Origin of the sequence: Actinomycetospora straminea (assembly GCF_028737255.1) — a bacterium.
Lineage (GTDB): Bacteria > Actinomycetota > Actinomycetes > Mycobacteriales > Pseudonocardiaceae > Actinomycetospora > Actinomycetospora straminea.
Window position 1 is genome coordinate 1 of sequence record NZ_JAQZAN010000016.1, and the last position, 115,343, is coordinate 115,343.

Here is a 115,343-nt window from a genome sequence, read left to right on the forward strand (position 1 = left end):
CCGCGAGGCGAACCCACCGACCTCACCGCAAGATCCCCGAAATTCAACGCTACGCCACGCTACCGACCGCTCAGTCCGGCAGCATCGGCATCTCGAGCCCCTGGTCGCGTCCGAGCAGCGTGCCCCGGGTGACGGCGGAGAGGCCGTAGCGCTCGCGGACGTCGTCGACGGCGAGGTCGAGCGCCAGAGGGTGCGCATCCCCGGCGAAGGGCAGCTCGAGCTGGACGCCGCCGGTGTCGTCGAGGTTGCCGACGGCCACGCCGAGCATCGTCAGCCCGCGCTCGGCGATCAGCGGCGCGGCGGCCTCGGCGAGCAGCCGGACGGCGCCGAGGACCGCGTCGTGCTCGGCCGTCGCCACGGTGAGGGTGTGCGAGCGCGTCGCGCGCGTGAAGTCGTCGAACCGCAGCCGCAGGGTGACCGTGCGCCCGGTGCGCCCGGCGCGGCGCATGCGGCGGGTGACGCGGTCGACCAGGCCCATGAGCACGGCGTCGGTGCGCTCGGGCGACACCGGCCCGCGCCCGAGCGCCCGCTGCGCCCCGACCGAGCGCCGGCGCCGCCCGACCTGCACCCGGCGCGGGTCGCGGCCGTGGGCCAGGGCGTCGAGGTGCCGTCCGGCGGCGCGCCCGAGCAACGACTCGAGGGTCGGGGCGCCGATGGCGGCCAGGTCGCCGACGGTGGTGACGCCTTGGCCGCGCAGCTTGCGGGAGGTCACCTCGCCGACGCCCCACAGCACCTCCACCGGCAGCGGGTGCAGGAACTCGAGCTCGCCACCGGGCTCCACCACGAGCAGCCCGTCCGGCTTCGCGACCCGGCTCGCGACCTTCGCGAGGAACTTCGTGCTCGCGACGCCCACGGTGATCGGCAGGCCGACGTCGGCGGCGACCTCCCGCCGCAGCCGGGCCGCGATCCCCGACGGGGGGCCGGCGATCCGCCGCAGCCCCGAGACGTCGAGGAACGCCTCGTCGATCGAGATGGGCTCGACCAGCGGGGTCACCGAGTCGAACACCGCGAACACCGCCCGGCTCGCGCCGCTGTAGGCCTCCATGCGCGGCGGGACGACCACGGCGTCCGGGCAGAGGGCGCGCGCCATGCGCCCGCCCATCGCCGTGCGTACCCCGCGGGCCTTGGCCTCGTAGCTGCAGGCGAGCACGACGCCGCCGCCGACGATGACCGGGCGCCCGCGCAGCGCGGGGTCGTCGCGCTGCTCGACCGAGGCGTAGAAGGCGTCGAGATCCGCGTGCAGGATCGTCGGCTCGCCGGGCACGGGACCACGGTCGCACGCGGCACCGACGCCGGGCAGCGCCTGAGTGGACCTCCCGTCCCGCCGACACAAAACCTTCACCAGGGTCTTGCGCAAACCTGTAGATGGAGCTACAACTATGGGCATCGGAAGCCCCGCAGCGCAGTACGTCGAGGGAAGGAGATGACCGATCGTGCTGCTGAACTACGACCCCTTCGACCCGTTCCGGGCGCTCGAGCGCCTCGCCGGCGCCTCCCGGCAGCAGACCGTGAGCGGCATGCCGATGGACGTCTACCGGGCCGGCGACCACTTCGTCGCCTCGTTCGACCTCCCGGGCGTCGACCCGGGGTCGATCGACGTCTCGGTCGACGGCAACGCGCTCACCGTGACGGCCGCGCGGACGGCGCCGAGCAGCGACGGCGACTACCTCGTCGCCGAGCGGCCCCGCGGGCGCTACAGCCGCCAGCTCGTCCTGGGCCGCGACCTCGACCTCGACCGTCTCCACGCGTCGTACACCGACGGCGTGCTGACGCTGACGATCCCCGTCGCCGAGCGCGCGAAGCCGCGCCGCATCGAGATCGAGCACGCCGCCGCGACGACGAGCATCGAAGGGACCCCCGACGAGCACCGCGAGGAGGCGCCGACGTCCTGATCGCCACCGACACACCACGACGACCCACCAACGAAAACACCGAGACCGAGACCGCGTGAGCACCCGCCGGGCGCCCCGGCGGGTGCTCACGCACGTCTCGCCGAGCTGCGGGACCGAACGGCGCGAGAGGAGGGGCCCATGGGCGTCGAACAGCTCGACGACCAGGACTACCCGTCGCTGACGATCGGCCAGGCCGCCGACCTCATCGGCGTCGCCCCCGCCTTCCTGCGCAGCCTCGACGCGGCCGACCTGCTGCACCCGCAGCGCTCGGAGGGCGGTCAGCGGCGGTACTCGCGCCGGCAGGTCGACTTCGCCGCGCGCGTCCGTGCCCTCTCCGACGAGGGGCACACGATCGCCGGGGCGGCGTCGATCCTCACCCTGCGCGGCGACCTCGCCGACGCGCAGCGCGACCTCGCCGCGGCGCGGGCCGAGCGCGACGAGGCCCGCGCCGAGCGCGACGAGGCCCGGGCCGACCTCGCGCGGGCGCACGACGCGCTCGACGAGCTCCGCGCGGAGTAGATCCGGGTCGCACCCGGGCCGTTCAGTCCCGCAGGCGCAGGATGACCCGCTCCCCCGGGGCCCGGCCGACGAGCGCCCGGAGCCGGCCGACCAGCCCGAGCACCGAGATCAGCCGGTACTGCAGGCCGTACTTGGCCGCGAGGGCTCGCCGCGGGCCCGCCTGGGCGGCGGGGTCGTCGACGATCTCGGCGCGGCCCTCCGCGGTCGGGGCGTCCGGCGCGACGGTGCCGGCGCGGTCGCAGGGCCGCAGCACGATGCGGGGGTCGCGGCGCAGCCGCTTGACCTTCCCGCTGGTCGCGGACGTGATGACGACCAGGGAGTCGCCGTCGCGGGCGACCCACACGGCGGTCGGGACGGGGGTGCCGTCGCGGCGGTGGGTGGTCAGGGACAGGAAGGGCTCGTCACCGAGGGCGGTCACGCCCGTGGTCGCGCTCACCGGATCAGCCCACCACGCCGGCGGTGGGCCTGCGCAGCGGGAGGAACGGAGGGGGGAACATGGCCCGTATGGCCACCACAGCGGGGCGACGGCGCCCGGCGGACCTCGTGCTCGAGGGCGGCGGGGTCAAGGGCATCGGGCTCGCGGGCGCGGTCGCGGCGATGACGGACCACGGCTGGGCGCCGCACCGGATCTCGGGCACCTCCGCGGGTGCGCTCGTCGGGGCGATGGCCGCCGCGGGCGCCACGGGTGAGCGGCTCGGGGAGATCACCGCGCGACTGAACTTCCGCGAGGTCGCCGACCGCAGCGGCATCGCGCGCCTCCCGCTCGCCGGGCCCGCGCTCGCGTTCCTCGGCGGGCAGGGGCTCTACCAGGGCGAGTGGCTGCACACCTGGGTCGCCGAGGAGCTCGCCGCGCTGGGCGTGCACACCTTCGGCGACCTGCGCATCGACGACCCCTCGCTGCCGCCCGCGCAGCGCTACCGGCTCGTCGTCACCTGCTCGGACCTGACGCTCGGGCAGCTGGTGCGGCTGCCGTGGGACTACCGGTCGGTCTACGGCCTCGACCCCGACGAGCAGCCGGTCGCCGACGCGGTGCGCGCCTCGATGGCCATCCCGTTCCTCTTCAAGCCGACGACCCTGACCAACGCGCGGACCGGGGTGACCTCGACGCTCGTCGACGGCGGGCTGCTCTCGAACTTCCCCATCGACTCGCTCGACCGCACCGACGGCCGCGAGCCGGCGTTCCCGACGTTCGGTGTCACGATCACCACCGCGCCCAAGCCCGGGATCGGCGACAACGTCGCGCTGTTCCACTCGCGGTGGTTCGACATCCCCCAGCCGGCGCCACTGCGCCTGCTCGAGCAGCTGATCACCACGATGATCCTCGGCCGCGACCAGGCCGTGCTCAACCAGCCGTGGGTCGCCGCGCGCACCATCCACGTCGACGCCGGGGCCGTCGGCCTGCTCGACTTCGGGATCACGCCCGCGCGGGCCCGCGCGCTCTACGACGCGGGGTACGTGGCCGCCGAGGAGTTCCTCGCCCGGTTCGACTGGCGGGCCTACAAGCGCCGCTTCCGCCGCGACGCCCACGAGGCACTGGCCGGCACGGCCGGTGGGGTGCGGTGACGCCCCGCGCCCGCCGCGTGTGACGCCCGGCGGGCAGACTCGGCGGGGTGGTCACCGCCGGGGCGCGTGCCCGCGCCGAGCGCGCGGCGCGCGAGCGTCTCGTCACCTCGCTGCTGCGCGAGCTGGACCCGCCGGTCACGCGCGACGGTGACGCCCTGGGCCTGACGCTCCCCGCCGGCACCCTCGGGGTGACGCTGCTGCACCGCTCGCCCACCGGGCACCACCGCCTCGCCGAGGCGGTCACCCTCGACGGGCGGCCCGCGACGCACGACGAGGTCGTCACCGCGGTGCTCGAGACCGTCGGCGAGGGCGAACCGGTCGACCACCTCGCCGCGATCGTCGCCGACAGCGTCGCGCGCACGGCCCGCTACCTGGACGCGCCCGCCGCCCCGACCGGCGACCGCACCCGCGACGCCGAGCAGGCGGTGCGCTACGGCCACCCGTTCCACCCGACCCCGAAGAGCGCCGAGGGCCTCGGCGACGACGACCTCACCGCCTGGGCGCCCGAGCTCGGCGCGTCGTTCGTCCTGCACCACCTCGCGCTGCGCGACGACGTCGTCCTCGCCGACGGGGCGCCCCTGACGCCGCCGGCCGCGGTCGCCCCGCACGTGCCGGCCGGCTGGACGGCGCTGCCGGTGCACCCGTACCAGGCGCGCGTCCTCGCCCGGGACCCCACGCTCGCGCTGCTCGAGGCCGAGGGCGCCGCCCGCCGGCTCGGCCCGCTCGGCGACCCGGTGTGGCCGACGTCGTCGGTGCGCACGGTGGTCGACACGGTGACCGGGGCGTCGTGGAAGCTGCCGCTGCGGGCGCGCCTGACCCACTTCGTGCGCACCACCCCGCCCGAGCACGCGCGCCGGGCGCTCGACGCCGCGCGGGTCGTCGCGCACCTCCCGGCCCTGCCGCCCGGGTTCGGCGTCATCAGCGACCTCGGCTTCGCCACCCTCGACCCGGCGGTCGGCGGCGACCGGCTCGCCGCCGACCTCACCGTCATCGCCCGCGCGCCGTTCCCGCCGGGCAGCCCGCGGGTGCTCGCGGCGGTGCTCGAGGACGGGCCGGCGGGCGAGGACCCGCCCCTGCTCGCCGACATGCGCGCCGCCGGCGACGTGCACGCCTGGCTGCGGCGCTGGCTCGCCGTCTCGCTCGTGCCGATGCTGCACGTCTTCGGGTCGGCGGGCCTGGGGTTCGAGGCGCACCCGCAGAACACGCTGGTCGTCACCGACGACGACGGGTGGCCGACGGCGTGCCGGGTGCGCGACCTCGAGGGCGCGCACCTGCGCCGCGACCGCCTGCCGGCCGGGCTGCCCGCCGACTCGCCGCTGGTCTACACCCGCGAGGAGGCCTGGCAGCGGCTGCGCTACCACGCGGTGACCAACCACCTCGCCCTGCTCGTCGCCGTCCTCGGCCGGCACACCGTCGGCGAGGAGCCGCTGTGGGCGACGGTGGCGGAGGTGCTGGGCGAGGTCCGCGATCCCGCCGCGCGCCCCTGGGCCGCGGAGCTGCGCCACGCCCCGACCCTGCCCGCCAAGGCCCACTTGCGCAGCTGGGCGGCCGGGCGCGGGGAGGACCCGATCTACGTCGAGGTGCCCAACCCGATCGCCGCCGCGGGGTGGAGGATGCCCGCATGACCTTCACCCACGTCGTCACGTTCAGCTGGACCGGGCAGGCCGCCGAGGACCCGTCGATCCCGGACGGCATCGCCGAGACCCTGCGCCGGTGGATCGCCGACGCCGACCTCAAGGGGCTGCGGTCGTGGACCTGCGGGCGCGACGCGGGCCTCGCCGAGGTCAACGCCGACTTCGCGGTGGTCGCGGTGTTCGACGACATGGACTCCTACCTCGCCTACCGCGACGACGCCGAGCACCGGCGGATCATCGTCGAGGACATCGCGCCGCACGTGGGGCAGCGCACGTCGGTGCAGTTCGCCGGGTGACGCCGACCGGCGCATGATCGGGCCATGGCGGGCTTCGAGCTCGGGACCGACGGCCCCGGCACCATCCTGGTCGGGGTCGACGGGTCGATCACGTCGCTGCGCGCCGGCGCCTACGCCGCGGGGCTCGCGCGCCGCCAGCACGCCCACCTGCTCGTGGTGACGGTCGCGACGACGTCCTCGCTCGCCGCGATGGCGCCCGGCGCGCTGGCGGTGCTGTCCGACACCGCCGAGCAGCTCGCCGCCGAGGTGCAGGGCGAGGCCAAGCGCTACCTCGAGGACCTCGCGCTCACCGGCGAGCTCGTCCGCGTCCAGGGCGACCCGTACGCGGAGATCGTGCGCCTCGCCGACGAGCGGAAGGTGGACGCCGTCGTCGTCGGCGCCTCGACCAGCGCCGGTCACCGGATCGTCGGCTCGCTGGCCGGCCGGCTCGTGCGTGCGGGGAAGTGGCCGGTCACCGTCGTGCCGTGACGGACCGTCCCGGAGCGACGAGTCGGCGTAACGAATCACCCGTACGCACCAGCGAACGATCACACACGGCACCTACAGTGAGGCGGGTCACCTGTTCCTGCCCGCTCCCGAGGTCGCCGTGGCCACACCGCTGACTCCCGCCAGCCCCACCCATCTCGCGCCGTCGTACGCGACGCCGGCCTGGCTGCTGCGCGGGCTCACCAACGAGCCCGGCGTGCTGAGCCTGTACGCGGGGCGGTTGCGGCTGGTGACCGCGGAGGGGGTGGTGTTCGACGCCCCGCTCGGCGCGGTCGAGCGCCTCGCCTTTCCCTGGTACCAGGGCTCGGGCGGACTGCGGGTGACGGTCGGCGGGCGGCGCCACCGGGTGACGTTGAGCCGCCCCAAGGGCGCCGCGTTCCCGGCCGCGCGCCTGCTCGACGCCGGCTCGCGCGCCGACGCCGGCACCGACCGGGCCGCGCCCGTCACCGTGCACACCGTGCTGGAGGGCCGCGGCGCCGGCCGCGTGTGGCGCACGCTCCTCGACGCCTGAGCTCGCGGGGCCTGCAGCGAACGCGCTGTTCGCTGCTTCTAAGCGAGCGAAGGCGCCGCTCGCTGCTTCTGTTCTCAGCGAGCGATCGCCGCGGTGATCAGCCCATGTTCGGCTGGCCGTTCGAGGCGCCCAGGCCGCCGTCGACGGGGATGTGCGCGCCGTTGACGAAGCGCGCGTCGTGGCTCGCCAGGAACGCGATGACGTCGGCGACCTCGGCGGGCTCGGCGGGGCGCCCCATCGGGATCCGCCGCCGGAACGCCGCCATGGTGTCGTCGTCGGAGCGGATGCCCGCCGACATGTCGGTGGCGGTCAGGCTCGGGTGCACGGCGTTGACGCGCACGCCCTCGCCGGCGTGGTCGAGGGCCATGGCGTTGGTCAGGTTGGTGACCGCGCCCTTGGCGGCGTTGTACGCGGCCATCCCCCAGTCGCCGCCGAGGCCCGACACCGAGCCGACGTTGACGATGCTGCCGCCGCTGGTGCGCAGGTGGGGCAGCGCGGCCTTCGAGGCGTAGAAGACGCCGTCGACGTCGGTGGCCATGATGCGGCGCCAGGTGTCGCCGTCGATGTCGGCGACGGTGCCCGGCTCCGCGACCGCCGCGTTGTTGACCAGCGTGTCGAGCCGTCCGTGCTCGGCGACGACGTCCTCGACGAGCGACGTCACCGCCTGCTCGTCGGACGTGTCGGCGACGCGGGTGACGATCGTCGAGCCCGCCGGCGCGTCGGCGGCGACCTTGTCGAGCTTCTCCTGCGTGCGCCCGGCGATGACCACCGTCGCGCCCTCGGCGCCGAAGCGGTGGGCGGTGGCGGCGCCGATGCCCGAGCCGCCGCCGGTGACGATGACGACGGCGCCGGTGAACGTGCCGGTGGAGCGGCTCTCGGCCACGAGTCCTCCTCGGACGATTGAAAGCTTGACCATCCGCGGTTACCCGCGCCCGGCGGTCTCACCCGTGGTGTCGAGCAGCTCACGTCGAGTGGCGGGTCAGTCTTACCTAGGTCACGCTGACCTATGTGTGGGTGGACGTGCTACTCCTGGGTCAGCTGGCGCGACGGCCGGCGCACGGCTACGAGCTGCGCCGGCGCATCGAGGCGGCGACCGGCATCAAGCTGCACAACAACTCGCTCTACCCGGCGCTGAAGCGCTTCGGGGAGGCCGGCGCGGTCACCCGCACGCTCGAGCCGCAGGAGGGCCGCCCGCCGCGGCACGTCTACACGCTCACCGACGTCGGGCGGGAGCTGCTGCACGACCAGCTCGCCGACCTGCCCGACGAGCTCGCGGGCGACGAGGCCGAGTTCCTCGCCCGCCTCGCGGGGTTCGGGCGACTGACCCCCGCCGAGCGCCGCGGTGTCCTCGACGCCCGGGGCCGGGTGCTCGCCGAGCGCCGGGCCCGCCTCGCCGGGCTGGCCGAGGCGGCCGCACCCCCGTCGGTCGACGACCCCGACACCGCCACCGACGACCCCTGGGCCGCGCTCGTCCTCGACGAGGTCCTGCGCCGCATCCGCGAGGAGCAGGGCTGGCTCGACCGGCTCGCGCGCCGCGCCGACGACCAGTCCACCACCACCCGTCAGCACGAGGAGATGCCTCCATGACCAGCGGGACCACCATCACCACCTCGACCGCGCACGACGACGCCCCGGACCTGCCGCAGCTGCCGTTCCCGCGCGAGGACGCGCTGACGATCTCCCCGCTCTACGAGCGGCTCCGTGCGGCGGGTCCGGTCACCCGCGTGCGCACCCCCGCCGGTGACGTCGTCTGGCTCGTCTCCCGCTACGAGGAGGCCAAGACCCTCTTCGCCGACCGCCGCCTCGGCCGCTCGCACCCGCAGCCCGAGCAGGCCGCCCGCGTCTCCGACGCCGGGGTGATGGCCGGGCCCACCGGCGACCACGAGCACGAGGACGACGACCACACGAGCATGCGGCGCCTGCTGACGCCCGCGTTCTCGGCGAAGCGGATGCGCCGGCTGCACGACCGGGTCGCGGAGCTCGCCGACGGGCTCGTCGACGACCTGCTGGCGACGGGGTCCGAGGTCGTCGACCTGCACGCCGGCTTCTCCGTGCCGCTGCCGATCTTCGTCATCTGCGAGCTGCTGGGCGTGCCGGTCTCCGACCGCGTGTACTTCAAGGGCCTGTCGGAGCGGATGGCGACGCTGACCGGCGACGACCCGGCGGTGGCGCGCGCCGAGTTCGAGCGCTACACCGCCGGGCTCGCCGACGCCAAGCGCGCCGAGCCCGGCGAGGACGTCATCTCCGACCTCGTCGCCGCGCAGGCGCACGACCCGCGCCTGACCGACACCCGCGTCGCCGAGCTGACCGCCGGGCTGCTGTTCGCCGGGCACGAGACGACGGTCAACCGGCTCTCGCTGGGAGTGGTCCTGCTGCTGGTCAACCCGTCGGTGCGCGACCGGCTCGTCGCCGACCCGACCGGCTCGGTCGACGCGATCGTCGAGGAGGTCCTGCGCCTCGCCGAGCCGGGCGGGATGGGGCTGCTGCGCTACGCCCACGAGGACGTGACGGTCGGCGAGGGGGACGAGCAGGTCACGATCGCGCGCGGCGACGGCGTCGTCATCGTCACCAGCGCCGCCAACCGCGACGAGCACGCCTTCGACGGGGCCGGCGCGTTCGACCCCGACCGGTCGCCGAACCCGCACCTGTCGTTCGGGCACGGGCCGCACTTCTGCATCGGCGCGAGCCTCGCCCGCACCGAGCTGCGTGTCGGCCTGACGACGCTGTTCACGCGCCTGCCCGAGCTGCGCCTCGCCGTCGACCCGACGGCGCTGACGCTGCACACCGAGCGCCTCACCGGCGGCCTGGACGAGCTGCCGGTGCGCCTCGCCCCGCGATCCGCCTAGAGCTCCCCGCGGCGGGTCACGAGGGTCTCGGCGACCTCGCGGAGCTTGACGTTGAGGTCCTGCGAGGTGCGCCGGAGCAGGTCGAAGGCCTCGTCGGAGGTCAGGCCACGGCGCTCCATGAGCACGCCCTTGGCCTGGCCGATGACGTCGCGGCTCTTGAGGGCCTCGCGCAGCTGCGCCTCCCGCAGCTCCGCGGCCGTCCGGGCCTGCACCGCGGCGATCGCCGTCGCGGCGTGGGCGGCGAGGACGAGCGCGTGGTCGCGGTCGGCGGCGTCGAGGCCGTCGCTGGTCCAGGAGTAGAAGTTCAGCGCGCCGAACCGCGGCGGCTCGCCGCCGGGGAACATGCCGGTCGACAGCACCGCGCCGAGCCCGAGGCCCTCGGCGGCCTGGCGACCGAACGTCGGCCACGAGGCGTCGGCGCCGGTCAGGTGGCCCATCGAGGTGCCGACGCCGCTGCGGTGCATGGCGGTGTGGCTCGGGCCCTCGCCCACCTCGTCCTGCAGCGCGTCGGCCTTGAACGCGACGTCGTGGCTCGCCGCGACCGTGTCGAGGCGACCGTCGGGGTTGCGCAGCACGACCGACACCACGTCGGCACCGGGCACGATCGCGCGCGCGGCGTCCACCACACGCTCGACCACCCCGACGACACCCGAGTCCGCGGGAACGGCGAACAGGGCGTCGGCGAGGTGCACGAACGCGGGGGCGAGCCCGTCGATCGGGCCGGAGTCCGACGTGCTGTCGAGGGTCATCGAGGTGCACCTTCACCGGTGACGCAGGGACACGGAACCCCGGAATTATCCGTGATCCTGCACGCCGGGCGGCGACCAGGTCGGTCCGTCTCTCCCCGTGATCCCGCGGTCACCGTGCGATGAGCTGCCCCAGCCGCTTGGTGAGCTTGACGTTCTCGCGGTAGTCGACGGGCACGACGATGACCGACGGCTTGTCGCGACGGTCGAACGCCTCCTTGAGCGCGGGCCGGAACTCGTCGGCCGACCCGATGCGCCGCGCGTGGCAGCCGAGGCCCTCGGACACCGCGACCAGGTCCGGCGTCTTGAACTCGGTGCCGAAGTGGTGCCCGAACTCCACCTCCTGCTTCCAGGAGATGAGCCCGTAGTCGTTGTCCTCCCACACCACGTTGACCGGGGCGACGCCGAGACGGGTGGCGGTCGCGAGCTCGGCCATGTTCATCATGAAGCCGCCGTCGCCGGAGAGCGCCACGACCCGCCTGTCGGGCTCGACCAGCGACGCCGAGACCCCGCCGGGCACCGCGATCCCCATCGAGCAGAAGCCGTTGGAGATGATGCAGGAGTTCGGCGCGTAGGTCGGGTAGTGCCGCGCGACCCACATCTTGTGGGCCCCGACGTCGCTGATGAGGATGTCCTCGTCGTCCATCTCGGCGCGCAGCTCGGCGAGGATGCGCTGGGGCTTCATCGGGAAGTCGCCGGTCTCGGCCTCCGCGCCGGCCCCCGCCTCGCCGATCTCCTCGGTGAGCGACTCCCGCACCCGGCGGTGCAGGTGGATGTCCTCGTAGTGGTGCTCGGCGGTGAGGCCCTCGTTGATCGCCCAGAGCGTGGCGGCGACGTCACCGACGATCTCGACCGTCGGCCGGTAGGCGTCGTCCACCTCGGCGGGGTCGAAGTCGATGTGCAGCAGGCGCTTGGTGCGCCCGATGTTCCAGCGCGCCGGCGGCCACTCGACCATGTCGTAGCCGACGGCGATGACGAGGTCGGCGGCCTCGAAGACCTCGGTGACGTAGTCGCGCGACCCGAGCCCGACCGCGTACAGGCTGCGCTCGTGGCGGTCGGACAGCGCGCCCTTGCCCATGAACGTCATGCCGGCGTAGATGCCGGTGCTCTCGACGAACCGCTGCAGCTGGCGGCTCACGCGCGTGCGCACGCAGCCCTGCCCCACGAGCAGGACCGGGCGCTCGGCGCGGGCGATGAGGTCGAGCGCGGCCTCGATCGACTTCTCGTCAGGGACCGGGCGGCGCACCTTCTCCGGCGGCACGATCGGCGCGGCCTCGACCTCGTGCTTGGCGATGTCCTCGGGCAGCTCGACGTGCGTCGCGCCCGGCTTCTCGGCCACGGCCAGCTTGAACGCCTTGCGCAGGACCTCGGGGATCGTGGTCTCGTCGCGCAGGGACGTCGTCCACTTGGTGATCGGCGAGAACATGTTGACCACGTTCATCGCCTGGTGCGACTCCTTGTGCAGGCGCGTCGTGGCGCCCTGCCCGGTGATCGCGACGACCGGGGAGTTGTCCATGTTGGCGTTGGCGACGCCGGTGACGAGGTTCGACGCCCCCGGTCCCAGCGTCGAGAGGCACACGCCGGGCCGGCCGGTCAGCCGCCCGTAGACGTCGGCCATGAACGCCGCGCCCGCCTCGTGGTGGGTGGCGACGAAGCGCACCGACGACTCGCGCATCGACATCAGGAGGTCGGCGTTCTCCTCGCCGGGGACACCGAAGACGTACTCGACGCCCTCCGCCTCGAGACAACGCAGGAACAGGTCGCTGGCCCTCATGTGTCGGTCCACTCCCGGGGATCGGCGCGCGTCGGACCACGGACTGATGCCCAGGGTGCGCGCTCGGCACACCCCGGACGGCGCCCTGCCCTACCCGGAACCCGGCTGGGCCACGCCGATCTGGCGCGGCGAGCGGTCGCGGGAGCTCGTGCCGGTGCTCGTCCCCGTGCCCGCCCCGGTGTTCGACGCGTCCGTGCCCCCGCCGCCCGAGGCGCCGTCGCCGAGGGTGCCACCGGTGCTCTCAGGGCCGGCGCCGGCGTCGGCGGTGCCCGTGCCGGTGTCGCCGGTGCCGCCCTGCTCGGCCCCGGCCAGGTCCGACACCGACTCGAGCGTCTCGCCGATCTTGAGGTCGTTGAGGAACAGTGTCGCGGGCCGGGCGTCGCCGTCGGAGTCGCGGTAGATGCCGGTCTTGAGGTAGTCGAACGAGTCGATCATCGTGCCGCGCGGCGGGCGGAAGTCCTGGAGGACCTGCTGCCCGTCGCGGTGGACCGACACCGACCCGCCGCCCACCTCGAACTCGATGTCCATCTGCACCGCGAGGTTGCGGCCGGCCTGCACCGGACCGAGGTCGCGGACCCGGTCGCCGACGTTGGCCAGCCACAGCCGCCCGTCGACGATCTCGAGCGCCACCGGCGGCGAGGTGTTGGTGCCGCCGTCGTGCAGCTGCCACACGACCTGCCAGTCCGACGTGTCGACCGGGAAGTCGGGCGGGAGGAAGGCGCTGTACCCGAAGAACAGGTGCTGACCGGCACGGATGTCCTGCGCCTCCTCCGGGCGCACCTCGGAGCGTTTCGCGCCGTCGGGCACCTCGAGCTTGACGACCTGCCGACCCGGCACGTTGGGGCTCTCGACCTCCTCCGGGTTCAGCCCGCCGCCCTCGACGTTGCCGCCGTTGGAGTCGCGGAACCCGGCGAGCCCGGACGTCAGCGCCCACAGCGCGCCGGTGTCCCCGCCGGCGGAGCCGGAGCCGGAGCCGGTGCCGGTGCCGCTCCCGGCTGATCCGGTGCCGCTCCCGGGGTCGGCGTCCCCGTCGGAGCCGCTCCCGCCGCTGCTGCCCCCGCTGCCGCCGCTGCCCGCGCCGCCGCCGTCCGTGCCGCTGCCGCCGTCCGTGCCGCTGCCGCCGTCCGTGCCGCTGCCGCCGTCCTCGGCCGCGCTGCCGCCGGCGTCCTCCGACGGACCAGCCCCGCCGCCGCTGGTCCCGCCGCTGCCGGTCCCGCCATCGCTGGCGCTGCCTCCGCCGGAACCGCCGGACGGTCCCCGGGTCGTCGTGTCCGGTGACGTCGTGCTGCCGGAGCCGCTGCTGCCGCTTCCGCCACGGCCGGAGGACGAGCCCTCGTCCGGCGGCGTGGTCGTCCGCGGCTGCGAGTTCGTGCCGTCCTCGGCGGCGGCGCTCCCGCCGCCGGTCCCGCTCCCGCTGCTCCCGGTGCCGCCGTCGCTCCCGGTGCCGCCCGTACCGCTGCTCCCGCCCGAGCCTCCGGACCCGGTGCCGCCCGTCCCGCCGCCGGCCGCGCCGCCCTCGTCCGGCGGGGTCGTCGACCGTGGCCCGGAGCCGGTGCCGTCCTCCGCCGCGCCCGAGCCGGTGCCCGTGCCACCGGTTCCGCCCGTTCCGCCGCGGCCGGCCGCGCCGCCCTCGTCGGGCGGCGTCGTCGGCGTCGGTCGGGATCCGGCGCCGTCATCGGCCGCGCCGGAAGGCAGGGTCGACGCGTCCCCCGGGCCCGAGCCGGTCCCCGTGCGCGACCCCGTGCCGGTGCCCGTGCCCGGCGCCGCGCCGGTCGGGGCGGCACCGCCGTCGCCGGTGTCCGGGTAGAGGTCGCCGCCCGCCGGCGGCTGCGCCGACCCGGAGCCCGACCCCGGCTGCCCGGACCCGTCCGGCACGGTCGTCTCCGGCCCGGACGTCTCCGGCCCGGTCGTCTCCGGCCCGGTCGTCCCGGGGGCCGTGGTCCGCGGGGCTGCGCCCGTACCGCCCGGGAGGCCGCCCGCGTCGTCACCGCCCGGCACGCGCGCGTCGTCACCGGCGCCGGGGACACCGGTCGTCCCACCGCCGCCCGGGGTGCTGGTCTCGTACCCGCCGCCCCCGCCCCCGCCGCCGCTGCCCGGCGCGGCCGTCCCGGCGCCGCCGTCGGCACCCGGCGTCGTCGTCCCCGGCGCCACGGTGCCGGCACCGGGCAGGCCGGTCGGGGTGGTGGCGGCTCCCGGCGTGCCCGTCCGCGCCGCGCCGGTCGACGCGGGCACCCCCGCCGGGTCGGCGGCAGGCGCCCCGGAGCCGGCCGCGGCGGGCAGCGAGGTGATCAGCCGCCCCAGCGAGTCGGACGCCCAGCGCGTGGCCGGCGTGCTCGGCGCGACCTCGAGCCGCGCGTACCCGGCGTGGGCGGGCGCGGCGACGGTCTGCTCGAGCGGGGGCGCGCTGGTGCCCGGCGGGGTCGAGCACACCGGGTCGTCGGGCGCGCAGACCTGGATGGTGCGCGACGCCAGCGACCCGAACCCGCCCTCGCGCGCGGGCAGCACGCCCTGCCCGTCGACGCCGTCCGGGACGGTACGGGCAGCGGGGTCGCGGGCGGGGTCACCGAAGAGCCCCACGGCGACGACCCGGTCGGCCGGTACACGGGACTCCTGCCCGCTGCCGACCCGCGCGGCGACGTCGCCGGCGACCTGGGCGCCCTGCGAGTAGCCCAACAGCATCACGCGGCTGCCCGGACACCCCGCAAGCTGCGCGGCGACCTGGTCGGCGAGCGCCGTGACCGCCTGCTGCTCGCTCGCCGCGTACGACTCCCCCACCTCGGGCCCGGGCACCGCGACCACGGACAGGCGGTTGCCCACCTGCCCCACCAGCGGGTCGGTGAGCGCCGCGAGCGTCTCGCCGCCGGCCGCGCCGCTGCCGTTGACCGCGAAGAGCGTGACGTCGCGGCACTCGGCGGGCGCGCCGGGCGCCGCGAGCGTCACCACGCCCGTCCCGCCGGCGAACAGCGTCACGACGAGCACCGCCGCGACGGCGAGGACGCCGACGGGCACGTGTCCGACGAGACCGCCCCGCACCGACCGCCGCATCTCGCCCTCTCGCCGGGGTGCCCGGCCGCGACCGGGGCGGGGCGGGGACCGGCACGCGGCACGGGTCGCCCTCGCCGGGTCAGCTTCGGCGACCGTCGCGGCGCGTGGGTGCGGTTTCGGAGAACTCGTCGAGTCGTTCCCGATCGCACACGCGCTACCCCAGCGCGTCGCGCAGGAAGGCGACCTGGAGCAGGAGCAGGTTCTCGGCCACGACCTCCTGCGGGGTCATGTGCGTGACGCCCGACAGCGGCAGGACCGTGTGCGGGTGCCCCGCCGCGAGCAGGGCCGACGAGAGCCGCAACGTGTGCGCGGCGACGACGTTGTCGTCGGCGAGTCCGTGCACGACCATGATCGGCCGCTGGGGCTCGCGCGTGCCCGGGTCGTCCAGGATCGACGAGCGCGCGTAGGCCTCGGGGTCCTCGTCGGGGTGCCCGAGATAGCGCTCGGTGTAGTGGGTGTCGTAGAGGCGCCAGTCGGTCACGGGCGCCCCGGCCACGGCGGCGTGGAAGACGTCGGGGCGGCGCAGCACCGCGAGGGCGGCGAGGTAGCCGCCGAAGGACCACCCGCGGATGCCGACGCGGTCGAGGTCGAGGTCGCCGACCTGCTCGGCGGCCGCGTGCAGGGCCGTGACCTGGTCCTCGAGCACCGGCGTCGCGAGGTCCCCCCGCACCGCGCGCTCGTACGCCGGCCCGCGCCCGGGCGTCCCGCGGCCGTCGGCGACCACCACCGCGAAGCCCTGGTCGGCGAACCACTGCGAGGTCAGGAACATCCCGCGCGTCGCGAGGACCCGCTGGGAGTGCGGGCCGCCGTACGGGTCGAGCAGGACCGGGAGCTTCCGCGAGCCCGGCACGTGGTCGCGGGGCAGCAGGACGGCGACCGAGGGGCCGCCCGGGTCGGTCGCGACGCGGCGCACCGCGGGTTCCAGGCCCGGCGACTCGGCGTGCGACGTCACCGCGAACGTGCGCCCGTCGGCGCGCACGACGGTGGTGCGCGTGCCGTCGGTGTCGAGGTCGCCGCCCGCGATCACCGTCGTCCCCCCGGCGCGCCGCCCGCCCCACACCCCGTGCTGCGGGCCGACGCGCGCGGCGCCGTCGGCGCGCGACCACGTCCACAGCGTGCGGTCCTCCGGGCGCTCCGCGGCGCTGAACAGCACGACGTCGCCGTCGACGTCGGCGACGGCCTGCACCTGCAGCCCGGGCGGGCTCACCGGCTCGTCGCCGATCAGCAGCCGGCGGGTGTCGTCGCGGTCGGCGCAGCGCACGAGGGAGCCGTCGGCGAGGTGCGCGGGCACGCCTCCGACGAGGTCGACCCACACCGCGTCCTCGTCGGACACGAGCACCGCGGAGGTGCCCTCGTCCGGGTCGACCCGCCGCACGTCCACGCGGCGCTGGTCGCGGGTCGAGACGGTGACGAGCAGGTCGTGGGTGTTCCACGTGACGTCGGCGAGGTACTCCGTGCCCTCGCCGAGGTCGACGGGCACGCGGGTGCCGTCGAGGTCGACGAGGTGCAGGGTCACCTCCGCGTTCGCGGTGCCGGCGGCGGGGTAGGCGTTCTCGACGGGGCGCCGGTCGGGGTGGGCCGGGTCGGCGATCCACCACCGCGTCACCGCGGCGTCGTCGACGCGGGCGACGGCGAGCTGGCTGCCGTCGGGCGACCACCAGTACCCGCGGTAGCGGTTCATCTCCTCGGCGGCGACGAACTCCGCGAGCCCCCACTTGATGTGCGGGCCGTCCTCGGGGTCGGGGCCGGCGAGGACGTGGGTCGTGCCCGTCGAGAGCTCGTGGACGTGCAGGGTCCCGCCGCGCACGAACGCGACGCGGGCGCCGGTGGGGTCGGGTCGCGGGTCGACGACCGGGCCGTCGACCGGCAGCGCCGCGGGCTGCGCCCCCGGTACGAGCTCGACGGTGAACGCGCGCCCGGACAGGACGAACACCGCCAGCCGCGCGGCCGCGTCGAGGGCGTACTCGACGACGCCGCCCGACTGCTCGCGGACCCGCTCGCGCCGCGCGCGCTCCTCGGGCGGCAGGTCCTCCTCGCCGGGGACGTCGAGCTCGCGGGGGTCGACGAGCAGGTGCTCCTCCCCCGTGGCGACGTCGACCAGCCAGAGGCAGGTCACGGGGTCGTCGCCGGCCCGGCTGCGCAGCAGCACGACCCGCGCGCCGTCGGGCGAGACCGTCGGGCGCCGGGGCGCGCCGAGGGTGAACCGGCGGGTGGTGGCCTGGCGGCGCGGGAAGGACGCCGGAGAGTCGGACGCGGCGGGGTCGGCGGGCACGCCCCGCAGTGTGCCGGGCGGGCGGGCGCGACGGGCGAACCCCGTCGCGCCCCTTGGCTAGGCTCGTGGCCGTGGTGGAGACGGAGCGGCGCATCGCCCTGACCGGGATCAAGCCCAGCGGCGAGCCGCACCTGGGGAACTTCGTCGGCGCGATCCGGCCGGCGCTCGAACTGGCGCGCACGGCGGAGTTCGAGTCGCGGTACTTCATCGCCGACGAGCACGCGCTCACCGGCACGCCGGCGTCGGGCGACGTCGCCGCGTGGACCCGCTCGGTCGCCGCGACGTGGATCGCCGCCGGCCTCGACCCCGAGCGCACGGTCTTCTACAAGCAGTCCGACGTCCCCGAGACCTTCGAGCTGACGTGGATCCTGTCCTGCGTCACGGGCAAGGGGCTGATGAACCGCGCCCACGCCTACAAGGCCGCGCGCGACCGGAACGCCGCCGCCGGCGAGGAGCCCGACGCCGGGGTCAACCTGGGTCTCTACAACTACCCGGTGCTCATGGCCGCGGACATCCTGGTCATGCAGTCCGACCTCGTTCCGGTGGGCCGCGACCAGCTCCAGCACGTCGAGATCGCCGCCGACGTCGCGGGCAGCTTCAACCACCGCTACGGCGACGTGTTCCGCCTGACCGTCCCCGAGGCCGTCGTGCCGCCCGAGACCACCGGGCACACGCTGCCCGGGCTCGACGGCCGCAAGATGAGCAAGTCCTACGACAACTACATCCCGCTCTTCCTGCCCGCGCCGCAGCTCAAGAAGCTGGTGCGCCGCATCCCGACCGACTCGACGCCGGTGGAGGCGCCGAAGGACCCGGACTCGTCGGCGGTGTTCCAGATCCTCGCCCAGTTCGCCGAGCCCGACGTCGTCGCGGACACCCGCAAGCGGCTCGAGGCCGGCGGCGTCGGGTGGGGTGAGCTGAAGAACCAGCTCGCCGAGGTGCTGGAGGCGCAGCTCGGGCCGCTGCGGGCGCGCTACGAGGAGCTCGTCGCCCCGGACAGCGAGCTGGACGCGATCCTCGCCCGCGGCGGCGAGGTCGCCCGCGAGCAGGCGTCGCGGGTGCTGCGCGGGGTGCGCCGCGCGGTGGGCGTCGAGGTCTGACGCCTCGGGTCAGGCCGGGGCAGGCCGGGATCGGCCCGGGATCAGCCCAGGGTGGCGCGGTCGGCGGGTGCCGCGCGGCGTGGCGCCGGCAGGTCGGCCGGCGCGTCCCAGTCCCCGAGGCGCTCGAGCTCCTCGAGCGTCTCGGGGACGTCGGGCAGCTCGCCGACCCACAGGCGCAGCGGGCCGGTGTCGAGGGGGCGCAGGGCACCCTCGGGGTCGGTGGCCTGGGCGCGGCGGCGCAGCCACGTCCCGAGCGCCAGCGCGGTGACCACCGAGGCGACACACCACACGACGACCAGGACGGCGACCCACACGAGCACCGGCACGAGCACCTCCGACATCGGGGAGCGGAACGCGGTGACCGAGCGTGCCCGGGGGACCACCGCGTGCGTTGCCCTGAGGATGACATCCCCGAGGTGCCGCCAGGGCCCTTGTCACTCGATCGGACGTCCCGACTCCGACCGTCGGGCGCACTTCGGCGACCATCTGCGGCGCTTGACGACCGTTCGACGCCCCGTTCGAGCCGTTCGTCGCGCAGATGCCTTCGTCGCTGAACGGGTTCTCAGGTCGCCTCCAGCGCAGCGGCGATACGCCCGGCAACAGCAGCCGACTCGTCCGGGGAGCCGTACGGGTGCCGGGGTCCGAGGAAGAACCGGAGCCCGTCCTTGGGCCGGCGCGGGATGACGTGCAGGTGCAGGTGCGGCACGGACTGGCTGATGATGTTGTTGATCATGATGAGCGAGCCCGGCGCCTCCATCGCGGACTCCACCGCCCGCTCCAGGCGCTGGGCCAGGGCGAAGAAGTCCGCGACCTCGTCCGGCGGCAGGTCGGCCAGGGTCGTGACGTGGGTGCGCGGGACGAGCAGGGTGTGCCCGTGGAACACCGGCGAAGTGTCCAGGAACGCCGTCGTGGCCGGTCCGTCGTGGACGACGTCGGCCGGCGCGTCCCCGGCGACGACCGCGCAGAAGGCGCAGGGCTTGGTCGGGCGCGGGGGCACGGGACGAGCCTGGCAGGCGCCCCGGCGGGGGTGATGCCGGGCCCCCGGGGACGCACACGGGGTGCCGGCGCGTTGTGAGGTGCATGGGTGCACCGAGGTTGTTGGTGATCGGTCACGAGGTCTCGCCGGAGACCGTGCTCGTCCAGGCGGGTTCGTTGGCGAGCTGGGCGGCCGACCGCGGCGTGGAGATCGTGCCGGGCGTGGCGGGGCAGCCGCTGCCCGCGCCCTCGGAGGTCGACGCCGTGGCCGTGCTCGGCTCGGTCCGGGGCGCGTGGGACGACGACGTGCCCTGGCTCGCCGACGAGATCGCCTACCTGCGGGGCGTCATCGCCGCCGACGTCCCGGTGCTCGGCATCTGCTTCGGCGGGCAGCTCCTCGCGCGCGTGCTCGGCGGCACGGCCCACCCCGCCGACGGTCGCCACGAGCACGGCTGGCGCGAGATCACCACCGCCGCGCCCGACGTCGTCGCCCCCGGGCCGTGGATGGAGTTCCACTTCGACAGCTTCACCCCGCCGCCGGGCGCGGAGGTGCTCGCGTGGTCCGAGCGCTGCACCCAGGCGTTCCGCGACGGTGCGCACCTCGGGGTGCAGTTCCACCCCGAGATCACGCCCACCGAGCTCGAGACGTGGGTGGCGCGGTGGACCGGCACGCCGCTCGAGGCGCGCCTGCCCGAGCTCGGCGTCGACGTCGACGCGCTGCGGGCCGAGACGGCCGCGCGCGCCGAGGCCTCGCGCGCCACGAGCTGGGTCCTGTTCGACGCCTTCGCCGCGCGCACGGGTCTGGTCGCCGGTGACGTCGCCGCGGACGCGGCCCGGTGACCGCGGCGGAGATGAAGGTCCGCATCGGCATCGGTGCCGGGCCCTCGCGGCACGACCCGGCCGCGGCCACGCTCGAGCTCGTCGACGGGTGCGAGGCCCGGGACATCGACTCGGTGTGGTTCCCCGACCGCATCGCCGCACCCGCCGTCGAACCCCTCATCGCGCTCGGGTGGGCGGCGGGCCGCACGCGCTCGCTCAAGCTCGGCACCGGCGTCGTCGTGCTCCCGGGCCGCAACCCCGCCGTGGTCGCCGCCCAGCTCGCCTCGCTGGCCGCGCTCGCGCCCCGGCGCATCCTGCCGGTGTTCGGCCTGCGCCCCGCCACCGCCGCCGAGCGGACCGTCTACCCGGTGCCCGGCCCGCGTGCGGCGGTGTTCGAGGAGGCCCTCACCGTCGTGCGCCGCCTGCTCACCGAGGAGTCGGTGACGTTCCAGGGCCGCTTCTTCGACCTCGACGGGGCCGTCGTCGAGCCCCGCCCGGCGCGGCCGCTGGACCTGTGGCTCGGCGGGCTCGTGCCGGCCGCGCTGGAACGGGTGGGGCGCCTGGGCGACGGGTGGCTCGCCTCGTTCGTCACGCCTGCCGAGGCCGGCGCGGCCCGCGCGACGATCGCCGCCGCGGCCGCCGACGCCGGGCGCGAGGTGGAGGACGACCACTACGGCACCAACCTGCTCGTCCTGCCGCCCGGCACGTCGGACGCCGACGCGGACCGCGCCCGAGCCGCATCGGTCCACCGGCGCCCCGAGCTCGACCCGCACGACCTCGTCGCCGACGGGTGGGAGGACGCGCGCCGCCGGGTCGGGCGCTTCGTCGACGAGGGCATCACGAAGTTCGTGGTGCGCCCGGCCGTCGCCCCCGCCTCGTGGCCGTCGTTCCTCGACGAGTTCGCCGAGCACCTCGTGCCGCTGGAGACCTAGACGCCGCGGCTGCCCAGCACACGGGTCAGCGCGATCTCCAGGACCACCCGCTGCGGGTTCTCCCGCGGCACCCGGTAGCGCTGCGCGTAGCGGTGCTCGGCGTCGGCCACGGCGTCCGGAGCGTCACGGACCACCGCGAGCCCCTCGAGCGTCGACCACCGCCGCCCGTCGACCTGCGTGACGGCCACGCGCGCCCCGTCCTCCCCCGCCGCCCGCACGTGACGCGCCTTCGCGCTCGTGCCCGAGGTGATGACGCGCGCGATCGCCGTGTCGAGGTCGAGCACGGCGCCCACGGGCACGACGTGCGGCGAGCCGTCCCGGCGCAGCGTGGCCAGGGTGCAGAGGTGGCGCTCGGTCCAGAACTGCGCGAACTCCTCGCCCCGCGCGCGCAGGTCGGCCGGGCTGACGGTGGGTGTCGGGCTCACCCGTCGATCGTGCCGCCCCGCCGCCGGCGGCCGCTCACCCGCCCGGCGTCGGCGAGCGCGTCACGGTGCCGGCGAGCCAGGCCCAGAACCGGGGATCCATGGGCGACGTGGTGGGGATGACCATCTGCGGGTCGGTCTCGGCCGCCTCGCTGGAGTCCGAGCCGGAGTCCGAGTCGGAGCCGGACTCCGAGCTGGTGCTCGAGCCGGAGTCCGAGCCGTTGTCCCTGCTCTCGCCGTTGACGTTCGAGCCGTCGCTCGCGGAGTCGCTCTCGCCCGCGGCGGTGGTTCGCCGCGACGTGGGGCCGGAGCTCCCCCCGGAGTCCGAGGAATCGGAGGAGTCGGAGGCCTCCTCGGCCGCGGAGCGTTCGGTCGAGCGCCGCGTGGTCGGGTCCGCCGACTCGTCGTCCGCCGTCGGCCGCGTGCTCGGGTCGGACGAGGAGTCCGAGGAGGATTCGCTGGACGACTCGCCCGACGACTCCTCGGGCGCCTCGGTGGTCGTCCGCGCCCGCGTCGGCTCGACCGTCACGTCCTCGTCGGCGGCCGAGGAGCCCGAGGTGGTGCTGGCCGGCGCCGAGCGCTCGTCCGCGTCGGCCTCGTCCGTGGGCAGGAGCGAGCCGGAGTCGCCGTCCTCGGTCGCCGTGGCCGGGTTCCGGGTGGTCAGCGAGGCACCGGTGGTCGGGTCGACCGTGGTGGTCGTGCCCGTGGACGGGTCGGTGGTCGTGGTGACGCCGGTGGACGGGTCGGTCGTGGTGGTCGGCTCCTCGGAGCCGCCCCGTCGGTCCTGCCCGGCGTCCGGCTGCTCGGTCGCGTCCGAGGGCAGGGGCCAGCCCTCGGGCGTGGTGCTGGGCAGGCTGCGGGCGGCGGCGCCGCCGGGCTCCGTGGTGGCACCCGTCGCGGCCCCGGTGGACGCGTCCGCGTCGTCGGCGGGCTGCCCGTAGGTGGGCCAGCCCTCGGGCGTCGAGGCGGGCGCCTCCGCGTCGGTCGGGAGCTCGAGGGTGGGCCCCCCGGTGGTCGTCGGCGGCGCCGCCTCGTCCGTGGTGGTGCGGGCCGGGCCGGCCGCCGGCTCGTCCGCCCCGTCGTCCGCGGGCGCGCGCCGGGCCGGGGGCTGCTCGGGCTCGTCGGGCTCGTCCCCGCCGGGCAGGAGGTCGGGCAGCAGGCCGCCGTCGCCCCGCTCCTCGCCGCGGCCACCGTCGTCGCCGCCGCCCCGGCCGTCGCCGGCACCGCCACCAGCACCACCGCCGGCACCGCCGCCGTTGCCGCCGCCCTCGCCGCGGTCACCGCCGCGTCCCGGGGCGCCGTCGTCGCCGGCCGCGGGGCCACCGCCACCGCCGTTGCCACCGCCGTTGCCGCCAGGGGCACCGCCGCCGTTGCCGCCGCCGCCGTTGCCCCCGGGCAGGAGGTCGGGCAGCAGGCCGCCGTCGCCGCCGCGGTCACCACCCCGGTCACCACCCCGGTCACCACCCCGGTCACCACCCCGGTCACCACCCCGGTCAACGCCGGCGCCCCCGCCCCGGCCGTCGGGTGACCCGGTCGGCTCGTCGCGCGTGGGGTCGGGCAGCAGCGGGAGGTCGAGCACCGGACCGGGGTCCTCGGCCGTCGGTGTCCCGCGCGGCACGGTGGGCTCGGTAGCGGCGTCGCCACCCGGGGCGTCCGGCACCGTCGGCTCGGCCGGCGCGGGCGGGCTGCCGGCGCCGGGCAGCGGCTGCGGGGCGAGGCTCGGGACGAGCTCGTCGAAGCCCGGCGGCGGCGTCACGGGCTGCTCGGCGCCGGGGAACGCGGGCTCGCCGGGTGCGGACGACGCCGTGCCCAGCGCGCGCGACCCCGGCAGCGGGATCGGCGTCAGCGGCGGGGCGACGTCGTCGGGCAGCGCCGGCTCGGGCGGAGCGTCGGGGAGGGCGTCGGGGAGGGCGTCGGGGAGGGCCAGGGGCGCACCGCCGGGGTCGTCGGCGGAGGGCGCGCCGGACTCGGCGGTGCCCTCGGCGGTGTCGGCGGGCTGCTCGGAGGTGGTCGGGGCGTCGGTCGCGTTGCCGGTGAGACCCGCGGCGTCGTCGCGGGGGCCCGGGACCACCGCGGTGCCCAGGCCGAGGAGCGCAGCCACGAGCGCCACCGCGAACAGCGACGTGATCACGATGTTGCGCGGCGTGCGGAACGGCCACGGTCGCGGACGCGGTGCCGGATTCCAGCCTCGGGACGAGGTGGACGGCATGCAACCCCCTTCGAAACCAGCCCGCCCCCGACAGCGGTCCGCGACCCCACGGCCCCGGAGATCCGTACGGTACGCCGTGCGTGTGTCCGCGGTCAGCCGTTTGGTGAGGCCCGCGGAGATTCCGACAGGCACCATGGAGGGCGTGGGTGTCGAGCCCGGGGAGCGCGTCGTCGCGCGGACCCCGACGCAGCGTCGGCCGAGCCCACACCTCGATCTGGATCTGGCCGCCGTGCGCCGTGCCTATCGCGCGATGCGCGCCGCGCTGCCCGGGATCGAGCTCTGCTACGCCGTCAAGGCGAACCCCCACCCCGACGTGCTGGCCCTCCTCGTCGCCGAGGGCGCATCGTTCGACCTCGCCAGCGTCGGCGAGCTCGACCTCTGCCTGCTCGCCGGGGCGACCCCGGCGGGGCTGTCCTGGGGCAACCCCGTGAAGAAGGTCACGGACGTGCGCGCGGCCCGCGCCGCCGGCGTCACCCGCTTCACCACCGACGCCCCCGCCGACGTCGACCTCCTCGCTCGCGAGGTCCCGGGCGCCGCGGTCGGGGTCCGGCTCGCGGTCGGCGACGACGGGTCCGCGACGCCGTTCGCCGGCAAGTTCGGCGCGGGCGAGGACGAGGCCGTCGCCCTCCTCGAGCAGGCGCGCGCCGGGGGCCTCGACGCGGCCGGCGTCGGCTTCCACGTCGGTTCCCAGCAGAGCGACCCCCGCGCGTGGGCGCGCGCGATCGACACCGCCGCGCGCGTCGCCGCCCGCCTCGGCGAGCACGCGCCCCGGGAGCTCAACCTCGGCGGCGGCTTCCCCACCCCGCACGCCGGCTCCCCGACCCCCGACGTCGACGCCTGCGCGGCCGCGATCCGCGAGGCCCTCGCCACCCACGCCGCGTGGTGGCGGCCGCGCGCGTTTGCCGAGCCCGGCCGCGCCCTCGTCGCGGACGCGGGTGTGCTGCGCGCCGAGGTCGTCCTGGTCACCGAGCGCGCCGGGCGCCGCTGGGTCTACCTCGACGTCGGCCGCTACCAGGGCCTCGCCGAGACCGAGGGCGAGATGATCGTCTACCGGCTGCGTACGCCGGGCCGTGACGGGGAAACCGGGCCGGTCGTGCTCGCCGGACCGACCTGCGACGGCGACGACGTCCTCTACCGCCACGCCGACGTGCGCCTGCCCCTCGACCTCGCGCCCGGCGACGTCGTCGAGTTCCTCGGCACCGGCGCGTACACGGCGAGCTACGCCTCGGTGGGCTTCAACGGCCTGCCTCCCCTGCCCACGTACACGACCTGACACCCGAGAGAAGGTGGAGTTGACGACCACACCCGTCACCCCGACCGCCCCCGACACCGCCACGTTCGCGGGCCGGCACGTCCTCGCCGAGCTGCGCGGGGTCGACGCCGCGCTCCTCGGCGACGAGCACCGGGTGGCCGACGCCCTGCGTCGCGCCCTCGACGCCGGCGGCGCGACCGTCCTCGACGTCGTGGCGCACCGGTTCGAGCCCCAGGGCACGACCGTCCTGGCCCTGCTCGCCGAGTCGCACGCGTCGGTGCACACCTATCCCGAGGCGTCGGCGGCGTTCGTCGACGTCTTCACGTGCGGCGTGCAGGCCGACCCCGAGCTGGTGGTCGACGCGCTGGGCCGGGAGCTGGAGGCGCGGGAGGTGCGGGCCCAGGTCGTGGCCCGCGGGGCCGGACTCGCGCCCGCGACCGGGGGCCGGGAGGTCGACGAGCCGCTCGCCGCGGGGATGCGACGGCGCTGGCGCCTCGACGAGGTGCTCTGGCGGGGGCGCACGGAGTGGCAGGACATGGTGGTCGCCCGGACCGCGCAGGGGATCTCGCTCTTCTGCGACGGCGAGCGCCAGTCCACCGAGGCGAGCCAGCTCGTCTACCACGAGGCCCTCGCCGTGCCACCGATGCTGCTCGCCGACGAGCTGCGCTCGGTGCTGGTCGTCGGGTCGTCGGAGGGCGTGGTCTCCCAGCTCGCCGTCGCCGCGGGGGCCACCCGCGTCGACCACGTCGACATCGACACCGAGTGCGTCCGCCGCTGCGCCGAGCTCCTCCCCTACGGCTACACCCCCGAGGAGCTCGCTCTCGCGGAACGAGCCGCCGAGCGCGGCGACGGCCCGGTGCGGATGCACTACGCCGACGGCTGGCAGTTCCTCGCCGACGCCGCCGCGCGCGGCGACCGGTGGGACGTCGTGATCGTCGATCTCCCCGACGAGCCCGTCGAGGTCACCGATCCGGCCCAGCACGCCCGCCTCTACGGCGCCGAGTTCCTGCAGCGGTGCCGCGACGTCCTCGCCCCCGGCGGCGTCGTCTGCTCGCAGGCCGGCTGCCCGACGCTGTGGCGCAACGACACCCTCGGGCGCATGACGCGGCGCTTCGACGACGTCTTCGCCACCGTGATGCCGTACTGCTCCGACGAGCACGAGTGGGCGTACCTGAGCGGACGCGTGGACGAGGTCGACGACCCCGTCGAGCTCGCGATCTCCCGCCTCGACCGCTTCCCGGCGCTGACGTCCCTCGACGCCGGCGCCCTGCGCCGGGGCGCGGTCCTGCCGTTCGCCCTGCGGGCCCCCGAGCGCGTCGCCGCGCCCTGACCGGTCGCCCCCGGACCACGGTCACGCACCACCGACGGTGTGCCGACCGTGGCCTGGTGGAGCGGCTCGGCACCCGCCTCGCCGGGGACCGGCGTCGCTCACGCCCCTGACAGCGCCGCCGCCAGCTTCTCCGGGATGCCCGGGGCCTTCGACCACGCGCCCGTCGCCTCGTCCTTCACCACGACGACGTAGACGTTGCGCCCCGTCACGGCCACCTCGTCCGCCGAGCGGTAGACGCTGAACCCGAGCGTGAAGCTCGTCGTCCCCTGCCGCTCGCAGACGACCTCGACCCGGGCGTCGTCGCGCCAGCGCACCGACCCGCGGTAGTCGAGCTCCGAGTGCACGACCATGACGTCCACGCCCGCCGCGATGAGGTCGGGGTAGGACATCCCGGCGTGGTCGAGGAAGCCGGTGAAGGCCTCGTCGAACCACGTCAGGTAGTGCCCGTTGAACACGACGCCCTGCTGGTCGACCTCCGCGTAGCGCGGGACCACCGGGAACGAGTAGGTCACGCGCGCAGCTCCGGGAAATCCTCGTCCCGGTACTCGCCCTCGGGCGCGGCGCCGGCGGACGGGTCGGAGCGCAGGTCGGTCTCGCGGGTCCGCAGCTCGACGCGGCGGATCTTCCCGGAGATCGTCTTCGGGAGCTCGTAGAACTCCAGGCGCCGCACGCGCTTGTAGGCCGGCAGGTTCTCCCGCGCGTGGCGCAGGATCGCCAGCGCGGTCTCGCGCGACGCCTCGTACCGCGACGAGAGCACCACGTAGGCCTTGGGCACGGCCAGGCGCAGCGGGTCGGGCGAGGGCACGACGGCGGCCTCGGCGACGGCCTCGTGCTCGATGAGCACGCTCTCGAGCTCGAACGGGCTGATGCGGTAGTCCGACGCCTTGAACACGTCGTCGGAGCGGCCGATGTAGGTGATGTAGCCGTCCGCGTCGCGGGAGCCGACGTCGCCGGTGTGGTACAGCCCGTCGCGCACGACCTCGTCGTTGCGCTCCGGGTCGTCCTTGTAGCCGACCATCAGCCCCAGCGGGCGCGCCGCGAGGTCGATGCAGATCTCGCCCTCGTCGCCGCGCTCCCCGGTGACCGGGTCGACCAGCACGATGGGGTAGCCGGGCAGCGGCCGCCCCATCGAGCCGTCCTTGACGGGCTGCCCGGGCGGGTTGCCGATCTGCAGCGTCGACTCGGTCTGCCCGAACCCGTCGCGGATCGTCATGCCCCAGGCCTCGCGGACCTGCTCGATGACCTCGGGGTTCAGCGGCTCCCCGGCCCCGACCAGCTCGCGCGTCGGCACCTGCACGCGCGTGAGGTCGGCCTGGATGAGCATGCGCCACACGGTGGGCGGCGCGCAGAACGTGCTGACGCCCTTCTCGACCATGACGTCGAGCAGCCGGTCCGCGTCGAACTTCGTGTAGTTGTAGATGAAGATCGTCGCCTCGGCGATCCACGGCGCGAAGACGTTCGACCACGCGTGCTTGGCCCAGCCCGGCGAGGCGACGTTGAGGTGCACGTCGCCCGGCTGCAGGCCGATCCAGTACATCGTCGACAGGTGGCCGACGGGGTAGCTCGTGTGCGTGTGCTCGACGAGCTTGGGCTTCGCGGTCGTGCCGCTCGTGAAGTAGAGCAGCAGCGTGTCGCTGCCCTTGGTCGGCCCGTCGGGGGCGAACTCCGCGGGCGCGTCGTACGCGGCGGCGAAGTCCAGCCACGGCTCGGTGATGCGATCCCCGACGGCGATGCGCGTGTAGTCGCCGGGCACGTCGTCGAACTTGTCGACGTCGACGTCGCGGACCACGACGTGGCGCGCGTGCCCGCGGTCGATGCGGTCGCGCAGGTCGGCCGGGCCGAGCATCGGCGTCGAGGGGATGAGGATCGCGCCGAGCTTCATCGCGGCGAGGATCGTCTCCCACAGCTCGACCTGGTTGGCGAGCATGAGGATGATCCGGTCGCCGCGGCCGACGCCCTGGGCGCGCAGCCAGTTCGCGACGCGGTTGGAGCGCTCGCTCATGTCGGCGAACGAGTACTTCTGCTCGCGCCCGTCCTCCTCGACGATCCACAGCGCCGGGCGCTGGGCGGTGCCGGGGTCGGCGCCGATGGCGTCGAAGTGCTCGAGGGCCCAGTTGAACTCGTCGAGCTGCGGCCAGGCGAAGTCCCGCATCGCGGCGTCGAGGTCCTCGCGCCGCTCCAGCAGCAGGTCCCGCGCCCGGCGGAACTCGGTCGCGGCCTTGCTGAGCTCGGACACGGAAGGACCCTCCCCTGAGACACCGATGGCCGAGGCGGTTTCTACCACCTCGGCCACCGCACCCGGGAGACGAAGCGCCCCCGCCGGGCCCTACCGGAAGAGCTTGCGCAGGATCAGCAGCCCCACGAGCGCGCCCGCGGCGTACACGGCGTACTTCACGCGGGGGTCGGCCCACTTCTGCGCGGCCATCTCCTTGCCCTGCTCCGAGAGGCGCTGGGGATTCGCCCGCTCGGAGAGCTCGTCGAGGGCGCCGGCCAGCGCCTCGCGGGCCTGCTGGATGTCTCTCTCGATGGCGTCCGTGTCCCGTGCCACGGCACCTCCCTTGGTCGTCTCCTCGCCCGGACGGTCCTCGCTGGGGAGGCGACCGGTGTGTGGTCGGCGGCTATCCTGCCCGCCCGTGACCGCCGATACCCGCCTGACCCCCGGTCAACCCGCCCCTGACTTCTCGCTCACCTCCGATCGTGGCGGGACGGTGTCGCTGGCGGACTTCCGGGGACGCCGCGTCCTCGTGTACTTCTACCCGGCCGCCATGACCCCGGGGTGCACCAAGGAGGCCTGCGACTTCCGGGACAACCTGGCGACGTTCAACGACGCCGACGTGGCGGTGCTGGGCATCTCGCCGGACAAGCCCGAGAAGCTCGCGAAGTTCCGCGACAAGGAGGAGCTGACCTTCCCGCTGCTCTCCGACCCGGACAAGTCGGTGATGCAGGCCTGGGGCGCCTGGGGCGAGAAGACGATGTACGGCAGGACCACGACCGGCGTCATCCGCTCGACCTTTCTCGTCGACGCCGACGGGTTGGTCGAGGAGGCCCAGTACGGGGTCAAGGCCACCGGGCACGTGGGCCGGCTGCTGCGGGATCTGAAGCTGTAGAGGGTGCCGGCGGAGGGATTCGAACCCACACTGTCGCGGTCCTAGGCCGCGTGCCTCCTGCCGTTGGGCTACGCCGGCTCTGCCATTGGTCTACCTCTTCCGGCCGCGGGAGCACCACGTCTCGGTCTGTGAGTGACAGTTGGCGCAGAGGATACGGAGGTTCTCGAGGCGGTTGTCGGTGTGGTCGCCGTTGATGTGGTCGAGTTGGAGCGAGAGAGGCCGACCCAACCACTCCGAGAGCCCGCAGACCTCGCACCGCTCCTCCTTGAGTCCGGCCTTGACGAGCCTCGCCCGCAGCTTCGCCGAAGAGATCACCGACCCCACCACGAGCAACTCCTCCAGCGGTCGCGCGCCGCGACCGGGAAACGTCCTCCCGCGCGCCGACGCCCGGCCGGTGAAGAGGGACGTATCGAGGCCGAGGTGTGCGATTCGGGCGCTGATGTAGCGGTGCATCCCGCCGCTCGGCCGGTAGCCGAGCTCGCGGAGGACGTCGGACGTCGTGGTGACGCGTCGGACCACGTCAGCGAGGTCGCCGTCGGTCCAGTCGCCCCGGCGACGCGTCCGTGGCGTCAGGTCGAGATGCGAGGTGTCGAGACCGAGTCGGCGGATGTGGCCGAGGAGCACGTGATAGCCACCCGGCACGATGCCGAGGGCGATGTGCACCTGACGCAGGTTGGAGCTCGCGGCGACAGCGTCGCGGAGCTGCTCGTCGGTCCAGGGGCGCGGGCGCGGCATGGCCCCATCATCATCGAACGCGTGTTCGAATGAGGCCGGTTCCGCAGAACTCCTAGAGGAACGCCCGCACCGCCGCGGCGACCTCGTTCGCCGCCTCCAGCGGCACGAAGTGCCCGACGTCCTCGAGGTGCGACACCCCGCGCAGGTCGGTGAACGCCTGCTCCAGCCCCTCGGCCAGTCGCGGCGGGAAGAGCGGGTCCTGGTCGCCCCAGAGCACCGTCGTCGGCACGGTGACCGGGGCGGGCGGGTCCTGCCCGCGCATCGCGAGCGCCGTGCGCAGCGTCGCCGACCCCGAGCGGTACCAGTTCACCGACACCGTGAAGGCGCCCGGCCGCGCGTAGGCCTCCACGAGGTCGTCGGTGACCGCCGCGATCCCCCGGTGACCCCAGCGCGACCAGAAGTGCTCCAGGTACGCGCGGACGTTCGCCGCGGACCCGTCGATCATGTTCTCGACCAGCTCGAGCTGGTGGAAGTCCTGGTACCAGAAATTGGCGCGGTGGTCGTCGTCGAGCGCCGCCCGCGCCGCGCCGGGGTGGATGGCGTTGCCGAGCACCAGCGCGCGCACGCGCTCGGGGCGGGTCCGCGCGAGGTGGGTCGCCGTCGTCCCGCCGACGTCGTAGCCGACGAGGACGGCGTCGTCGAACCCGAGGTGGTCCATCACCTCGAGCACCGCGGTGCCCTGGGCGTCGCGGCCGAAGTCCGAGGCCGGCCGCTGCTCGTCTCCGGGGGCGAACGACGCCCCGAACCCCAGCAGGTCCGGCACCACGACCTGCGCGTCGCGCTCGAGCAGCGGCAGCAGGGCGCGGTAGTCGCTCGCGGCCCCGGGCCAGCCGTGCAGGCAGACCACCGGGACACCGTTGCCCTCGTGCGCGTAGGCGATCACGATGCAGCCTCCGATCCCGCCACGGACAGCACCCGGAAACCCGCGTGCGACGAATGGCGTCGTGTCGTGTACCCCTGCTCTCCCAACCACCGGGCCAGCGAGTCCGAGCCGAGGTTCTTGCTGACGACCAGGTACGACGACCCGTCGATGCGCGGCAGCCAGCGCAGCAGCAGCTCGTGCAGCGCGGCCTTGCCCGACCGGATGGGCGGGTTGGACCACATCTCCGCGAAACGCACGTCCTGGGGAACCTCGTCGGGACGGCAGGCGCGGACGTTGGTCAGGCGGGCGGTCGCGGCGTTGGACCGCACGAGGTCCAGCGCGCGGTCGTTGACGTCGACCGCCCACACCGTCGACGCGGGCCGCTGCGCGGCGAGCCAGAGCGCGATCGGGCCGTAGCCGCAGCCGAGGTCGAGCAGGTCGCCGGTCTCCGCGGGATCAGGAGCGTTCTCGAGCAGCACGCGGGTGCCCTTGTCGAGACGGCCGCGGGCGAACACCCCGGCATCGGTCGTGAGGTCGAGCGCGACCCCGCCGATCTCGAGCCGGAAGGAGACCGGGTCGGAGGCCGACGTGGGCTGCTCGGAGAAGTACTGGTCGGTCACGGCACCTCTAGGCCAGCTCGGACAGACGGGGGATCAGCGCCCGCAGCGCCTGCGCCCGGTGCGACACCGCGTCCTTCTCCTCCGGCGCCATCTCGGCCGACGTCCGCGACTCGCCCTCCGGCACGAACGCCGGGTCGTACCCGAAGCCGTTGGTCCCCCGCGGGAGGCGGATCAGGCTGCCGGCCCAGCGCTCGACGACGACGACCTCGCGGCCGTCGGGGTGCGCGGCGGCGGCGGCGCACACGAACGCCGCGCCGCGGCGCTCCTCGGGCACGTCGGCGGTCTGGTCGAGGACGAGCGCGAGGTTGCGGGCGTCGCGCTCGACCCGCGACCCCGCCCCGGATCCGATCGGACCCCGCCCCGACCAGCGCGCCGAGAGCACGCCCGGCATCCCGTTCAGCGCGTCGACGGCGAGCCCGGAGTCGTCGGCGACGGCCACGAGGCCGGTCGCCGCGGCGGCGTCCCGGGCCTTGGCCAGCGCGTTCTCCTCGAACGTCGCGCCGACCTCGGGCGCCTCGGGGAACTCGGGCACGTCGTCGAGCCCGAGGATCTCGAGGCCCTCGATCCCCTGGGCGGCCGTGAGACGCCGCAGCTCCGCGAGCTTGGCGTCGTTGCGCGTCGCGAGGAGGACCTTCACGGCAGCTCCCCCGGGTACGGCTCGGCGAGCGCGGCGACCTGCAGCTCGGTGAGCTGGGCGCAGCCGGCGAGCGCCGAGTCCAGCATGGCGTCGAGGGTCGCGCGCGTGTAGGTGGCGCCCTCGCCGGTGCCCTGGACCTCGACGAGCGTGCCCGTGTCGGTGGCGACGACGTTCATGTCGACCTCGGCCCGCGAGTCCTCCTCGTAGGGCAGGTCGAGGCGCACGCGCCCGTCGACGACCCCGACCGAGACGGCCGCGATCGAGCACGACAGCGGCTGCGGGTCGGCGAGGCGCTTGTGCGCGCGCAGCCAGGTCACGGCGTCGGCGAGGGCCACGTAGGCGCCGGTGATCGCCGCGGTGCGCGTGCCGCCGTCGGCCTGCAGGACGTCGCAGTCGACCTGGATGGTGTTCTCGCCGAGGGCGCGCAGGTCGATCGCCGCGCGCAGCGCCCGCCCGACCAGCCGGCTGATCTCGTGGGTGCGCCCGCCGACGCGGCCCTTGACCGACTCGCGGTCGCCGCGCGTGTGCGTCGCCGAGGGCAGCATCGCGTACTCCGCGGTGAGCCACCCCAGCCCGCTGCCCTGCCGCCAGCGCGGCACGCCCTCGGTGACGCTGGCCGCGCACAGCACCGTCGTCTGCCCGAACGAGACGAGCACCGACCCGGCCGGGTGCTGCTGGAACCCGCGGGTGATGCTGACCTCGCGGAGCTCGTCGTCCGCCCTGCCGTCGCTGCGTGCCACGGGCGACCACCCTAGGTCTCACCCGGCACCGCCCCGGTCGTCGGGCCTAGCCTGGACCGTCGTGCGTACCGACGGCCGGACCGGTCTCGTGCTGTTCGCGAGCTGCCTCGCGCAGTTCATGGTCGTGCTCGACGTGTCGATCGTGAACGTGGCGCTGCCGGCGATGCGGGAGGCCCTGGGGTTCGACGCCGAGGGCCTGGCCTGGGTGGTCAACGCCTACACGCTCGCGTTCGCGGGCTTCCTGCTGCTGGGCGGGCGGGCGGCCGACCTCTTCGGGCGCCGGCGCGTGTTCCTCCTCGGCCTCGCCCTCTTCGGGCTGGCGAGCCTCATCGGCGGTCTGGCCAACGACCCCGCGCTGCTGCTCGCCGCGCGGGCCGTGCAGGGTCTCGGCGGCGCCGTCCTCTCCCCCGCCAGCCTGGTGATCCTCCAGACCACCTACCCCGAGGGCGCGGCCCGGTCGCGGGCGTTCGGCTGGTGGTCGGCGATGGGCGGCATCGGCGGCGCCGCGGGCGGGCTGGCCGGCGGGGTGCTCGTCGCGCTGCTGAGCTGGCGCTGGATCTTCCTGGTCAACGTCCCGGTGGTCGTCCTGACCGCGCTGCTGGCCCTCGCCGTCGTCCACGAGACCCGCGCCGAGGACCGGCCCGGCCTCGACGTCCGGGGCGCGGTGCTCGTCACCAGCGGACTCGTGGCGCTGGTCTACGGCGTCGTGTCGCTGGAGTCGGCACCGTGGACCTCGCCGCGCGTGCTGGGCGGGATCGCCGCGGCGGTCGTGCTGCTCACCGCGTTCGTGTTCTCCCAGCGGCGCAGCCGCCACCCGCTCGTGCCGCTGTGGGTGTTCCGCATCCGCTCGGTGACCACGGCGAACGTCGTCATCCTGCTCATCACGTCGTCGATGTTCTCGATGTGGTTCTTCGTCTCGCTGCACATGCAGGGCGTGCTCGGGTTCGACGCGCTGACCGCGGGCCTGGCGTTCCTGCCGCAGTCGTTCTCGATCGTGATCGGCTCGCAGATCTCGTCGTGGCTGCTGCCGCGGGTCGGGGCGCGGGCGCTGATCGTCGCGGGCGGCACGCTGACCGCGGCGGGCTTCACCTGGTTCGCGCTGCTCACCCCGACGACGAGCTGGGTGGCCGGCGTCCTCGGGCCCGGCATCGCCGTCTCGCTCGGGATGGGCATCGTCTTCCCGGCGGTGACGACGGCCGCGACGAGCGGGGTCGAGGCCGGCCTCGCGGGGCTGGTCAGCGGCCTGGTGACCACGTCGCGGCAGATCGGCGGCGCGGTCGGGCTCTCGGTGCTCTCGACGCTCGCCGCCGCCCACACCGCCTCGCTGGCGGCGGCGGGTGCGGCGCCGGCGGTCGCGCAGACGGCGGGCACGACGCGGGCCTTCGCCGTCGCGGCGGTGATCGTGCTGTGCTCGGTGGTGGCCGCGCTGTTCCTGCCGGCGCCGCGCCGGGCCGACGCACCCGAGCCCGCCCGGACGTAGCTCAGATCGTGTAGCGGCCGTCCGGGACGACGAGCTCGGCCGGACCGGAGAACTCCTCACGCGCCTCGGCCAGCAGGGCGGGCCCGTCGGCCCAGGCCGGCACGTGGGTGAGCAGGAGCCGCTCCACCCCGGCCTCGCGGGCGGTCCGGCCGGCCTGGCGGCCCGAGAGGTGCACGCCGGGCGGGCGCTCCGGACCGTCGGACCACGTCGCCTCGCACAGCAGCACGTCGGCGCCGCGGGCGAGGTCGACCAGCTCGCGGCACGGCCCGGTGTCGCCGGAGTAGACGAGGCTGCGGCCCTCGTGCTCGAGGCGGACGCCGTAGGCCTCGCACGGGTGGTCGACCGGCGCGCTGGTCAGCGCCACGGGTCCGACCGCGGCCGGCCCCCGGACGAAGGGGCGGTGGGAGAAGACGTCGGTGAGGTCGGTCGCCACGCGCTCGTCCGACGACGGCGCGTAGGCCACCGCGAGGCGCACCTCGGACTCGGTGGGCCCGTGCAGCGGGATGACCTTGCCGGGGCCGTCGGGGTGGTAGCGCCGGTGGACGATCAGCCCGGAGACGTCGGCGCAGTGGTCGGGGTGGAGGTGCGAGAGCACCAGGGCGTCGAGCTCGAAGGGGTCCATGTGCCGTTGGAGCACACCGAACGCCCCGTTGCCGAGGTCGAGCACCAGGGACGTGTCGTCCGCGCGCACGAGGTAGCCCGAGGCCGGGGAGTGCGGCCCGGCGCCGCTGCCGGAGCACCCCAGGACGATCAGTTCCACGCGCGCACCCTACGGGCCCGACCTGCCCGGACGCACAGGACAGGGACCGCAGCGGTCACGGAACGAACACGATGTCGCTGCCAGCGCTCAGGGCACGGCGGGCGTGTCGGGCGGGGTGCGCCGGCGGTCGGCCGCGACGGCGATGCGGGCGGCGAGGATGCCGCCGATCGCCCCGCACAGGTGCGCCTGCCACGAGATGCCCGGGTTGCTCGGCAGGACGCCGACCAGCAGCCCGCCGTAGATTCCGAACAGGACGACGGCGAGGACGATCTGCCCGACCGAGCGGGCGAAGAAGCCGCGGACCAGCAGGAACGCGAACCAGCCGAAGATGATGCCGGACGCGCCGATCGTCGAGCCCGGGCTGCCGATGAGCCAGGTGCCGACGCCGCTGACGATCCAGATCACGGCCGTCACGGCGATGAACTGGCCCAGCCCGCCGGCGAGCACGAGGAACCCGAACACGAGCAGCGGCACGGTGTTGCTCGCGAGGTGGTCGAAGCCGCCGTGCAGTAGCGGCGCCCACAGGATCCCGCCGAGCCCGTCGAGCGTGCGCGGCACGATGCCGTCGTCGTCGAGCCCCTGCGGCGGGTCGAGGGCGACGAAGACCGTCCGGTCGGCCAGCTCGAGGAGCCAGAGGACGGCCACGATCCCGACCATGAGGATCGCCGCCCGCAGCGGGCGGGCGGGCAGGAGGCGGGGTGACGGACGCGCGGGGCTGGTCACGCCCTCGAGGCTACGGCCGCCCGCGCGGGATCCCTGTGGGTCCCGACCCTGAGGTTCGCCGGGGTCGGTGACCCCAGGACGTCGCGTCGGCAGGCCGTACATCGAGCGACGAAGGAGCTCGAGGTACGGAACCGACTTGCGACGACGCTAAGCCCACAACTGCCCCTCGAGGGCCTCGGCGGCCTCCTCGAGCGTGCCGGAGTAGGCGCCGGTGGACAGGTACTTCCACCCGCCGTCGCACACCACCATGACGATGTCCGCCTCGTCGTCCGCGCCCGCGGCCTTCTCGGCCTGGGCCAGCGCGGCGTGGAGGATCCCGCCGGTCGAGATGCCGGCGAAGATGCCCTCCTGCTCGACGAGCTGGCGGGTGCGCCGCAGGGCGTCGTACGCCCCGACCGAGTAGCGGCCGGTGAGCACGTCGGGGTCGTAGAGCTCCGGGACGAAGCCCTCGGCGATGTTGCGCAGGCCGTAGACCAGCTCGCCGTAGCGGGGCTCGGCGGCGATGATCTGGCAGTCGGGCTTGTGCTCGCGCAGGTAGCGCCCGGTGCCGACCAGCGTGCCGGTGGTGCCGAGCCCCGCGACGAAGTGGGTGATCGTCGGCATGTCCCGCAGGATCTCCGGCCCGGTGCCCTCGTAGTGCGCGAGGGCGTTGGCCGGGTTGCCGTACTGGTAGAGCATCACCCAGTCCGCGTGCTGGGCGGCGATCTCCTTGGCCGTGGCGACGGCCTGGTTCGACCCGCCGGCGGCCGGCGAGAAGATGATCCGCGCGCCGTACATCTCGAGCAGCTGGCGCCGCTCGGCCGAGGTGTTCTCGGGCATGACGCAGACCAGCTCGTAGCCCTTGAGCTTGGCGGCCATCGCCAGCGAGATGCCGGTGTTGCCCGAGGTCGGCTCGAGGATGGTGCAGCCCGGCGTGAGCCGGCCGTCGGCCTCGGCCGCCTCGATCATCCGCAGCGCCGGCCGGTCCTTGATCGAGCCCGTCGGGTTGCGGTCCTCGAGCTTCGCCCACAGCCGCACGTGCGGCGCCGGCGAGAAGGACGGCAGGCCGACCATGGGCGTGTCGCCCAGGGCGTGGATCAGGGAGTCGTACCGGGCCATGGGCCTCTCCTGGAGCGCTCCGACGGTGGAGTCGCGCTGGTCAGCGGGCCCCGCCCGCGACCGCGGGCAGGATGGTGACGGTGCCGCCGTCGGGCACCTGCGCGTCGAGGCCGCCGCTGAAGCGGACGTCCTCGTCGTTCACGTAGACGTTGACGAACCGGTGCAGCGCGCCGTCGGTGACCAGCCGGTCCTTGATGCCGGGGTGGTTGGCCTCGAGGTCGGTGATGACCTCCTGCAGCGTCGAGCCCTCGGCCTTGACCTGCTTCTCGCCGCCGGTGTGCGTGCGCAGGATGGTCGGGATCGAGACGGTGGCGGACACGGATTCCCCTCCGGTGGGTGGTGGCTGGTGGGACGTGGTGTGCGGGCGTACCTGCACGGACAGCGTGCCACGGGGGCGCGGCATTCCGTGACCCGTCGAGAGGCCCCGTCGAGGACGGGCGTGGGCACGCCTCAGGAGCCGGCGTGGTCCGGGACGTCGTCGGTGCCGGTGTGGGCGAACATGTAGTTCTCCACGACCTGCACCTCCTCCTCGGTGACCTCGCCGTCGACGATGCGGTACGAGCGCAGCACGTGCTGGTCGGGGTCGCTGGTGCCCACCAGCACGTAGTGCGCGAACGGCTCCTGGGCCAGCGAGATGTCGGTGCGCGACGGGTAGGGCTCGGTGGCCGTGTGGGAGTGGTAGACAACGACGGGGACCTCGTCGTTCGCGTCCATCTCCTTGTAGACGCGCAGCTGCTCCATCGAGTCGAAGCGGTAGAACGTCGGCGAGCGCTCGGCGTTCTCCATCGGCACGAAGCGCTGCGGCCGGTCGGAGCCGTCGTCGGGGCCCGCGAGGATGCCGCAGGCCTCGTCCGGGTGGTCCCGGCGGGCGTGCGCGACCATCTGCTCGACGAGGTCGGCCCGGATCACCAGCACGCCCCCAGGATACGGAACGCGGCGCCCGCGCGCGGTGCCGCGCCGGGCACTCAGGCCGTCAGCGTCGTCACCAACGAGTCCTGGAGCCACGTCAGCCAGTGGTAGACGGGCAGGTGGTCGGCGCGGGGGTCGTCGGCGGGGAGCTGCTCGGGCATGTCCTCGGTCACCTCGAGCGCGACGCCGAGCGCGAGCCGCACGTCGTTGACCGCGGCGAGCCACTCCTCGGCCTGGGACGGCGCGAGCTCGACGCGCCCGCCACCGGGCGGGCAGGTGGCCAGCACGGTGGCGATCGCGGCCTGCTTGGCCTCGATGAGCTCCGGCTCGCGCACCGAGCGCAGCGCGGCCGACAGCTCGTCGGCGTCCTCCTCGCCCGACGAGGCGAAGTCGGGCAGCAGGCGCGCGAGGACGGGGTCGTCGGGCGGGGTGGAGGGACCGGTGCGGATGCCCGTCAGCGCCGCGAGCTCGTCGTCGGGGGACTCGGCCCCCCGCCCGGTGAGCATCTGCTCGACCTGGCCCATCAGGCCCCGCAGCACCGACGCCTCGGGCCGCTCGAGGACCGCGACGAAGCGCACGCGGTCGCCCCGGCCCTGCCGTTTCCACGCCTTCAACGCACAGCCCGCACCCGCGTCAGCTCGCCCGCTGCATCGTGGCCCAGAGCCCCGCGGCATGCAGGCGCGCGACGTCGCCCTCGACCTTCTCGCGGCTGCCCGAGGAGACCGTCGCCCGGCCCTTGTGGTGCACGTCGAGCATCAGCGCGGTGGCCTTGGCCTTGTCGTAGCCGAAGAGCTTCTGGAACACGTAGGTGACGTAGGACATGAGGTTGACCGGGTCGTTCCACACGATCGTCTGCCACGGCGTGTCGGCGAGGGTGGCCTCGTCGGCCTCCGCCTCGGTCCGCTCGTCGACCTCGGGGTCGGCCGGAGCGGACAGAACGACCTGCATGGCTCCATCGTGACACCTCGACGGCGCGACCCGCACGGGGGCGGGCGGACCCGCGTGACCCCTACTGTGGTGCGCGTGACCTCTCCGGGGCCGAGCACCGCGCTCCTCACCGACCAGTACGAGCTCACGATGCTCGACGCCGCCCTCGCCGACGGCACGGCGCAGCGGCGGTGCACCTTCGAGGTGTTCGCGCGCAGCCTGCCGCACGGGCGGCGCTACGGCGTCGTCGCCGGCGTCCCGCGCCTGCTCGAGGCGCTGTCGCGCTTCACGTTCGACCAGGCCGAGATCGACGTGCTGTGCGACGCCGGGGTGCGCGACCGCGTCGCCGAGTTCCTCTCGGGGCACCGCTTCTCCGGCGACATCACCGGCTACCCCGAGGGCGAGCTGTACTTCCCCGGTTCCCCGGTGCTGTCGGTGACCGGGACGTTCGCCGAGTGCGTGCTGCTCGAGACCCTCGTGCTCTCGGTGCTCAACCACGACTGCGCGGTCGCCTCGGCCGCCGCGCGCATGACCACGGCCGCGAACGGCCGCCCGCTGATCGAGATGGGCTCGCGGCGCACCCACGAGGAGGCCGCGGTCGCCTCGGCGCGCGCCGCCTACCTCGCCGGGTTCTCCGCGACCTCGAACCTCGAGGCGCACCGCCGGTTCGGCGTGCCGACCACCGGCACCAGCGCGCACGCGTTCACGCTGCTCCACGACAGCGAGGCCGAGGCGTTCCGGGCGCAGGTCGACGCGCTGGGCGTCGGCACCACGCTGCTCGTCGACACCTACGACATCACCCAGGGCATCGCGACCGCCGTCGAGGTCGCCGGCACCGGGCTCGGCGCCGTGCGCATCGACTCCGGCGACGTCGGCGTCCTCGCCCAGCGCGCCCGCGCCCAGCTCGACGCGCTGGGCGCGACGAGCACCCGGGTGGTCATCTCCGGCGACCTCGACGAGTACGCGATCGCGGCCCTGCGCGCCGAGCCGGTCGACGCCTACGGGGTCGGCACCTCGGTGGTCACCGGCTCCGGGGCCCCGGCCGCGGGCATGGTCTACAAGCTCGTCGAGGTCGACGGCCGGCCCGTCGCCAAGCGCAGCTCGTCGAAGGAGTCGCGCGGCGGGGCGAAGTCCGCGGTGCGCCGGCACAGGCCGACCGGCACCGCGGTCGAGGAGGTCGTGCACCGCCTCGACGCCGAGGTCGACATCGGCGAGCACGACCGCGTCGTCCCCGCCCCGCTGCTGGTCAAGGGCGAGCCGGCCGGCGAGCTGCCGACCCTCGAGGAGTCCCGCGAGCACCTGCGCCGCGGCCTGGTCGCCGTGCCGTGGGAGGGCCTCAAGCTCTCCCGCGGCGAGCCGGCGATCCCGACGACCCAGGTGCCCTGAGCGGGCGGGTTGTGGCAGCGAACGGGTATCTCGCTGCCTCTAGGCGCGCGAAGTCCGTGTTGATCACTCGTAGGCTCGGGGCATGACGACCGCACTCATCGTCGTGGACGTGCAGCTCGACTTCTGCGAGGGCGGCTCGATGGGCGTCGACGGCGGCGCGGCGGTCGCGGACGCGATCAGCCGGTTCCTCGGGACGAGCGCCGGCGAGTACGCCCATGTCGTCGCGAGCCGCGACTACCACGAGGACCCCGGCGACCACTTCTCGTCGACGCCCGACTTCGTCGACTCCTGGCCGCCGCACTGCCGGCTCGGCCACCCTGGCGCGGCGTTCCACCCCGACCTCGACGTCCACCGCCTCGAGGAGGTGTTCACCAAGGGCCGGTTCGAGGCCGCCTACTCGGCGTTCGAGGGCCGAGCCAGCGACGGGCACCTGCTCGCTCCGTGGCTGCGCGACCGGCACGTCGACGCCGTCGAGATCGTCGGCATCGCCACCGACCACTGCGTGCGCGCCACCGCCCTCGACGCCGTCCGCGCGGGCTTCACGACGACCGTGCGCCTCGACCTCACCGCCGGCGTCCTGCGCGAGACCACCGACCGCGCCCGGGCGGAGATGGCCGCCGCCGGGGTCACGCTGACGGGCGCGCCGCACCGGCCGTGAGCCTCGACGGAACCGATCGGGCCGCCTCGTAGTCTGAACCGTCGTGGGAGACGCGAGCACGGACACGATCACCGGGCCGCCCCCGGTGGCCGAGCTGCTCGCGGCGGCGGTCTCCGCGCTGGGCGGCACCGAGCGCGAGGGCCAGCAGCAGATGGCCGCGGCGGTGGAGCGCGCGCTGCGCACGGGCGAGCACCTGGCGGTGCAGGCGGGCACGGGCACGGGCAAGTCCCTGGCCTACCTCGTGCCCGCGGTGCGCCACGCACTGGAGGGCGAGCAGGCGGTGATCGTCGCGACGGCGACCATCGCGCTGCAGACCCAGCTCGTCGACCGCGACCTCCCCCGCCTCGCCAAGGCCCTCGAGCCCGAGCTCGGCCGCGCGCCGACGTTCGCGATCCTCAAGGGCCGCGCCAACTACCTCTGCCTCCACAAGATCCAGAGCAGCGCGCAGGCCGAGGACCCGGTCGACGAGCAGCTCTTCGACCCGTTCCAGGTGTCCGCGCTCGGGCGGCAGGTCACGCGGCTGCACGAGTGGGCCGAGAAGACGACCACGGGCGACCGCGACGAGCTCGTCCCCGGCGTCCCCGACCGCGCGTGGCGGCAGGTGTCGGTGTCGGCCCGCGAGTGCCTCGGCGCGGCCCGCTGCCCGGTCGCCGAGGACTGCTTCTCCGAGCACGCAAGACGAGCCGCGGGCAGTGCTCACATCGTCGTCACCAACCACGCGATGCTCGCCATCGACGCGATCGACGGCCGCGCCGTCCTGCCCGACCACGACGTGGTGGTCGTCGACGAGGCCCACAACCTCGTCGACCGGGTCACCTCCGTCGCCACCGGCGAGCTGACCGCCGCCACCGTCACCGCCGCCGCCCGCCGCTGCGGCAAGCTGGTCGACCAGGCGCTCTCCGACTCCCTGCTCGACGCGGGCGAGGGGCTCGGCACGGTGCTCGAGGACGTCGTGCCCGGCCGGTGGGAGCGCCTGCCCGAGGGCGTGGCGCGCATGCTGTCGTCGATCCGCGACCGGGCGTGGGCCTGCCGCCAGGCGCTGGGACCGGACCGCGAGAGAGGCGGTCGGGACGACGACGCGACCGCGCGCCGGTTCGCGCTGGCGCTGGTCGAGGAGGTCCACGACGTCGCCGGGCGCCTGCTCACGGCCTTCGACCGGGAGGACCCGGCGACGCGGCCGGACGTCGTGTGGTGCTCGGAGACCGAGCGGAACTCGACCACCGTCCGCACGCTGCACGTCGCGCCCCTGTCGGTGGCGGGCCTGCTGGCGTCGCGGCTGTTCGGGCGGTCGACGGTCGTGCTGACGTCGGCGACGCTCGCGCTGGGCGGGTCGTTCGACGCGCTGGCCCGGCAGTGGGGGCTGCCGGTCGGGAGCGCCCGGGAGGTCACCGAGCCGATCCCCGACGACGGCGGCGGTCACGGGAACGACCCCGCCACGAACCTCGTCTGGCACGGTCTCGACGTCGGCTCGCCGTTCGCGCACGCCAAGGCCGGCATCCTCTACGTCGCGCGCCACCTGCCCCCGCCCGGGCGCGACGGGCTCCCCCCCGCGGTGCTCGACGAGATCGAGGGCCTCGTGCGGGCCGCGGGCGGCCGGGCGCTGGGGCTGTTCTCGTCGATGCGCGCGGCGAAGCAGGCCGCCGAGGACCTGCGCGGGCGCTGGGACGGCACCGTGCTCTGCCAGGGCGACGACTCCACCGGCACGCTGGTGACGAAGTTCGCCGCCGACGTGGAGAGCGTGCTGTTCGGGACGCTGTCGCTGTGGCAGGGCGTCGACGTGCCCGGCGAGTCGCTGCAGCTCGTGATGATCGACCGCATCCCGTTCCCGCGCCCCGACGACCCGCTGGTCTCGGCCCGCCAGCGCGCCGTCGACGCGCGGGGCGGCAACGGGTTCCTGACGGTGTCGGCGACGCACGCGGCGCTGCTGCTCGCCCAGGGCGCGGGGCGGCTGCTGCGCGGCACCGGCGACCGCGGGGTCGTCGCCCTGCTCGACTCGCGCGTGGCGACGAAGCAGTACGGCGGCTTCCTGCGCGGGTCGCTGCCGCCGTTCTGGACGACGCAGGACCCGGCCGTGGTGCGCGGGGCGCTGGAACGGTTGCGGGACTCAGTCGGCTGAGGGCCTGGACATCCCCCGGCGGTCGTGATCGTGGCGGCTTTCCTGACGCTGAGTGCAAGCGTGGACGCCCCGCTGACACACCCCGTGGTCAGGGAAGGGTCGCGAGGAGCGCGTCGGCGAGGCGGTCGGGGGCGGTGGGGGCGCGGCGGAGGAAGAGCTCGGGCTCGATCAGCTCGAGCTCCATGACCACCGGCTCGCCGTCGAGGCGGACGAGGTCCACGCGGGCCACGGGGACGTCCTGCGGCGCGGCGGCGAGGGCCGCGTCGGCCACCGCCACCTCGCGGTCGGTGGGCGTGTGGTCGTCGAGGCGCCCGCCGTGCTTCTCGTGCACGAGGAAGCCGCCGTCCGCCGGCACCTTGCGCACCGCGTGCGACCACGTCCCGCCGATCCGCACCAGTGACACCTCGCCGTCGCGCCCGATGCTCCCGACGGCGGGCTGCACGAGGACGTCGCCGCCGGCGAGGAGGCCGGCGACGGTGTCGCGCAGATCGTCGGGCCGGCCGAGGTGCGCGCCGCGGCCGCCCGCCGACACCGCGGGCTTGACGACGACCGGCCCGCGACCCAGGTCGTCGGGCACCGCCGCGCCGCGCTCCAGCAGCGTCGTCGGGACCGTCGGCACGCCCGCCCCGGCCAGCTCCACGAGGTAGCGCTTGTGGCTGTTCCAGCGCAGCACGGGCAGGGGGTTCACCAGCCGCGTCGCGGCGGCGACCCGCTCCGCCCACGCGAGGAAGTCGTCGCGGCGCTCGGTGTAGTCCCAGGTCGTGCGCACGACGACGAGGTCCGCGTCGGCCCAGGCGACGGTGTCGTCGTCCCACGGCGCGTCCGCGGCGTAGACGCCGCGGGCCGCGAGCGCGGCGAGCAGCGGGCGGGTCTCGGCGTCGGAGCGCTCGCTGCGCACCCGGGAGCCGGCGACGAGGACCCGGGTCACGCCGTCGTCCGGCGCTGCGCCAGGCAGGTCACCGTCCCCGGCGCGACCTCGGTGAACCCGGCGTCACGCACCGGCGCGATGCCGTGCTCCTCCCACGCCGCGCGCCCGGAGGGGTCGGCGTCGAGCGCGCGCACCCAGCCGTCCCAGGCCTCCCGCGACGCCGGGCACACCGAGCACCGCAGGGCCGCGGCCGGGTCGGCGCCCTCGGCCGCCAGCACCGTCGCGAGGATCATGCTCGCGTGCCCGACCTGCGCGGCGGCCTTGCCCACGGTCTGCTCGACCTCCGGGCTCAGCCAGATCACCGGGTGCTCCGCGGCGGGCGGACCGGGGTCGTCGGCGGGGAGGTCGGTGCCGCCGATCTGCAGGCGCCGGACCTCGTGGGGCACCTCGTCGACCGGCCCGGGCACCAGCGCCCGCACCAGCTCGTCGACCGTCACGCCCTCGATGTCCTGCACCGCGCGCCAGTGCGCCGTGCGTGCCCGGCGCGAGAGCTTGCGGATGCGCCCGGCCCCGGCCCACGCCGCGACGGCGTCGTACCAGGGGCCGTCCGGGGCGGCGCGCTCGTCGAGGCACAGCGCGAGCGCGGCGGACGCCGCCGCCTCCAGCACGGCCGTGCGCGGCGGGCCCTCGCGCTCCAGGCGCAGGACCAGCGTCATCGCCCTCACGACGCCGTCGGCCGGCTCGTCGAACCCCGGCGCGGGGCCGTCGACCAGCCACGGACAGACCCGCGCCGCCAGCGCCCCCAGCGCGGGGCTCAGCGCGTGCTCGAGCACGAGCTCACAGGGGGACCCGGCGCAGCAGACCCTCGGCCGCGTCGGCGTGCTCGATCTCGTCGCGCGTGACCCCGAGGATGAACAGCACCGCGTCGAGGTACGGGTAGGACAGCGCGGTGTCGGCCGCGGCCGCGACCACCGGCTTGGCGTTGAACGCCACCCCGAGCCCCGCCGCGGCGAGCATGTCGAGGTCGTTGGCACCGTCGCCCACGGCCACCGTCTGCTCGATCGGCACCGCGGCCTCGTCGGCGAAGCGCCGCAGCGCCTCCGCCTTGCCCGCGCGGTCGATCACGGGCCCGAGCACGCGGCCGGTGAGCCGGCCGTCGACGATCTCGAGCTCGTTGGCCGCCGAGAAGTCGAGACCGAGATCGTCGACGAGGCGGTCGATGATCGTCGAGAACCCGCCGGACACGACGCCGCAGCGGTAGCCGAGACGCTTGAGCGTGCGCACGGTGGTGCGGGCGCCCGGCGTGAGCTCGAGCTCCGCGGCCACCTCGTCGAGCGCGGAGACGGGCAGGCCGGCGAGGGCGCCGACGCGCTTGTGCAGCGACTCGGCGAACTCGATCTCGCCGCGCATCGCCGCCTCGGTGATCGCGCGGACCTCGTCCTCGCAGCCCGCGCGGGCGGCGAGCATCTCGATGACCTCGCCCTGGATGAGCGTCGAGTCGACGTCGAACACGATGAGGCGCTTGGCCCGCTGCGCGAGCCCGACCCGCTGCACCGCGATGTCGCACCGCGCCCGGCGGCCGGCGGCGGCCAGGGCCTGGCGCAGCGCGGTGTCGGTCGGCGGGTTGAGCGCCGGCAGCGAGATCCGCAGCTCGAGACCGGTCACCGGGTAGTCGGCGATCCGCCGCACCCGGTCGATGTTGACGCGCAGCGCGGCGAGCCCGCGGGCGACCTCGGCGAAGTTCGCGGCGGTGATGGGGCGCCCGAGCACCAGCACGACGTGGGTCGAGAACGGGTGCACGGCCGACGCGTCGCCGCCGGTCTCGATGCTCACCGACAGGCCCAGCGACGGCATCGTCAGCTCCAGCGCCGCCTGCAGCCGCGCCGGGTCGCCGGGCAGCGTGACCAGCGCCGACAGCGTGATCCGCCGGTGGATGGTCGCCTGCTGCACGTCGAGCATGGCCGCGTCGTGCTCGGCGAGCACCGCGAACAGCGCCGCGTTGACGCCCGGGAAGTCCGGCCCGGTGACGGTCACGAGGACCGGCACCGGGTCGGGCTCACCGTCGAGCGTCGGAGGCGTGCCGGCGTCGGTCAGCACGAACGCCGGCACCTCGCCGTCGGACGGGTCGTCGGGGATCGCGCGGCTCACTTGTTCCGGGGGTCGGAGCCGGGGATGTGCTCCTGGCCGGTCTGCCCCGCCGCGGCCTCACCGATGCTCGAGTGCCCGGACCCGACGTGGGCCTCGAGGCGGATGCGCTCGGTGAGGTGCGGGTAGTGCAGCTCGAACGCCGGGCGCTCCGAGCGGATGCGCGGCAGCTCGGTGAAGTTGTGCCGCGGGGGCGGGCAGGACGTCGCCCACTCCAGGGAGTTGCCGTGGCCCCAGGGGTCGTCGACCTCCACCGGCCGGCCGTAGCGCCAGCTGTGGAACGCGTTCCAGAGGAACGGCAGCGTCGAGGCCCCGAGGATGAACGCGCCGATCGTCGAGATCGTGTTCAGCGTCGTGAACCCGTCGGTCGCGGCGTAGTCGGCGTAGCGGCGCGGCATGCCCTCGTTGCCCAGCCAGTGCTGCACCAGGAACGTCATGTGGAACCCGATGAAGGTCAGCCAGAAGTGGAACTTGCCGACGCGCTCGTCCATCATCCGGCCGGTCATCTTCGGGAACCAGAAGTAGATGCCGGCGTAGGTGGCGAACACGATCGTGCCGAACAGCACGTAGTGGAAGTGCGCGACGACGAAGTACGAGTCGGACACGTGGAAGTCCAGCGGCGGGCTGGCGAGCAGCACGCCGGTGAGGCCACCGAACAGGAACGTCACGAGGAAGCCGACCGAGAACAGCATCGGCGTCTCGAACGTCAGCTGGCCCCGCCACATCGTGCCGATCCAGTTGAAGAACTTGATGCCGGTCGGCACGGCGATGAGGAACGTGGTGAACGAGAAGAACGGCAGCAGCACCGCGCCCGTCGCGTACATGTGGTGGGCCCAGACGGCCACCGACAGCGCCGCGATCGCCAGCGTCGCGTAGATCAGCGTCTTGTAGCCGAAGATCGGCTTGCGGCTGAACACCGGGAAGATCTCGGTGACGATGCCGAAGAACGGCAGCGCGACGATGTAGACCTCGGGGTGGCCGAAGAACCAGAACAGGTGCTGCCACAGGATCACGCCGCCGTGCTCGGGCGCGAAGAGCTGCGCGCCGAGGTGCCGGTCGGCGGCGAGGCCGAGCAGCGCGGCGGTGAGGATCGGGAAGGCCAGCAGCACGAGCACGGCCGTCACGAGGATGTTCCAGGTGAAGATCGGCATCCGGAACATCGTCATGCCCGGGGCGCGCATGCAGACGATGGTCGTCACGAAGTTGACGCCACCGAGGATGGTGCCGAGACCGGAGACGACGAGGCCGACGATCCAGACGTCGGCACCCAGGCCCGGCGAGTGCACGACGTCCGAGAGCGGCGTGTAGGCGAACCACCCGAAGGCGGCCGCGCCGTCCGGGGTGAAGAACCCCGAGATGACGATGATGCCGCCGAAGAGGAACAGCCAGTACGAGAAGGCGTTCAGGCGCGGGAAGGCGACGTCCGGCGCGCCGATCTGCAGCGGCACGATGTAGTTGGCGAAGCCGAACAGGATCGGCGTCGCGTAGAGCAGCAGCATGATCGTGCCGTGCATCGTGAACAGCTGGTTGTACTGGTCCACCGACAGGATCTGCAGCCCCGGCTGCGCCAGCTCGGCGCGCATCAGCAGCGCCATGAGCCCGCCGATCAGGAAGAACCCGAACGACGTGATCAGGTACAGGATCGCGATGTCCTTGGGGTCCGTCGTCTTGAGCATCCGCCCGACGAACGACCCGTGCTTCGACTCCCGAGCCGGGTACGGCGTGGTCGCGATGGGCTTGGGTGCCACGGCGGTCACGAAGGCCTCCTGCTCACGGTGCGTCTCCTCCACCCCGACGGCCGAACGGCCGTGCGTGCGCGGACCCAGGGATCGTAACCGCCGTGCGGGACCCGGGCGCGCCGGGTGAACACTCCCACGACGATCCGTCGTAGACCACCGGGGGCGGTCCCGGGAACGACGAAGGACCGCCGCCCGGTGGGCGACGGTCCTCGCGGTGGGTGGAGCTGAGGGGACTCGAACCCCTGACCCTCACACTGCCAGTGTGATGCGCTACCAGCTGCGCCACAGCCCCAACGCGACGCAACGTTACACGCCGGTGGCCGCCGACCGACGCCGGGGGGTGCCCGCCGTCGGGTCTCGTGCAGAACGCGCCAGAACGCGCCGGAGATCGGTCGGCAGCGCGACGCAGGAGCGCTGACGGCCGCATCTCCCTGGCGCGACGGACTAGAAGTCCCTCCGGCCGTGCTCCTGTTCGAGCACCGCGTCGAGGTCGGAGAGCCGGTCCATCGTGGCCACCGCGCGGGCCGTGCGCTGGTTGCCGCGCAGCAGGGCCTGGTGCCGGTGGACGAACTGCCAGTAGCCGGCCGTGAAGGGGCACGCCTTCTCCCCCACGCGCACCTTGGGGTCGAAGGCGCAGCCGCCGCAGTGGTCGGACATCTTGTTGATGTAGGCGCCGCCCGACGTGTACGGCTTGGTGGCGAGCTTGCCGCCGTCGGCGTGCTGGCTCATGCCGACGACGTTGGGCGGCATCACCCAGGCGAACCCGTCGACGAACGACGTCGTGAACCACTCGGACAGCGCGCTCGGGCGGTACTCCCGCTGCAGGGCGTGGTTGCCGAGCACCATGAGCCGCGGGATGTGGTGCACCCAGCCGCGGTCGCGCACGCCGTTGAGCGTCTCGGACAGGCAGGCGGCGGTGACGCCGTCGCCGTCGAGCTCGGTCCACCAGGACGGGAGGGCCTGGCGGTGGTCCATCTCGTTGCGCTTCGTGTAGCCCTTGCCGAAGTGCCAGTACAGGTGCCAGATGTACTCGCGCCACCCGAGGATCTGGCGCACGAAGCCCTCGACGGAGTTCAGGCGTGCGGTGCCGTCGTGGTAGGCCTGCTCGGCGGCGTGGACGGCCTCGAGCGGGTGCAGTACGCCCAGGTTCTGGGGCACCGAGAGCAGCGAGTGCGCCATCCACGGGTCGCCGGAGAGGATCGCGTCCTCGTGCGGCCCGAACGGGTCGAGGCGGTGCTCGACGAACCGCCTCAGGGCCTTCCGGGCCTCGTCGGGGGTGACGGCGAACAGGCGCGGGCCGTCGACGCCGACGGTCGGCAGATCCATGGCGTCGAGGTCGCGGCGGACCTGCTCGTCGATCTCGTCCTCGGTCGGCCACCACGGGTCGGGCACCCCGAGGGTCGTGGCCTTCTTCGGCGGGGGCTCACGGTTGTCGTGGTCGAGGTTCCACGTGCCGCCGACGGGGCTCTCGCCCTCCATGAGCACGTCGAAGCGACGGCGCTGGTTGCGGTAGAAGTTCTCCATCGTGAAGGAGCTGTCCTCGCCCGCCCAGGCGGTGAACTCCGCGCGGGGCCGCGCGAACGTCGTCGGCGGGAGCACGGCGGCGACCAGCCCGTCGGCCCGCAGGCGCTCGACGAACTCGACGGCGGTGTGCGAGGTCGGCTGGTGCACGACGACCGGGCGCCCGACCTTCTCCAGCGCCTCGCGGTAGCCCTCGGTGCGGTGGTACGTGGCGCGGTCCCCGAGGTCCGCGTCGAGGTGGCGCATGCCCGAGAGCACGAGGTGCAGCTTCTGCCGGTGGTAGCGGCGCCGGCGCAGGGCGCCCGCGGACTCGACGAGCACGACCTCGCGCTCGGCGTGCTGGGGCAGGCCGTGCACGGCGGGACCCAGCTGGTCGCCGAACACCCACAACGGAGCGTCGTGCTCGGCGCCCGCGTCCTCCAGGGCCTGGTCGACCGCTTCGGTGTAGGTGTCCTCGACACCCGCGGGGACGCTGGTGCCGCCTCGGCTCATGCGCCGCGGGTGCCCGCCTCCTGCTCCGTCGAACCGGGGACCGCACCGCGGCCCAGCCGCGCCCACGCGACCAGGGCCACCAGGGCGATCGCGGCGCTGAGCGCGAAGGCGGCCGGGAACGACGCGCTCTCCGCGAGCGCCCCGGCGGCGATCGGGCCGACGATGGCCCCGACGTCGGCGGCCATCTGGAACCCGGAGAGCGCGGGACCGCCGCTGCGCCGCGACCCGACGAGGTCGGCGACCGCGGCGCCCTGGGCGGGCTGGAGCAGCCCGGCGCCCGCGCCGGCGATCGCGGAGGCGCCGAGGAGGATCGCCAGCCCGAGGGGGCCGGGCACCTGGGCCAGCGCGATCGACCCGGTGCCGAGGGTGACCAGTGCGAGGCCGGCGACGACCACCGGGCGCCGCCCGCGCCGGTCCGACAGCCCGCTCGTGGCGAGCAGGACGAGGCCGTCGCCGACGGCGAACACCGTCAGGGCGATCCCGGCCCACAGCGGCTCGCGCCCCAGCGCCACGGCGACGAACAGCGGCACGAGCGCGATCCGCACGCCCTGCACGGCCCACCCCGTCGCGAGGCTCGACACCAGCGCCGCGCGGTACATCGGCAGGCGCAGCGCGGCACCGATGGTCAGCGGTGCCTCCTGCGCGCCGTCGCGGCGCACGCCGACCTGGCGGGACCGCGCGAGCAGCGCCCCCACCACGATCGTCGCCGCCACCAGGGCGAGGGCGTAGACGACGAACGGCGCGCGCAGGTCGACGGCCACCAGCGCGCCGCCGAACGCGGGCCCGGTGACCCCGCCGAGCAGGAACGCGCCGGTGAACAGGCCGCTGGCCTGCCCGCGACGTCCCTCGGGCGCGAGCCGGAACATCAGCGAGAAGGCGGAGACGGTGAACATCGTCGAGCCGATGCCGCCGAGCCCGCGGAACACGAGGAGCTGGACGTAGCTGGTCGCGAGCGCGCACGCCCCGGTGGACGCGGCGACGACGAGCAGGCCGGTGAGGTACATCGTGCGCTCGCCGGTGCGGGCGACCAACCGCCCGGACACCGGCGCGAACAGCAGCCGCATCACGGGCAGGGCGCTGACCACGGCCGACGCCGCGGTCACCCCGACCCCGAAGCTGCTGGCGAACACGGGCAGGGCCGGCGCGACGATGCCGTACCCGGCGGCGACGAGGAAGCTGCCCGCCAGCAGCGCCCAGACCTCCCAGGGCAGGCGCGCAGGCTCGGAGGGGCCGGAGGGCCCGTCGGGCGTGCGGTCCCGCTGCGGTGCGGCACCCATTCCTGCTCGGGGGCTCCCTCGCGCTCGGTGTGTCGGCGTGGCTTCGCGGCCGCACGCCAGTCTGCCCCTCGGGCGACGGCGCCCGCCCGGGAGGGGCCGGTGATCAGGGACTCGCGATCACGCCGGGGCGGTCAGGGTGCGGCGAGGGTGGCACCGCGGGGCGCGGCGGGCGTGGTCGTCGTGGGCCCGGTGGTGGTCCCGGTGGTCGGCCCGGTGGGCCCGGTCGTCGGCCCGGTGGGCCCGGTCGTGGGTCCGGTGGTCGGCCCGGTGGGCACCGTGGTCGGGACGGTCGTGGACGGCACCGTCGGCACCGTCGGCACCGTCGGGGGGACCGGCGGGACCGGCACCGACGGACCCGTGGGCCCGGGCAGCGTGGTGACGTCGCTGGTGATCGGGCTGCGCGAGGTCGTGTCCCGCGCGGTGGTCGCGTCGGACACGTCCGCCTCGTCGTCGCGGGAGACCGGCTCGTCGCTGCCGGACGTGCCGCCCGGCGGGGCCACCGCCACCGGTCCGGGCGCGGCCGGCGTGGTGCGGTCGGACAGGCCCGCCTGGCGCGGGGTGCCCGGGTCCTCGCCGGTCCAGATGACGAACCCGGAGGCCGCCGCGACGGCGAGCACCGCACCCCCGAGCGCGGCGAGCCGCAGGCCACCACCCCGCCGGTGCGGGCGGGTGCCGCGGGGCGCGACGGCGGGCGCGAGCACGGGCTCCGGCGCGGACGTGGCGGCCACGGGGGCGGGCGCCGGCAGCGGCGCGAGCAGGGCCGCCGGCAGCGCCACGACGCTCGTCTCGTCCTCGTCGACGTGGCGCAGCACCTCGGCGACGCGGGCGAGGGACTCGGCCGCCGCGCGGGCGGTGGCCTGCCCCGCGGTCATCGCGCCGAGCGCCTCGGCCAGCGCGGGGGCGGCGGGCGTCTCGGGGTCGAGGACCAGGGCCAGGGCGTGGCCGAGGTCGGCGACGTCGTCGTCCGGGCGCGGCGGGACCGGGCGGGCGCCCGCCGCGGCCGGGATCTCCCCGGTGTCCGGGCCCGCGGGCGGCGGCGGGCGCAGGGCCGCGGTGAAGCCGGTGAGCCAGGCGTAGGGCGCGCCCGGGGTGCCCCCGACGACCACGCTCGCCGGCCCGATGTGGCCGTGCACCACCCCGCGACCGTGGGCGTGCGCGAGCGCGGAGGCGAGCTGCGCCCCGATCTCGGCGGCCGAGAGCGGCGACCAGCGCGCGAGGTCCGCGGCGGGCTCCAGGCCCCGGCCCGCGACGCTCTGCAGGACGAGCGTGCTCTCGGTGTCCTCGGCGAGGCCGTCGACGTCGAACACCTCGACGAGGTGGGCGTGGTGCAGGCCGGCCAGCCGGCGGACCTGCTCGGTGCGCACGACGAGGTCGTCGCCGCGCACCGGCGGCAGCGTGACCATCGCGACCTCGCGGCCGAGGACGGCGTCGAGCCCGCGGGTCGCGGCGTCGACCGCGCCCGGCCACGCGTCCGGAGCCGGCAGGGGGCCGTCGTCGGGCGCGGACGGGGACACGCCGTCCGACTCCGTCGCCACGCCGCACCTCCCCGTCCTCGTGCTCCTCCGGACGAGTGAGCACCGCTCATCCACGGTAGCGCCCGCCCTCACGCTGCGTCGACCGGTCGACCGGACGGAGCCGACCGGTCGACAGGACGAGGCCACCTGTCCGGACGACGCTGCCGCCTGTCCGGACGACGACGGGCCGGGGAGCGTGTGCTCCCCGGCCCGTCGTCGTTCTGGGGTGGAGGTGCCGGGAATCGAACCCGGGTCCTCCGATCAGCAATCAGGACTTCTCCGTGCGCAGTCCGCGTCGTCTCTGCTCGGATCCACCGGTCCTGCGGACGGGCCGGTGTGACGATCCCAGTCACTGTGCGGTGTCCCGACGGGCTCCGTGACCGAGCCCGCCGGTGGAGTCATCTAGCTGATGCCGGCGACCGGGCCGATGACGAACCCGGGCCGACAGACTTCCCTACTCGCTGTCAGGCAGCGAGCTGGAAGTCGCGCTGAGAACTCTCGGCGCTTATATCTTTGCGACGGATGGTTAACGAGATCATCGTCGCCTTCCTCGGCACGCTTCTCCTGATGAACCACTCGGAGTCGAAACCAGTCACCCCCTCGGCGCCCGCGGGTGCGGACGGCCATCGATGATAACGCGGACGCGCGTCCGCTTCATCCCGTCCCCAGCAGCCGGGCCGGGGTGTCGTGCAGGACCGCGCGCAGGAACGGCGCCCCGAGGCGGTCGTCGGCCGCGGCCCAGCCGGCGATCGCGGCGAGCTGCTGGTGGTAGGCGTAGGGGATGTTCGGGAAGTCGGTGCCGAGCACGACGCGGTCGGCGACGTCGACCAGCCGCGCGGGCCAGTCGGCGGGCACCGGCGCGAACGACTCCGTGAACGGCGTCCCGACCATCGTGGTGTCGAGGTGCACGTTGGCGAAGCGGTCGAGCAGCCGCAGCGTCGTGTCGTACTCCGGCAGGCCGGCGTGGGCGATCACCGCGGTGAGCCGGGGGTGGCGCTCGAGCACCTCGGCGAAGACGTCCATCCCGGTCCAGGTGCCCTGGCGCGGTCCGTCGCCGCAGTGGGTGATCACGGGCACGCCCGCGTCGGCGATCAGCCCCCAGGCGGCGTCGAGCAGCGGGTCGCGCGGGTCGTAGTCGCCGACCTGCACGTGCGCCTTGACCGCCCGCGCACCCGCGGCGAGCGCGTCGCCGAGGTAGCTCGCCACCGACTCCTCGGGGTAGAGGGTCGCGGTCGGCACCGCCTCGGGCACCTCCGCGGCCCACTCCAGCGACCACGACGTCAGCCACGCCGCCATGCCCGGCTTGTGGGGGTAGACCAGCGGTGCGAACGTCCGCACCCCGAACCCGCGCAGCAGGTCCAGGCGCGTCTGCTCGGGCTCGCGGTAGTGGATCGGCCAGGCCATCCCGTAGTTCTGCTCGGCCTGGTCGAAGAACGCCCAGACCTTCTGCAGCATCCGGTCGGGCAGGAAGTGGACGTGGATGTCCACCAGCCCCTCGACGCCGGTCGCCGCCACCCAGGCGGGCACGTCGGCGTCGTCCACCGGCGGGGTCGCCAGCGGATCGCGCGCGGGGCTCACCACCCCTTGATCCGCCGCCCCACGACCCGCTCGGCCTCGCGCTTCGCGTCGCGCTCGGCCATCGCCTCGCGCTTGTCGTGCTTGGCCTTGCCGCGCGCCAGGGCGAGCTCGACCTTGCACAGGCCGCCGCTGAAGTACAGCGAGAGCGGCACGAGCGTCAGCCCGGTCTCGCGGGTCTTGCCGACGAGCCGGGCGATCTCGGAGCGGTGCAGCAGCAGCTTGCGCGCGCGCCGCGGCTCGTGGTTGGTCCAGGAGCCGAAGTCGTACTCCTGGATGTGCAGGCCGCGCAGCCACACCTCGCCGTCGGTGACGATGGCGAAGGCGTCGTTCAGCGACACGTGCCCGGCGCGCAGGCTCTTCACCTCGGTGCCCTGCAGCGCGATGCCGGCCTCGTAGACGTCGAGGATCTGGTAGTCGTACTTGGCCTTGCGGTTGGTCGCGACGATCTTGCGTCGCTCCTCGGGACGGTTGCTGCTGGCCTTCGCCGGCGCCGACGTCGTCTTCGCCACCTCAGCACCTCCCTCTCGCCTACGACCTGACGTAGAGCCTCAACGTCACGTACCCGGTGGCCGTGGCGATCACCGCGCCCACCACCACCAGTACCGGTCCAACGTAACCGAGCACGTCGGTCATCCCGATCGGCGGGATCGTGTTGGCCAGGAGCCGTCCGGACAGCAGGTTGTCGAGGAAGAAGACCTTGCCGGCGACCAGCCCGGCGGTGGCGAGCACCGCCCCGACCACGCCGGTGACCACCGCCTCGATGAGGAACGGCACCTGCGTGTACCACCGGGTGGCGCCGACCAGGCGCATGATCCCGACCTCGGTGCGGCGGGTGAACGCCGAGAGCTGGATGGTGTTGGAGATCAGGAGCACGGCGGCGAGGGCCTGCACGATCGCCAGCCCGAACGTCGCGTTGCGCACGCTGCCGAGGAACGAGAAGAGGTCGGCGACGGTGCTGCGCTGGTCGACGACGTTGCGGACGCCCGGCCGGCCGGTGAACCGGTCGACGATCTCCGTGCCGCGCAGCGGGTCGTCCATCGTCACGCGCAGCGTCGCGGGCAGGCTCTGCGGGCGCACCAGCTGCAGGATCGACTGGCCGGCGTAGATCCGCTGGAACCGTGTGAACGCCGCCTCGCGGCTCTCGTACTCGACCGACGCGACCAGCGGGTCCGCCTCGAGCTCCGCGCGCAGGTCACGGCACACCGGGCTCGAGCAGTCCGGGTCCTCGGCGCTGGTCGGCTCGTCGAGGGCGACCTGGACGGCGATGAGCGAGTAGTAGAGGTCCTCGGTGCGGTCGATCGTGCGCACGGCGAGCAGCCCGGCGCCGAGCAGGCCCAGCGAGATCGCGGTCGTGATGACCATCGCGAGGGTCATCGTCAGGTTGCGCCGCAGCCCGACGAGGGCCTCGCGCCACACGAAGAGCATCTAGCGGGCCACCCCGTAGACCCCGCGGTGGTCGTCGCGCGCCAGCCGGCCCGACGACAGCTCCACCACCCGGCGCCGCGCGCTGTCGACGATCTGCCGGTCGTGGGTCGCCATGAGCACCGTCGTGCCGGTCCGGTTGATCCGCTCGAGCAGCGTCATGATCCCGGTGGCCGTCTCCGGGTCGAGGTTGCCCGTGGGCTCGTCGGCCAGCAGCACCAGCGGCCGGTTGACGAACGCCCGCGCGATCGCCACCCGCTGCGCCTCGCCGCCCGAGAGCTCCGAGGGCATCCGGTCGGCCTTGCCGCCGAGGTCGACCATGTCGAGCACCTCGGGGACCACGGTGCGGATGGTGTGCCGCGGCTTGCCGATCACCTCGAGGGCGAAGGCGACGTTCTCGGCGACGGTCTTGTTCGGCAGCAGCCGGAAGTCCTGGAACACGCAGCCCATGCGCTGGCGCAGGCGCGGCACGCGGCGGCGGGCGAGGCGGCCGACGTTCCAGTTGGCGACCCACACCGTGCCCCGGCTCGGGACGTCCTCGCGCAGCAGGAGCCGCAGCAGCGTCGACTTGCCCGACCCGGAGGGCCCGATGAGGAAGACGAACTCGCCCCGCTCGACGTCCATGGTCACGTCGTCGAGGGCCGGCCGCGTCGACGTCGCGTAGACCTTCGAGACGTTCTCCAGCCGGATCACGGCCCGGGATGCTACTGAGGGGTGTCGATCTCCCCGACGCCGCTCCCGCCGGCGCGCCGGCTACGCGGCGGCTTCGTTCTGCTTGCGCCAGCGGATGCCCGCGTCGAGGAAGTCGTCGATGAACCCGTCGAGCACCTGGCTGGTCTGCGACGTCTCCTGGTTGGTCCGCAGGTCCTTGACCATCTGGTAGGGGTGCAGCACGTAGGACCGCATCTGGTTGCCCCAGCTCGAGCCGGAGTCCTTCAGCGAGTCCAGCAGCGCGCGCTCCTCCTGCCGGCGGCGCTCCAGCAGCTTGGCCTGCAGCACGCTCATGGCCGTGGCCTTGTTCTGCAGCTGGCTGCGCTCGTTCTGGCAGGACACGACGATGCCCGTGGGCAGGTGGGTGATGCGCACCGCGGAGTCGGTGGTGTTGACGCCCTGCCCGCCGGGGCCCGACGAGCGGTAGACGTCGACGCGCAGGTCCTTCTCGTCGATGTCGACGTGGTCGCTCTGCTCGACGACCGGGGCGACCTCGACGCCGGCGAAGCTCGTCTGGCGCCGGCCCTGGTTGTCGAACGGCGAGATGCGCACGAGCCGGTGGGTGCCCTGCTCGACCGACAGCGTCCCGTACGCGAACGGCGCGGTGACCTTGAAGGTCGCCGACTTGATGCCGGCCTCCTCCGCGTACGAGGTGTCGTAGACCTCGGTCGGGTAGCCGTGCCGCTCGGCCCAGCGCAGGTACATGCGCATGAGCATCTCGGCGAAGTCGGCGGCGTCGACGCCGCCGGCCTCCGCCCGGACGGTGACCAGCGCGTCGCGCTCGTCGTACTCACCGGAGAGCAGCGTGCGGACCTCGAACGCGTCGACGTCGGCCTTGAGCGCGGAGCGCTCGCCGTCGGCCTCGGTGCGCAGCTCGGCGGCGTCGGCGCCGTCGGACTCGTCGGCCATCTCGTAGAGCGTGCCGAGGTCGTCGAGCCGCGAGCGCAGCGACTCGGCCCGCTTGAGGTCGGCCTGCTTGTGCGTGAACGCGCTGGTCAGCTTCTGCGCGGTCTCGACGTCGTCCCACAGGTCGGGGGCCGCGACCTGCTGCTCGAGCTCCGCCACCTCGCGCCGCAGACCCTCGAGGTCCATCGCCGCCTCGACGCTGTCCAGGGAGGCGGCGAGGTCCTTCAGCTCGGTCGCGGTCGCGTCGTCCACTCCCCCAGCGTAATCGCCCCGCGCCGCGCGCCTCCCACACGCCGCGTCCGCACCGGGCGCGGCCGGACCGTCAGGTCCCGACGACGAACGCCTCCCGCTCCTCCGCCGACCCCTCGCGCAGCGCGAGGACGGCGGCGAGCGTGATCAGGCAGACGATCACCATGTAGACCGAGACCGACAGCGAGGTGCCCGTCGCGCCGATGAGGGCCTGGGCCACGAGCGGGGCGAACCCGCCGCCGAGCACCGCGCCGACCGCGTAGGCGAACGAGGCGCCGCTGTAGCGCACGGGCGCGGGGAAGAGCTCGGCGTACGCGGCGGCCTGCGGGCCGTAGGTCAGGCCCAGCCCGACCCCGAGCACGGCCACCGCGAGCAGCATCCACGGCAGCGACGCGGTGTCCAGGAGCAGGAAGAACGGGAACGACCAGACGAGCAGCAGGATCGTCCCGACGAGGTAGACGCGGCGCCGGCCCACCCGGTCCGACCACGACCCGCTCCACACGATCGCCACGCCCCACACGACCGCGCCGGCGATGCCGACCGCGAGCATCGTCGAGCTCGGGAGCCCGAGGACCCGGGTGCCGTACGAGGTGATGAAGGCGATGAGCAGGTAACCGATCATGTTGTTCGCGATGAACAGCCCGATCGCGACGAGCAGCGCGCGCGGCTGGTCGCGCAGCACGGCGAGCATCGGTGCGGAGCGGCGGGCGCGCTGCTCGCGCAGCTGGGTGAACACCGGGCTCTCGTCGACCCGGGCGCGCACGAACAGCCCGACGAAGACCAGCACGATCGAGAGCAGGAACGGGATGCGCCAGCCCCACGCCAGGAACTGCTCGCGGCTGGTCGAGGTCGAGACCAGGAGGAACACGAGGTTGGCGAGGACCAGGCCGATCGGCACGCCGACCTGCGGGTAGGTGCCGAAGAAGCCGCGGCGGCCCGGCGGGGCGTGCTCGACGGCCATGAGCGCCGCGCCGCCCCACTCGCCGCCGGCCGAGAGGCCCTGCAGCAGGCGCAGCACCAGCAGCAGGATCGGGGCGGCCACACCGATCGCCGCGTAGGTCGGCAGGAGGCCGACGCCGACCGTCGACAACCCCATGATCAACAGGGTGGCGACGAGCATGCCCTTGCGCCCGAGCCTGTCGCCGAGGTGGCCCGCGACCACCCCGCCGAGCGGGCGAGCGATGAAGCTGACGCCGATGGTCGCGAACGAGGCCAGCAGCGCCGTGCTGGGGTCGAGCGCGGTGAAGAACAGCTGGCTGAACACCAGCCCGGCCGCGCTGGCGTAGATGAAGAAGTCGTACCACTCGATGGTGGTGCCGACGAGGCTCGCCAGCGCCACCCGCCGCACGGCGGCCGGGCTCGGCTCGTCGCGTCCGGTGCCCCGACGGCTCGGCGGGCTCTGCGTCATCGCGGGCCTCCTGTGGTGATCACCGGTGTGGGTGTGCCGGGACCGTAGCCAGCAGCCCCGACACCGGGGAAGGGATCAGACCGAGGCGACCGGCTCGTAGCGGCTGAAGCGGCGCGTGAAGCTCGCCGTCCCCGAGGTCAGCGCCCGCAGGTCCACCGGGTAGCGCAGCAGCGCCTGCTCGGGCACCTCCGCGCGCACCAGGGTGGTGCCGGGCGCGCCCGGCTCGGTGCCCACCACGCGGCCGTGCCGGGAGGCGAGGTCGCCGAGCACCGCGCCGAGCTGGGCGTCGTCGACGGTGACCTCGACCTCGTAGAGCCGCTCCATGACCACCGTGCCCGCGGCCGCGACCGCCTCCTTGATCGCGAGCGACCCCGCGGTCTGGAACGCCTGGTCCGACGAGTCGACGCTGTGGGCCTTGCCGTCCACGAGCGTCACGCGCACGTCCACCACCGGCCGCCCGGGCGTCACGCCCGCCTCGAGCTGGGCGCGCACGCCCTTCTCCACGCCCGGGATGTAGGCGCGCGGGATGACCCCGCCGACGATCCGGTCGACGAACTCGACGCCCGACCCGCGCGGCAGCGGCTCGATCTCGATCCGGCACACGGCGAACTGCCCGTGCCCGCCGGACTGCTTGACGTGGCGCCCCAGCCCCGTCGCGGGCCCGGCGACCGTCTCGCGCTCGGGGACGGCGACGTCGGTGACCTCGACGCTCGCCCCGGACGCCCGCAGGCGCGCGAGGACGACGTCGGCGTGCGCCTCGCCGGTGCACCACAGCACGATCTGGTGGGTGTCCTCGTTGCGCTCGACGCGCAGCGTGGTCTCGGTGGCGGCGAGCCGGGCGAGCCCGCGGGCCATCGCGTCCTGGGCCGAGCGGTCGGCCGCGGTCACCGCCACCGGCAGCAGCGCCTCGGGCAGCTCCCAGCCGTCGAGGCCGACGGGGTCCTCGGCGGCGGACAGCGTGTCGCCGGTGGCCACCGGGCCGAGCCGGGTCAGCGCGCACAGGTCGCCCGCCACGCACCACGGCACCTCGCGCAGCGTGGCCCCCAGCGGGGCGTAGACCCGGTTGACGCGCACGGTCTCGGCGCCGGCGCGCACCTCGGGACCGGCCTGACCGGCCTGGTCGCTGTCGTGGGCGCCGTCGCGCGGGGCGGGGATGCGCAGCGGGTCGGCGCACACCGTCAGCGCGGTGTCGGGGCGCAGCCGGCCGGAGAACACGCGCACGAGCGAGACGCGGCTGCCCTGGGCGTCGGTCCCGGTGTGCACGACCTCGGCGACCAGCGGGCCGTCGGGGTCGGGGTCGACGGGGGCGTGCCCGGCGCCGTCGGGGGCGTGCGCGGGCAGCGGCGGGTGGGCGGTCGGGGGCGGGACGGCGTCGACGACGAGGTCGAGCAGGGCGTCCAGGCCGGCGCCGGTCGGGGCGCACACCCCGGCCACGGGCACGAGGGCGCGGCGCGCGACGGCCGTCGCCAGGTCGGCGCGCAGGGCGTCGAGCGCCACCGCGTCGCCGCCGATCCAGGACTCGAGCAGGGCCTCGTCCTCGCTCTGCTCGATGAGGGTCTCGACGAGCTCGCGGCGCAGGTCGTCGGGCTCGTCGGCGGTCGGGTCGTCGCCCGCCAGCAGCGGGTGCACGGTGACGGTGCCGTCGGCGTCGCGTCCCGACCGCGTCACGGGGACGAGCACCTCGCCCGACCCGGCGGCCACCTCGCGGCACGTGGCGAGCGCGGCGTCCACGTCGGCGCGGGCGTGGTCGAGGCGGCTGAGCACGAGCACGGCGGGCAGGTCCGCGCGGCGGCACTCGGCGAGCAGGGCCGAGGTCGGGGCGGCGACGCCGTCCGCGGCGTCCGCCGTCCCGACGACGAAGAGCACGGCGTCCGCGGCGCGCAGACCCGCGCGGACCTCGCCGAGGAAGTCGGGGCAGCCCGGGGTGTCGATCAAGTTGATCTTGATGCCGCGGTGGACCAGCGAGGCGACCGACGGGGCGACCGACCGCTGCTGGCGGCGGGCGTCCGGGTCGTGGTCGGTGACGGTGGTGCCCGCGGCGACCGAGCCGGCCCGCGGGATCGCGCCCGCGGCGGCCAGGAGCTCCTCGACCAGCGTCGTCTTGCCCGCCGCCATCGGTCCGACCACGGCGACCGAGCGCACGGCGGCCGGATCGTCCGGCGCGAGCTCCTCCGCACGCCCGCCCCGACCTCTCCGGACGTTGTCGGCCTTCCCCATGACGACCACCTCGCAGATCCCGACCCGTCGTCGCGTCGACACCCTCAGTCCACCGGAGTGACCGAGATCACGACAAGGGGTCGGGGCGGACGAGCTGTCAGACCTGGGCCACGCCGCCGTCGACGGCGAGCACCGAGCCGTTGACGTAGCTGGAGGCGTCCGAGGCCAGGAACACCGCGGCGGCCGCCATCTCCTCCGGGGTGCCGTGGCGACCCAGGGGGATCACCTCCTCGGCCTGCGCACGGACCTCCGCCGGGACGAGGTCGAGCAGCCCCGGTGTCGGCACCATGCCCGGCGCGAGGACGTTGACGCGGAAGCCGTACCGCCGCGAGCTGTGGGCCCAGCCGCGGACGAGGTTGTGCACCGCGGCCTTCGTCGCCCCGTAGACCTCGAGGCCCCGCTGGGGGCGCGTCGCGGCGGTCGAGCCGGTCACGATCACCGAGGCCCCCTCCCGCAGCAGCGGCAGCGCCCCCTGGACCGTGAACACCGTGCCCTTGACGTTGGTGGCGAACTGGGCGTCGACCTGCTCCTCGGTGACCTCGCCGAACGCGGCGTCGATGCCGATCCCGGCGTTGGCGACGACGACGTCCACGTACCCGGCCTGCTCGCGCACGGTCCGGTAGAGGGCGTCGAGGTCGGCGGGCACGGCGACGTCGCAGACCACGGCGGTCACGTCCTCGCCGAGCTCGGCGACCGCCGCGTCGAGCGCCTCCTTGCGGCGGCCGGTGATGACCACCGTCGCCCCCTCGTCGCGGAAGGCGCGCGCGATGGCGAGCCCGATCCCGCTGCTGCCCCCGGTGACCACCGCGACCTTGCCCGCGAGGACGGCCATGCCGCCCACCTCCTCATGTTGTTGACCGATCCGTCCAGAACACCCTCGCCGATCTGGACCGATCGGTCAACATCTCGGCGCCGAGTTCTGGCCTGTCGGGTCCAGAACTCGTACGGTCAGGGGGTGCCACGCCCCCGGGAGTTCGACGAGGAGCGCGTCGTCCTCGCCGTCCGCGACGCGTTCTGGGACAAGGGCTACGCGGCGACGTCGATGGACGACCTGCTGCGCGTGAGCGGGCTGGGCAAGGGCAGCCTCTACGGCGCCTTCGGCGACAAGCACCGGCTCTTCCTGCGGGTCCTGCGCGACTACGACGACGCGAACCTGCGCGGGCTGCGCGAGCGTCTGGCGTTCGCCGCGCGGGGGATCGACCTGGTGCGCGACTTCCTGCTCGGCGTGGCCGACGACCCGACCGGCGCCGCCCCGCGCCGCGGCTGCCTGCTGGCCAACAGCACCGCCGAGCTCGCCACCAGCACCCCGGACGTCGCGGCCGAGGCCCGCCGCAGCTACGACGCCATCACCGCGATCCTCACCGAGGCGCTCGAGCGCGCCCAGCGCGAGGGCGACGTCGACCCGGACGCCGACGCCGCAGAGATCGCCCGGGCGGTCCTCGCCGCCCAGCTCGGGCTCGTGGCGCTCGGCCGCACCGGGATGGACCTCGCGGCGCTCACCACGGTGGCGCGGTCGGCCCTGGCGTGGTTGCTGCCGACGCCGGCGCCGCGCTAGTCGATCGTGAGGGCCGCCAGCCGCTCGCGGTGCTCGTCGGCCGAGCCGAACAGCGGCGCGCGGCGGCGCGCGCGCTTGTAGAAGAAGTGCGCCTCGTGCTCCCAGGTGAAGCCGATGCCGCCGAAGAACTGGATCATCGCGCCGGTGGCGGCCCACGCCGCGTCCGACGCCTTGGCCTTCGCCACGGCCACGGCGATGTCCGTGGCCGGGTCGCCCGTCTCGCCCGAGTCCAGCGCGTGCGCGGCGAAGAGCACGGCGTGCTCGGCCATGGTCACGCCCACGTGCAGGTCGGCCATCGTGTGCTTGATCGCCTGGAACGACCCGACCGGCACGCCGAACTGCTTGCGGTCGCGGTCGTAGTCGACGGTGCGGGTGAGCGCCTCGCGGGCGACGCCGACGAGGTCCGCCGCGGTGAGCACGGCGCCCCGGGCGGTCACCGCGCCGACGGCCTCGCCGCCGGAGAGCGTCCCGCCGGACAGGAGCTCGCCCGGGGTGTCGGCGAGCTCGACCGCGCCGACGCGGGCCGTGCCGTCGTAGGTCCGCTGGTCGCGCACGGACAGGCCCTGGGCGCCGGCCTCGACGAGGTAGAGCCCGGGCGCGCCCTCGGCGTCGGTGGCGGCGACGACGAACAGCCCGGCGACGCCCGGGTAGTCGACGGGCGACGCGGTGCCGGAGAGCCGCTCGCCCGAGGCGTCGACGGTGATGCCGCGCCCGCTGCGCCCGTCCCACGACCCCGCCTCGCCGCGCAGCGCGACGGTGCCGACGGTCTCGCCCGCGGCGAGGGCCGGCAGCCAGGCGGCCTGCTGGGCGGGGGAACCGGCGAGGCGCAGGGCCTCGGCGGCGAGCACGGTGGTGGTCCAGGGGCCGGGCGCGACGGCGGCGCCGAGCTCGCGCGCCACGACCTGCGCGTCGAGCAGCCCGAGGCCCAGGCCGTCGTGCTCCTCGGGCACGAGCACGGCGAGGGCGCCCTGGTCGGCGAGGCCCTTCCACAGCGTCAGCGGGTGGCCGTCGCCGTCGGGGTCCTCGACGACGGCGCGCACGGCGTCGAGGTCGAAGCGGTCGGCGACGAACTCGCGGACCGTGGCGGCGAACGCCTGCTGGTCGGAGGTCAGCGCGAAGAACACGGGCGGGGGCTCCTCTACCGTTCTCTACCGTGGCAGGCCGAGCACGCGCTCGGCGACGATGTTGCGCTGGACCTGGGACGAGCCGCCCCAGATGGTGACCGACCGCGACCACATGGCCTGCGCCTGGTACGGCGTGAGGTCGACGTCCGGGCGCGGGCGCTCGAGCGAGGCCTCGGGGCCGAGGACGTCGTCGAACGCCTCCCAGAGGTCCTGGAACGTCTCCGACCACTGCAGCTTGGTCATCGACGACTCGGAGCCCAGGTCCCGGCCCTGCTCGACCTGGGTGAGGATGTGCATCGCGTGGTAGCGCAGGCACTCGAGCTCGACCAGGCAGTTCGCCATCTTCTGGCGGGCCACCGGGTCGTCCGAGCGCCCGAAGCGGCGCATCTGCTCGACGATCTCGTCGTACTGGCGGCGGAACTCGGTGTACTGCCCGACGCCCGACGCGCCGCGCTCGAACGAGAGCAGCAGCATCGCCGTGCGCCAACCCTGGCCGATCTCCCCGAGGCAGTCCTTCACCGGGACGCGGGCGTCGGTGAAGAACACCTCGCCGAACTCGCTGGCCCCGCTCATCTGCTTGAGCGGGCGGGCCTCCACGCCCGGCTGGTCCATGTCGATGAGCATCATCGACAGGCCCTTGTGCCGCTCCGACCCGGGCTCGGTGCGCACGAGCGTGAAGATCTTGTCGCCGTGCATCGCGTTCGTGGTCCAGATCTTCTGACCGTTGACCACGAAGTCGTCCCCGTCGCGCACGCCGCGCGTCGCCACCGCCGCGAGGTCCGACCCCGCGCCGGGCTCGGAGAAGCCCTGGCACCAGATGACCTCGTTGCGCAGCATCGGCCCGATGATCTCGGACTTCTGCTCCGGCGTGCCGATGGCCATGACCGTCGGGGCGAGGAAGGTCAGGCCCAGGACGTTGACGGTCTGCGGGGCGTGCGCCCGCACCGTCTCCTCGTCGTAGATGGCCTTCATGCCGGGCGTGCCGCCGCGCCCGCCGTACTCCGTCGGCCACTGGATGCCGGAGAAGCCCGCGGCGGTCTTCGACGCCTCCCACTCGCGGCGCAGCCGGAACGACTCGTCGTCGTCGAGCGAGCGCCAGAAGCCGGGCTCGGCCCACTCCGGCGGGATGCTCCCCGCGAGCCAGTCCCGCAGCTCGGTGCGGAACTGCTCCTCCTCGGCGGTGTAGCTCAGGTCCACGGGCGTCACTCTGGCACGGGCCACCGACGCGCGCAGGCCCGGCTACCCACCGGTACGAGGGTCGGTCAGGGCGTGCAGCGCAGGACGCCGCGCTCGGCCTTGAGGGCCAGGATCCGCCGGGCGCTCTCGTCGATGCGCGCGGCGAAGGCGGGGTCGGCGGCCTCGTCGACCAGCGCCTCGACCATCGGCCCGACGTCGCCGGGCTCGATGGTCAGCACCTGGTCCCCGCCGGCGGCGACGAACCGCACCGCCCGCTGCCCCACCGGCACGTCGGCGACGGCCCGGGCGGCGCCGACGTCGTCGGTGGTGACGACGCCGTCGAAGCCGAGCAGGCCGCGCAGCAGGTCGGTGACGACGGGGCGGGAGAACAGGGCGCGCTCGTCGGGGTCGATGCGGGCGTAGACCGCCGAGGACATCATCACCACGGGCGCGCCCGCCTCGATGCCGGCGCGGAACGAGGCGAGCCCCGGGTCGTCCACGGTGGTCCGCGTGTCCGCGGCGTCGGCGAAGTCGGTGTTCTCGCGTACCCGCCCGAGGCCCGGGAAGTGTTTGAGGGTGCTGTCGACCCCGCCCGCGTCCATCCCCTCCACGAAGGCGGCCACCGCCCGCCCGACGCGCGCCGGGTCGGTGCCGAACCCGCGGTCGAGCGCCCCGACGGGCTCGTTCGCGTCGCCGAGCGCGGGGTCGACGACGTCGGCCACCGGCGCGAGGTCCAGCGTCACCCCGGCCTCGGCCATCTCACGGGCCCAGCCCTCGGCGTCGGACCGCAGGCCGGCGACGTCGCGGCCCTGCACCGACGCGGACGGGATCCGCGTGAACCCGGCGCCCTTGAGGTCCTGGACCTTGCCGCCCTCCTGGTCGGTCGCGATCGTCACCGGGACGGTCGCGGCCTCCTGCACCTCGGCCGTCGTCGCGGCGACCTGCGCGGCCGAGGCCTCGCCACCCGCGGCGTCGGTGAGGATCACCCCGCCCGCGCCGGCGGCCAGCGCCTCCCGCCCGCCCGCGGTCAGCCCGTCGGCCGGCACCCCGGCCATGACGAGCTGCGCGGCGCGCTGCCGGGTGTCGAGACGGTCGAGGGTGCCCTGCACGCAGCTCGCGGCGGGGTCCGGCGGGGCCGCCGCGGCACCCGTCGCCGACGGGGCGGCGGAGCGCCCGCCGGAGGCCGCGGCGGGCTCCGGCGCCGACGCCTGCTGCCCGCAGGCGGTGAGGGCCAGGGCGGTCGCGAGCGTCGCGGCGGCGGCGAGGACGGGGCGGCGTCGGGCTCCGGGCATCGTCACGGGATTGTGCCGGGCGACCCGGCGGGCACCTGGAGGGCCTCCGGGGTCCGCTCCGGGTCTGCCCCGGGGCCGCACTGGCTCTGCTCTGCTCGGCCGACGTCGGTCGACCGTGCCGTCGGACCCCGACCACGACAGGATGGCGAACGATGACCGCCACACGCCGGACCCGCACGCTGCACGGCCAGCAGATGTCGTACGTCGAGGCGTGCCCGGAGGTCACGGCCGACGGCGGGACGAACGAGGACCCGGAGGTCGTCGTCCTCGTCCACGGCATCGCCGGCAGCGCCGAGACGTGGACCCCGGTCCTGGAGGCCTTCGAGCGCTCGGGCTGCGACCGGCTGCTGCTGGCCCCCGAGCTCCTCGGCCACGGCGAGTCGGCCGGCGTCGGCGGCGACTACTCCCTCGGCGCCTACGCCAACGGGCTGCGCGACCTGCTCGCGGTGCTCGGGCACCGGCGGGTCACGGTCGTCGGGCACTCGCTCGGCGGCGGGGTGGCCATGCAGTTCGCCTACCAGTTCCCCGAGATGTGCTCGCGGCTCGTGCTCGTCTCCTCCGGCGGGCTGGGGCGCGGGGTCAGCCCGCTGCTCCGCCTGGCCGCGCTGCCGGGTGCCGAGTACGTGCTGCCGGTGCTCGCCTCCACCGGGGTGCTCGGCCTCGGCGTGCGGGGCCTGCGACTCGCGGCGGCGCTGCCGTCCCTCGGCGAGGAGTCGGTGTCGCTGCGGGAGACCGCCCGCCACGCGGCGTCGCTGTCGCAGCGGGCGCACCTCGACGCGTTCGTCGACACCGTCCGGGCCGTCATCGGCCCCTGGGGCCAGCGCGTCAGCGGCACCGACCGCCTCTACCTCACCGAGGGCCTGCCGACGATGATCGTCTGGGGCGCGCGGGACCCGGTCATCCCGGTCGGGCACGCCCGTCGTGCGGCGGGCCTCGTGCCGCACGGCCGCCTCGAGATCTTCGACCGGGCCGGGCACTTCCCGCACTGCGACGAGCCCGCGCGCTTCGCCGCGCTGCTCACCGACTTCTGCGACGCCACCGAGCCCGCCGACCTGTCGGTCGCGAGCCTCGGGCCGCGGGTGGCGGCGCGGCGCACCGGCTGAGCGCCGGGACGGGCGTCAGGCCGTCCGCGGGTGCCGGCACTGGTAGGCCAGCGCCGGGGGCACGTTGCGCCAGACGGTCGGCGTGACGGTCACCTCGGTGAACGCCTCCTCGAGCACCCCGCGGAAGCGGCGCTGGGTGGGGAAGCGCGTCACGTGGCTGTAGGCGAACGTGGTGAACGTCGCACCGGGGGCGAGCACGCGGGTGACCTGCTCGATGATCCCGCGCTGCGCCGACTCCGGGAACAGCGTCCACGGCAGCCCGCTGATGACGGCGTCGACACGGTCGACCCCGGCGTCGGCGAGCAGCTTCTGCAGGTCGGCGGCGTCGCCCTGGATGACCTCGAGCCACGGCCGCGTCCGGCGCAGGTGCTCGACCATCCCCGGGTCGATCTCGACGGCGATGTGCCGCGCGCCCGCGGGCAGGCGGCGGCGCAGGGCGGCGCTGACGACGCCCGTCCCGGGCCCGAGCTCCACGACGACCGGCTGGCCCTCGGCCGGGGCGACGGAGGCGAGCAGGTCGGACAGCGCCCGCCCGCTGGGCGCGACGGCGCCGATGACGGCCGGGGAACGGACGGCCGAGGTCACGAAGGTGACGAGGTCGCGCACAGGACTCACGCGGGACACAGTGGCAGCTCCGGAGGTGGGTCGCCCACTCGAAGGGTCACCGTGTGGGCAACGGCGCGCGCGGCGCCGACGGAACAGGTGAGGGGATGCCGCGAACGGCTCAGCGCGGGTCGACCACGCGCATGAGGATGAAGGTCACCAGCAGCAGGATCATGATCGACAGATCCAGGCTGATGTTCCCGATCCGGATCGCGGGGATGAGCCGGCGCAGCAGCCTGACCGGCGGGTCGGTCACCATGAAGAGCACCTCGAGCCCGGCCGCGGTGCCCCCGGCCGGGCGCCAGTCGCGCGCGAAGCTGCGCACGATCTCGACCACGAGCCGGCCCACGATGAACAGCCACAGCACGAACAGCGCGTAGTACACGAGCAGGCGGGCGAGCTCCATGCCCTCCAGAGTGCCTGATGTGTCGGGGTCGCCGGGCACGGCCCTGCAACCGGCCCTGCGCGCGAGACCGAGGGGTGGCTCCTGAGCGCCCGGACGATTGGCTACCGTCAGCCCCGCCACCACGATGGTGGTCGCTTCGACGGGTGGAGGTCCGGTGGTCGTCCTGGTGCCCGTCGACGAGCGGCTGACGGGCCCCGGCGCACCCGGTCTGGCGGAGTTGCGCACGGTGGGGGTCGAGCCGCTGGTCGACGCCGTGCTGCGCAGCGAGGGTCCCGACGAGGAGCAGTTCGGGGCTCCCGCGGCGTGCGACACCCCGGCGGGCGGTCTCCCCCACGCCCCGATCGAGCCCTGCACGTTCCTGGCCGTCGACCCCCGGGACCACCAGGTCGTCGGCACCTGCGGTTTCCGCGGGCCCCTGCGCGGCGGCCGCGTCGAGATCGCGTTCTGGACCTTCCCGCCGTTCGAGGGCCGCGGCTGGGCGACGGCCATGACCCGCGCCCTCGTCGCCCGCGCGTTCGCCGACCCGGCGGTGCAGACGGTCGTCGCGCACACGCTGCCCGAGCGGGCGCCCGCGGCCAGCGTGCTGACGGCGAACGGCCTGGTCCGGGTGCAGTCGCGGCGCCGCGACGAGTCCGGCCCAGGCGGGTCGCGGCGGGGCAAGGTGTGGCGCTGGGAGTCCCACCGGCCGATGCGCGCGCCGTCGCCGACCGCCTGACGTGATCCTGCACCTCTGCTCGCGCGGCGAGCTCGAGGCCGCGCGCCGCGACGGGGCGCGCCGGCCGCCGTCGCTCGCCGAGGTCGGGTTCGTGCACTGCTCGGACCCGGGCACCGTGCACCTGCCCGCGTCGCGCCTCTTCGCGGGCCGGGCCGACGTCGTGGTGCTCGTCGTCGACCCGGCCCGGCTGGACGTCCCCGTGCGCTGGGAGCCCGGCGTGGGGCCGGGCGGTGGCGAGGACCCCCGGGGCCCGTGGTTCCCGCACGTCTACGGCCCGCTGCCCCTCGACGCCGTCGTGGCCGTGCACGACCTCGTGCCCGAGCCGGACGGGACCTTCCGCCCGCCGCCCGGCGTCGCGTCGCCGCCCGCCCCGGGCTGAGCGAAGGGCACCCTCGATCGAGGAGACGGGCGAGGGGTGCCCTCGGCCAGGTGGCACCCGTTCCCGGTGGAGTGATCAGCAGGACCAGGAGCACGCGAGAGCGCCCGCCGAGGTGCACAACGACCTGCTGATCTCGGACCGACCCCACGCGAGCACCGAGCACCACCCCGGGAACGACGACGGCCCCCGACCGGAGGGGTCGGGGGCCGTGTCACGCGTAGCGGGGACAGGATTCGAACCTGTGACCTCTGGGTTATGAGCCCAGCGAGCTACCGAGCTGCTCCACCCCGCGCCGTGCCCGTGGCCCTGGGCTGGGGATCCCGCCGACCGGAAGCCTCCGGCGACGGTGTCGTAGCGGGGACAGGATTCGAACCTGTGACCTCTGGGTTATGAGCCCAGCGAGCTACCGAGCTGCTCCACCCCGCGCTGCGTTGTGTCACCAACAGTACACCGGCGCCCACCCCGCTCCGCGGAGGGGGGTGGGCGCCGGCGGGCCGTCAGCCCCCCGCCGTCGCGGGCGCCGCCGGGGTGGCCGGCGAGGCGCCCGTGGCCGCCCGGAAGCGCGTGATCGCGGAGTCCAGGGCGGCCTCGGCCTCACCGATGCCCTGGAAGTCGCGCGCCGCCTGCGCCTGCGCCAGGCGGTCGAGGGCGTCGTTCATCGCCGTCACCGCCTCGGAGAGCTCGGGGCTCAGCGCCTGCCCCGGCGTGCCGGCCGGCAGCGGCCCGGCCCCGGTGTTGGCGCCGGGGGCGGGGGTCGTCGGCGCCTGCTGCGTCGCTCCCAGCCCGGGCACCGTGAGCCCCGGCGGCAGGGGGACGCCCTGGAACGCGGCCTGCAGCGCGCCCTGCAGCGTCGGCGCGTAGCCGATGTCGCCGTTGTTGAACCGGGCGATCACGCCGAACAGCTGCGGGAACGACGTCTGGGCGTTGCGCTCGACGTAGATCGGCTCGACGTAGAGCAGCCCGCCCGCGACCGGCAGCGTCAGCAGGTTGCCGTACTGCACCTGCACCGGGGTCCCGGACTGGCGCAGCGGGAACAGCCCCTGGTTGACCGAGTTGCTGGTCAGCAGCTCCGCCTGGACCTGTTGCGGACCCTGCGGACCGCGCTGGTCGCCGGTGAGCTGTGCGGGCAGCTCGAGCACCGTCATCTGCCCGTAGGTCTCGGGCTCCGAGCTCACCGAGAGGTACGCCGAGAGGTTGGGGCGCGACAGCGCGAGCAGCGTGCTCGTGATCTGGAACTGGGTGTCGGGTGCCGCGCCGGGGCGCGGGTCGCCCGCGAGCAGGTAGTACGGCGGGATCGCCGCGTTGCTCTCCCGCGTCGGGTCCTCCGGCACGGTCCAGAAGTTCTGCGTGGAGAAGAAGTCCCGCGGGTTCTCGACGTGGTACCGGGTGAGCAGGTCGCGCTGGACCTTGAAGATCTCCTCCGGGTAGCGGAAGTGGGCCCGCAGGCTCGGCGAGATCTCGGCGGCCGGCCGCACCACGTCCGGGAACGCCGCCATCCACGTCCGCAGCACCGGGTCCTGCTCGTCGACCTGGTAGAGCCGCACCTCGCCGCTGTACGCGTCGACGGTGGCCTTCACCGAGTTGCGCATGTACCCCGCGGCGCCCGGGGCGCCGGTGGGCCGCAGCGAGTCACTGGTGGCCTGGCCGAGGCCGACCTGCTGCGCGTACGGGTAGCGCGGCAGCGTCGTGTAGCCGTCGACGATCCACTGCAGGCGGCCGTCGACGACCGCCGGGTACGGGTCGACGTCGGTGCGCAGCCACGGCGCGACCTTCTCCACCCGCTCGATCGGCGTGCGGTTGTACATGATCCGCGAGTCGGAGCCGATCGAGCCGTTGAACAGGATGTTCCGCTCGCCGTAGGCGGCGGCGAAGATCAAGCGCTGCGCCCAGTTGCCCAGCGGCACGCCGCCGGGCCCGGTGTAGGCGTTGGCCGGGCGTCCGGGGCCGTCGAACTCGCGGGGCGGCGCTCCCGGGTTGCCGCCGACGATCGCGTAGTCGTCGGTGCCGCCGACGAACTCGCCGTAGTAGATGCGCGCGCCGTCGGGGCTCAGGCCGAAGGGCCCGGGGTTGCTCGAGTCGCTGACGGCGAACTCGGGCAGGCCGCCCTGGCTCGCCTCGGCGTTGCTGGGGACGTTCACCCGGTCCGCGGGCGCCGACACGATGCCCTGGCCGTGCGTGTAGACGAGGTGGCGGTTGATCCAGTCCTGCTGGTTGCCGATCAGCGCGTCGGGGTTGATCTCACGGGCCGCCAGCACGAAGTCCTGGCGCTGCCCGTTGACCGTGTACCGGTCGATGTCGAGCTGGGGCGCGAACGCGTAGAAGTTCGTCAGCTGCTGCTGCACCGCGAAGGTCCGGTTCAGCCGCGACGGGTCCTGGATCCGGATGTTGTTCAGCGTCGCCTGGCTGTTGGCGACGTCCTGCGGGGGGACCGCGGCGTTGCCCGCGGCCGACGCGACCTGGGGCGCGTAGGGCACGACGCCGACGTTGCCGAGTCCGAAGGCCTGCCGCGTGGCGGCGATGTTCCAGGAGATCGACTGCGCCTCGCGGTCGATCGCGTTCGGGCGCACCGAGACCTGCTCGAGCACCGCGGGCCACGCCGCGCCGACCAGCACGCTGGAGAGCACCAGCAGCGCCAGGGCGATCGCCGGGATCTGCAGGTTGCGCAGCACGACCGCGGAGAAGAACGCCGCGGCGCAGATGACCGCGATGATCAGCAGGATGAGCTTGGCCGGCATCGCGGCGTTGAGGTCGGTGTAGGTGGCGCCGAAGAAGTTGGCGCCGCCCTCCGCCGCCTTGCGGTCGGAGAACAGCAGCTCGTAGCGGTCGAAGAAGTAGGCGACGGCCTTGAGCAGCACGAACGTGCCGGCGAGCACGGCGAGGTGCGCGCGGGCGGGCGGGGCGACGGCGCCGTTGCGCCCGGCGAGGCGGATGCCGCCGAACAGGTAGTGCGCGACGAGCGCGGCCACGAAGCTCACGGCGATCGCGACGAACAGCCAGCTCAGCAGCCAGCGGTAGAACGGCAGCTGGAAGACGTAGAACGCGATGTCGTGGCCGAAGACCGGGTCGGCGATCCCGAACGGCGTCGAGTTCAGGAACAGCTGGACGGTCTGCCAGTCGGCCTGCGCGGAGAGCCCGGCGATGAGCGCCACGACGGCGGGAATGCCGATCGCGAACCAGCGGGGCCGCGAGAGCACCACGGTGCGGTAGCGCGCCACCGGGTCCTCGCCGGCGCCGGCGCCGGCGACCGGCACGAACACCGGGCGCACCCGGTAGGCGATGACGAGGTTCAGCGCGAGCAGGCCGCCCATGAGCACGGCGGCGACGACGAACTGCAGCACCCGGGTCCACAGGATCGTCGTGAAGACGCCCCGGAAGCCGACCTCCCCGAACCAGGCCCAGTCGACGTAGACGTCGACGAGCCGGGCACCGCCGAGCAGGACGACGAGCGCGACCGCGCCGACGATCAGCAGCGTCTTCGTCCGTCGCGACAGCTGGGGCGTCGCGGTCGGGGGCCGGTTGGCCACGGGGTCACACTCCTGCCAGACGTTGTTCTCCTGCGCAGGCGAGCCCACGCGTGCGGACGCCACTCTACGAACACGGTGTGGGGTTGACGTGGCCCGGCATGTCCGGATCCCTCGCGCCCTGCTCGGGGCCGGGTGGCCCGCCACCTGGGACGTCGCGCCCTCAGCAGGGGACGGGCGGGCGCCCCTCGCGGACCGCCTCCAGGGCGGCGATCCCCTCGCCGAGCGTCCCCACCCGCGCGAGGGTCAGCCCGTCGGGCGCCTCGGCGACGGCCTCGGCGCAGTTGCCGGCCGGGACGAGGAACACCTCGGCGCCGTCGTGGCGCGCGGCGTCCATCTTGAACCGGATGCCGCCGATGTCCCCGACGCGGCCGGTGGCGTCGATCGTGCCGGTGCCCGCGACGACGTGGCCGCCGGTGAGGTCGCCCGGGGTCAGCTTGTCGACGATCGCCGACGCGAACACCAGCCCGGCCGACGGGCCGCCGATGTCGCCGAGGCTGATGCGGACGTCCACCGGCGAGTCGACGACGTTGGTCGGCGTGACCCCCAGGAAGCCGCGCGGGTCGCCGTCGGGGCGCGCGGCCGCGACGACGGTGACGTCGGTGCGCGGGCCCGGGTTGCCCAGCGGGCCGCGCTGCACGGTGACGGTGACCGGCTGGCCGGGGCGGGTCGGCGCGAGCGCGTCCACGACCTCCTGCGGCGTCGTCACCGGGCGCCCGTCGACGGCGACGATCCGGTCGCCGGGCGAGAGCAGCCCCGCCGACGGCGAGCGGTCGAGCACCGAGCCGACCTGCACCGCCGTGGGGTAGCCGAGGTAGCGCAGGGCCGCGGCCTCGGCGTCGGTCTCGGACTGCGCGAACTGCCGGGTGTTCTCCTGGTCAACCTGCTCGCTGGAGCGCCCCGGCGGGTAGACCGACTCGCGCGGCAGGACCTGCTCCTCGCCCGACGCCCACATCGCCATCGCGCCGAACAGCGTGACCTGTGTCGTCACCGCGACGGTGGTCATCCGCAGCTGCCCCGAGGCCGGGTAGACGGGCACGGGGCCGGACACGTCGACGACCGTGCGCCCGTCCTGCCCGCTGCCCAGGACGTCGAACGTCGGGCCGTCGCCCAGCGCCACGAACGGCACCCGGACCGTCGCGCCCAGCAGCCCCAGCACCCCGGCGAGCACGAGTCCGAGCGCGAGGGTCGCGCGCAACCGGGTCACGGCGGCACAGGGTAGTGACCGGGGACCGGGTCGACCGGGCGGGGACTCGCGGACGGTCGCCGCCCCGTTCCCGCCCCTGTCCTACGCCGTTGCTGCGGTCTGCCGGGGAGCTTCCCGGGTGTTCGCCCTCGGCGTGCCTGCACACCCCCGCGGCACGGCGTACCCGCGTACCGTCGACACCATGAGTGACCTGCCCTTCGGCTTCGGGCCCTCCGATCCCGACGACGAGTCCCGCCGCTCCGGATCGGGCGGCGCCGGCGGCGCGGGCGGCTTCGGTTTCGGCCTGCCCGGCATGGGTGGTCTGCCCGGCGGCGCCGGCGGGCCGGGCGGGTTCGACATGGGACAGCTCGGGCAGATGCTGACCCAGCTCGGGCAGATGCTCAGCCAGTCGTCCGGCCCGGGCGCCGACGGCCCCGTGAACTACAAGCTGGCCACCCAGATGGCGCACCAACAGCTCGGCGAGGACGGCAAGAAGGCGCCGACCGGCGAGCAGCAGCGCGCCGCCGAGGAGTCCGTGCGCCTCGCCGAGCTCTGGCTCGAGGACGCCACGACACTGCCCTCGGGCGCCTCGCAGGTGGCCGTGTGGTCCCCCGCGCAGTGGATCGACACGACGATGCCCACCTGGCAGCGGCTGTGCGACCCGGTGGCGCAGCGCGTCGCCGGCGCCTGGGTCGAGGGCCTGCCCGAGGAGGCCCGGCAGATGGCCGGGCCGATGCTCGGGATGATCTCGCAGGTCGGCGGCATGGCCTTCGGCTCGCAGCTCGGCGCCGGTCTCGCGCAGCTCGCCAAGGAGGTGCTGACCTCCAGCGACGTCGGCCTGCCGCTCGGCCCGGAGGGCACCGCGGCGCTGCTGCCCGCGGCGATCGCGACCTTCACCGAGGGGCTCGACCGCCCGGCCGGCGAGGTGCTCGTCTTCCTCGCCGCCCGCGAGGCCGCCCACCAGCGCCTGTTCGGGCACGTGCCGTGGCTGCGCCAGCGGCTGCTCGCCACGGTCGAGGAGTTCGCGCGCGGCATCCACATCGACACGTCGCGGATGGAGGAGCTCGCCCGCGAGGTCGACCCGACCAACCCGGCGTCGCTCCAGGAGCTCATGAGCTCGGGGATGTTCGAGCCGCAGACCACCGAGTCGCAGAAGGCGGCGCTGCGCCGCCTCGAGACGCTGCTCGCGCTGGTCGAGGGCTGGGTCGACGTCGTCGTCGCCGACGCCGTGGGCGACCGCCTGCCCGGCGCCGTCGCCCTCCGCGAGACGCTGCGCCGCCGGCGCGCATCCGGCGGTCCCGCCGAGCAGACGTTCGCGACGCTCGTGGGGCTCGAGCTGCGGCCGCGCCGCCTGCGCGACGCCGCCGACCTGTGGCGCCGCCTCACCGACGAGCGCGGCATCGAGGGCCGCGACGCGGTGTGGGCGCACCCGGACCTCATGCCGACCGCCGACGACCTCGACGACCCGTCCGCGTTCGTCGGCGAGCGCCGGTCCGTCGCGCCGTCGGAGGAGGGCGCGGCCCCGAAGAGCGACCAGGGCTTCACCGACCTCGACGACCCGCTCGCCCGCCTCGAGGCCGAGATGAAGGCCGAGCAGGAGGCCCGCGAGCGGGGCAGCGAGTCCGGGGAGTCCGGCGGGGAGCCGGACGGGGGCAAGGGCAGCTAGGACCCGGGGTCCTCGTCGGGGTCAACGTCGGATTCGACGTCGGGGCCGTCCGGATCGTCGGTGTCGGTGATCGGCAGCCCGGCGCCCGCGGCGAGGCCCTCGAGGTAGCCGATCGCGCGCTCGCTGCGCGGGTAGGCGGCCTCGGCGGCGCGGAAGGCCGGGCCGTGGTGCGGCTCGCGCAGGTGCACGAGCTCGTGCACGAGGACGTGGTCGAGCACCCAGCCCGGGACGTCGCGCAGCCGCTCGGACATCCGGATCGTGCCGTCGGTCGGCGTGCACGACGCCCACCGCGTCCGCATGGGCTTCGTCCAGCGCACCGATACCGGGCGGGGCCAGGCACCACCGGGCGCGATGGGGTCGAGGTGGGCGCGGGCGAGGCGGTCGGCGCGCGCGGCGAGGTCCGCGTCCCCCGCCCGCCGCCCGGGCCGGCGGCGGGTGTCGGCGCGCTCGAGGCGGCGCAGCGCCTCGTCGACCCAGCGCCGCTCCTCGGCCCGCGACATCGACGCCGGGATCTGGACGACGACCTTCTCGCCCTCCCGCCGCCACGCCACCGTGCGCCGCCGCCGGGCGCTGCGGCGCACCTCCACCTCCGGCTGCGTGTCCGCCACGTCACCGAGGGTAGGAGTCGGATCCGGACGGGCCGCCGGTGCGTCGAAGAAGGTGTGCTCCCAGCTCCCGTCACGTCCCTCGTCCCGTCCCGCACCCCGCCCCTCGTCCCGCCCCTCCCCGACCGGCCCCGCCTGCGCCGCCCCGCGCTGCACCGGTCGCCCGACGTCGTGCAGTTCGGCGCCGGCGGGTCCGACGTCCTCGTCGTCGACGGCCTGACCCCGCCGCTCGCGCGGATGGTCGCCGCCCTCGACGGCACCCGCCCGGTCGCCCGCGTGCTCGCCGAGGCGGTGGCCGCCGGCTCCTCCCCCGCCGCCGCACGGGCCCTGCTCGACCGCCTGCACGCCGCGGGCCTGCTCGCCGCACCCCCGGCGGCGCCCGCCGACCGCCGCGTCGTCGTCCGCGGCGCCGGGCGGGTCGCGGTGGCGGTCGCCGCCCTGCTCGCCGCCGCCGGCGTCGGGCGGGTGCTCGTCGAGGCCGAGGGCGTCGTGACCCGCGACGACCTCGGCACCGGCCTGCTCGCCGGCGACGTCGGGCGCCCGGCGCAGGAGGCCGCGCAGGACGCCGTCGCCCGGGCCTCGCTCGCGCCCCCGCCGCCGGGCGCCCCGGCCGCGCGCCGGTGGCTCACCGCGCAGGCGGACCTCGTCGTCCTCGCCGACGCCGTCCGGCCCGACGCGCTGGCCGCCCACCGGCTGGTGCTCGACGGGCGCGCGCACCTCCCGGTCGCCGTGCAGGACGGCACCGCGACGGTGGGCCCGCTCGTCCTGCCCGGCGCGACGCCCTGCCTGCGCTGCGACGATCTCGCCCGCACCGACGGCGACCCGGCCTGGCCCCGCCTGGCCGCCGAGCTCGCGGCCCACCGGGCGGTGGTGCCCGTCGCGCTCGCGGCCACGGCGGCGGCGCTCGCCGTCACCGAGATCCTCGCGGTCCTCGACGGCGGCCCCGCGGTGACCCGCGGCGTGGTGCTCGCGCTCGGACCCGACGGCGCCCGCGACGCCCGGCCCGTGCGCCGGCACCCGGGGTGCGGCTGCGACGCGCTCCCCGCCCGGCGGCGGGACAGGAGTGGGCGCGACGTCACGTCCGGGGCGACCGTCCTGGTCAGGGAACCGGCCGGGCCGCTGACGGCCGGGGCGGCGTGACCTGATCGCGCCGCCACGCCCGGCGAGGGGGAGAATCGGCTCCGTGACCGATGACATCCCCCGCCGGTCGGTCCAGCGGTCGGCGCGGCTGGCCTCGCTGCCGTTGGGCTTCGCCTCCCGCACCGCCGCCGGGTGGGGTCGGCGCCTCGCCGGGGGCGACCAGGGCGAGATCTCGGCGGACGTCGCGCGCCGCGGCGCCGAGCAGCTGTTCGCGGTGCTCGGCGAGCTCAAGGGCGGGGCCATGAAGTTCGGCCAGGCCCTGTCGGTGTTCGAGGCCGCGGTGCCCGACGAGCTCGCCGAGCCCTACCGCGAGGCGCTGACCCGGCTGCAGACCGCGGCGCCGCCGATGCCGGCCGCCCGCACCCACCGGGTGCTCGCCGAGCAGTTCGGGCGCGGGTGGCGCGAGCGCTTCCGCGAGTTCGACGACACCCCGGCCGCCGCGGCGAGCATCGGCCAGGTGCACCGCGCGGTGTGGCACGACGGCCGCGACGTCGCGGTGAAGGTCCAGTACCCGGGCGCGCAGGAGGCCGTCATGGCCGACCTGCGCCAGCTGCAGCGCTTCAGCCGCATGGTGCAGCCGCTCGTACCGGGCATGGAGATCAAGCCGCTGCTCGCCGAGCTGCGCGACCGGATGGCCGAGGAGCTCGACTACCGCGACGAGGCCGACGCGCAGCGCGCCTTCGCCGCCGCCTACGACGGCGACGAGTACGTCGTCGTGCCACGCGTGGTGGCGTCGGCGCCGAAGGCCATGGTCTCGGAGTGGATCAGCGGGACGCCGCTGTCGGCGATCATCCGCGCCGGCGAGCCCGAGGAGCGCGACCGCGTCGGCCTGCTGCTCTCGCGCTTCCACTTCTCCTCGCCCGCGCGGGTGGGGCTGCTGCACGCCGACCCGCACCCGGGCAACTTCCAGCTCCTGCCCGACGGCCGGCTGTGCGTGATCGACTTCGGGGCCGTCGCGCGGCTGCCCGACGGCCTGCCCTACGAGCTCGGACACATGCTGCGCCTCGCGGTCGAGGACCGCGCCGACGAGCTGCTCGAGCTGCTGCGCGAGCTGAACTTCGTGCTGCCGGGGGTCGACATGTCCGCGGACGAGGCGGTGGTCTACCTCGGCCCGCTGACCGACCCGCTGCGCACCGACAAGTTCCACTTCACGCGCAGCTGGATCCGCGGGCAGGCCGAGCGCCTCGGTGACCTGCGCCGCCCGGAGTTCAACACCGGCCGCGGGCTCAACCTGCCCCCGCAGTACCTGCTCGTGCACCGCGTGACGCTCGCGTCGGTGGCGGTGCTGTGCCAGCTCGACGCGGAGATCCCGCTGCGCGGCGTCTTCGAGGAGTGGCAGCCGGGCTTCGCGAGCTGAGCCGCGGAGCCGGGGCGCCCTCCTCCGGGGCCCGGTGCGCACGAGACGCGCACCGGGCCCCCCTCTCCCCCTCGTGGGGTCCGGGGCCGGGTCGTGCGGTGGGAGCGAGGGTCACCCCCGCTGCGTGGGACGCAGCGAGGGTGACCCTCGCTCCCCCCGGGACCCGGCGTGCCGGCGGGTCAGGCGACCCCGGCGGCGGCCCGGGCGGCGGCGAGCTCCGCGTCCCGGGCGAGGTCGGCCTTGGAGGGCCGGCCCCGGGGCCGCTTCCGGGCGATGACGGCACCCCGGTCGAAGATCTCGCCGCCCCACACGCCGCAGTACTCCCGCCGCTCGAGCGCGCCGGCGAGGCAGGCCCGCCGCACGGGGCAGTCGCCGCAGAGCAGCTTGGCCCGCTCGAGGTCGGCCGGCCGGTCGGAGAACCACAGGTCCTCGTCGGCGAGCCGGCAGGGGAGGTCGACGGTGGTCAGGGCGTCGAACAGGTCGACGTCGAGGGTCTCGGGTCCGGTCTCGGGGGCGGGCGGGACGGCGAGTCCGGCGGGGGACACGGTCTACCTCCGGTGGGCGGGTCGGCGGGGGCCGGGAGCCGCGGAGGTTCCGTCGGGTGGTGAGACGACGGAGGCCGCGGGTCCCTGGGAGCGGGTCCGCGGCCTCGTGGTGTCCGGAGGAGTCGGTGCTAGGGACTCCACCGCGAGGGCGCGGACGATCGCTGCGGGGCGGTCGGGAAGCGGAGATCGTTCTGGCGGGGGCGCAGGTCCTGCGGCATCCCCTGCTGCTCGCACACGGCGGCGACGCCGACCAACGGCGTCGCGTACGCGTTCGAGCGCCAGATCGCGACGTGGCGACCGGTGCCCGCGAGAGTCACGATGTCCATCGTCACGAGCCCCCTTCCTGGTCCCACGTGGCGTCCTGCCCGACCGGCAGCCTCGTGCGCCGGTGTGTGATCGACCGTAGGCGTGCCCCGCGAACCGGGGCAACGCATTTTCGAGAAGATTCTCCGGAGATCTTCCGTGCGGTCACCGACGAGCGACGACGGGCCTACGACGCGTGCTCGCGCACCAGGGTCAGGACGTCCGCGCCGTAGCGCTCGAGCTTCGACGACCCGATGCCGGGGATGGCGACGAGGCCCGAGGGGTCGTGCGGCCGTTGCTCGGCCAGCGCGATGAGCGTGGCGTCGGTGAACACGACGTAGGCCGGCACCGACCGCTGCTTCGCCTCCGCCGAGCGCCAGGCCTTGAGGGCCTCGAGCAGCGACTCGTCGACGTCCGAGGGGTGGGTGCTGCAGCGCCCGAGCTTGGCCGACTCCGGGTCGCCGAGCGGCTTGCCGCACAGCCGGCACGCCGGCTTGCCCCGCGAGCCGCCGTTCTCCCCGCGCCCGGTGGGCACGCGGGCGGCCGGGTGCTCCTCGGGCACGAGGCCGTAGAGGAAGCGGCTGCGCCGCCGGGACCGCCGCCCGCCGGCGTTGCGCGAGAGCGCCCAGGACATCCGCAGGTGCACCCGCGCCCGCGTCACCCCCACGTAGAACAGCCGGCGCTCCTCCTCGACCGCGTCGTCGTCGCCGTCGGCGTGCTGGATCGGCAGCGTGCCGTCGGTGAGCCCGACGAGGAACACCGCGTCCCACTCGAGGCCCTTCGCGGCGTGCAGGGACGACAGCGTGACGCCCTGGACGGTCGGCGGGTGCTGGGCCTGCGCGCGGGTGGTCAGCTCGGCGAGGAACGCCGGGAGGTCGGCGTCGGGCACGGCGGTGACGAGCTCCTCGGCGAGCTCGGCCAGCGCGCGCAGCGACTCCCACCGCTGGCGCGCCGCCCCCTGCCCGGCGGCGCCGGCGGGCGGGGAGTCGGTGAGCCCCTGCTCGCCGAGGACGGCGCGCACCAACGTGACCATGCCCTCGCCCCGCGCGTCCTCGGGCGCCCGCGTCGCGGCGGTGCGCAGGGCGGCGACGGCCGTGCGGACCTCGGTGCGCTGGAAGAACCGCTCGCCGCCGCGCACCTGGTAGGCGATGCCGGCGTCGCCGAGCGCCGTCTCGTAGACCTCCGACTGCGCGTTGACCCGGTAGAGCACCGCGATCTCCGCCGGCGCCACGCCCTCGTCGATCAGGTCGCGGATCGCCGTGGCGACGGCGGCGGCCTCGGCGGGCTCGTCGTCGTGCTCGGCGAAGTCGGGCGCGGGGCCGGGCGGGCGCTGGCCCTCGAGGCGCAGCCGGGAGCCGGCCGCGCGCCCGCGGGCGGCCCCGATCACCGTGTTGGCCGCCGCCACGACCTGCGGGGTGGAGCGGTAGTCGCGCACGAGGCGCACGACGGTGGCCTCGGGGAACACGCGCGGGAAGTCGAGCAGGTAGGACGGGCTGGCGCCGGCGAACGAGTAGATCGTCTGGTTGGCGTCGCCGACGACGGTGAGGTCGTCGCGGCCGCCCAGCCAGGCCCGCAGCAGGCGGTGCTGGGCCGGCGTGACGTCCTGGAACTCGTCGACGACGAAGCAGCGGTAGCGCTCGTGGAACTCGTGGGCGACCTCGGGGTGCTCCTCGAGCGCGGCGGCGGTGTGGAGCAGGAGGTCGTCGAAGTCGAGGACCTCGGCGCGGTTCTTCAGCGCCTCGTAGGTCTCGTACACCGCGGTGACCTGCTCGACCGGCGCCGGGACGTCCCGGGCCGCCTTGCCCGCGGCGGCCGCGTAGTCCGACGCGGGGACCAGCGAGGCCTTGGCCCACTCGATCTCGCTCGCGAGGTCGCGCAGGGACTCGCGCGTGGTCGGGGCGCCGGCGCGCTGGGCGGCCTGGCCGACGAGGCGCAGCTTGCCCTCGAGCACCTCCCACGGCGCGCCCCCGACGACGCGCGGCCAGAAGTAGCGCAGCTGGCGCAGGGCCGCGGCGTGGAAGGTGCGCGCCTGGACCGGCGGCTGCCCCGGGCCGCCGACGCCGAGGTCGCGCAGGCGGGTGCGCATCTCGCCCGCCGCCCGCGCGGTGAACGTGACGGCGAGGACCTGGCCCGACTGGACGTGCCCCGCGGCGACGAGGTGGGCGATCCGCCGGGTGATCGTGCGGGTCTTGCCCGTGCCCGCGCCCGCCAGCACGCAGACCGGGCCCCGCGGCGCGAGGACCGCCGCCCGCTGCTCGGGGTCGAGCCCCGTCGTCGCCCTGCTCCCGTCGCCGCCACCCACGGCCCCATGGTCTCAACCCGGACCGACGGTCACGGGCGGGACTCCGAAATCTCCATGACCACTGTCGGACCCCCGTGCCACCGTGGAGGAGTGCCACCTGCCATCGAGGCCGAGGGTCTCGTCAAGCGCTTCGGCGCCACCACCGCGCTCGCCGGTGCCAGCCTCTCGGCCGTCGAGGGCACCGTCCTCGGCGTGCTCGGGCCCAACGGCGCGGGCAAGACCACGGCGACGCGCGTGCTCGCCACGCTGCTCGCGCCCGACGAGGGGCGGGCCCTCGTCGGCGGGTACGACGTCGTCGCCGAGCCCCACCGCGTGCGCTCGCTCATCGGGCTCACCGGGCAGTACGCCGGGGTCGACGAGGCGCTGACCGGCACGGAGAACCTCGTGCTCATCGCCCGCCTGCTCGGGCAGTCGCGCGCCGCGTCCCGCCGGCGGGCCGCCGAGCTGCTCGACCAGTTCGGGCTCACCGAGGCCGCCGGTCGCGCGGCGCGCACCTACTCGGGCGGCATGCGCCGCCGGCTCGACCTCGCGGCGTCGCTGGTCGGGCGCCCGCGCATCCTCTTCCTCGACGAGCCGACCACGGGGCTCGACCCGGCGAGCCGCAACGAGCTGTGGGACATGGTCCGCTCGCTCGTCGGCGACGGCGTGACGGTGCTGCTCACGACGCAGTACCTCGACGAGGCCGACCAGCTCGCCGACGACATCGTCGTCATCGACCGCGGCACGGTGGTGGCGACGGGCACGCCCGACGACCTCAAGGCCCGCGCCGGCGCCGCGGTGCTGCAGATGCGCCCGGCGCAGCCCGAGCAGCTCGCGGTCGTGGAGCGCGTCGCGAGCGAGCTCGCCGGGGCGACGCCGACCGTCGAGAACGGGTCGGTCGCCGTCCCCGCGCCCGACGAGTCGCTCATGCCCGCCGTGGTGCGCCGCCTCGACGACGTGGGCGTCCGCCTCGCCGAGCTGACGCTGCGCCGGGCGACCCTCGACGAGGTGTTCCTCGCCCTCACGGGCCACCGCGCGGTCGAGCCGACCGACGACCAGACCGACCTCCGGGAGACGGCGTGACCCTCGACCGCACGGCGCCGGCGCGCCCCGCGGGCCCTGCCCTCGACGCCCCGGCGGCGCCGCGCCGGGTGACGCCCGCCCAGTGGGCGAGCCAGTCGCTCACCATGGCGTGGCGCAGCCTCGTGCAGATCAAGCACAACCCGTCGGAGCTGCTCGACCTGTCGATCCAGCCGATCATGTTCGTGCTGCTGTTCACGTTCGTGTTCGGCGGCGCGATCTACGGCTCCGCCGACGCCTACCTGCAGTTCGCGCTCGGCGGGCTCATCGCGCAGAACGCGCTGTTCCTGACGATCTACACGGCCACCGGGCTCGCGACCGACCTGCAGAAGGGCACGTTCGACCGGTTCCGCAGCCTGCCGATCGCCCGGTCCGCGCCGCTGTCGGGACGGATCATGGGCGACGTGGTGCGCCAGCTCTGGTCGCTGGTCGTGCTGCTGGTCGTCGGGGTGGTGCTCGGCTTCCGGATCACGACGAGCCCGGTCGCGGTGCTCGCCGCGTTCGGCCTGCTCGTGGCCTTCACCCTGGCGTTCTCGTGGACGTCGGTACTGCTCGGGGTGCTGGCGCGCGACCCGGAGAAGGTGCAGATCTACGGCTTCACCGTGCTCTTCCCGCTGACGTTCGCCAGCAACGCCTTCGCGCCCACCGAGACGATGCCGGGCTGGTTGCAGGCGTGGGTGGCGATCAACCCGGTGACGCGGATGGCCGACGCGCTGCGCGGGCTGCTCGTCGGCGGGCCGGTGGCGGCCAACGCGGTCGCGACGCTGCTGTGGGGCGTCGCGTTCGCGGCGGTGTTCGGGCCGCTCGCGGTGTGGGCGCTGCGTACGCGGGTCTGAGCGGGGCGCGGGTCGGGCAGCGCGCGCGACGCCCGGCCCGAACAGGGCCACGATGGAGGCATGACCGAGCAGCTCGCGCGCCCCACCCTCGAGGCCGGCGGGATCCCCGACGACCTCGTCGAGCGCGCGGGCGTCCGCGCCGACCAGTGGGCACGGGCCGGGTCGGCGGGCGAGCAGTCGGGGCCGTCGGCGCAGCTCGCCGCGCTCATGCACGACCCGGCGGGCGTCGACTTCACGCTGCGCTTCGTCGACCGCGTCGCCCGCCCCGAGGACGACGAGGTCGCCGCGCGCGAGCTCGCCCGGCTGGCGGGGCCGCGCGCGTCGCTGCCGGCGTTCATCGAGGGCCGCGACCGGGCGCTGCTGCGCGCGGGGGCGCTGGCGGCACCGCGCGCGCCGCGGGTCGTGGTGCCGCTCGCGCGGCGGCGGCTGCGGGCGCTGGTCGGGCACCTCATCGTCGACGCCGGCGGGCGTGGGCTCACGCGACGGCTGGCGCAGGCGCGCGAGGAGGGCTTCCGGCTCAACCTCAACCTGCTCGGCGAGGCGGTGCTCGGCGACGACGAGGCCGACCGGCGCCTCGAGCACACCATGGAGCTGCTGCGCCGCGACGACGTCGACTACGTGTCGGTCAAGGCGTCGTCGGTGGCGAGCCAGCTCGTGCCGTGGGACCTCGAGGGCAGCCGCGACCGGCTCGTCGAGCGCCTGGTGCCGCTGTTCGAGCTCGCCCGCGACACCGGGAGCTTCGTCAACCTCGACATGGAGGAGTACAAGGACCTCGACCTCACCGTCGCGGTCTTCACCGCGCTGCTCTCGCGGCCGGGGCTCGAGGACGTGCCGGCCGGCATCGTGCTGCAGGCCTACCTGCCCGACGCGCTCGGCGCGCTCACCGAGCTCGCCGGGTTCGCCCGCCGCCGGGTGGCCGCGGGCGGCGCGCCGATCAAGGTGCGGCTGGTCAAGGGCGCCAACCTGGCGATGGAACAGGTCGACGCCGAGCTGCACGACTGGCCGCAGGCGCCGTACACGAGCAAGGCCGAGGTCGACGCCAACTACGTCCGGCTGCTCGACCGCGCGATCGGCGGCGACCTCGTCGACGCGCTGCGCCTGGGCGTCGCGAGTCACCACCTGCACCACGTGGCCCTGGCCGTCGAGCTCGCCGCGGCGCGGGGCGCGGAGCGGCAGATCGACGTCGAGATGCTGCAGGGCATGGCGCCGGCGCAGGCGCGGGTGGTCGCGCGGGACGTGTCGGAGCAGCTCGTGCTCTACACCCCGGTGGTGCACGCGGGCGACTTCGACGCCGCCGTCTCCTACCTCGTGCGCCGGCTCGAGGAGAACGCCTCGCCGGAGAACTACCTCTACGCGCTGTTCTCCGACGCCGGGGTCACGTCGTACGTCGACCGGTTCCGCGCGTCGGTGCGCGACCGCGACGCGGTGCCGGCCTCGCCGCGGCGCACGCAGGACCGCGGCACCGAGAGCCCGCACCTCCCCGACCGGTTCCGCAACGAGCCCGACACCGACCCCGCGCTGCCCGCCAACCGCGACTGGGCCCGCCGGGCCATCACCACCCCGGCCCCGCCCACCCGCGAGCCGGAGATCACCGACCCGGCCGCGGTCGACACGGTCGTCGAGCGCGCCACGGCCTCCGCGTGGGGCACGCGTCCGGCCGCCGAGCGCGCCGGCGTGCTGCGGGACGCCGCGCGGGCGCTCGCCGCGGCGCGGGGCGAGCTGCTGACCGTCATGGTCGGCGAGGCGGGCAAGACCATCGCCGAGGCCGACCCCGAGATCTCCGAGGCCATCGACTTCACCGCCTACTACGCGGACCGGGCCGCCGAGCTCGCCTGCGCGCCCTTCACCCCGGACCGGGTCGTCGTCGTCACCCCGCCCTGGAACTTCCCGATCGCCATCCCCCTCGGCGGCTGCGTCGCGGCGCTCGCGGCCGGGGCGTCGGTGGTGATCAAGCCGGCGCCGCAGGTGCGCGCCTGCGCGGAGGTCGGCGTCGCCGCGCTGCACCGGGGCGGCATCCCCGCCGACGCCCTGCAGCTCGTGCACACCGACGAGGGGGACGCCGGCCGGCGTCTCGTCACACACCCGGCCGTCGACCACGTCGTGCTCACCGGGGCGTCGGAGACCGCGGCGCTGTTCCGGTCGTGGCGCCCCGACCTGCGGCTCGTGGCCGAGACGAGCGGCAAGAACGCGCTGGTCGTCACGCCCAGCGCCGACCCCGACCTCGCCGTCGCCGACCTCGTGCGCTCGGCCTTCGGGCACGCCGGGCAGAAGTGCTCGGCGGCGTCGCTGGCGATCCTCGTCGGGTCGGTGCGGTCGTCGCGGACGGCCGCCGGCGCGCGGTTCCACCGCCAGCTCGCCGACGCCGTCCGCACCCTGCGCGTCGGCCACGGCAGCGACCCCTCGACGACGATGGGCCCCCTCATCGGGCCCCCGGACGCGAAGCTCGAGCGGGCGTTGACCCGCCTCGACGAGGGCGAGCGCTGGCTGGTCGAGCCCCGCCGGCTGAGCTCGACCCTCTGGACGCCCGGCGTCAAGGAGCCCGTGGCGCCGGGGTCGTGGTTCCACCTCACGGAGTGCTTCGGGCCCGTGCTCGGGCTCATGCACGCGGCGGACCTCGACGAGGCGATCGCGCTGCAGAACGCCACCGGCTACGGCCTGACCGGGGGCCTGCACGCCCTCGACCCGGACGAGGTCGACCACTGGAGCGAGCGGGTCGAGGTCGGCAACGCCTACGTCAACCGCCACATCACCGGCGCCATCGTGCAGCGGCAGTCGTTCGGCGGCTGGAAGGGCTCGGTCGTGGGGCCCGGGGCGAAGCCCGGCGGGCCGAACTACGTCGCGCAGTTCGGGACGTGGCACGACGGCCCGCTCGAGGCGCTGCCGTCGGCGCCGCTCGAGGCCGCCGCGGCCGAGCTGCTCGCCACCGCGGCCCCCGACTTCGGCCCCGACGACCTGACCTGGCTGCGCGCCGCGACCGGGTCGGACGCCGCGGCGTGGCGCGACGAGTTCTCCGTCGAGCACGACCCGACCGGGCTGCGGGTCGAGGCGAACATCTTCCGGTACCGGCCGCTGCCCGCCCTGCGGCTGGTCGTGGGGCCCGACGCCCGCCCGCGCGACGTGCTGCGCGTGCGGCTCGCGGCGACCTGCGCCGGCGTGCCGGTGCACGAGCGGGACGGATCCCCCGGACCCGGCGAGCGCATCCGCGTCGTCGGGACGCCCACGGACGACCTGCGTCGTGCGGCCGCCACGGCCGGGTCGTCGCTGGTCGAGGGCCCGGTGGTGGCCGACGGGCGGCGGGAGATGCTGAGCGTGCTGCGCGAGCAGGCGGTCAGTGTGACCCGTCACCGGTTCGGCCACCTGGAAGTCTGAGCGGCCTCGCGGCGTTGTACGCCCCGTGGCACAGATGACGATGTACACGACCAGCTGGTGCGGCTTCTGCCGGCGGCTGAAGATGCAGCTCGACCGCGAGGGCATCGGGTACGCCGAGGTCGACATCGAGCGCGAGCCCGACGCCGCCGAGATCGTCACGAAGATCAACGGCGGCAACCGCACCGTGCCGACCGTCGTCTACCCCGACGGCAGCGCGGCCACGAACCCCAGCTTCGCCGAGGTCAAGGAGACCCTGGCGCGCGTCGAGGCCGCCTCCTGAGTCGCTCCCCGAGTCGCAGCGAACGCGCTGTTCGCGGCTTCTAGGCGTACGAACGGCCCGTTCGTTGCGTCGGGGCACGCTCGACCGGCGGAGCGACCGGAGACTTTGCGCGCGTAGAAGCCGCGAACAGCGCGTTCGCTGCCACCACCCCGACGCCTCAGCCGGCGGCCGCCCACGCCTCGAGCATGGCGCGGGCGATGGACACGCCGCCGGGCAGGATGAGCTCGCGCCCGCTGCCCGCCTCGAACGCCGTGCCGCCGACGCCCCGCGACCCCCGCACGGCGCCGTCGCGGTGCGACCACTCGCCGGCTTCGAGCGCCGCCCGCAGCTCGGCGCGCGTGATCCAGCGCGCCCCCTCGATCTCGCCCTCCTGGAGCTTGATCGCCTGCTCCGGGTCCGCGACGGCCGTGAAGCCGATCATCAGCGAGCGCGGGAAGGGCCACGGCTGGGAGCCGAGGTACGAGATCGTGTGCACGTCGACCCCGACCTCCTCGGCGCACTCGCGGGCCACGCAGGCCTCCAGCGACTCGCCGGCCTCGACGAACCCGGCGAGCACCGAGTAGCGGCCCCGCGGCCAGATCGGCTGGCGCGCCAGCAGCACCCGGGCATGGTCGCCCTCCGCGCCGTCGTGCACCAGGCAGATCATCGACGGGTCGGTGCGCGGGTACTCCTCGTGCCCCTCGGCGCGGCACAGCTGCGCCCAGCCCGACTTGATCGCGTCCATCGGCGAGCCGTCGCGCGCGCAGAACCGTGAGCGGTCGTGCCAGTTGAGCAGCGCCACCGCGGTGGTCATCAGCCCCGCGCTGCGGGCGTCGAGGTCGGCGCCCGAGCTGCGCAGGTCGGTCCAGTTGTCGTGGTCCGGGCCGCCGCCCGCGCGCTCCCACTGCTCGGCGGTCATGAACCCCGAGCCGGCGTCGTTCGACTCCGCCTCGGCCGGGTCGGGCACGCGCACCGCCCAGTACGCGGTGCCGTCCTCCTCGCCGAGGAGCACCGCGCCGTCGGGGATCGCGTCGCCGACCCCCGTCGTCGGGGCGAAGGCCAGCGTGAGCGTGCCGTCGTCGCCCCGCTCGACCGGCGTGCGGCCGTGCGGGTCGACGAGGACCACCTGCGCGTCGGGCCAGAGCGTCTTGACGTGCTCCGGGTCGACGCGCAGCTGCTCGCGGCGGTCGACCGTCGAGCGCGACAGCGACGGGTCGGCGTCGAGGTGGAAGGCGGCGCGCAGGTCCGGGCCCGCGGTCCCCGTCACGAGCGGATCTCCACGCCGCCCAGCGCCCGCAGCCCGTCCGCGGTGCTCGCGGCGTCCGCGACGACGACCCCGGTGAACGCGGTGGGCGCGTAGAACGTCGCGGCGGCCGCGGCGACCTCCTCGACCGTCACCGCCTCGATCCGCGCCGGGTGCTCGCGCAGCCACGCCGACGACAGCCCGTACGCGGCGAGCCCGGCGAGCGTCGAGGCGTAGCCGGCCTGCGTCGTCATCGAGATCAGCAGCGAGCCGACGAGGTAGCGCCGCGCCGACTCGACCTCGTCGGCGCTCGGCGGGACCACCGCGAGGCGCCCCAGCTCGTAGCGCACCTCGAGCAGCGCCGGGGCGGTGACCTCGGACGCGACGTCGGTCTCGACGAGCAGGACCGCGCCGTGCGGGTCGAGCTCGAGCGACGACGACGCGTGGTAGGTGTAGCCCTTGTCCTCGCGCAGGTTCTCCACCAGCCGCGACGAGAAGTAGCCGCCCAGCGTCAGGTTCGCGAGCTGCAGCGCGCCGTAGCGCGGGTCGCTGCGGCCCACCGCGGGCGCCGAGAGCCGCAGCTGCGACTGCACCGCGCCCGGCCGGTCGACCAGCAGCAGGTCCTGCGCCGTCAGCCCGGGCAGCGGCCCGAGCGCGTCGGCGTCCCCGCTCGACCAGCCGGCGAGGGCGGACTCGACGCGGGCGACGGCACCGGCCGGGTCGAGGTCCCCGACGAGGACGAGCACCGACCCGCCGGGGAGCAGCGCCGCGGCCTGCAGGGCGCGCACCGCGTCGGCGGACACCGCCGAGACCTCCTCCGGCCGCGGCATCTCCCGCGTCACCGGGTGGGTGCCGTAGCGCCGTTCCTGCAGCGCCCGCCGCGCGATCACCGACGGCTGCGCGGACGCCATCTCGATCCGCTCGACGAGGCGCTCGCGCTCGCGGGCCAGCTCGTCCTCGGGGTGGGTGGCGTCGAGGAGCAGGTCGGCGAGGACGTCGAGCAGCGTGTCGAGGCCGTCGGCCAGGGCGTGCCCGGACACCGCGAGGCGCTCCGGGTCGACCGAGAACCCGATCTCGCCCCCGACCCCGGCCAGGTCGTCGTCGATGCCGACGCGGCTGCGCCGCCGGGTGCCGGACAGGATCGTCGTCGCGAGCAGCTCGGCGACCGCGGGGTGGTCGGAGCCCCCGCTGCCGTTCGGGCCCGTGCCGTCCGCGAACGGCACCCGCAGGCGCATCTCGACCATCGGCACCTCGGCCCGGCGGACCGCGATGACCCGCAGCCCGGACGCGAGGACGGTGTCGACCTCGTCGGGGGCGGGGACCGCGCGCTGGGGCCCCAGCGGCGGCAGCGGGCGGGGCCCGGTGGGCGTGCTGCCGATCTCCTCGGCGCTGCGTCGGGTCGAGCTGGTGGGCGCGCTCACTGCCCACCCCCCGGCGTGACGGTGAGGATCGCGCGGGCGTCGGGACGCAGCGCGCCGGCGGCCGCGGCGACCGCGGCCGGCTCGACGGCGGCGAGGCGCCCGGGCAGCTCGTCGGCCAGCTCGGCGCGGCCCTGCACCAGTTCCGCCGAGCCGAGGGCGAGCATGCGGCTCATCAGCCGGTCGTGCTCCCGGTGCAGCGAGGAGGCCCAGCGCGCGGTGACCCGGCGCAGCTCCTCGGCGTCGGGCCCCCGCGCGGCGAGCCGGGCGAGCTCGTCGTCGACGGCCGCGACGACACGGTCGGTGTCGACCGTCGCGGGGTGCACGGCGGTGATCGTGAAGGTGTCGGGGTCGCGGGCGTCGAGCGGGGCGCCCATCAGCCCGGCGGAGGCCGAGACGTCGGTGACGAGCTGGTCGCCGTAGACGAGGCGCTGGGTCAGCCGCGCGGCCTCGCCGTCGGTGAGCAGGCTCGCCAGCACCGCGTGCGCGAGGTAGCCGTCGAGGTCGTTGGCCGGGTCGGGCAGGCGGTAGCCGAGCGCGAGCGCGGGCAGCGGGGCGTGCGCGTCGACGACGGCGTCGCGGCGCTCCCCGTCGGGCGGCGGCTCGGCGAAGCTCGGGCGCGACGGCACCGGGCGGGCCGGGATGTCGCCGAAGTGCTTCTCGACGAGCGTCGCGGCGTCGTCGACGTCGATGTCGCCGACGACGGTGAGCACCGCGTTGCCCGGCGCGTAGTAGGCGTCGAAGAACGCGGCGGCGTCGTCGAGGTCGGCCTGCTCGAGGTCGGTGAAGTCGCCGTAGCCGTTGTGGGCGTTCGGGTAGGTGTCGTAGAGCACCGGCGGCAGCAGGATCCAGGGGAAGCCGCCGTAGGGCCGGTTGAGGACGTTGAGGCGGATCTCCTCCTTGACCACGTCCACCTGGTTGCGCAGGTTCTCCTGCGTCAGACGCGGGGCGCGCAGCCGGTCGGCCTCGAGGAACAGCGCGCGCTCGAGGGCCGCGGACGGCAGGACCTCGAAGTAGTTCGTGTAGTCCTGGTGCGTCGAGCCGTTGAAGACCCCGCCCGACGACTGCACGTGGCGGAAGTGCGCGAGCTTCTCCAGGCTCTCCGAGCCCTGGAACATGAGGTGCTCGAAGAGGTGCGCGAACCCGGTCCGGCCCTCGGGCTCGGAGCGGAACCCGACGTCGACGTGGACGGCGACGCCGACGACGGGGGCGGCAGGGTCGGGCACGAGCAGCACACGGAGGCCGTTGTCGAGCACCCGGCGCTGCAGCCCGCTGTCGGCCCTGTTCGGGGCGGTCAGGCTGGAGGTCACACGATCAGAGACTAATCGCGGTGCGGCCCGGAGGCCGGACGGCGCGGCCCGGCCGCCGTGCCGCGGGTGCGGGGCCGTGCCGTGCTCCGTCCCGCCCCCCGGGGCGTGGTGCGCGCGGACGGCTGGCGGCGTCCGACGTCGAGGGCGGCGGGACGCCCGGCCCGGCCCGACCGTCCGGGACGCGCCGCCGGGCGGTGCGCGGTGCGGCGGGCCGCCGGGCGCGGGGTCGCGGGGCCGTTCGCGGTGGTGGTGACGCGCCGGGCGGGGCTGGTGATCCGGCGCGCCGGGGCCGTCGCCGCCCGGCGGGAGCGCTCGCGGACCACGGCGACGAGCAGGCCGGCCATCCCCAGGCCCGCGACGCCAGTGAGCAGGATCGCGAGGCGGTCGGTGAGCGGGGACTCGGCCGGGTCGGGGTCGACGAGGGCGGCGGACGACCCCGTGCCGAGCACCCGGGCGGGCGCGTCGGCGGGCTCGGTGCCGACGAAGGCCATGCGCACGGTGAGGTGCGAGCCCATCGGGGTGCCGCACCCGTCGAGCGGCATGAGGCGCCGCCCGGATGGGCCGTCGACGGCGACCGTGTCGCGCGGGTCCGCACCGGTGCACGAGGCGGTGGCGACGACGGTGGCCGGGCCGACGGTCTCGACGGCCGCGGGCGCCGCGTCGGCGCCGGCGTCGGCCCCGTCACCGTGGGCCCCGACGGGGTTCGCCACGAGGATCAGCCAGAGCGCCACGCCCGCGCCGATCGCGAGCGCGAGGAGCACGCCGAGCACGGGACCGCGGCGGTGCCGGCGCGCCCCTCGACCCGTGGGTCGACCCCCGCCCCGCACCAGGTGGGAACGATCCAGATGCGAGCCCGCCACAGCTCCCGAGAACGACACGAGCGGGATTCAAACACCCGCGACGCTCCCACGATCGAGGCATCCACCACACACGCGATCCGGCGTCTGCTACGGCGATCCGGGCACGGTCGACCCGGCCCCGCGGCCGTCGGCGCGGGCCCGTCCCACCGGAGAGCGACGGGCCCGCGACCTTGAGGCCGCCGTGCGGGTGATCTTCCGTCGCGGGTCCTCGGCGGGAGCCCCGCGCGACACGATCGGATGACGTCGGGCGGCGTCGGGAGGAGGCGTCGGGAGGAGGCGTCGGGAGAAGACGTCAGGAGAAGGCGTCGACCCCGGTCCGCTCGGCCGACACGGCCCACAGGCGCGCGGCGGCGTCGGGGTCGATCGCGTAGGGCCGCACGCCTCCGGCGCCCGCCTCCGGCGCGACCGTGGCGACCTCGCAGTCCTCGAGGTAGAGCCCGCCGAGGCCCGCGAGCTGCGGCGACGTCGCGGCCCACACCTCGGTGGCGGCGCCGGCCTCGGGCGTCTTGAAGCCCGCGGCGGCCTCCGGGGTCGGGTTGCCGTCCTCGTCGACCCAGCCGAGCGCGACCATCTCCTCGCGCGGGAGGTGGCGCTGCAGCGGGGTCAGGATGCCGCCGGGGTGCAGCGAGAACGCCCGCACACCCTGCGGCGCGGCGAGCCGGTCGAGGTGCAGGGCGAAGAGGACGTTCGCGGTCTTCGCCTGGCCGTAGGCCCGCCACTTGTCGTAGGGCTCGGCGCGCCAGTCGAGGTCGTCGAAGCGGACCGGCGAGCGGTGGTGCCCCCGCGACGACACCGAGACCACCCGGGCGTCCCGCCCGCGCGCGATGGCCGGCCAGAGGCGGTTGACCAGCGCGAAGTGCCCGAGGTGGTTGGTGCCGAACTGCGCCTCCCAGCCCGGGCCCACGCGCATCTCCGGGGTGGCCATGATCCCGGCGTTGTCGATCATCATGTCGATCGCGCGGTCCGACGCGAGGAAGCGGTCGGCGAAGGCGGCGATGCTGTCCGGATCGCCGAGGTCGAGGGCGTCGGTCTCGACACGCTCGAGGCCGTCGAGGGCCTCCTTCGCGGCCTCGGGACGCCGGGCGGGGACGACGACGTGCGCGCCGGCCGCGGTCAGGGCGCGCGTCGCCTCGAGCCCGAGTCCCGAGTAGCCGCCGGTGACGACGGCCAGCCGGCCGGTGAGGTCGAGGCCCGCGAGGACCTCCGCGGCGGTGGTGTCCTTGCCGAAGCCGGAACCGATGGGGTGCTGCTGTTCGATCACGCCACCGACGCTAGGACTTCGAGTGCGCTCGAACGCAAACCCGCGGCGACGCCGGCGCTCAGACGCCGCGGTCGCCCAGCATCCGCCACAGGTGCGCGGTCGCCTCGGCACCCGCCAGCAGCAGGGGCAGGACCGCCCGCTCGTCGGGGGCGTGGATGCGGTCCGAGGGCAGCATGACGCCGAGGAACGCCAGCGGGGCGGCGAGCTCGGTGGCGAGCAGCGCCTCCGGGCCGCTGCCGCCCTCGCGCGCCGGCAGCACCTCGGCGCCGAGCGCCACGCCCATGGCCTCCCGGATCGTCGTCACGAGCGTCGAGTCGACGTCGCAGATCAGCGGCGGGACGCCGGGACCGCCGGCGATGACCTCGGCGCTGATGCCGGGCGGGGTGTGCGCGGCGACGAACGCGCGGACGCCCTCGAGCACGCGCGCGGGGTCCTGGTCGGCGACGAGCCGGAAGGTCAGCTTGGCGGTCGCCGAGTGCGGGACGATCGTCTTGTGGCCGGGGCCGCCGTAGCCGCCGTGCAGGCCGTTGACCTCCGCGGTCGGGCGCGCCCAGAGCCGCTCGTAGGTGCTCCAGCCCGCCTCGCCCGCGGTGGCCTGCGCGCCCGCCGCCGAACCCGCGAGCCACGCGGGCTCGTCGAAGGGCAGCGCGGCCCAGGCGGCGCGCTCGGCGTCGGTGGGCGGGCGGACGTCGTCGTAGAAGCCGGGCACCTGCACGCGGCGGTCGTCGTCGTGCAGGGCCGCGACGAGGCGGGCGAGCTCGGTGACGGGGTTGGGTACCGCGCCGCCGAACTGCCCGGAGTGCAGGTCCACCGACGCGCCGCGGAAGACGATCTCCGTGTCGACCATCCCGCGCATGCCCGTGCAGACCGTCGGCGCGTCCCGGCCGACCATGCCGGTGTCGGTGACGACGATCGCGTCGCAGGCCAGCGCGTCGCGATGCGCCGCGAGCAGCGCGTCGAGGTACGCCGAGCCGGACTCCTCCTCGCCCTCGGCCAGGAGCTTGAGGTGCACGGCCGGGCCGTCGGCGCCGGTCGCGGCGAGGTGCGCGGCGACCCCGAGCCGGACCATCGCCAGGTGGCCCTTGTCGTCCGACGCCCCGCGGCCGCGCAGCTCCTCCCCCACGACCTCGGGCTCGAAGGGAGCGAACGACCAGCCGTCGGCGAGGTCGGCGGGCTGGACGTCGTGGTGCCCGTAGACCAGCACGGTCGGGGCGTCCGCGTCGGCGGCGGGCCACGAGGCGAACACCGCGGGCAGCGCGTCGGTGTCGTCCCACACCTCGACCTGCGGCCAGCCCTCCGCGCGCAGCCGCTCGGCGAGCCACGCGGCGGAGCGGGCCACGTCGTCGTGGTGGCCGGGATCGGCCGAGATCGACGGGATCCGCAGCCATTCCTGGAGGTCCGCCACGAACGCCTCGGCGCGGGCGGCGACGGCGGCGGACTCGGCGGTGGCGCCGGGGGTGGCGCCGGTGCTGGCTCCGGTGGCCTCGGTGGTCATGGCGGCCACGCTAGTTCGCCCCGGCGCGCACGACACCGCCCGGCCACCGGGTCGGGCGGCGGCCGGGCGGGAGCCTTCGGGGTCAGCGGGCGAACGTCTGCGGGATCTCGGCGCGGCGCACCCAGGTCACGACGCCGAGCAGCACGCCGAGGATCACCGGCGTGTACCAGAAGCCCTCGGAGAGGAAGAACAGCTGCGCGCCCGTCGCGCCGACCATGAGCGCCACCAGGCACGCCGCGGCGAGGCCCGCGAGCCGGGGCACGAGCAGGCCGATGCCGCCCGCGACCTCGAGCACGCCGACGACGTGGCGCAGCCACTGGCCCGCGCCCAGGTCGGTGAAGATCTGCACCGCGTAGGCCTCGCCGAACAGCTTGGGTGCGCCGGAGCCGACGACGAACACGAGCCCGAGCAGCACCTGCAGGGTCCACAGCGCGATGGTCACTCCGCGGGAACGGGCCGGGGCCGACGTGGTCGACGGGGTCGGGGCGGTCGCGGCGGTCATCTCGGTCCTCCAGGGGCGGCGGGGCGGTGCCGACAGCTTGGCGGGAACTTGAGTCCTACGTCAATACTTTATGGTTGCTCGGCCGTACTTTTGTCCGGCGCGGCGATCGGCTTCGCTGGCCCGATGATCCCTGCGGGCTGGACACCCCCACCGGACTTCACGACGCGCCCGGTGCTCGAGGGCACGGTCGGGATGGCGGCGGCGACGCACTGGGCCGCGGCCGCGACCGCGATGGGCGTGCTCGAGCGCGGCGGCACGGCGTTCGACGGCGCGGTCGCGGCGGCGTTCGTCCTGCACGTCACCGAGCCGCACCTCAACGGGCCGGGCGGTGACGTCGCGGCGGTGTTCGCCACCGCCGACGACCCGACGCCCCGGGTGCTCGACGGGCAGGGCCCGGCGCCGGCCGCCGCGTCCGCCGCGGCGTACCGCGACCAGGGCCTCGAGCGCGTCCCGGGCTCGGGCGCGCTGGCGGCCGCGATCCCCGGGGCGGTCGAGGCGTGGTTCCTGCTGCTGCGCGACCACGGGACCTGGGAGGTCGGCGACGTCCTCGCGCCGGCCATCGACTACGCCCGCCACGGGGTGCCCGCCGTGCCGCGGCTGTCCTCGACGGTCGCGACGGTCGCCGACCTGTTCCGCGAGCACTGGCCGACCTCGGCGGCGCTGTGGATGCCGGACGGGCGGCCGCCCCGGCCGGGCGAGGTGGTCCGCAACCCGGCGTGGGCGGACACCCTCGAGCGGCTCGCCGCCGCCGCGCAGGGCCGCGACCGGGCCGCGCGCATCGACGCCGTGCGCACCGTGTGGGCCGAGGGCTTCGTCGCGGAGGCGCTGGCCGCGGCGGCCCGCACGCCCCACCGGCACTCCTCGGGCACCGACCACGCGGGCGTGCTCACCGTGGCCGACACCGCGGGCTACCGGGCGCGGGTCGTCGACGCCGCCGTGGGGTCGTTCCGCGGCCGGCGGGTGGCCAAGACGCCGGCGTGGGGGCAGGGCCCCGCGCTGCTCGCCGCCCTGGCCGTGCTCGAGGGCTTCGACGACGCCGACCTCGACCCGGGCGGCGAGACCGGCGCCCACCTCGCCCTCGAGGCGATCAAGCTCGCCCAGGCCGACCGCGACGCCTGGTTCGGGGAGTCGGCGGACCTCGTCGACCCCGCCGACCTCCTCGCCGACCTCCTCGCGCCCGACTACGTCGCCGCCCGCCGCGCCCTGATCACCGACGAGGCCTCCTCGGACCTGCGCCCCGGGCGCCTCGGCGGGCGCGACCCGGTGCTCGCCGACCTCGCGCTCGCCGGTGCGGGCACCGGCGGCACCACCGACGGCACCGTCGGCGAGCCGACCGTCACCCTCGCCGGCGAGACCAAAGGCGACACCTGCCACGTCGACGTCGTGGACCGCTGGGGCAACATCGTCTCGGCGACGCCGTCGGGCGGCTGGCTGCAGTCGTCGCCGACGGTCCCCGAGCTCGGGTTCGCGCTCGGCACCCGGCTGCAGATGACGTGGCTGCAGGAGGGCCTGCCCTCGACCCTCACGCCCGGGCGTCGCCCGCGCACCACGCTGACGCCCACGCTCGTGCTCGACGACGACGGTCCCGTCACCGCCCTCGGCTCGCCCGGCGGCGACCAGCAGGACCAGTGGCAGCTGCTCTACCTGCTGCGCACGCTCGTCGGCGGCTACGACCCGCAGCAGGCGATCGACGCGCCGGCGCTGCACACGACGTCGTCGCCCAGCTCGTTCTGGCCGCGGGGGCGCGAGCCCGGCGGCGCGGTGGTCGAGGACCGGCTGCCCGAGGCCGTCGTCGCCAGGCTCGAGCGGCGCGGCCACCGGGTGACGCGCAGCGGACCGTGGTCGCTCGGGCGGCTCTCGGCGGTGGGCATCGACCGGTCCCGCGGGTTGCGGTGGGGCGCGGCGAACCCGCGGGGGATGCAGGGCTACGCGGTCGGGCGCTGACGGCGACGGTCTGCCAGGGTGCGGATCATGACCCGTTCCCCGTCCCGGGGGCCCTGCTCGCCGGCGGCCTGCTGACCATGGGCGTGCTGCACGGCGTCGCGCCGCAGCCGTTCGACACGATCGTGCCGCCGTGGCTGCCCGGCTCGGCGCGGTTCTGGACCTACGCCAGCGGCGTCGCCGAGCTCGCCGTCGGGGCTGCGGTGGCGGTGCCGCGCACCCGCCGGCTCGGCGCGCTCGCGGCGGCGGCGCTGTTCGTCGCGGTGTTCCCGGCGAACGTGCAGATGGCGTGGGACTGGCGGCACCGCTCGTGGCCCTGGCGCGCGGTGGCGTTCGGTCGCCTGCCGCTGCAGGCGCCGATGATCGCCCACGCGCTGCGGGTGCACCGCGAGGCCGGCTGACGCCGGCCTCGCGGGCCCTCCCCGCCCCCCGGCTCCGATCCCCGACCGGAGAAGTCCCCTAGAGCCCCAGCCCGGGGCCCCCGAACACGCCCGCCGAGCCGACCCGGCGACACACGGCGTCGATGCGCGCGCGGGTCGCCGGCGTCCACACGAGCTCGGGGCGCGCCGCGGCGACGGCCGGGTTGATCCAGTTGAGGCTGGTCTGCGGCGCCGTCCACGGCGCCAGCGCGTCGAGCAGCTGCTCCGCGACCGCCGGCACCACCCCGCGCAGCTCCGGCGGGAACGGCCCGACGACGCCGGCCAACCAGCGGGCCTCGCGGGTCCCGACACCCCGGGTCCCGCGCTCGATCGCGCCGGCGATGTGGCGCAGCTCGACGAGGAAGAGCGGGAGCTGCTGGTCGGGGCCGGCCATCGCGAGCACGGCGTCGACGAGGTCCTCGTCGAGGCCGGTCAGGAAGCGACCGTCGGCCCAGGCGGGCATCGGGTCGACCGGGTCCATGTGGATCGCGTCGATCGCGGCGTAGGGCATGACGTCGATCATGTCCATCATCGGCGTCGCGACCGCGCGCATCGGCGCCAGGAGCTCGCGCCCCTCCTCCGCGCTCCCGAGGTGGGCGACGCGCAGGTGGGCGACCGTCCGGCCGCGCAGCGGCGGCGGGACGGCCTCGATGTCGGGCGCCCGCAGGATCGCGACCGAGGTCGTCGTCTCCTCGGGCAGCGTCGGCGCCCAGGCGCGCCAGGCGTGCAGCACGGCCGGGATGTCCGCGGCCTCGTAGATCAGGCCGCCGCCGTAGAGCGACGGCAGCTCGATGAGCTCCATCTCGACCTCGGTCACGATGCCGGCCGCATCCTTGCCGCCCAGCACCACGTCGAACAGCTCGGGGTCGGACTCGGCGGTGACCTCGCGGATCGTCGCGTCCCCGGTGACCAGCTGCACGCGGCGCACCCGGTCGCTCGCGTAGCCGTACGTCCGCGTGAACGGCCCGACGCCGCCGCCGACGACGTAGCCGACGACGCCCACGTCGGTGGTCGACCCGTTGAGGCCCGCGAGCCCGTGCGGCGCCGCCGCCTCGACGAGGCGCGCCCACTTCGCGCCGGCGCCGACGGTCGCCCGCCGGGTGACCGGGTCGACGTCGACGCGGTCCATGCGCCGCGTGGTGACGACGAGCGTGCCCCGCTGGGCCACGTCGCTGTGCCCGGTGGCGAAGACGCCGATCCGGATGCCGCGCGCGGCGGCCCAGCGCACGGCGGCGGCGACGTCCTCCGCGCCCGTCGCCCCGACGACCGCGACCGGGGCGTGCTCGGGGCCCAGGTTGTAGGCCGCGAGCTCCGCGACCACCTCGACGTCCTCGGGGCCGAGCACCGGGCCGGCGACGCTGCGGCGCAGCTCGGCCAGTGCGTCGTCCTGGTCGACCGCGGCGGTCGGGGCACCCAGCTCGGTCATCGCACGCTCCGTGATCGTTGACTGGTCCGTCAGCGTGATGCTGCCGGTGACGACGACGCTAGAGAGTCACGCAGGGTGCTACAAGACCAAGTTTGGTCGCCGGATCGTGACGCTCCGTCAGATCCGACCGGCGATGGTGCTGACGGACCGTGGCCGTCGGTGCTCGCCGTTCAGTGCCCGCGGGACGGGTTGCCGCGCGGGCGGATGGTGGCGTGCGGCAGCGCGGGCGCGGGCAGACGGGCGGCGTCGCCGGTGCGGCCGTCACGACCCACGTAGCCCGCGACCTCGCCGAAGCGCTCGTCGCCGGCCTCCCACGCGGCGCGGAACGCGACGATCTCCTCGTGGCTGCGGGCGACGAAGTTCCACCACATGACGATCTCCTCGCCGAACGGCGGGCCGCCGAGGAGGACGAGGCGGGCCGGGTCCGTGTCGGGGTCCGTGTCGGGGTCGTCCGCGGTCAGCTCGACCGTCGTCCGGCCGGGTGGCAGGACGCCGAGCTCGCCGCGCTCGAGGGTCTGCCCCTGCAGCGCCACCCGCCCCCGGTCGACGAGCACGCCGTGCTCGAACGCGGGGTCGACGGGCAGCGCGAGGTGCGCGCCGCGCTCGAGGAGGAGCTCGGCGCCGAGCAGCGGGGTCGCGGTGGGCACCGGCGACGTCGCGCCGGCGAGGGTGCCGAGGAAGACGCGGGCGGTGGCGCCGTCGAGGGCGACGGGCTCCGGCACGACGTGCACGAAGTCGCGGGGCACATCGCGGGCGTGGTCGGGGAGCGCGACCCACAGCTGGACCCCGTGCAGCACCGTCGTGTCGGGGGTGCTGACCTCGGAGTGCGCGACGCCGTGCCCGCCGGTCATGAGGTTGAGCTCGCCGGGACGGACGAGGGCGTGGGTGCCGAGGCTGTCGCGGTGCTCGACCTCGCCGGTGAACAGCCAGCTCACCGTCGCGAGCCCGGTGTGCGGGTGCGGCGGGACGTCCATGCCGCCCGAGGCCGCGGTGTCGTCGGGGCCGTAGTGGTCGACGAAGCACCAGGCGCCGATCAACGTGCGCGCCCGCTGCGGCAGCGTCCGGCGCACCGTCATCGCCCGCGGCCCGCCGAGGGGCACCGCGCGGGGCGTCAGGACCTCGACGGACCCGTCCGTCCCGTCCGCCGCGCTCGCGAACTCCGGCGGCGCGACCTCCGTGTTGCTCACGCCCTCGATGGTGCGCCCTGTCCGGAGGGAGTGCACGGTCCCCCGGGTCGCTCAGCGCGGGTCGAGGTCGACGTCCGGGGGCGGGCCGTCGTCGCGGTCGGGGTCGGCGTCCGGGTCGTGGGGCGAGGCGGCGGCCGGCGGGGGCTCCGGGTCGCCCTCGGGCGCGCGCTCCTCCTCGGGCACCGCGGCGACCAGGGCGCGCAGGCCGGCGGCGTCGAGCAGGTCGGCGGGGCTGACGGTCCGGTCGTGGCGGACGTAGTGCAGGGCCGCCCGGACCCGCTCGATCGGGATGCCCGACAGCGACGACCACGCCAGCCGGTACGCCGCGAGCTGCACCGCGAGGGCCGGGAGCGCCTCATCGGGCGGGAGGTCGCCGGTCTTCCAGTCGACCACCGTGGCGCCCCCGTCGGCGTCGGCGAACACCGCGTCGATGCGTCCGCGGACCAGCGTGCCGGCGACCTCGGTCTCGAACGGCACCTCGACCGCGACCGGCGTCCGGTTCGCCCACCGGCTCGCGGTGAACCGTTCCCGCAGCTCCGCGGCGTCCGCCGCGCCGGCGGGGTCGGCCGTGGCGTCGGCGTCCTCGTCGGCGGCGCCGGGCAGCTCGTCGAACTCCAGCAGCTCGGTGGCGGAGAACCAGCGCTCCAGCCACGCGTGGAACTCCGTGCCCCGCCGCGCCCGCGGGTCGGGCGGGCGCGGCACGGGGCGGCGCAGGCGGCGGGCCAGCGCGCCCGGGTCCGCGGCGAGGTCGACGAGCTGGCTGACCGAGAGCTGCGGGGGCAGCAGCACCCGCGCGTGGCGGTCGCGCGCCGCCGCACGCTCCGCGAGCAGGACCTCGATGTCGGCGGCCCAGCCCTCGGGGTCGGGTTCGTGGCCGCCGGCATCGTCACCGGCACCGTCACCGGCACCGACACCGGCGTCCTCCGGCGCCGCCGCCCGGCGGGCCCGGGCCGACCGGACCAGCGCCGCGCCCTCGTCGACCGCCGCGCGCCGGGACCCGAGCGGGTCGACCGGCCACGCGGCCTCGTGCACGGCCGCCGCCATCGGGTTCGGCTCGCCCTCCTCGGGGGGCTCGGCCCAGGTGTCGACCACTCCGCCCCGCCCGGCGGCCACGAGCTCGCCCACCTCGGCGAGGAGCTCGGACGGCCCGCGCGGGCTGTCGCCCGTCTCGCCCCACCAGTGCCCGGACACGAGCAGTGCGTGCTCGGCGCGGGTCAGGGCCACGTAGAACAGGCGGCGCTCCTCGACCAGGCGGCGGTCGTCGAAGGCGCGCTCGTGGGCGTCGAGGCGCTCGGCGACCTCCTTGCGGTCGGCGGCGTCGTCGAGGTCGAGCGCGGGTAGGTCGGGGCGGTCGCCGCGCAGGTCGACCGGCAATGAGGCCACCGACGTCAGCCACGACCCCGACCGCTTCGCCGCCGGGAACACCTTGTCGACGACGTGCGGGAGCGCCACCAGCTCCCACTCGAGGCCCTTGGCCGCGTGCACCGTGAGCACCTGCACCCGCGTGCCGCCCGTCGCCGGGTCCGCGACGTCGACCTCGCCGGGCGTCAGGCCGTCCTCGGCGTCCTCGGCGGCGTCGAGGTAGGCGAGCAGCGCGGTGACGGTCGCGGTGCCCCCGGACGCGGTGGCGCCGGCGGTGAAGTCGGCGACGACCTCGGCGAACGCGTCGAGGTGCGCGCGCCCGGTGGGCCCGGGGCGCGCCGCGGTCTCGACGTCGAGCAGCAGCACGCGCTCGACGTCGGCGACCAGGTCGACCAGCGGGGCGGTGACGCGGCGGCGCAGCATCGTGAGCTCGTGGGCGAGGTGCCGCAGGCGCTCGTACCCGGCGGCCGAGTAGCGCGCGGGCGGGCCGGGGTCGTCGAGCGCGTCGACCAGCCCGGCGCGCTCGGCGTGCTCGCCGGGCAGGGCGGCGGCGACGGGGTCGGGGACGGCGTCGCTCGGGGTGTCGTGCCGGGCCTCGGCCGGCGCCGCGAGCTCGCGGGCCCGGCGCCACAGCGCGGCGAGGTCGGCGCCACCGATGCGCCAGCGCGCGCCCGTGAGCAGCCGGACCGCCGCGCCGCCGGCGAGCGGGTCGACCACCAGGCGCAGCGCCGACACGACGTCGCGCACCTCGGGCTCGTCGAGCAGGCCGCCGAGGCCGACGACCTCGACGGGCAGGTCGCGGGCGCGCAGCGCGGCGGCGAGCGCGCTCATGTCGGCGCGGCGGCGCACGAGCACCGCGGTGGTCGGCGGCTCGGTGCCGGCGTCGGCGGCGGCACGCCAGCGGTCGGCGACCGCGTCGGCGACCCACGCCCGCTCGGCCTCGACGTCGGCGTGCAGCGCGACGCGCACGTCACCGGCCGGCGCGCCGGGACGCGGACGCAGCTCGTCGACGGGCACCCCCGAGGCCCGCAGGGGCTCGGCGACCTCGTTGGCCAGCGCGAGGACCTCGGGCGGGTTGCGGAAGCTCGTCAGCAGGCCGTGGCGGGTGGCGGCGAGGTGCTCGCCGTCGGCGCTGACGCGGGGGAAGTCGGTGACGAACCGGGGCAGGTTCGCCGCGCTCGCGCCGCGCCAGCCGTAGATCGACTGGAAGGGGTCGCCGACGGCGGTGACGGTGGTCTGCTCGTCGCCGGCGAAGAGCGAGCGCAGCAGGATGCGCTGGGCGTGTCCGGTGTCCTGGTACTCGTCGAGCAGGATCGCGCGGAACGCGTCGCGCTCCGCGGCCCCGACCTCGTCGTGCCCCTCGGCCAGGCGCGCGGCCGCGGCCATCTGGTCGGCGAAGTCGAGGCAGCGCTCGGCGCGCTTGCGGGCGGCCAGCTCCTCGACCAGGGGCAGCAGGGCCGCGCGGAACCGCTGGGTGGCGACGCGGTTCGCCAGCGTCTGCGGCAGGGCGGGCCGTTGCCCCTTCGCCGGCGGCGCGTCCTCGACGGCGCGGGCGAAGCGCTCGGCGTGCGCCCGCAGCACGGACGGGTCGGCGAGGTGCTCGCCGAGCTCGCCGGCGAGCGCCTGCACGAGCGCGGTGACGGTGGCGGGCACGCGGTCGGTGTCGAGGTCGGCGGCCCAGGTGGCGACGATCCGGTGCGCGAGCTGCCACGACGCGGTGGGCGAGAGCAGGCGCGCGCCGGGGTCGACGGGCAGGCGCAGGCCGTGCTCGGTGAGCAGGCGCCCGGCGTAGGCGTGGTAGGTCGAGATCGTGGGCTCGCCGGCGCGGGCGGCGAGGCGGCGGTCGCCGGACGGGTCGAGCTCGTCGAGCAGGCTCGAGGCGCCGAGGACGCGCAGGCGGCGGCGCACCCGGTCGGCGAGCTGCCCGGCCGCCTTGCGCGTGAACGTCAGGCCCAGCACCTGTTCGGGGCGCACCAGGCCGTTGGCGACGAGCCACACGACGCGCGCGGCCATCGTCTCGGTCTTGCCGGAGCCGGCGCCGGCGGTGACCAGCGCCGGCTCGAGCGGCGCGCCGATCACCGCGGCCTGCTCCTCGGTGGGCCGGCGCAGGCCGAGGCGCTCGGCGAGCTCGACGGGGTCGACGAGCTCGGTGCCCGGGGGCGCGAGCGCGGTCACGGGACCTGCCTCCCCGAGACGTGCACCGGGCAGGCGGTGCGCACCGGGCACCGCGGGCACGCGTCGTTCTCGCGCCCGACGAACACCGGGCCCTCGGTGGCGCGCGCGGCGGCGCCGACGTGCTCGCGCCACTGCGCGAGGCCCTCGTCGTCGAGCGGTTCCTGCGCGCGCTCCTTGGCCGCCGTCCCGGCGCGCGAGAGGTAGACCAGACGCGCGCCGCCCGGCGTGGTGCGCGCGGCCGTGCGGTCGGGGCCGGCGAGCGTCTCGGCGAAGGCGCCGAGCGCGGTCGCGAGCTGGTAGACCGCGAGCTGGGGGTGGACCTGGGCGTCCGCCTTCGAGATCGGGGTCTTGCCCGTCTTCACGTCGATGATCACCGGGCGGCCGCGGGTGTCGATCTCGAGGCGGTCGACCCGCCCGCGCACCCGCACCCCGTCGGTGACCGCGACCTCGAGCTCCCGCTCCACCGCGGCCTCGGTGAGCTGCGCGCGCGTCTGGTCGCGCCAGGTCAGGAAGCTCGCCAGCATGCGGCGGGTGTTCGCGAGCTCGCGGCGCGAGAACCACGGCGCGCCCGCGTCGACCGACGCCCACGCGACGTCGAGCGCCTCGTCGAGCTCGCGGGCCTCGGCGCCCTCGGCGGCGCGCTGGACGAGGGCGTGCACGAGCGAGCCGGTGACCGAGGCGAGCGAGTCGGTGTCGTCGCCGCCGTGGGTCTGCAGGGCCCAGCGCAGCGGGCAGGTCAGGATCGTCTCCACCGCGCTCGGGCTGATCGCGATCGGGCCGGGCGGGCGCAGCGGCGCGTCGGTGGACGGGGTGAGCAGGCCGTACCAGTCGTCGGGGTCGGCGCCCGGCACGCCGGCGTCGGCGAGGCGCGCCAGCCCCTCGGCGGCCCGCTCGCGGCGGCCGGGGTCGGCGGCCGGGTCGGTGACGACGCGGCGCAGCTCGCCGACCAGCTCGGCCAGCACCAGCGCGCGGCCCGGACGGCTGCGGGGCCGCTGGGCGTCGGCGGGGTCGTCGGTCGCCACGCCGCCGTCGACGTCGTCGAGGAAGCGCGAGGGCGTGACGTCCTCGGCCTCGACCGCGCTGACGTGCGCCGCGCGCCGCGCCCGCGAGAGCGCGACGGCGAACAGCCGCCGCTCCTCGGCGAGCAGCGGCGCCTGCCCGGCGACGGCGGGGTCGTCGGGGATGCCGGCGAGGACGTCGACGAGCCGCTCGACCCCGAGCAGCGTGCCGCGGCGGCGCAGGTCGGGCCAGGTGCCCTCCTGCACGTCGGGGACGACCACCACGTCCCACTCCCGCCCGCGCGACGCGTGCGCGGTGAGCAGGGCGACCGCCTCCCCGTCCGGGGCCCGCGGGGCCAGCGTGTCGGCGCGGATGCGCTGGTCGTCGGCCTGGGCGACGAAGCCCGCGACCGTGCCGCCGGGCAGGTCCTCGACGTAGCGGGCGGCGCGCTCGACCAGGGCGACGACGGCGTCGAGGTCGCGGTCGGCCTGCGCACCGGTGACCCCGCCGCGCTCGCTGGCGGCGACCCAGCGGCGTTGCAGCCCGCTGCGGTCCCACACGGCCCAGAGGACGTCGGGCACCGAGGCGCCGGCGTCGATCGCGCCCGCCGCGGCCGCGAGCAGGTCGCCGACGCGGGCCAGCGGCGCCGCCTCCGAGGGGCTCAGCAGCGCGAGCGGGTTCCGCTCCTGCGCGATGTGGTCGAGCAGGGCGTCGACGAGCAGCGCGTCGCTGGGGGTGTCGGCCGCGCCGCCGCCGGCCTCGTGGCGGCGCAGCAGCCCGCGGCGCAGGCGGCGCACCGCGAGCGGGTCGGCGCCACCCAGGGGCGAGGAGAGGAGCGCGAGGGCGGTGTCGGCGTCGAGGCGCTGGGGGTCGGCGGCGCAGCGCAGGATCGTGAGCAGCGGGGCGACGGCCGGCAGCGCGGCGAGCGGGGTGTCGTCGGCGGGGACGGCGAGCGGGACGCCCGCGGCGAGCAGCGCCCGGCGCAGGGGCGGCAGCGAGCCCGCGACGCTGCGCACGACGACGGCCATGCGCGACCAGGGCACGCCGTCGGTGAGGTGGGCGCGGCGCAGGCGGTCGGCGACCGCGGCGGCCTGGCGCCCGGGGGTGGCGTAGACGTCGACGGTGACGCGGCCGTCGTCGTCCCCGTGCTCGTCGTGCGCGTGCTCGTCGTCCGTCGGTGTCGGCGCCGTCCGCGTCCGTCCCGGGCCCGTGCCCGGCAGGGCGGCGACGACGCGGGCGACGGCGGCGCGCAGGGCGGGGCGGCTGCGGTGGTCGGCGTGCAGGACGACGGTGGCGAGCCCGCCGGGGTCGGCGTCGCGCAGCAGCGACGGGTCGGCGCCGCGGAACCCGAGGACGGAGGAGTCGGGGTCGCCGGCGAGCACCCAGTCTTCGGCGGCGGCGCCGAGGGCGCGGGCGAGCTCGACCTGCTGGGGGTCCATGTCCTGGACGTCGTCGACCACGAGGTGGCGCACCGCGGCGCGCTCGGCCTCGAGGAGCTCGGGGTCGGCGACGAAGGCGTCGAGCACGGCCGCGACCAGCTCGGCGGCGTCGAGCGGGGGCGCGCTCGCGAGAGGGTTGGCGGAGCCCGCGGCCGCGCGCAGGAGCGTGACCTCCTCGTACGTGCGGTAGAAGCGCCCGGCCGCGATCCAGGCGGGGACGCCGTGGCGCTTGCCGAGGTCGGCGAGCTCGCGGGGTCCGGCGCCGCGCTCGGCGGCGCGGAGCAGGAGGTCGCGCACCTCGCCGGCGAAGGCGGGCGCCTCCAGCGCGGGCTGCATCCGGAGCGGCCAGCCCGACGGCACCCCGGCGCCCGCGACCTCGCCGGCGAGCAGCTCGCGCACCATGGCGTCCTGCTGCGCGCCGGGCAGCAGGCGCGGCGGGGCCTCGCCCCGACGCTCGGCGTGGCGGCGCAGGACGGCGAAGGCGTAGGAGTGCACGCTGCGCACGAGCGGCTCGGCGACCGCGCGCGCAGGCCGGTCCGCGTCGTCGTCGAGGGCCCGGCGGCGCGCGGCGATGCGCTCGCGGAGGGCGGCCGCGGCGCGCCGGTCGCCGACGAGCACGAGCGGGCGCGCGTCGGGCTGCGCGTGGAGCAGGCGGGCGACCCGCTCGGCGAGCAGCGTGGTCTTGCCCGTGCCGGGACCGCCGAGCACGCGCAGGAAGCCCGCGTCGTGCTCGAGGAGGCGGCGCCCGGCGTCGTCGAGCACCAGCTCGCCCGGCACCCACGCCGCGGCGCGGCGGAGCTCGGGGGCGCGGTCGCCGCTCGTCGGGAGGCTCACGGGCACCACTCCACCACGGCCCCCCGACACCGCCGCGGAGGGTGGGCGCGCCGGCGCACGGGGTGTGCCAGCCTGGCGTCCACCTGCTGGCAATCCGACACAGCACGCCGATAGGGTGAGGAAAGCCCCCACGATCACGCTCGCCCCGCTGCCGCGCGGCGCGCGGGCGTGCTGGACTCCTCGTGTGGACGAGACCCGGCACGAGCGGATCCGTGCGGCGGTGATGGCGATCCCGGAGGGCTGGGTGGCGACGTACGGCGACGTCGCCGCCGAGGCCGGCGAGCGCTCGGCGCGCGTGGTGGGCAAGGTGCTGAGCGAGGACGGCGCGGACCTGCCCTGGCACCGCGTGCTGCGCGCCGACGGCTCCAGCGCCCCGCAGATCCTCGACGAGCAGCACGCCCGCCTGCGCGCCGAGGGCGTCGAGATCCGCGACGGGCGGGTCGTGCTCGCCCACCACCGCCTCGCGAGGGGGTGGCTTTCCCGACGTTGAGTGACAGCGTGGACGCCACGCTGGCACGACGCCCCGCGCCAGGCGCGCCCCGGCGTGTCGCGCGGGCGAGGATGTGGCGAGCCTGGCGTGCAGTGCCGGCGATGCCGCATCGCTGGTCGGCCGGAGCCACTCAGCCGCGGCGGTAGAGGTCCAGGTGGGCGGCGGCCGCGGCGTCCCAGGTGTGGGCCCCGGCCAGGGCCCGGCCGACCGTCGCGTGGGCGGGGTCGAGCTCGGGGTCCCCACCGTCACCGAACCCGTCCAGGACCTGCCCGATCTCGCGCGCGAAGCCCGCCGGCCCGTCGGCGAATCGCGCCGCGCCGGCGAACACCTCGCGCAGCACCGGCAGGTCCCGCGTCACGAGCGGCACGCCGGCCGCGAGCGCCTCCATCGCCGCGAGCCCGAAGCCCTCCTTCGTCGACGGGAACGCGAACACCGCCGCGCCCGCCACGAGCCCCGGCAGCTCGGCGTCGTCGACCGGCCCCAGCACCACCGGCGACACCCCCAGCGCCGCCGCCCGCGCGAACACCTCCTCGCGGTAGGGCCGGTAGTCGAACAGGGTGTCCCCGCCCGCGATCAGCAGCGGCACGCCCGGGAGCAGCGCCATCGCCTCGACCAGCTCCAGCGTCCCCTTCCGCGGCTCGATCCCGCCGACGGCGAGCACGTAGCGCCCGTGGCGCGCCCGCCACGGCTCCCCCGCGCCCGACGCCGCCGCCGCGGCGAAGCGCGCCGCGTCCACCCCGTTCCCGATCACCGCCGGCGCCCGGCCCCACCCGGACCGCACCTCGGCCGCCACCGCCTCCGACACGCAGACCAGCGCCGCCGGCTCGACGATCGCCCGCTCGTGGCACGCCGCGAGCTCGGGGGTCGTGAACTCGTCGAGGTGGTGCACGGTCCGCCACAGCCCCGCGTAGCCCCGGGCCCGACCCACCGCGTTCGCCGTCAGGCAGTCCTGCGCGTGCACCACGTCGAACGCACCCTCGAAGGCGTCCCCGAGCAACGCGATCGACCGCAGGATCCGTTCCCCCACCGACTCGCCGTCGATCTCGGGCACCGGCACCAGCCGCACGGCCACGTCGGCGGACACGGGACGGAAGAACCCCGTGTCCCCGCCCCGCGCGAGCGCCCACACCGTGACCTCGTGCCCCGCCCGCGCGAACGCCTCGCCCAGCGCCAGCGTGTGCACCACGCCCCCGCGCGGCTTCGTCGAATACGTCAACAGCGCGATGCGCATCAGCGGTACGTCTCCGGCCGGCGCTCGCCGAGGTGGTGCAGCACGGCCCGAGCCGCGCCCACCGCGCCCGGCAGGTCGACCTCGGCCACGGCCAGCCCGCCCTTCGACCAGGTCCGCGCGAGGATCTCCCCGCCCGGCCCGACGACCTTCGCGCGCCCCAGGAAGTGCAGCGCCCCGTGCCGCCCGCTCTGGTTCGACGAGAGCCACACGACCTGGTTCTCGGCCGCCCGCGCCTGGTCGTAGAGGTCGAACAGCCGCGCCTGGCGGTCCTGGGCCATGCGCGGCGCGCGGTTGGTCAGCGACGTCGGCCAGGCCGAGAGACAGGCGATGATCTCCGCGCCGTCCACCGCCAGCGCCCGCGGGGCCTCGGGGAACGTCTTGTCGTGGTCGATGAGCAGGCCCATCCGCCCGAGCGGGGTGTCGAACGCCGAGAACCCGTCGCCGGCGGCGAACAGCGACGCGATGCCGGCCGGGATGTGCACCTTGCGGTGCCGCCCGAGGATGCCGTCGCCCGAGAGGCACACCGCCGCGTCGTAGCGCAGCGACCCAGGACCCCGCTCGCTGTAGCCGAGGCAGACGATCATCTCGCCGGCGATGTCGATCACCGACCGCACCTCGTCGCCGTTCGGCTCCAGCAGCGGCGGCAGGCAGTCGACGTCGGGGTGGCGCAGGTCGGTGAGGTACCCGCCCAGCGCCCCGTCGGGCAGCGCGAGCAGCGCGACCCCGGCGTCCCGCGCGTGCGAGATGATCATCTTGATGCGGTCGAGGTCGAACCCGACGTCCCGGGTGAAGTGGGCCGCGGCGGCGGCGAGGCGGACCACCCGGCGGCCCCTAGCCGGCCCGGGCCGGGACGGGCGCGAGCGGCGCCGCGTCGTACGACGCCGGCCGCCGGTCGCGCAGGTGACCCATGAACCGGCGCGCGGCGTCCACCGCGTCGTCGACGTCCACCGACGCGACGGCCAGCCCCGCCTCGGTGCCCGTGGTGGCGAGGACCTCACCGCCCGGGTCGACGATCTTCGCGCTCGCCACGAGCCGCATGTCCCCGAAGGTCCCGGCCTGGTTCGCCGACACCCAGACGATCTGGTTCTCCAGCGCGCGGGCGCGGTCGAAGAGGTCGAAGCGGCGGGTCCAGCGGTCGTCGGCGAGCACCGGTGCCTGGTTGGTGCGCGACGCCGGCCACGCCGACATGCACACCACGATCCGCGCCCCGTCGACGGCGAGCGCCCGCGCGGCCTCGGGGAAGGCCTTGTCGTAGCAGATCATCATGCCGAGCCGACCGAGCGGCGTCTCGAACGCGGTGAACCGGTCGCCCGCGGCGTACGAGGTGTGCTCGTTGAGCGGCTGGTGGACCTTGCGGTGGTGCCCGAGCACCCCGTCGCCGGTCACGGCCACGGCGCTGTTGTACGGACGCCCGCCCGACGCCGCGTCGCCGCGCTCGCAGAAGCCCGCGGTGACGACCGTGTCGCCGGCCAGCGCGACCAGCCGCCGCACCTCGGGGCCGTCGACGTCGAGCTGGGGCGGGACATCGGTCGGGTCGTCGTGCAGCGACGACAGGTACCCGCCCAGCGCCGCCTCGGGCAGCGCGAGCAGGTCGGCGCCGGCGGCCCGCGCCTGCGCGAGCAGCGCCTCGATCCGCGCGAAGTCCTCGTCGAGGTCGCGGCCGAAGCCCGCGGCCGCGGCCGCGAACGTCCTAACGGTCATGGGTGGATCCCTCCCGTGGTCGGCGCGGCGCCCAGTCCCGTCACGCCCCCGGCGACGGCCTCGGTGGTCTCGCCGTCGGGCCAGCGCAGGGCCACCCCGGCTGGTCCGGTCGAGCTCTCGGTGAGCGCCCCGCACACCGCGCTCGTCGCCGGGCCGGCCGACGGCGCGGGCGCCCCGGGCTCGTCGGCGGTGAGCAGGGCGAAGCCGGGGAAGCAGGTCAGCCAGTCGGCGAGGGTCGTGCCGGCCGGGCGGGGCACCGCGGCGACGTCGAGCACCGCGCCGGTCCCCGACGCCTCGGCGAGCATCCCGAGCGTGCCGACGACCCCGGCCATCGACACGTCCTTGGCCGCCGCCGGCCGGTGCGCCGCGTGCGGACCGAGGGCCCCGACCATCGCCCGCAGGTCGGCGGGCGCCCGCGTCGACGTCGAGTCCCACTGCCGGCCGGTGTAGCCGGGACGCCAGGTGCCGTGCAGGTCGGCGGTCAGGCGGACGGCCATGCCGGGGCGGCCCCCGGAGGCCGGGACGGGCGTCGTGGTCCGGCCGAGCGCCGTGACCGCCAGCGACGCCGGCACCTCGAGCTGGGTGTGCCCGCCGATCACCGGCACCCCGTAGGCGTCGGCGGCGGCGCGCAGGCCGGTGAGCACGCGGTGGGCGAACGAGGCGTCGCGGGCGCCGACGGCGTCGAGCAGCGCGGTCGGCGCGGCCCCCATCGCGGCGAGGTCGTTGACGTTGACCAGCACCCCGCACCAGCCCGCCCACTCCGGGTCGCGCTCGACCATCGCGGGCAGGATCGCGTCGCAGGCCGCGACGACGTCGCTGCCGGGCACCGGGGCCCCGTCGTCACCGACGTGCGCACCGGTGCCGGCCAGCCCCGCGACGAGCGCGCCGAGCGGGGCCTTCGTGGCCGCGACGAGGGCGGCGAAGCGACCGACCGGCCAGCGCATCCGCACGTGCGGGCGGCCGGCGACCGCCGTCGCGCGGACCCGCTGCCAGCCGAGCCGGCGGAACAGGGTCTCGTTGGCGGCCTGCACGTCGGCCTCGAACCGCAGCACCCCGGCCGTCTCCGCGCGGGCGCACGCGGCCCGGACGAGGGCGGCCCCGACGCGGACCCCGGTGCGACGGCGGGCCGTCGGGGCGACGACGAGGCGGCTGCCCGTCCACCAGCCGAGGTCGGGGCGCGCGGCGTCGGGGTCGGCGGGCGCGAGGCGCACGCCGCCGAGCACCTCGCCGGCCCCGTCGCGGGCGACGAGGACCAGGGCGCGCGGGTCGTGGTCGTGCTCGTCGAGGTCGCCGGCGGTGTCGTCGCGGAACAGGCGCTGCTCGTCGACGAACACCGCTCGCCGCAGGGCACGGTGGGCGGCGACGTCGGGGTGGCGGGCGTCGGCGGCGGGCGCCTCGGTGATCGTCACGTCGCGGGCGGGCCGGCGGGTGCGGCCGCCGAGGATCTCGTCGGCGGCCCCCAGCCCGAACGAGTCGTCGAGGATCGACACGGTCCTCAGCCCCCCGCCGCCGACAGCGCCGAGCACGCGCCGCACGCCGCGCAGCCGGCGGCCTGGTCGGCGCCGCGCATCCCGGCGGCCACCAGCACCTTGGCGACGCGCGCGGTGACCTCGGCGAGCAGCTCGGGGTCGGGCGCGGGGTCGCCGCCGGCGAAGGCGAGCGTGCCGGGGATCGGGCGGTAGGGGACGACGAAGGGGTAGACGCCGCGGTCGACGAGCTCGGCGGCGCCGGCGACCAGCTCGTCGGGGTCCTCGCCGAGGCCGACGATGAGGTAGGTCGAGACGGCGTTCGGGCCGAACAGGCGCACGCTCTCGTCCCAGGCGAGCCGGTACTGGCTCAGGGGGACGGTGGCCTTGCCCGGCATCCAGCGGGCACGCACGGCGTCGTCCAGGGACTCGACGTGGATGCCGATGGCGTCCGCGCCGGCTTCCTCCAGCTCGCGCAGGGCGGCGAGGTCGGACGGCGCGGGCGGCTCGCACTGCACCTGGATCGGCAGCCCGGGCACCGCGGCCTTGATCGCGCGCACGCAGCGGGCGAGGTGGCGGGCGCCGCGGTCGCGGCCGTTGCTCGTCCCGGTCGTCAGGACCATCTGCCGGACGCCGTCGAGGCGGACCGCGGCCTCGGCGACCTCGGCGAGCTGCTCGGGGGTCTTCACCGCGGTGGTGGCGCCGGTGCGCAGCGACTGCTCGATGGCGCAGAAGCGGCAGCGATCCGCTTCCCCGTACCGCACGCAGGTCTGCACGACCGTCGTCGCCAGGACGTCGTCGCCGTGCAGCCGGGCGATCTTCTCGTAGGGGACGCCGTCGGCGGTGGTGAGGTCGTAGAAGGCGGGGCGGGCGACGGTGGCCACGTCGACCCCGAGGTCGGTGACGCCGCCGTCGGGGCCGGTACGCACGAGCCGCCCGTCCCGCAGGCGGTAGGGGCTCGCGGGGTTGATCGGGATCGTCGTCCTGAGCCCGTCGACGAGGACGTGGCCGTCGGCGGACGGGCCGGCGCCGCCGGGGCGGCGCAGGGGGATCGTCGCGCCGAGGTCGGTGGTGGTGCTGTCGGGGACGGTGCTGTCGGGGATGGCGCTGTCGGGGAGGTCGAGCGCGACGCCGCGGACGGCCAGGGCGGAGCGGGCGGACAGCCCGGGATCGGGTGACATGGCGGACCTCCTGGGCTCTCGACGCGGGGTGGCTCGGGGCCGGTGCGGGGTGGTCCCGCACCGGCCGCGGCGCGTCAGAGCTGGTAGGTCGAGTTGATGATCGCGCCCTTGCGGGCGTAGTGGATGAGCGCGTCCTGGACGTCGAGCGGGTGCGTCGGGATGACGCCCTCGATGAGGTCCTCCTCGCGGGCGCCGTGCAGCGACAGCCCGAAGCGGCAGCAGTAGACCTTGCCGCCCTCGCTCATGAACGTCTTGAGCTGGTCGTTGATGTTGTGCTCGCCGGGGAACGCCGAGGTGCCCGTGGTGGGGAACCCGCGCGTGGCCAGGCAGTTCAGGGAGCCGGGGCCGTAGAAGTACATGGCCGACTCGAAGCCCTTGCGCAGCGCGCGGGTGGCCTGCAGGACGGCGACGAAGCTGACCGACGACTCGTGCGCGATGCCGTGCACGAGGGTGAAGTAGGTCTCGCCGTTCTCGGCCTGGAGGTCGGGGAAGACCTTGGTGCCGCCGTAGATGCTCGAGCCCTCGGGCAGCGACGGGTGCGGGATCTCCTCGAGGCTCTTCTTCTCGACGTCGGAGAGCTCGGTGCTGGTCATGGTTCTCCTCGGGCAGCCGGGGTGGGACACGGTGGAACGACGGACGGCGCGGGCGTGCGACGCCGGGGATCGTGGAGAGGGAGCGGGGTCCTCGCCGACCCCGCGGGAGGAGCGTCGGGACCGTTCCTCGCTGCGACCAGCACACCAACGACCGATTTCCGAAGTGTTTCCTCGTGACTACGAGAGCGGGTCGTCCTCCCCCGCGTGTTTCGCGGCGGTGACCCACCCCGCCGACCCACGAGCGATGCGGCTGACGCACGGGGTGTTGTCAGCGTGGCGTCCACGCTGACGTCCGACGTCAGGAAAGCCACCAGCTCGCTCGCCCTGTCCCCACCCCCGACGTCTGTCCACAGGCGCCACCGCGCGGCTCACGCTCCGGCGCCGTCGTCCCCCACCGTCGGCGCATGCGCAGAGGCGACTGGGCGGTGGCCCCCGAGGTGCTGTGGGCGGCGAGCAACGAGGGGGTGATCGCCGTGCGCGAGCTGGAGCTCCTCGGCGTCCCCGAGGCCACCGCGTACCGGCGCTGCCGTCACGGCGGGCCGTGGCAGCGCCTCGGGCCGGGCATCGTCGCGCTGCACAACGGCGCCCCGACCTGGCGTCAGCTGCTCATCGCCGGCCTCCTGCACGGCGGACCAGATGCCCTGATCACGGGACGAGCGGCACTGCGCCTGCACGGGCTGCGGCACGGCCCGGCGCCCGAGAAGGTCCACCTGCTCATCCCCCACCCGCGCCAGGTCCGCAGCTGGCGCACGTTCCACGTCGAGCGGACCTCGCGCATGCCCTGGGCCGTCGAGCGTGGCGGCCTCCCGGTCGCGCCGCTGACCCGGGCCCTGCTCGACGAGGCCCGGCTCATGACCGATCCGACGGCGATCGCCGGCCTGCTC

Annotated in this window: 103 protein-coding genes, 4 tRNA genes and 1 other RNA gene (1 of these 108 running past the window's edge); 34 read left to right on the forward strand and 74 right to left on the reverse strand. The window is 75.5% G+C overall.

Going from position 1 to position 115,343, the window contains the following annotated elements; translation table 11 throughout:
- Positions 1-70: 70 nt before the first annotated feature.
- The gene (gene dinB, locus PH190_RS20465; RefSeq protein WP_274233377.1) at positions 71-1,264 is read right to left on the reverse strand and encodes a DNA polymerase IV; all 1,194 of its coding nucleotides are present in this window, start codon (positions 1,262-1,264) and stop codon (positions 71-73) included.
- Positions 1,265-1,433: 169 nt separating this feature from the next.
- On the opposite strand from dinB, the gene PH190_RS20470 reads away from it, so the two are divergent.
- Together PH190_RS20470 and PH190_RS20475 are read left to right on the forward strand one after the other, a co-directional pair.
- A complete protein-coding gene (locus PH190_RS20470; protein ID WP_274233378.1) occupies positions 1,434-1,892 on the forward strand; it encodes an Hsp20/alpha crystallin family protein in 459 nt (152 codons plus the stop codon).
- A gap of 138 nt (positions 1,893-2,030) precedes the next feature.
- Positions 2,031-2,411 carry a MerR family transcriptional regulator gene (locus PH190_RS20475; protein WP_274233379.1) on the forward strand — a complete coding sequence of 127 codons (381 nt, stop codon included), beginning with the start codon at positions 2,031-2,033 and terminating at the stop codon, positions 2,409-2,411.
- A 22-nt stretch (positions 2,412-2,433) separates the two neighbouring features.
- Here PH190_RS20475 and PH190_RS20480 read toward each other — a convergent pair whose 3' ends face one another.
- Positions 2,434-2,847: a PPOX class F420-dependent oxidoreductase gene (locus PH190_RS20480; RefSeq protein WP_274233380.1), complete on the reverse strand. Its 414-nt coding sequence runs from the start codon at positions 2,845-2,847 to the stop codon at positions 2,434-2,436.
- 68 nt (positions 2,848-2,915) lie between these two features.
- Between PH190_RS20480 and PH190_RS20485 the strand changes: the two genes are divergently transcribed.
- From PH190_RS20485 to PH190_RS20505, 5 genes are all read left to right on the forward strand, one after another.
- Positions 2,916-3,974, forward strand: coding sequence for a patatin-like phospholipase family protein (locus PH190_RS20485; protein ID WP_274233381.1), 1,059 nt, complete (start codon positions 2,916-2,918; stop codon positions 3,972-3,974).
- Between the two features lie 47 nt (positions 3,975-4,021).
- Positions 4,022-5,599, forward strand: coding sequence for an IucA/IucC family protein (locus PH190_RS20490; RefSeq protein WP_274233382.1), 1,578 nt, complete (start codon positions 4,022-4,024; stop codon positions 5,597-5,599).
- Positions 5,596-5,904, forward strand: coding sequence for a Dabb family protein (locus tag PH190_RS20495; RefSeq protein ID WP_274233383.1), 309 nt, complete (start codon positions 5,596-5,598; stop codon positions 5,902-5,904). The genes PH190_RS20490 and PH190_RS20495 overlap by 4 nt, the downstream gene beginning before the upstream one ends.
- Positions 5,905-5,928: 24 nt before the next feature.
- On the forward strand, positions 5,929-6,372 hold the full coding sequence (locus PH190_RS20500) for a universal stress protein (RefSeq protein WP_274233384.1): 444 nt from the start codon (positions 5,929-5,931) through the stop codon (positions 6,370-6,372).
- Between the two features lie 118 nt (positions 6,373-6,490).
- Positions 6,491-6,901 carry a hypothetical protein gene (locus PH190_RS20505; protein ID WP_274233385.1) on the forward strand — a complete coding sequence of 137 codons (411 nt, stop codon included), beginning with the start codon at positions 6,491-6,493 and terminating at the stop codon, positions 6,899-6,901.
- 97 nt (positions 6,902-6,998) lie between these two features.
- Here PH190_RS20505 and budC read toward each other — a convergent pair whose 3' ends face one another.
- Complete coding sequence (gene budC, locus PH190_RS20510) at positions 6,999-7,784, reverse strand: meso-2,3-butanediol dehydrogenase (RefSeq protein WP_274233386.1); 786 nt, start codon at positions 7,782-7,784, stop codon at positions 6,999-7,001.
- 125 nt (positions 7,785-7,909) lie between these two features.
- On the opposite strand from budC, the gene PH190_RS20515 reads away from it, so the two are divergent.
- Positions 7,910-8,488 (forward strand): PadR family transcriptional regulator, encoded by a 579-nt coding sequence (locus tag PH190_RS20515; RefSeq protein WP_274233387.1) that lies wholly within the window; start codon positions 7,910-7,912, stop codon positions 8,486-8,488.
- Positions 8,485-9,747, forward strand: a complete 1,263-nt coding sequence (locus PH190_RS20520; RefSeq protein WP_274233388.1) for a cytochrome P450 — start codon at positions 8,485-8,487, stop codon at positions 9,745-9,747. The genes PH190_RS20515 and PH190_RS20520 overlap by 4 nt, the downstream gene beginning before the upstream one ends.
- Here PH190_RS20520 and PH190_RS20525 read toward each other — a convergent pair.
- The 4 genes from PH190_RS20525 to PH190_RS20540 all read right to left on the reverse strand — a co-directional run bounded on the left by PH190_RS20525 (position 9,744) and on the right by PH190_RS20540 (position 17,584).
- Entirely contained in the window at positions 9,744-10,496 is a 753-nt protein-coding gene (locus PH190_RS20525; RefSeq protein ID WP_274233389.1) for an ANTAR domain-containing protein, read from the reverse strand. The two genes, PH190_RS20520 and PH190_RS20525, sit on opposite strands and share 4 nt — an antisense overlap.
- Before the next feature lie 109 nt (positions 10,497-10,605).
- On the reverse strand, positions 10,606-12,267 hold the full coding sequence (locus tag PH190_RS20530) for an acetolactate synthase large subunit (RefSeq protein WP_274233390.1): 1,662 nt from the start codon (positions 12,265-12,267) through the stop codon (positions 10,606-10,608).
- A 90-nt stretch (positions 12,268-12,357) separates the two neighbouring features.
- The gene (locus tag PH190_RS20535; protein ID WP_274233391.1) at positions 12,358-15,276 is read right to left on the reverse strand and encodes a cutinase family protein; all 2,919 of its coding nucleotides are present in this window, start codon (positions 15,274-15,276) and stop codon (positions 12,358-12,360) included.
- 190 nt (positions 15,277-15,466) lie between these two features.
- The gene (locus PH190_RS20540) at positions 15,467-17,584 is read right to left on the reverse strand and encodes a S9 family peptidase (RefSeq protein ID WP_274233392.1); all 2,118 of its coding nucleotides are present in this window, start codon (positions 17,582-17,584) and stop codon (positions 15,467-15,469) included.
- Positions 17,585-17,655: 71 nt separating this feature from the next.
- On the opposite strand from PH190_RS20540, the gene PH190_RS20545 reads away from it, so the two are divergent.
- Positions 17,656-18,681: a tryptophan--tRNA ligase gene (locus PH190_RS20545; RefSeq protein WP_274233393.1), complete on the forward strand. Its 1,026-nt coding sequence runs from the start codon at positions 17,656-17,658 to the stop codon at positions 18,679-18,681.
- Between the two features lie 41 nt (positions 18,682-18,722).
- Here PH190_RS20545 and PH190_RS20550 read toward each other — a convergent pair whose 3' ends face one another.
- Positions 18,723-19,022: a hypothetical protein gene (locus tag PH190_RS20550; RefSeq protein WP_274233394.1), complete on the reverse strand. Its 300-nt coding sequence runs from the start codon at positions 19,020-19,022 to the stop codon at positions 18,723-18,725.
- Between the two features lie 221 nt (positions 19,023-19,243).
- Positions 19,244-19,678 (reverse strand): HIT family protein, encoded by a 435-nt coding sequence (locus PH190_RS20555; RefSeq protein ID WP_274233395.1) that lies wholly within the window; start codon positions 19,676-19,678, stop codon positions 19,244-19,246.
- A gap of 104 nt (positions 19,679-19,782) precedes the next feature.
- On the opposite strand from PH190_RS20555, the gene PH190_RS20560 reads away from it, so the two are divergent.
- Both PH190_RS20560 and PH190_RS20565 read left to right on the forward strand, forming a co-directional pair.
- A complete protein-coding gene (locus tag PH190_RS20560; protein ID WP_274233396.1) occupies positions 19,783-20,496 on the forward strand; it encodes a type 1 glutamine amidotransferase in 714 nt (237 codons plus the stop codon).
- The gene (locus tag PH190_RS20565; RefSeq protein WP_274233397.1) at positions 20,493-21,407 is read left to right on the forward strand and encodes a TIGR03854 family LLM class F420-dependent oxidoreductase; all 915 of its coding nucleotides are present in this window, start codon (positions 20,493-20,495) and stop codon (positions 21,405-21,407) included. Before PH190_RS20560 ends, PH190_RS20565 begins: the two co-directional genes overlap by 4 nt.
- On the opposite strand, the gene PH190_RS20570 is transcribed toward PH190_RS20565, so the two are convergent.
- Entirely contained in the window at positions 21,404-21,832 is a 429-nt protein-coding gene (locus PH190_RS20570) for a TIGR03618 family F420-dependent PPOX class oxidoreductase (RefSeq protein WP_274233398.1), read from the reverse strand. The two genes, PH190_RS20565 and PH190_RS20570, sit on opposite strands and share 4 nt — an antisense overlap.
- A gap of 34 nt (positions 21,833-21,866) precedes the next feature.
- Positions 21,867-23,930 carry a hypothetical protein gene (locus tag PH190_RS20575; RefSeq protein ID WP_274233399.1) on the reverse strand — a complete coding sequence of 688 codons (2,064 nt, stop codon included), beginning with the start codon at positions 23,928-23,930 and terminating at the stop codon, positions 21,867-21,869.
- A 241-nt stretch (positions 23,931-24,171) separates the two neighbouring features.
- Between PH190_RS20575 and PH190_RS20580 the strand changes: the two genes are divergently transcribed.
- Positions 24,172-25,311 (forward strand): type III PLP-dependent enzyme, encoded by a 1,140-nt coding sequence (locus tag PH190_RS20580; protein ID WP_274233400.1) that lies wholly within the window; start codon positions 24,172-24,174, stop codon positions 25,309-25,311.
- Positions 25,312-25,330: 19 nt separating this feature from the next.
- Positions 25,331-26,620: an adenosylmethionine decarboxylase gene (speD, locus tag PH190_RS20590; RefSeq protein WP_420791682.1), complete on the forward strand. Its 1,290-nt coding sequence runs from the start codon at positions 25,331-25,333 to the stop codon at positions 26,618-26,620.
- 98 nt (positions 26,621-26,718) lie between these two features.
- On the opposite strand, the gene PH190_RS20595 is transcribed toward speD, so the two are convergent.
- The 3 genes from PH190_RS20595 to PH190_RS20605 all read right to left on the reverse strand — a co-directional run bounded on the left by PH190_RS20595 (position 26,719) and on the right by PH190_RS20605 (position 29,168).
- Positions 26,719-27,132: an acyl-CoA thioesterase gene (locus tag PH190_RS20595; protein ID WP_274233401.1), complete on the reverse strand. Its 414-nt coding sequence runs from the start codon at positions 27,130-27,132 to the stop codon at positions 26,719-26,721.
- On the reverse strand, positions 27,129-28,772 hold the full coding sequence (locus PH190_RS20600; RefSeq protein ID WP_274233508.1) for an AMP-binding protein: 1,644 nt from the start codon (positions 28,770-28,772) through the stop codon (positions 27,129-27,131). Before PH190_RS20600 ends, PH190_RS20595 begins: the two co-directional genes overlap by 4 nt.
- 174 nt (positions 28,773-28,946) lie before the next feature.
- Entirely contained in the window at positions 28,947-29,168 is a 222-nt protein-coding gene (locus tag PH190_RS20605) for a DUF3618 domain-containing protein (protein ID WP_274233402.1), read from the reverse strand.
- Between the two features lie 85 nt (positions 29,169-29,253).
- Between PH190_RS20605 and bcp the strand changes: the two genes are divergently transcribed.
- On the forward strand, positions 29,254-29,727 hold the full coding sequence (gene bcp, locus PH190_RS20610) for a thioredoxin-dependent thiol peroxidase (RefSeq protein WP_274233403.1): 474 nt from the start codon (positions 29,254-29,256) through the stop codon (positions 29,725-29,727).
- A 4-nt stretch (positions 29,728-29,731) separates the two neighbouring features.
- On the opposite strand, the gene PH190_RS20615 is transcribed toward bcp, so the two are convergent.
- The 6 genes from PH190_RS20615 to rph form a co-directional block, all read right to left on the reverse strand.
- A tRNA-Leu gene (locus PH190_RS20615) sits at positions 29,732-29,805 on the reverse strand.
- Positions 29,806-29,817: 12 nt separating this feature from the next.
- A complete protein-coding gene (locus PH190_RS20620; protein WP_274233404.1) occupies positions 29,818-30,390 on the reverse strand; it encodes an HNH endonuclease signature motif containing protein in 573 nt (190 codons plus the stop codon).
- A 124-nt stretch (positions 30,391-30,514) separates the two neighbouring features.
- Entirely contained in the window at positions 30,515-31,345 is an 831-nt protein-coding gene (locus PH190_RS20625) for an alpha/beta fold hydrolase (RefSeq protein WP_274233405.1), read from the reverse strand.
- Positions 31,342-31,944 carry a class I SAM-dependent methyltransferase gene (locus PH190_RS20630; protein ID WP_274233406.1) on the reverse strand — a complete coding sequence of 201 codons (603 nt, stop codon included), beginning with the start codon at positions 31,942-31,944 and terminating at the stop codon, positions 31,342-31,344. Before PH190_RS20630 ends, PH190_RS20625 begins: the two co-directional genes overlap by 4 nt.
- A 7-nt stretch (positions 31,945-31,951) precedes the next feature.
- Positions 31,952-32,581 (reverse strand): non-canonical purine NTP pyrophosphatase, encoded by a 630-nt coding sequence (locus PH190_RS20635; RefSeq protein ID WP_274233407.1) that lies wholly within the window; start codon positions 32,579-32,581, stop codon positions 31,952-31,954.
- Positions 32,578-33,321 carry a ribonuclease PH gene (gene rph, locus PH190_RS20640; RefSeq protein ID WP_274233408.1) on the reverse strand — a complete coding sequence of 248 codons (744 nt, stop codon included), beginning with the start codon at positions 33,319-33,321 and terminating at the stop codon, positions 32,578-32,580. The genes PH190_RS20635 and rph overlap by 4 nt, the downstream gene beginning before the upstream one ends.
- A 61-nt stretch (positions 33,322-33,382) precedes the next feature.
- Here rph and PH190_RS20645 point away from each other — a divergent pair, with 61 nt between their 5' ends.
- Positions 33,383-34,801, forward strand: coding sequence for a DHA2 family efflux MFS transporter permease subunit (locus PH190_RS20645; protein WP_274233409.1), 1,419 nt, complete (start codon positions 33,383-33,385; stop codon positions 34,799-34,801).
- 1 nt (position 34,802) lies between these two features.
- Here PH190_RS20645 and PH190_RS20650 read toward each other — a convergent pair whose 3' ends face one another.
- From PH190_RS20650 to clpS, 7 genes are all read right to left on the reverse strand, one after another.
- Entirely contained in the window at positions 34,803-35,561 is a 759-nt protein-coding gene (locus PH190_RS20650) for an MBL fold metallo-hydrolase (protein ID WP_274233410.1), read from the reverse strand.
- An 87-nt stretch (positions 35,562-35,648) separates the two neighbouring features.
- Positions 35,649-36,284: a rhomboid family intramembrane serine protease gene (locus tag PH190_RS20655; protein ID WP_274233411.1), complete on the reverse strand. Its 636-nt coding sequence runs from the start codon at positions 36,282-36,284 to the stop codon at positions 35,649-35,651.
- A gap of 147 nt (positions 36,285-36,431) precedes the next feature.
- The gene (locus PH190_RS20660; RefSeq protein ID WP_274233412.1) at positions 36,432-37,382 is read right to left on the reverse strand and encodes a PLP-dependent cysteine synthase family protein; all 951 of its coding nucleotides are present in this window, start codon (positions 37,380-37,382) and stop codon (positions 36,432-36,434) included.
- 40 nt (positions 37,383-37,422) lie between these two features.
- Positions 37,423-37,701, reverse strand: a complete 279-nt coding sequence (locus PH190_RS20665; RefSeq protein WP_274200129.1) for a MoaD/ThiS family protein — start codon at positions 37,699-37,701, stop codon at positions 37,423-37,425.
- Between the two features lie 131 nt (positions 37,702-37,832).
- Positions 37,833-38,297, reverse strand: a complete 465-nt coding sequence (locus PH190_RS20670; protein ID WP_274233413.1) for a M67 family metallopeptidase — start codon at positions 38,295-38,297, stop codon at positions 37,833-37,835.
- Positions 38,298-38,347: 50 nt separating this feature from the next.
- Entirely contained in the window at positions 38,348-38,905 is a 558-nt protein-coding gene (locus PH190_RS20675; RefSeq protein ID WP_274233414.1) for a DUF2017 domain-containing protein, read from the reverse strand.
- Positions 38,906-38,924: 19 nt separating this feature from the next.
- Positions 38,925-39,239 (reverse strand): ATP-dependent Clp protease adapter ClpS, encoded by a 315-nt coding sequence (gene clpS / locus PH190_RS20680; RefSeq protein WP_274233415.1) that lies wholly within the window; start codon positions 39,237-39,239, stop codon positions 38,925-38,927.
- Between the two features lie 129 nt (positions 39,240-39,368).
- Between clpS and PH190_RS20685 the strand changes: the two genes are divergently transcribed.
- The 3 genes from PH190_RS20685 to PH190_RS20695 all read left to right on the forward strand — a co-directional run bounded on the left by PH190_RS20685 (position 39,369) and on the right by PH190_RS20695 (position 43,378).
- A complete protein-coding gene (locus PH190_RS20685) occupies positions 39,369-40,604 on the forward strand; it encodes a nicotinate phosphoribosyltransferase (protein ID WP_420791684.1) in 1,236 nt (411 codons plus the stop codon).
- An 82-nt stretch (positions 40,605-40,686) separates the two neighbouring features.
- Positions 40,687-41,262 carry an isochorismatase family protein gene (locus tag PH190_RS20690; RefSeq protein WP_274233417.1) on the forward strand — a complete coding sequence of 192 codons (576 nt, stop codon included), beginning with the start codon at positions 40,687-40,689 and terminating at the stop codon, positions 41,260-41,262.
- Positions 41,263-41,305: 43 nt separating this feature from the next.
- On the forward strand, positions 41,306-43,378 hold the full coding sequence (locus PH190_RS20695; RefSeq protein WP_274233418.1) for an ATP-dependent DNA helicase: 2,073 nt from the start codon (positions 41,306-41,308) through the stop codon (positions 43,376-43,378).
- An 88-nt stretch (positions 43,379-43,466) separates the two neighbouring features.
- Here PH190_RS20695 and PH190_RS20700 read toward each other — a convergent pair whose 3' ends face one another.
- The 17 genes from PH190_RS20700 to PH190_RS20780 all read right to left on the reverse strand — a co-directional run bounded on the left by PH190_RS20700 (position 43,467) and on the right by PH190_RS20780 (position 62,257).
- Positions 43,467-44,306, reverse strand: coding sequence for an ATP-grasp domain-containing protein (locus tag PH190_RS20700; protein ID WP_274233419.1), 840 nt, complete (start codon positions 44,304-44,306; stop codon positions 43,467-43,469).
- Positions 44,303-45,079, reverse strand: coding sequence for an aminoacyl-tRNA hydrolase (locus PH190_RS20705; RefSeq protein ID WP_274233420.1), 777 nt, complete (start codon positions 45,077-45,079; stop codon positions 44,303-44,305). Before PH190_RS20705 ends, PH190_RS20700 begins: the two co-directional genes overlap by 4 nt.
- Positions 45,080-45,083: 4 nt before the next feature.
- The gene (serB, locus tag PH190_RS20710; protein WP_420791685.1) at positions 45,084-46,340 is read right to left on the reverse strand and encodes a phosphoserine phosphatase SerB; all 1,257 of its coding nucleotides are present in this window, start codon (positions 46,338-46,340) and stop codon (positions 45,084-45,086) included.
- A 50-nt stretch (positions 46,341-46,390) separates the two neighbouring features.
- Positions 46,391-48,148: an aa3-type cytochrome oxidase subunit I gene (gene ctaD, locus PH190_RS20715; protein WP_274233421.1), complete on the reverse strand. Its 1,758-nt coding sequence runs from the start codon at positions 48,146-48,148 to the stop codon at positions 46,391-46,393.
- A 201-nt stretch (positions 48,149-48,349) separates the two neighbouring features.
- A tRNA-Ala gene (locus PH190_RS20720) sits at positions 48,350-48,422 on the reverse strand.
- 152 nt (positions 48,423-48,574) lie between these two features.
- Positions 48,575-50,143, reverse strand: a complete 1,569-nt coding sequence (locus PH190_RS20725) for a cryptochrome/photolyase family protein (protein WP_274233422.1) — start codon at positions 50,141-50,143, stop codon at positions 48,575-48,577.
- On the reverse strand, positions 50,140-51,420 hold the full coding sequence (locus PH190_RS20730; RefSeq protein ID WP_274233423.1) for an MFS transporter: 1,281 nt from the start codon (positions 51,418-51,420) through the stop codon (positions 50,140-50,142). Before PH190_RS20730 ends, PH190_RS20725 begins: the two co-directional genes overlap by 4 nt.
- A 131-nt stretch (positions 51,421-51,551) precedes the next feature.
- The gene (locus PH190_RS20735) at positions 51,552-52,955 is read right to left on the reverse strand and encodes a protein kinase family protein (RefSeq protein WP_274233424.1); all 1,404 of its coding nucleotides are present in this window, start codon (positions 52,953-52,955) and stop codon (positions 51,552-51,554) included.
- Positions 52,956-53,158: 203 nt separating this feature from the next.
- Positions 53,159-53,534: a transfer-messenger RNA gene (gene ssrA, locus PH190_RS20740) on the reverse strand.
- Between the two features lie 54 nt (positions 53,535-53,588).
- Positions 53,589-54,512 (reverse strand): amidohydrolase family protein, encoded by a 924-nt coding sequence (locus PH190_RS20745; protein ID WP_420791686.1) that lies wholly within the window; start codon positions 54,510-54,512, stop codon positions 53,589-53,591.
- Positions 54,509-55,021 (reverse strand): SsrA-binding protein SmpB, encoded by a 513-nt coding sequence (gene smpB / locus PH190_RS20750; protein WP_274233426.1) that lies wholly within the window; start codon positions 55,019-55,021, stop codon positions 54,509-54,511. Before smpB ends, PH190_RS20745 begins: the two co-directional genes overlap by 4 nt.
- A 19-nt stretch (positions 55,022-55,040) precedes the next feature.
- A complete protein-coding gene (ftsX, locus tag PH190_RS20755) occupies positions 55,041-55,937 on the reverse strand; it encodes a permease-like cell division protein FtsX (protein ID WP_274233427.1) in 897 nt (298 codons plus the stop codon).
- Positions 55,938-56,627, reverse strand: a complete 690-nt coding sequence (ftsE, locus tag PH190_RS20760) for a cell division ATP-binding protein FtsE (RefSeq protein ID WP_274233428.1) — start codon at positions 56,625-56,627, stop codon at positions 55,938-55,940.
- 60 nt (positions 56,628-56,687) lie between these two features.
- A complete protein-coding gene (prfB, locus tag PH190_RS20765) occupies positions 56,688-57,803 on the reverse strand; it encodes a peptide chain release factor 2 (RefSeq protein ID WP_274233429.1) in 1,116 nt (371 codons plus the stop codon).
- 70 nt (positions 57,804-57,873) lie between these two features.
- Complete coding sequence (locus PH190_RS20770) at positions 57,874-59,208, reverse strand: MFS transporter (protein WP_274233430.1); 1,335 nt, start codon at positions 59,206-59,208, stop codon at positions 57,874-57,876.
- A gap of 75 nt (positions 59,209-59,283) precedes the next feature.
- A complete protein-coding gene (locus tag PH190_RS20775; protein ID WP_274233431.1) occupies positions 59,284-61,425 on the reverse strand; it encodes an elongation factor G in 2,142 nt (713 codons plus the stop codon).
- Between the two features lie 97 nt (positions 61,426-61,522).
- Entirely contained in the window at positions 61,523-62,257 is a 735-nt protein-coding gene (locus tag PH190_RS20780) for an SDR family NAD(P)-dependent oxidoreductase (protein WP_274233432.1), read from the reverse strand.
- A gap of 123 nt (positions 62,258-62,380) precedes the next feature.
- Here PH190_RS20780 and PH190_RS20785 point away from each other — a divergent pair, with 123 nt between their 5' ends.
- Positions 62,381-62,980, forward strand: coding sequence for a TetR/AcrR family transcriptional regulator (locus tag PH190_RS20785; protein WP_274233433.1), 600 nt, complete (start codon positions 62,381-62,383; stop codon positions 62,978-62,980).
- Here the strand turns inward: PH190_RS20785 and PH190_RS20790 are convergent.
- The 3 genes from PH190_RS20790 to PH190_RS20800 all read right to left on the reverse strand — a co-directional run bounded on the left by PH190_RS20790 (position 62,977) and on the right by PH190_RS20800 (position 66,572).
- Positions 62,977-64,104 (reverse strand): acyl-CoA dehydrogenase family protein, encoded by a 1,128-nt coding sequence (locus PH190_RS20790; RefSeq protein ID WP_274233434.1) that lies wholly within the window; start codon positions 64,102-64,104, stop codon positions 62,977-62,979. The two genes, PH190_RS20785 and PH190_RS20790, sit on opposite strands and share 4 nt — an antisense overlap.
- Positions 64,105-64,128: 24 nt before the next feature.
- Positions 64,129-65,301: an acyl-CoA dehydrogenase family protein gene (locus PH190_RS20795; RefSeq protein ID WP_274233435.1), complete on the reverse strand. Its 1,173-nt coding sequence runs from the start codon at positions 65,299-65,301 to the stop codon at positions 64,129-64,131.
- Positions 65,302-65,366: 65 nt separating this feature from the next.
- Positions 65,367-66,572, reverse strand: coding sequence for a glycoside hydrolase family 3 N-terminal domain-containing protein (locus PH190_RS20800; RefSeq protein WP_274233436.1), 1,206 nt, complete (start codon positions 66,570-66,572; stop codon positions 65,367-65,369).
- Positions 66,573-66,724: 152 nt separating this feature from the next.
- On the opposite strand from PH190_RS20800, the gene PH190_RS20805 reads away from it, so the two are divergent.
- A complete protein-coding gene (locus PH190_RS20805) occupies positions 66,725-67,675 on the forward strand; it encodes an alpha/beta fold hydrolase (RefSeq protein WP_274233437.1) in 951 nt (316 codons plus the stop codon).
- Positions 67,676-67,690: 15 nt separating this feature from the next.
- Here the strand turns inward: PH190_RS20805 and PH190_RS20810 are convergent, their stop codons facing one another.
- Both PH190_RS20810 and PH190_RS20815 read right to left on the reverse strand, forming a co-directional pair.
- Entirely contained in the window at positions 67,691-68,290 is a 600-nt protein-coding gene (locus PH190_RS20810; protein WP_274233438.1) for a class I SAM-dependent methyltransferase, read from the reverse strand.
- A 109-nt stretch (positions 68,291-68,399) separates the two neighbouring features.
- Positions 68,400-68,684, reverse strand: a complete 285-nt coding sequence (locus PH190_RS20815; RefSeq protein ID WP_274233439.1) for a YggT family protein — start codon at positions 68,682-68,684, stop codon at positions 68,400-68,402.
- Between the two features lie 154 nt (positions 68,685-68,838).
- Between PH190_RS20815 and PH190_RS20820 the strand changes: the two genes are divergently transcribed.
- Positions 68,839-69,399 carry a GNAT family N-acetyltransferase gene (locus tag PH190_RS20820; RefSeq protein WP_274233440.1) on the forward strand — a complete coding sequence of 187 codons (561 nt, stop codon included), beginning with the start codon at positions 68,839-68,841 and terminating at the stop codon, positions 69,397-69,399.
- A 1-nt stretch (position 69,400) separates the two neighbouring features.
- Complete coding sequence (locus PH190_RS20825; RefSeq protein ID WP_274233441.1) at positions 69,401-69,778, forward strand: DUF952 domain-containing protein; 378 nt, start codon at positions 69,401-69,403, stop codon at positions 69,776-69,778.
- A 218-nt stretch (positions 69,779-69,996) separates the two neighbouring features.
- Here PH190_RS20825 and PH190_RS20830 read toward each other — a convergent pair.
- From PH190_RS20830 to PH190_RS20845, 4 genes are all read right to left on the reverse strand, one after another.
- Positions 69,997-70,070 (reverse strand) — tRNA-Met (locus tag PH190_RS20830).
- 60 nt (positions 70,071-70,130) lie between these two features.
- Positions 70,131-70,204: transfer RNA gene (locus PH190_RS20835), tRNA-Met, on the reverse strand.
- A 71-nt stretch (positions 70,205-70,275) separates the two neighbouring features.
- Positions 70,276-73,302: a UPF0182 family membrane protein gene (locus PH190_RS20840; protein WP_274233510.1), complete on the reverse strand. Its 3,027-nt coding sequence runs from the start codon at positions 73,300-73,302 to the stop codon at positions 70,276-70,278.
- A 160-nt stretch (positions 73,303-73,462) separates the two neighbouring features.
- Complete coding sequence (locus tag PH190_RS20845; protein WP_274233442.1) at positions 73,463-74,506, reverse strand: YlbL family protein; 1,044 nt, start codon at positions 74,504-74,506, stop codon at positions 73,463-73,465.
- Positions 74,507-74,687: 181 nt separating this feature from the next.
- On the opposite strand from PH190_RS20845, the gene PH190_RS20850 reads away from it, so the two are divergent.
- A complete protein-coding gene (locus PH190_RS20850; RefSeq protein WP_274233443.1) occupies positions 74,688-76,151 on the forward strand; it encodes a zinc-dependent metalloprotease in 1,464 nt (487 codons plus the stop codon).
- Here the strand turns inward: PH190_RS20850 and PH190_RS20855 are convergent.
- The gene (locus PH190_RS20855; RefSeq protein ID WP_274233444.1) at positions 76,148-76,759 is read right to left on the reverse strand and encodes a M48 metallopeptidase family protein; all 612 of its coding nucleotides are present in this window, start codon (positions 76,757-76,759) and stop codon (positions 76,148-76,150) included. The two genes, PH190_RS20850 and PH190_RS20855, sit on opposite strands and share 4 nt — an antisense overlap.
- A gap of 54 nt (positions 76,760-76,813) precedes the next feature.
- Between PH190_RS20855 and PH190_RS20860 the strand changes: the two genes are divergently transcribed.
- Both PH190_RS20860 and PH190_RS20865 read left to right on the forward strand, forming a co-directional pair.
- Entirely contained in the window at positions 76,814-77,896 is a 1,083-nt protein-coding gene (locus PH190_RS20860) for a ThiF family adenylyltransferase (RefSeq protein WP_274233445.1), read from the forward strand.
- 43 nt (positions 77,897-77,939) lie between these two features.
- Positions 77,940-79,253 carry an ABC1 kinase family protein gene (locus PH190_RS20865; RefSeq protein ID WP_274233446.1) on the forward strand — a complete coding sequence of 438 codons (1,314 nt, stop codon included), beginning with the start codon at positions 77,940-77,942 and terminating at the stop codon, positions 79,251-79,253.
- 179 nt (positions 79,254-79,432) lie between these two features.
- Here PH190_RS20865 and PH190_RS20870 read toward each other — a convergent pair whose 3' ends face one another.
- The 3 genes from PH190_RS20870 to PH190_RS20880 form a co-directional block, all read right to left on the reverse strand.
- Positions 79,433-79,732, reverse strand: a complete 300-nt coding sequence (locus PH190_RS20870; RefSeq protein ID WP_274233511.1) for a WhiB family transcriptional regulator — start codon at positions 79,730-79,732, stop codon at positions 79,433-79,435.
- 194 nt (positions 79,733-79,926) lie between these two features.
- Positions 79,927-80,124, reverse strand: a complete 198-nt coding sequence (locus PH190_RS20875) for a hypothetical protein (protein WP_274233447.1) — start codon at positions 80,122-80,124, stop codon at positions 79,927-79,929.
- Positions 80,125-80,288: 164 nt separating this feature from the next.
- Positions 80,289-82,403, reverse strand: coding sequence for an ATP-dependent DNA helicase UvrD2 (locus PH190_RS20880; protein WP_274233448.1), 2,115 nt, complete (start codon positions 82,401-82,403; stop codon positions 80,289-80,291).
- A gap of 90 nt (positions 82,404-82,493) precedes the next feature.
- Here PH190_RS20880 and PH190_RS20885 point away from each other — a divergent pair, with 90 nt between their 5' ends.
- Genes PH190_RS20885 through PH190_RS20900 form a run of 4 tightly spaced genes read left to right on the forward strand, consistent with a single transcriptional unit; the run spans position 82,494 to position 87,947 of the window.
- Entirely contained in the window at positions 82,494-83,465 is a 972-nt protein-coding gene (locus PH190_RS20885; protein ID WP_274233449.1) for an ATP-binding cassette domain-containing protein, read from the forward strand.
- Positions 83,462-84,298 (forward strand): ABC transporter permease, encoded by an 837-nt coding sequence (locus PH190_RS20890; RefSeq protein ID WP_274233450.1) that lies wholly within the window; start codon positions 83,462-83,464, stop codon positions 84,296-84,298. Before PH190_RS20885 ends, PH190_RS20890 begins: the two co-directional genes overlap by 4 nt.
- A 60-nt stretch (positions 84,299-84,358) precedes the next feature.
- Positions 84,359-87,667, forward strand: a complete 3,309-nt coding sequence (locus PH190_RS20895) for a bifunctional proline dehydrogenase/L-glutamate gamma-semialdehyde dehydrogenase (protein ID WP_274233451.1) — start codon at positions 84,359-84,361, stop codon at positions 87,665-87,667.
- Between the two features lie 34 nt (positions 87,668-87,701).
- Positions 87,702-87,947, forward strand: a complete 246-nt coding sequence (locus tag PH190_RS20900; protein WP_274233452.1) for a mycoredoxin — start codon at positions 87,702-87,704, stop codon at positions 87,945-87,947.
- A gap of 157 nt (positions 87,948-88,104) precedes the next feature.
- On the opposite strand, the gene nudC is transcribed toward PH190_RS20900, so the two are convergent.
- From nudC to PH190_RS20935, 7 genes are all read right to left on the reverse strand, one after another.
- On the reverse strand, positions 88,105-89,169 hold the full coding sequence (gene nudC / locus PH190_RS20905) for an NAD(+) diphosphatase (protein WP_274233512.1): 1,065 nt from the start codon (positions 89,167-89,169) through the stop codon (positions 88,105-88,107).
- Between the two features lie 20 nt (positions 89,170-89,189).
- Positions 89,190-90,590, reverse strand: a complete 1,401-nt coding sequence (locus PH190_RS20910; protein WP_274233453.1) for a M16 family metallopeptidase — start codon at positions 90,588-90,590, stop codon at positions 89,190-89,192.
- Positions 90,587-91,897, reverse strand: a complete 1,311-nt coding sequence (locus PH190_RS20915) for a M16 family metallopeptidase (RefSeq protein WP_420791683.1) — start codon at positions 91,895-91,897, stop codon at positions 90,587-90,589. Before PH190_RS20915 ends, PH190_RS20910 begins: the two co-directional genes overlap by 4 nt.
- Positions 91,898-91,908: 11 nt before the next feature.
- On the reverse strand, positions 91,909-92,658 hold the full coding sequence (locus PH190_RS20920; protein WP_274233454.1) for a hypothetical protein: 750 nt from the start codon (positions 92,656-92,658) through the stop codon (positions 91,909-91,911).
- Positions 92,659-93,049: 391 nt separating this feature from the next.
- On the reverse strand, positions 93,050-94,018 hold the full coding sequence (locus PH190_RS20925; protein ID WP_274233455.1) for an SDR family NAD(P)-dependent oxidoreductase: 969 nt from the start codon (positions 94,016-94,018) through the stop codon (positions 93,050-93,052).
- A 58-nt stretch (positions 94,019-94,076) separates the two neighbouring features.
- Positions 94,077-95,513 (reverse strand): M20/M25/M40 family metallo-hydrolase, encoded by a 1,437-nt coding sequence (locus tag PH190_RS20930; protein WP_274233456.1) that lies wholly within the window; start codon positions 95,511-95,513, stop codon positions 94,077-94,079.
- Positions 95,514-95,595: 82 nt separating this feature from the next.
- Complete coding sequence (locus PH190_RS20935; RefSeq protein ID WP_274233457.1) at positions 95,596-96,015, reverse strand: DoxX family protein; 420 nt, start codon at positions 96,013-96,015, stop codon at positions 95,596-95,598.
- A 123-nt stretch (positions 96,016-96,138) separates the two neighbouring features.
- Here PH190_RS20935 and PH190_RS20940 point away from each other — a divergent pair, with 123 nt between their 5' ends.
- Complete coding sequence (locus PH190_RS20940) at positions 96,139-97,959, forward strand: gamma-glutamyltransferase family protein (RefSeq protein ID WP_274233458.1); 1,821 nt, start codon at positions 96,139-96,141, stop codon at positions 97,957-97,959.
- 77 nt (positions 97,960-98,036) lie between these two features.
- Positions 98,037-98,357 carry a DoxX family protein gene (locus PH190_RS20945; RefSeq protein ID WP_274233459.1) on the forward strand — a complete coding sequence of 107 codons (321 nt, stop codon included), beginning with the start codon at positions 98,037-98,039 and terminating at the stop codon, positions 98,355-98,357.
- 58 nt (positions 98,358-98,415) lie between these two features.
- Here the strand turns inward: PH190_RS20945 and PH190_RS20950 are convergent, their stop codons facing one another.
- From PH190_RS20950 to PH190_RS20965, 4 genes are all read right to left on the reverse strand, one after another.
- Positions 98,416-99,801 (reverse strand): FAD-binding oxidoreductase, encoded by a 1,386-nt coding sequence (locus tag PH190_RS20950; RefSeq protein WP_274233460.1) that lies wholly within the window; start codon positions 99,799-99,801, stop codon positions 98,416-98,418.
- A gap of 170 nt (positions 99,802-99,971) precedes the next feature.
- Positions 99,972-100,988, reverse strand: a complete 1,017-nt coding sequence (locus PH190_RS20955) for a pirin family protein (RefSeq protein WP_274233461.1) — start codon at positions 100,986-100,988, stop codon at positions 99,972-99,974.
- A 51-nt stretch (positions 100,989-101,039) separates the two neighbouring features.
- Positions 101,040-104,525: an ATP-dependent helicase gene (locus tag PH190_RS20960; protein WP_274233462.1), complete on the reverse strand. Its 3,486-nt coding sequence runs from the start codon at positions 104,523-104,525 to the stop codon at positions 101,040-101,042.
- Complete coding sequence (locus PH190_RS20965; RefSeq protein WP_274233463.1) at positions 104,522-107,797, reverse strand: ATP-dependent helicase; 3,276 nt, start codon at positions 107,795-107,797, stop codon at positions 104,522-104,524. The genes PH190_RS20960 and PH190_RS20965 overlap by 4 nt, the downstream gene beginning before the upstream one ends.
- 184 nt (positions 107,798-107,981) lie before the next feature.
- Here PH190_RS20965 and PH190_RS20970 point away from each other — a divergent pair, with 184 nt between their 5' ends.
- Positions 107,982-108,287, forward strand: coding sequence for an MGMT family protein (locus PH190_RS20970; protein ID WP_274233464.1), 306 nt, complete (start codon positions 107,982-107,984; stop codon positions 108,285-108,287).
- A 130-nt stretch (positions 108,288-108,417) separates the two neighbouring features.
- Here the strand turns inward: PH190_RS20970 and PH190_RS20975 are convergent, their stop codons facing one another.
- The 6 genes from PH190_RS20975 to PH190_RS21000 form a co-directional block, all read right to left on the reverse strand.
- Positions 108,418-109,518: an MSMEG_0565 family glycosyltransferase gene (locus tag PH190_RS20975; RefSeq protein WP_274233465.1), complete on the reverse strand. Its 1,101-nt coding sequence runs from the start codon at positions 109,516-109,518 to the stop codon at positions 108,418-108,420.
- Positions 109,518-110,339, reverse strand: a complete 822-nt coding sequence (locus PH190_RS20980; protein WP_274233466.1) for a carbon-nitrogen hydrolase family protein — start codon at positions 110,337-110,339, stop codon at positions 109,518-109,520. The genes PH190_RS20975 and PH190_RS20980 overlap by 1 nt, the downstream gene beginning before the upstream one ends.
- A 10-nt stretch (positions 110,340-110,349) precedes the next feature.
- The gene (locus PH190_RS20985) at positions 110,350-111,219 is read right to left on the reverse strand and encodes a carbon-nitrogen hydrolase family protein (protein WP_274233467.1); all 870 of its coding nucleotides are present in this window, start codon (positions 111,217-111,219) and stop codon (positions 110,350-110,352) included.
- The gene (locus PH190_RS20990) at positions 111,216-112,709 is read right to left on the reverse strand and encodes an MSMEG_0567/sll0787 family protein (RefSeq protein ID WP_274233468.1); all 1,494 of its coding nucleotides are present in this window, start codon (positions 112,707-112,709) and stop codon (positions 111,216-111,218) included. Before PH190_RS20990 ends, PH190_RS20985 begins: the two co-directional genes overlap by 4 nt.
- A gap of 5 nt (positions 112,710-112,714) precedes the next feature.
- Positions 112,715-113,866 (reverse strand): MSMEG_0568 family radical SAM protein, encoded by a 1,152-nt coding sequence (locus PH190_RS20995; protein ID WP_274233469.1) that lies wholly within the window; start codon positions 113,864-113,866, stop codon positions 112,715-112,717.
- Positions 113,867-113,940: 74 nt separating this feature from the next.
- Positions 113,941-114,459, reverse strand: a complete 519-nt coding sequence (locus tag PH190_RS21000; protein ID WP_274199711.1) for an MSMEG_0572/Sll0783 family nitrogen starvation response protein — start codon at positions 114,457-114,459, stop codon at positions 113,941-113,943.
- A 404-nt stretch (positions 114,460-114,863) separates the two neighbouring features.
- On the opposite strand from PH190_RS21000, the gene PH190_RS21005 reads away from it, so the two are divergent.
- Positions 114,864-115,343, forward strand: partial view of a hypothetical protein gene (locus PH190_RS21005; protein ID WP_274233470.1) — the start only. Its footprint extends 498 nt past the window's final position; the window shows 480 of its 978 coding nt (coding positions 1-480); its start codon is at positions 114,864-114,866; the stop codon falls past the right edge of the window.

Bases quoted from the DNA above. Each gene is read 5' to 3' on its own strand.
- PH190_RS20895 (WP_274233451.1), top strand. From the start codon at position 84,359: ATGACCGAGCAGCTCGCGCGCCCCACCCTCGAGGCCGGCGGGATCCCC.
- PH190_RS20805 (WP_274233437.1), top strand. From the start codon at position 66,725: ATGACCGCCACACGCCGGACCCGCACGCTGCACGGCCAGCAGATGTCG.
- PH190_RS20495 (WP_274233383.1), top strand. From the start codon at position 5,596: ATGACCTTCACCCACGTCGTCACGTTCAGCTGGACCGGGCAGGCCGCC.
- PH190_RS20525 (WP_274233389.1), bottom strand. From the start codon at position 10,496: ATGACCCTCGACAGCACGTCGGACTCCGGCCCGATCGACGGGCTCGCC.
- PH190_RS20520 (WP_274233388.1), top strand. From the start codon at position 8,485: ATGACCAGCGGGACCACCATCACCACCTCGACCGCGCACGACGACGCC.
- PH190_RS20950 (WP_274233460.1), bottom strand. From the start codon at position 99,801: ATGACCGAGCTGGGTGCCCCGACCGCCGCGGTCGACCAGGACGACGCA.
- PH190_RS20485 (WP_274233381.1), top strand. From the start codon at position 2,916: ATGGCCACCACAGCGGGGCGACGGCGCCCGGCGGACCTCGTGCTCGAG.
- PH190_RS20770 (WP_274233430.1), bottom strand. From the start codon at position 59,208: ATGACGCAGAGCCCGCCGAGCCGTCGGGGCACCGGACGCGACGAGCCG.
- PH190_RS20800 (WP_274233436.1), bottom strand. From the start codon at position 66,572: ATGCCCGGAGCCCGACGCCGCCCCGTCCTCGCCGCCGCCGCGACGCTC.
- PH190_RS20945 (WP_274233459.1), top strand. From the start codon at position 98,037: ATGGGCGTGCTGCACGGCGTCGCGCCGCAGCCGTTCGACACGATCGTG.
- PH190_RS20935 (WP_274233457.1), bottom strand. From the start codon at position 96,015: ATGACCGCCGCGACCGCCCCGACCCCGTCGACCACGTCGGCCCCGGCC.
- PH190_RS20690 (WP_274233417.1), top strand. From the start codon at position 40,687: ATGACGACCGCACTCATCGTCGTGGACGTGCAGCTCGACTTCTGCGAG.
- PH190_RS20725 (WP_274233422.1), bottom strand. From the start codon at position 50,143: ATGAGCCGAGGCGGCACCAGCGTCCCCGCGGGTGTCGAGGACACCTAC.
- PH190_RS20600 (WP_274233508.1), bottom strand. From the start codon at position 28,772: ATGCGGGACTTCGCCTGGCCGCAGCTCGACGAGTTCAACTGGGCCCTC.
- PH190_RS20550 (WP_274233394.1), bottom strand. From the start codon at position 19,022: ATGTCGGAGGTGCTCGTGCCGGTGCTCGTGTGGGTCGCCGTCCTGGTC.
- PH190_RS20730 (WP_274233423.1), bottom strand. From the start codon at position 51,420: ATGGGTGCCGCACCGCAGCGGGACCGCACGCCCGACGGGCCCTCCGGC.
- PH190_RS20500 (WP_274233384.1), top strand. From the start codon at position 5,929: ATGGCGGGCTTCGAGCTCGGGACCGACGGCCCCGGCACCATCCTGGTC.
- PH190_RS20900 (WP_274233452.1), top strand. From the start codon at position 87,702: ATGACGATGTACACGACCAGCTGGTGCGGCTTCTGCCGGCGGCTGAAG.
- PH190_RS20975 (WP_274233465.1), bottom strand. From the start codon at position 109,518: ATGCGCATCGCGCTGTTGACGTATTCGACGAAGCCGCGCGGGGGCGTG.
- PH190_RS20530 (WP_274233390.1), bottom strand. From the start codon at position 12,267: ATGAGGGCCAGCGACCTGTTCCTGCGTTGTCTCGAGGCGGAGGGCGTC.
- ftsX (WP_274233427.1), bottom strand. From the start codon at position 55,937: ATGCTCTTCGTGTGGCGCGAGGCCCTCGTCGGGCTGCGGCGCAACCTG.
- PH190_RS21000 (WP_274199711.1), bottom strand. From the start codon at position 114,459: ATGACCAGCACCGAGCTCTCCGACGTCGAGAAGAAGAGCCTCGAGGAG.
- PH190_RS20995 (WP_274233469.1), bottom strand. From the start codon at position 113,866: ATGTCACCCGATCCCGGGCTGTCCGCCCGCTCCGCCCTGGCCGTCCGC.
- PH190_RS20685 (WP_420791684.1), top strand. From the start codon at position 39,369: ATGCTCGACGCCGCCCTCGCCGACGGCACGGCGCAGCGGCGGTGCACC.
- PH190_RS20985 (WP_274233467.1), bottom strand. From the start codon at position 111,219: ATGACCGTTAGGACGTTCGCGGCCGCGGCCGCGGGCTTCGGCCGCGAC.
- PH190_RS20875 (WP_274233447.1), bottom strand. From the start codon at position 80,124: ATGGACATCGTGACTCTCGCGGGCACCGGTCGCCACGTCGCGATCTGG.
- PH190_RS20775 (WP_274233431.1), bottom strand. From the start codon at position 61,425: ATGGGGAAGGCCGACAACGTCCGGAGAGGTCGGGGCGGGCGTGCGGAG.
- PH190_RS20815 (WP_274233439.1), bottom strand. From the start codon at position 68,684: ATGGAGCTCGCCCGCCTGCTCGTGTACTACGCGCTGTTCGTGCTGTGG.
- PH190_RS20475 (WP_274233379.1), top strand. From the start codon at position 2,031: ATGGGCGTCGAACAGCTCGACGACCAGGACTACCCGTCGCTGACGATC.
- PH190_RS20940 (WP_274233458.1), top strand. From the start codon at position 96,139: ATGATCCCTGCGGGCTGGACACCCCCACCGGACTTCACGACGCGCCCG.
- PH190_RS20850 (WP_274233443.1), top strand. From the start codon at position 74,688: ATGAGTGACCTGCCCTTCGGCTTCGGGCCCTCCGATCCCGACGACGAG.
- PH190_RS20660 (WP_274233412.1), bottom strand. From the start codon at position 37,382: ATGGCCCGGTACGACTCCCTGATCCACGCCCTGGGCGACACGCCCATG.
- PH190_RS20580 (WP_274233400.1), top strand. From the start codon at position 24,172: ATGGAGGGCGTGGGTGTCGAGCCCGGGGAGCGCGTCGTCGCGCGGACC.
- clpS (WP_274233415.1), bottom strand. From the start codon at position 39,239: ATGCAGGTCGTTCTGTCCGCTCCGGCCGACCCCGAGGTCGACGAGCGG.
- PH190_RS20780 (WP_274233432.1), bottom strand. From the start codon at position 62,257: ATGGCCGTCCTCGCGGGCAAGGTCGCGGTGGTCACCGGGGGCAGCAGC.
- PH190_RS20930 (WP_274233456.1), bottom strand. From the start codon at position 95,513: ATGACCACCGAGGCCACCGGAGCCAGCACCGGCGCCACCCCCGGCGCC.